We start from the raw sequence: 115343 nt of genomic DNA on the forward strand, positions 1-115343 counted from the left end.
CGGAGCAATCAAATCGGCTTCCGGCGCCGTCACGAAATCGTGAACGAAATCGACAGACTCTCCCGGTAACCAAGCAGCGACTTTCCCGTGAAACTCAGCCATGAAGGCGACCGTTTCTGCCAAAGGCTCCTGCTTCATCTGTGAAGCAGCTTGCTGTAATCGTTCTTTCGTCTCAGTCTTCATAATCTACCTCTTCTTATTCGTGGATTGGTCTTACATTTCTTCTGGAGCGCCGACACCAAGCAAACGAAGACCCTCTGTCAAGACGATCGTGACAGACTTGACGAGTGCAAGACGCGATTGTTTTGCTGCGTCATCTTCGAGAACACGGACGTGTCCGTAGTATTTATTGAAGCTTTGTGCAAGATCTAAGACGTAACGGCTGATGATTGATGGCTCACGACGTGTGAACGCGCGATCGATGACCGTCGAGAATTGGTTTAGCATCGAGACGACACCCCATGCATGATCATCTGCACTACCAGCGAATGGTGTTCCATCATAGCCACCTTTACGGAGCAATGAGTGCGCACGGGCATTCGTGTACTGGACATACGGTCCTGTTTCGCCTTCGAATTTCAACATCTGCTCAAGATCGAACTCGATGTTGTTCATCCGTTCGTTCTTCAAGTCATGGAAGATGACCGCGCCAACACCAACTTGGCGAGCCGTGGCTTCGGCATTCGCTAAGTTCGGATTTTTTTCCGCGATGTTTTGCTTCGCAACATCGATTGCTTCTTGTAGTACTTCTTCAAGCAAGACGATCCGACCTTTACGCGTCGACATTTTCTTTCCGTCCTTCATGATCAAACCGAATGGGACATGGTGCATTCCGTCGACGTTTTCGAATCCAAGTTTCTTCAAGACTGCGAACAATTGCTTGAAGTGAAGCGCTTGTTCCCCACCGACGACGTAGAACGCTTGCTCAAAGCGGTACGTTTCAAGACGATAGACGGCAGCTGCTAAGTCACGTGTCGCATAAAGCGTTGCGCCATCTTTCTTTTTAATCAAGGCAGGTGGCATACCTTCTGCTTCGAGGTCGACGACCATTGCCCCTTCTGATTCGACGAGGAGATCTTTTTCTTCGAGCAAATCGATGACGTGTTGCATCTTATCGTTGTAGAAGGCTTCTCCGTTCAAACTATCGAATTTAACACCAAGCATCTCATAGACACGGTTGAACTCAACGAGTGAGACTTCACGGAACCACGTCCAAAGAGTTGTCGCCTGCTCATCACCTTGTTCGAGTTTTTTGAACCAGAGACGTCCTTCGTCCTCAAGTGCCGGATTTGTTTCCGCTTCTTCGTGGAACCGGACGTATAATTTCAACAATTCCTTGATTGGTTCTGCACGGACCGCTTCTTCCTCACCCCACATCGTGTAAGCGACCATCAATTTCCCGAACTGAGTTCCCCAGTCCCCTAAGTGGTTGACACCGACGACGTCGTACCCTTTTTTACGCGAAATCTGGTTGAGCGCGTTCCCGATGACTGTCGAACGCAAGTGACCCATCGAGAAGGGTTTCGCGATGTTTGGTGATGAAAAATCAGTGACGATCGTTTTCCCGTTGGCTTCACTTGATCCGAACGCCTCTTTTTCCGTCAAAACTTGGTTGACGATTTCTTGCGAGACGACATCCCGGTTCAAGAAGACGTTGATGTAAGGACCAACAGCTTGAACGTTCGAGAACAACGGCGCGTCAATTTTTTCTGCGAGCTCCGAAGCAATCATGTTCGGTGCTTTACGGAATGCTTTAGCGAGCATGAAACATGGGAATGCTAGATCTCCATGATCTTCATGTTTCGGTTGCTCAATCAGTTGTTCGATTTGTTCAACTGATAAGGCACCTTCCATGACTTGATGTAATACTTCTGCATACTGCGCTTTATAACTCATCTTTATTTCCTCCTGCTTCACTGATTTTTTGGCAATAAAAAACGCCCCTTGCGCCACGCGCAAAGAGACGGAATGACCGCGGTACCACTCTTCTTGGTGTCATTTCGACACCCACCTTGTTTGGGGATAACGGGGTTCCCCCGGCTACGCCTTTTCCTTCTGGAATCGGGCAGCGTCTCAGAAGTGCGCTTCACGACCGGTTCGTCCTCAGGCTTCCACCATTCCCTGATTCGCTAGTTGACGAATATCAACCGTTACTCTCTTCATCATTGACTGTATTCGATATCTTTCACATTATACGCAATTCTTTCTTTTCTCTCAACCTTATTTTTTTGGTAAATGGCTCATCAAAATTTCCACAATTCGGGTATAGGAATAAAAGATACTTCTCAGGGGGAGGGATGTTTCATGCGCTACTACCAACATGTAGCCCGGACGAGCTGGATCGTCTTCGGTCTCGTCGCCTTGACATTATTAGTGATCGGCATCGTTCATCCACCAACCTTCCATCCTTCTGTCTCCATCATCAACACTCTTTATTTATTCGGACTCGTTCTCCTGTTTCAGTTCGATAATGTCCGTCGTGGTGGCATTTACTATACATTCCAAGAAGGCATCATCTTATTTTTATTCCTCAATTACGGTTTAACGTACGCCTTGATTTTAAGCCAAGTCGGTATTCTCGTCTTTCAATTCATGTCTCACCGAAAAGCGATTCGTTGGAAACGTTTCGTTTATCTCTACCCGATCAACGCCTTGTTCGATTTAGTCTACATCTCGCTTCCGGCCTTTGCGTATTATGCGCTCGGCGGACCAATCGGCTCAAACTTTACGTATACGAAAGCCTTACTCCCTTTCATCGGCTTTTTGATCACCGTCTTCCTTGTCTCTTATTTCCAATGTCTGTTCGTCAATCGCTTCCTCTACTTGAAATACGATTGGCAACGTCTCGTAAAACTTCAGTCCCTCGTCTACGGGATTAGCATGTTAAGTGCTCTACTTGGAATCTGGTTCTACGATGAAAGTCCGCTCGTCGCGGCTACAGTTTCCGCATTGATTCTCTTTTTGTTCAAACGTCTGTTGCAAGAGCGTGGTGACTCCCTTGAAGCAAACGATAATGCCAAGCGATTTGATGATGCGAAGGAACACTTGTTGATTTCCCGCTTCGAGCGCGAGACGATCGATTCGTTGCTCCTCGATTTACCGCATCTATTGCCGTTTTCTGAAGGTTGGATCTCGATTCAACAACAGCGGAAACAAGTCATCTATAACATCCGGACGAAACAACCGATCGACGTGTTACCACTGTTTCATTCCTTGTCAGCCGACGATTTGCATACCCCAATCATCTATGGGTTGCGTTGCGACTGGGGAAACGATATTCAAATTGGATTGCCTGTCGATCGTCACTCGATGCTAGCGATTCCTTCGATTACGAGCGGAGAGGTCGATGTTTCGATCATCCTGTTCCATCAAGTCGCAGACGCCTATGATGTGACAAATGCCGACGAATTATCTCGTTTGCTCCGTATCTTTTGTCGCGTCTTAGAACGCTCACGTGAAACGGTCCAACTCTATACGGAAAGTCGGACCGATGCCTTGACCGAATTACCGAATAGTCGTGCTTTTTATGAACACGGTCGGCAGGAATTTGCCGCTGACTGCTATCCGCTCTCCGTGATCCTGTTCGATATCGATCATTTCAAACGTGTCAATGATACGTACGGTCATAAAGTGGGCGATCTCGTCCTTCGTGAACTCGGTCGACGTATCCAGGCGATCCAATTGCAATATGATGATGTCTTTGCTGCTCGTTATGGTGGGGAGGAATTCGTACTTCTGTTGCGAAATGGTAGTCAAGAGGCTGCTATCCAGATTGCCGAGACGGTCCGCCATGCGGTCATGGATCGTCCCTTCCTCGTCGATGGTCACCGACTGTCCTTAACGGTCAGCCTCGGAATTGACACAGTGGAGGAAAGATATCAACGAACGTTCGAAGAATCACTCCGTCAAGCCGACCATGCACTCTATGTCGGCGGAAAACACAACGGACGCAATTGTACCGCGCATTATGCAAATCTTTGAAAGGTCGTGACTCTATTGTCGATTACGGAAATTGAAATGACGCTACCGACATCACAAGCTCACCGGACGATTCGGATTCATCGTCCGCCCCATTTAGATCCTTCTGAAGCGTTACCGGTGATTTATATGCACGATGGACAAAACGTCTTCAGTGGAGAAACCGCTTCGTTCGGAAAAGGCTGGGAGATTCATCTTGCGCTACAACAAACACAGATTCCGGCAATGGTCGTCGCGATCGACAGTCCAGAAGACGGCATGGACCGTTACGACGACTACGCTCCTTGGAGTGATGAAGCTTTATTGATGCGGACCGCTTATCCTTCGCACCGGAAGTCGATCGGGGGAAACGGTAAGGTCTACATGGACTGGATCATTCGCGAGCTAAAACCGTACATTGATGCCAACTACGCGACACGCCCTGACGATACGACGATGATCGGCAGCTCGATGGGTGGCGTCATCTCGCTTTATGGATTATTCGCATATCCGGAAGTCATCACGCGCGTCGCTGCCCTGTCGACGGCCGGATGGGCAAACTTCTCCTCACTCCTTGAATTCATCGAGCGCAGTCCGTCGCTGTCTGCTGCCCATCGCTGTTATATGGATGTCGGGACAAAAGAAGTGAGTGGTCCGATGACGGAGACAGATTATTTACACACAAATGATGTCTTAGCGCGAGCGGTCGAACAGAAACTTACTCAAAGTCGCTATACGATCATCCCGGAAGCAATCCATCATGAAACGGCCTGGGCCGAGCGTTTACCGGATATTTTACGTTACTTGTTTCCTTCCTCGTGAATACACAAAAAGCCGGGCGATTTCTACTAAAGAAATCTTCCGGCTTTTTACGCGTGCCTTATACTAATTCTTCTTGTTGCTCTTTTTCATAACGGTTGCGCGGATGCTCCCGGCATTCATCGGAACACGAACGCATGACTTTTGGTTCGCATTCTTCACAGCAGAAGTGCTGTCGATTACATTCCGGGTTTGCACAATTAACGTAGCGCGTCTCCGGTTTTCCACAGTAGTAACATTCTGAGACGACAGAAGGATTGACGGCATTGACAGGAACTTGTACACGCTCATCAAAGACGTATAGTTCGCCTTCCCAGTCTTCTCCTTGCGTCTGTTCATCTTTTCCGTACATGACGACTCCGCCTTTAAGATGGAAGATATCATCACTCTGTTGCCGTTTACGGAAGTACGCCGTGAATTTTTCACAACGAACACCACCCGTACAGTATGTGAGAACCTTTTTCCCTTCAAACAAATGCTCGTTCTCGTCAAGCCACTCCGGGAATTCCCGTGAAGCATCGACATCGACTTTTACAGCATTCTTGAAGTGACCGAGGTCGTATTCATAGTTGTTGCGTACATCGAGAATGACGACATCATCTTGTTTCATCATTTCTTTCCACTCTGCTGGTTCAAGATACGCAGCGTGTTCTTCTGGTACGTTGAATTCATCCTCAAAACGCCATGTGACGAGTTCTTTTTTGTAACGGACGAACGTCTTTTTGAAGGCGTGCCCTTCGACTTCATCGATTTTGAATTCGATGTCAGCGAATCGTGGATCTGCCGTCAAGTCCTTCATGTATTGTTCCGTTTGTTCGACCGTTCCAGAGAGTGTGCCGTTGATTCCTTCTGGTGCGATCAAAATCCGACCTTTAATACCGAGCTCTTTACAGTAAGCAAGATGCTCTTTCGTTAGCTGTTCCGCATTTTCGATCGGAACATACTTATAAAATAATAGTACGCGATAAGGTTTCATATTCCTCATTAGCCCCCATGTCAGTTTTTTGCAGTAAAACGAACGTTGGCAAACGAAGCGTCTAGCTATTGACTAGCTGGGAACGCCTGCAAAACGCACCCATTTAAGTATAATACCAACTCCCTTTCGAATGTACAATCTACAATTCCTGAATCCCTTTCAAGGAATTTCATTCCCTTTCTGAATCAGAAAGAGGTAAAATAAAACACAGTAGTACATCTCGCAAGGAGGATTCCGAATGCTCCATACACTTCGTGACTGGATCGAGCAGATGATTTTCTTTCTCCAAGACTTACCTGGAGGAGCTGCCACCGGTTTGATTGCCCCGTTTCTTGAGTCTCTATTTCCTTTCCTGCCACTCGTCCTGATCATTTCCGCGAATGCGGCAACCTATGGTTTTGGTATGGGTGTTCTCGTATCATGGGTCGGGAGCATGCTTGGATCACTCGTCGTCTTCGCTTGTATTCGATATCTATTTCGTCGTCCGGTTACGCGTTGGCTTGAAAAACACCATGCCGCACAACAGTGGATCGAACGTGTTCGTCACATGAGTCCCATCTCACTCGGATTCTTTTTCTCGCTTCCGTTCATGCCTGCGTTCATCATCACGTCCATTTCCGCCATGATTCAACTATCGCTGCGGACGTATTTGATCGCTGCTGGTGCCGGTCGTCTGATCGTCGTCATCATCTTCTCGCTAATCGGAAAGGAATGGTCCACGTTCCTTGAACGTCCGATGCGTCTTGTCCTTCTATTTTTGATTTTACTCGCCATCTGGGGAGTCAGTCGCGGTACGGAAGAATGGCTGAAGCGTCGTGCGCTCTCAAAACGTGCGGATCATTTACGGGAAATCGAAGATAAGATCGAACGTCCATCTGAAAAATGACTCAAGCCTGTCTATGCTTCCATAGGCAGGCTTTTTAAGTTGTTCTCATTTTCCGGGTACTAGGTCTTTTGAATCATTTTCCGACATAATTAATATATAAAAATAACGTTCAAACAATGTTCAATATTGCAAACGCTTACATTAAATTGGTATGACCAATATTAATATAATAATGAGCTTTTCTTCTTAAAAATTAGGATAGCTTTTCCAGAAACGACATCCTTATAATGAATTTACATTCATTCCTTAAAGGAGGCGTCCTCATGCATCAAGTGTCCGAAGTTCAAAAAAATGAAGCGACTCAATCCGCTCCAGCAATCGTCGAGAGCGCTACTTTTCAACAATTGATGCGTCAAAAGAATGGCTTCATTCTTCCAGCCATCAGTTTCTGTCTTATTTTTTATTTTACGCTTCCGATTTTAACAAGCTATTTCACGATTTTAAATCAGCCGGTGTTCGGTGATATTACGGGTGCTTGGATCTTCGCTTTTGCTCAGTTCATCATGACGTGGACGTTCTGCATGATGTACAGCAAAAAAGCACGTGCCTTTGATCGACTCGTCGAACAGATCAAGGAGGAGTCGAAATGAATTATACTGCCGTTGCCTTATTTGCGGCGATCGTCGGTTTGACGCTCGTCATTACATACTTTGCTGCTCGTAAAACAAAAACTGCTAACGACTTTTATACAGCGGATGGCGGACTCACTGGTGCACAAAACGGGATGGCGATTGCCGGCGACTATATGTCCGCTGCCTCGTTCCTCGGAATTGCTGGGATGATCGCTTTAGCCGGATTCGACGGATTCTTCTACTCGATTGGCTTCCTCGTTGCCTATCTGGTTGTCTTGTACCTCGTTGCCGAACCACTTCGGAACCTTGGGAAGTACACGATGGCGGATATGATTGCCGCTCGTTTCAATGCTTCAAAAGTTCGAGGAGTCGCCGCCATGAACTCAATCGCGATCTCGATTTTCTATATGATTGCGCAACTCGTTGGTGCGGGTGCCTTGATTGAACTGTTATTAGGAATTCCTTACACGACAAGTGTCATCATCGTCGGTATCTTGATGACAGTCTACGTTGTCTTCGGTGGTATGACAGCGACCTCATGGGTCCAAATCATCAAAGCGATTCTCTTGATGGCAGGAACAGCTGTCATTTCGTTCATGGTATTCGCCAAGTTCGATTTTTCGATCTTCAAGATGTTTTCAGAAGTCAAACAAGCGACACCGCTCGGTGATTCATTCTTGAATCCCGGAAACAAGTTCAAATTACCGCTCGATACGATTTCATTGAATCTCGCACTCGTTCTCGGAACGGCTGGATTACCACATATCTTGATTCGTTTCTTTACTGTTAAGGATGCTCCGACTGCTCGTAAATCCGTCGTATATGCGACGTGGATCATCGGTGCCTTTTATATCTTGACGATCTTCCTCGGCTTTGGTGCCGCTGCTTTCGTCGGTTCTGAAGATATCATTGCTGCCAATGCTGCCGGTAACATGGCGGCACCACTTCTCGCTCAAGCACTCGGTGGCGATTTACTCTTTGCGTTCGTTGCCGCGGTCGCCTTTGCGACGATCCTCGCCGTTGTTGCGGGACTCGTCTTATCCGCAGCATCCGCCTTTGCCCATGACTTCTACAGTCATATTCTTCGCAAAGGACAAGCAACGGAAAAAGAACAGATGACGGCAGCACGACTCGCTTCCATCGCCGTCGCCTTGATTTCGATGGTACTGGCATTGTTCGCACAAACGATGAACGTCGCGTTCCTCGTTTCGCTTGCCTTTGCTGTCGCGGCAAGTGCCAACTTGCCAGTCATTCTCTTGACGATCTTCTGGCGCCGTTTCAATACTGGCGGAGCTGTCACAGGTATGGTCGTCGGGTTATTCTCTTCACTGATTCTCGTCGCACTCAGTCCAAATATTTGGGCAGTCGACGGTTCAGCCTTGTTCGTCGGGGAAGCCCTCTTCCCGCTGACGAATCCAGGAATCGTCTCCATCCCACTTGGCTTCCTCGGAGCCATCGTCGGGACATTGTTGACGAAATCGAACGAAGTTGCCGGTAACTTCGAGCGTATCTTAGTCAAGGCCAATACCGGTATCGATGCAGCCACGGAAGTCGCCGCGTCAAAAGAATAAGTTCCCCTTAACGGCTCCTTCAACCCCCTTGAAGGAGCCGTCCCCTTTTACATTCTTCTCGTTCATTGCCATACTAAGTGAAGAATAGAGAAGAAAAAGAAAGGAAGACTGTACATGGATCTCGCTTTTTATTATTTCTTAATCCTCGGATTTTTCATTGGAATCATCTCCGGCTTTTTCGGAATCGGTGGCGGTATCATCTTGACGCCTCTACTACTCATTTTAGGATATGCTCCAAGCGTTGCGATCGCGACCAGTCTCATGTTGACTCTCGGATCAACGGTTTCAGGTACGATCTCTCACTTACGCCTTAAAAATGTCGTCTGGCGCGATAGTCTTGTCGTCGGGGGCGTTGGAATCATCGGTTCGACGATCGCGACACCACTCGTCCTTCGTTTAGAGGAAGTCAACGGTGCCCATCTCGTCATCTCAATCGTTTATATCGGACTCTTACTCTACTTCGCGAATAAGTTCTTACGTCCGAAAGCAACGACCGGTGAACAGACTGGTTGGAAAAATCGATATCTTGCCCTTGCCTTCACTGGTCTGTTCGCTGGATTCATCTCTTCGCTCCTCGGTGTCAGCGGTGGATTCATCATCACACCGTTACTCGTCGGGATCGTTGGCTATGAGTTGAAACGTGCGGTCGGAACGAGTATTGCTTCCGCGTTACTGATCGTCCTATCGGGACTCGTCAACTATACGGTCGCGAGCACGAATATCGATATCCTCGTCGGGATCATGCTAATCGTCGGCGCCTTGCTCGGAGCACCGATTGGCGCGAAGCAGTTGACGCATTTCGAAAGTCCGTTCGTCAAAAAGTACCTCGGTATCTTCTATTTGACGGTTGCGGTCAGTGTGTTACTCGAGGTCATCGGCTGGAACGTCGCTTCACTCTCCGTTCTCGTTGCGCTTAGTTTGATTTTCTTACTGACACTCCTCATCTACAGCCGTCGTCGAACGAATGGATGAATCGTCTCATCAGAAAAGCGGTGATGCCCCTATCAGGCATCACCGCTTTTTTCCGTTAAGCCACTCGTTTGTGACCGGCTCGTTCATAGTCTCTCGTTTGTTCAATGACTAAGTGCGACAAGAACAACATTCCAATCAAGTTCGGAATCATCATTAATCCATTTGCAATATCCGCGACCAGCCACAACGGTTCTAATTGCGCGACCGCACCATAACAGGCTGCGAGCGCAAAGAACACGCGGTATCCTTCGTTGAAGCGTGTCGTACCGCTCAAGTACTCCAAGCACTTCTCTCCATAGACATACCAACCAATGATCGTTGAATAACCGAAGAAGAAGACGGAGAAAGCGACCGTCCATTCTCCAAATGATCCAAGAACACTCGCAAAGGCGGTTGCTGTCAGTGCTGCCCCGGAAAGATTCGCATCATGCATCATACCTGAATGTAGCCCACCTGACGGATCCCAAAAACCTGTCGTCAGAAGGACGAGTGCCGTCATCGTACAAACGATCAAGGTCACGATGAAGGTACTTGTCATCGAAATCAACCCTTGTTCGACCGGACGCTCACTTTTTGCAGATCCAGCAATCAAGGCTGCCGTCCCAAGTCCTGCTTCGTTCGTGAAAATCCCCCGTGCTACACCGACTTGCATCGCCATCATGATTGATACACCGGTGAAGGCTCCCGCTGGCGCAAGCGGCTGGAAGGCGTACTCAAAGATTAAACCAAAGGCTGGTAGAATCTGATCCGCCTTCAATATTAAAAGGACACAAGCGGCACCGATATAAAGTAAGCTCATGATCGGAACAAAGATCGTCGAGATCGCACTGACGCGTTCAAGTCCACCACGAATCGATACATAGACCGCAATCGCGAGCAGAATGCCGAACAATAGCAGCGGCACACGGAACGATTGCTCAAGCACCGTTGCCATCGCATTCGCTTGCACCGTATTCCCAACACCAAATGATGCGATCAAACCAAATACCGCAAACAGGATGGCGAGTAGTTTAAATTTAGGTCCTAGTCCCTTCTCGATATAATACATCGGTCCACTGACGGCTTCGCCGCGTTCGTTTCGACTTCTAAAGAGAATGGCAAGGAGGCTTTCTGCATATTTCGTCGCCATTCCAATTAAACCGATGACCCACATCCAAAAGACTGCGCCCGGTCCGCCCATCGTCAAGGCGACTGCGATCCCTGCGATGTTTCCGTTTCCGATCGTCGCCGCGAGGGACGTCATCAACATCTGAAAGCTACTGATTTCACCTTCACCTTGCCCTGATTTTTGAACAGATAATTGAAACGCTTGTTTTAAACGCCGAAACTGAAGACCACGTAAGCGGATCGTAAAGTACACTCCTGTTCCTACCAACAACATCATACTCGGAATCCCCCAGACCCAAGCCGATATCAGACGTAACACTTCCATGCCATTTCATCCTCTCTCTCTTTTCCGAGGCTTACCGTAGCATGTAGTTGTGTTTTCTTACAATACAAAAGAATACTTTTTGTGATTTTACACAATAGAAGATATACTAAAACTATCGAGTGAAAGAGAAAGAAGGGAAATTCCATGTTAGAAGCTTCATATCATTCCTTAGACGACTTAGCGGAAGCGATCGGTATTGCCTTGAATGCCCCGATTACGATTGAAGATCGCAATCACCGCCTTCTTGCGTATAGTACGCATACGGCCGATACAGACCCTGCCCGTGTCGCAACGATCATTGGTCGCCGGGTACCGGAATCGGTCATCGACCAACTCTGGAAAGATGAAGTCATCCAGAGCCTTGCTACACAAGATGATCCACTCATTATTTCTGCACGCACGGATGTCGGACTGAATGACCGTGTCGCCATTGCGATCAAGCAAGATTCAGAAATTCTCGGCTATATCTGGTCGATTGCCCGAAGCACGCCGTTTACTCCTTCGGAACTAGCGGACTTAAAGAAAGGAGCTCTACTTGCTCAACGTCAGTTACTGGCGATCGACATGCAGAAAAAACGGAAGGAAGAGCAGACGGAACAGTTTTTCTTCGAGTTATTACATGAAGAATTATCCGAGTCGGAAATCCTGAAGATGTTCTCTAAACTCCATGTCGCACCACCTGGCATCAGTCGTTTGACGGTCATTCGATTTTTAGAGGCAATCACACCGCGTCTCGCCGATCGCCTGCGCTATTTATTGACGATTCAGCAGACGGTTCGTCCGTTACTTTATGCGTATGATGAGACGGATTTCATCTTGTGGATCAGCACAAACGACCGCGACGCAGAACAAGAACGTCTGCAATTTGACGCCTTCATCCAGTCGTTTCGACAATTACTCGCGGAGCGGTTCGATTATACGGACTTCGTCGCAGCAAGTAGTGAAGTCTTCACCGGCGTCCAAGCGATTCCCGAGCGCTATGAAGAAGCGGGCATTGTCTTGCGTCTAAAAGACGCCTTCCCATTTGAGCTGAAGAACGTGACCCGTTACGAACGCCTCGGCTTATTCCAGCTCTTACCGATTTTCTCGGAGCGTCTGCGACGGCGGACGGTTCGCTTGGAAGAAATCGAACGGCTGCGTGCTTACGATGTGAAACATGCCTCCTCCTTATGTGAGACGCTAGAATGGTTCCTTCATTATGATGGAAACGTCAAACAAGTCGCTTCCCATCTCCATGTCCATCCGAATACGATCCTCTATCGGATGCGACGGATCGAGGAGGAAGCGGGCATTCGAATGGAATCTTTACCTGAACGCTCCTTACTTTATTTGTATCTAAAAGCAGACCGATATCCTTTGTGATTTTTCACAAAGGATATCGGTTATTTTTGAAAACACCGATAAAGTAGAACGCTTTCATTTCTCGTATACTGAAGATGAAGAGAAATTGATTTGTTTATTTGCGAAAGGGGATCGCGTTCACATGATCATTGGAGTATTAAAGGAAATCAAAAACAACGAAAACCGTGTTGCATTAACACCTGCCGGGGTAGCAGCGTTACATGCACAAGGACATCGTGTCATCATTGAATCAATGGCAGGTATGGGGAGTGGCTTCACGAACGAAGAGTACGTCAAAGCAGGTGCTGAAATCATCGCGACTGCTGCTGAAGTCTGGGCAACAGCCGAACTCGCTTTAAAAGTTAAAGAGCCGATCGCTTCAGAGTACCAATACTTCCGTCCGGATCTGACATTGTTCACGTATCTTCACCTAGCGGCTGAGCCAGAACTGACACGTGCACTCGTTGATTCGAACATCACAGCAATCGCTTATGAGACGGTTGAAAAGAACCGCACCCTTCCATTGTTAACACCAATGAGTGAAGTCGCAGGACGTATGGCATCGCAAATCGGTGCACAGTTCTTGGAAAAACCACACGGTGGTATGGGCATCCTGCTTGCAGGTGTTCCTGGGGTTCGTCGTGGAAAAGTCACAGTCATCGGCGGCGGTGTCGTCGGAACGAATGCTGCGAAACTCGCGGTTGGTCTTGGTGCGGATGTCACGATCATCGATGTCAGCCCAGAACGCCTTCGTCAGCTCGATGATATCTTCGGTAACTCGATCAACACATTGATCTCCAACCCGTACACGATTGCTGAAGCGGTCGCTGAGAGTGATCTCGTCATCGGTGCTGTCTTGATTCCAGGTGCAAAAGCACCGAAACTCGTCACTGCCGACATGGTCAAACGCATGAAGCCGGGCGCTGTCATCGTTGACGTTGCCATCGACCAAGGTGGTATCTTCGAGACGGTCGACCGTATCTCGACGCATGATGACCCAACATATGAAAAATTCGGTGTCGTTCATTACGCTGTCGCGAACATGCCAGGTGCTGTTCCGCGTACGTCTACACTAGCATTGACGAACGCAACGCTTCCGTATGTCCTTGAGCTCGCGAACAAAGGCACACACCGTGCGCTTGCTGAAAACGATGCTCTTGAAAAAGGATTGAATGTCGCGCAAGGATTCGTCACGTACGAAGCAGTCGCACGCGATCTCGGATATACGTACAAATCCGTTGAAGATGTGCTTCACCTACACGCATGATCTTGAAAGTAGAAATAGTCGATGATTCCTTTTCGAGGAACCATCGACTATTTTTTATTACTTCTTGAGGCACCACTCCGCTTGTCATATGATGAGAAACGAAGACTTATGATTTTGAACTAGTAGAGGGGATCTCATTACATGACACAAACCATAACCGCCCATTCTCATGAACTTCAGAGCCACGTCGCTGAAGTCGCGTTACTCGAAGCACTGACATCCGATACAGAAGAGAGCGTACGTATTGCCGCAACCGAGCGCTTACGTGTTCTTGTCCCATCTCATCCATTGCTCAACATTGCTACAGCTCATTCCCTTTACTTCAAGAACGAACACACTCAAGCGCGCCGGCTGATCGAGGAGACACATCAGCAACTCGGTGAGCATGTGCACGGATACATACTCCTCGGTATCATCAGTGAAGATGAAGGATATATGCACGAAGCAGAACAGTTTTTCCTTTCAGCCATCACACGGTTCCCTGAAGAGCCAGCAGGACATCGTTTCCTTGCCGTCCATTACAATCATCGTCAATTTTATGGGGAGTCAGCTGTTCATGCGTTTACATATTTAAAGAAGGTTGGCGCATCTGGAATCGATACGCTGATGGCCATTGATTCCATCCAACAATTAGACGGTCATTCGATCGACATGTTGGAAGCACTCTATGCCTTAATCCTTGGCGTATCTCATCTCGACAAAACCACCGTCTTTCATGCGACAGCTTCTGTCAATCAAAGTATTCAATATGAGAAGCTGCATGCTACATTGCGCGAAGACAGCGACGAGACCCTCTACGCTAAGCTCGACGAATGCCTTTCCAACATGCTCGAGCATGGCTTGTTCGCAGCTGTTTATGACGATTCCGAAGAAAAGATCTATCGCCATGTCTTTCAGGATATGTGTCGGGATATGACCATCCGTCATGCAGGTTGGCGTGCGTATCCGGACTATATTCGATTACGCTTTCTCTATTTCAAACAATTGTTGTTACGCGACTGAACGTCAAAAAGCAAACGCGACGAGTGCCGCGATCGTCCATGGCAAGATCAAGTTGTCGAGATCGCGATATGAGATGGCTTCGATCAAGGCTGCGATATTCGCAAGCAAGAAGCCATAACTGACAGCGAGCCAAACCGGTTGTCCATAAAACAAGAACGTCACGGTCAACACGAGGAATGACGCCAAAAATAGGGCGATACTTCCTTCAAAGGATCGTTTCGTCTCACCACGGACGTAAAACGTCTTTCCGTAGCGTTTTCCGACGAGAGCCGCGAGACCGTCACCCCAAGCAAGCACCATGCTTCCCGCAATGAGCGCCATCGGCTGTCGCTCGAAGAAGAATAGGACAAGTCCCGCTAGAGCGAGTGGATAATAGACCGTTCCGTAAGAAGGACGATCGACGTCGTGCATCTGACCGATTCCTTTTCGTAGTGTCACTAGATTCACGACAGCAAAGAATAACAACGGTACGATCGCAACGTACCAGTGATCCAGCCAGAGCAGCGCAAGAAATACCCAGTGACCGACAGCAATATGAATCCATTTCCGAACCGTCTCGGGAGAAAAGCCGAAACGGCGTCCAATGACTTCCAGGATGACGAGAACTAGCCCGACGATTCCAATCGTGCCAAGAGCAGCTATCCATTCCATCGTCATTCCCCCTTTCTTTCCTATTATTGTACGTTGTTTCAGTTGCCATTTGCCCTATTGAACCTTCATTTGATAACATAAGGTCAAATGACGTCCTAGAGAGGAAGTTTTGGAAATGTATGATGCTCAAGCAGTCCAAACATTATCAAGTTGTCTGCAACGCTTGAACGAAGGAAAAGGAATCGAACCCCTCGTCGCAACGGAAGGCATAGAATTGCCGAAGGTCATCAATCGCTTGAAGCAATTCGATCCATTAAAAAATGGTCTATCCATCAATGAAATCGTTCATTTGGCAAATGCCCTGATCGGCGAACATATGTCAGCGACGACGATCCAGAACTGGACGAAACGTGAAGTCCGGGACATCATCGGCGTACCGCATCGCGGAAAGAAGTACTCGATCAATCAGGCTTCGATCATCTATTTACTGGATGATTTAAAACACCTCTTCTCGTTAGAAGAAACACGAGAACTGCTGACGATCGTCTTCAAGAATCCGAATATTGATGAGGATGATTTAATCAGTCCGCTTAATTTTTATCTCGTCTATACGCAACACGCGGAGACAAGTGGTCCGATCGAATTGACGGAGAAGCGTCTCAGACGCTCGCTCGAGCGCATTAACGCTTACCGCCCTGAAACTGTCCACGTTCTCCAACTGTGTCTCTATGCCCGTCGTGTATCGCATTTAACACACGAAGCGAAACAACGCCTCCATCATGTTCTGCAAACGACATGATGAAAAAAAGATGCCATCCATGTCATGGAAGGCATCTTTTTTTATTTAGACGGCTGTCAGTGATTTATAGTGGACGTTGTTCGTCAGACTTTTCAAGACAGAGAGTAGTTCGTACATCGAGAGTTTGTCCGCATCCTTGACGAGACGGTACTCATCACCGTCTTGCAACAATTCAGCAACGACTTCTCCAGCTGCACTCCGTACGGAGAATTTTCCTTTTGTCAGGTCGAAGGAAATCGTGAATGTACCACGCTCATACACGTTGTACTCACATTTCTTCGAGAAGAGCGAAAACTTCTCACGCATTTGACCTACCTCTTGTCCATCATGGTTCATCACGACCCACTTCTTACACGTCGGAATGAACTTACCAAACGCTACCCCTCTACCTTCACCATTCATTACTTGAACACGACCATTCTCGTCGTGTTGAACCGCACCGATCATTTGGTGCGCTTCATCATAAATCGCGGCATGACCTTGCGAAAAAACGCAACCCTGCACATAGACAACTTTGCGCAACAGAAATTCTCCTCTCACTGCTAAAACGTGCTGGTTTTTCGTCCCCAGTTTATTTAGACATCCTGTATAGTTTAACTTTCTTTATCTGTATGATATTTCGTTAACGAAAATGATTATTGCACCGTTTCTCCAAATTGACAACCCCCTTTTGTCGACAATCATTCGACATGTTCAATGCAGGTTCATCTCCTTTGCAAATGCGAGCAATTCTTCCCGATCAATGAGGCGAACCTGATTTGGTTCCGCTAGCTGATACGCAGCTTCCGTAAAGGTCGAATTCGTAACGACCCACCCCTCGTCCATCCCGTAGAATGGAACCGAGGCAGCGACCTGTTGAACCGCTTCGAGCCCTACAGCCGCACTATATCGCTTTGCCTGGATGGCAATCTTATACCCTCGTTCATCCTCTATCAACAAATCTGCTCCGAAGTCGCGTGAAGCAGGTGTTAACTCGACCCGATATCCTGCTGTTTCAAATAAATCGGCAAGCCATTCTTCAAATTCTCGTCCTTCCATTCGATCGAGTCGTTTTTCAAGCGACGGCGTTAAAATGGACAAAAGAAGAAAAAGGATACACCCTACTATACTGATGATTAAGATTAAAGGTTCCCAAGAACTCGAAAAAAAATAAGTTCCGAAAATTCCTATCATTGCAAACAAAGCTGCTAGTAACAATCGTTTTCGTTTTAATCGTTTCATCGTGCTTTTCCCCTCTACTTCGTCGTGACCTTTTTTTCACTATACTAAAATTCTTCGTCGGTTGCTTCCTTCAACAGGAAACACGACTCGTCTTGCAGAAGTAAACTAACGAGGAAAGACTGTCTTAAAATCCATGGTCGAAGACCAGTCAGGAGGTAGCTCATGGCAGAACATTCATCCCCTTCATCGCTACGAATCATTCACGCGACGTTACGTGCTATGAAAGACCCCGTTCTTCTTGTCGATGCAAATGGAAGGATTCAATTTCATAATGACGCGTTTCAACACCAGTTCATGAACACTCCGAATATCGAAACCGTTCAGGAGCTGTTTCCCATCACGGATGATTTCTTTCCATTACAGAAGGAAGCCGTCATTTCAACGACACATCAATTAACAGTCACAGCGATTGAAGCGACGGACTATTTTCTTGTCCATGTCGCTCCCCTGAAAATCGAGGACTTATTCAATTCAACACTAGATACTGCTCTATTCATCACCGACTCGGAGTTTCGGATTCAAACTTGTAACGAAGTGGCAAGCACCTTATTCCGTTTCGAGCATGCCGAAGACATCATTGGTCTCCAAGCGACGATTCTACATGATGCGAAGGAAATCGCTACCCGCCGTCAACATCTCGAACAATTGAACTTAAAAGACTTATCGGACGCGCAACTGTTTTTACTGCATGGACGGGAAGCCGAAAATGAATGGACCTATCATCGTTTGGATGGCTCAACGTTCCATGGACGCCTTTATATGACACGGTTGCCAAACGATACGTACTTCCTTCTCATTCAGGACATCACACCGCAAAAACAAATCGAATGGCATCTGACGAAAAGCGAACGCCGCTTCCGACTCTTCTCGGAATCCGTCGTTGAAGCCGTTATCTTTCATGACCACGGCATCATCATCGATGCCAATCGCGCAGCAGAAGTCATTTTCCGGACGAAACTCGAGAAAATGAAAGGCAAGACGACGCTTGAATTGATTCATCCGGATCATCACGCGCGTGTCTTGCAACGCATCGAGGAGCATCGAGAAGAACCATACGAAGTCCTCGGTCAACGTGCCGACGGAACCTCTGTCGAAATCGAAGTTTTTCCGCGTGAAATCATCTACAACAACATCCGGATGCGTGTCGCCGTCGTTCGTGATATTACAGAACGAAAAAAGATTGAGAAAATGCTTGAACGCGAAAAAAATGCCATCATGCGCCAGCGTGATATCACACAATCGATTCTTCAAGCATCCAATGAAGGTTTCCTACTGACAGAAGAAGATGGGAGTTTCATCTTCATGAACGTCAAAGCACGCAAATTACTCGATGTCCCAGGCATTGCACCAAGTAAGATTCAAGAACGAATCAGTCTGATTCCGAATCTCGATTTGAATACTCGATTCGAGATGCTCCGACAAGTAGAGGAATTACTCGCAGGAAAACATTCTGAACTATCGTTTCGTTTCACGTTACAGCGACCAAATGAGTCCAGTCCACTTTATTTCGAATTTTATGCGACTGCGATCAAAAAGGAGAAGAGTCGCATTTCTCGTCATGGCTTCCTATTTGTTTTCCGTGACCGGACAGAGGAAGCAAAGATGGATCAAGTAAAGGATGAACTCGTCAGTACAGTATCGCATGAGTTGCGCACGCCACTGTCCTCCATTCTTGGCTATATGGAATTACTACGATATAAGAAACAATCGGCTGATCGAATCGAACGTTATGTTGAGATCGTCCACGAAGAGACGAAACGATTGACGACGCTATTAAATGAGTTTTTAGACATTCAGCGTCTAGAAGGTGGAAAACAGGAGTATACCTTCACGTCGTTCTCGTTACGCGATCTTCTCGCATCAACCGTCGATGCCTATGGCGAGACCGTCGAGACGCATCGAATTGATCTAGAACTACCAGAGGATCCTGTTCTGATTTTTGCGGACGAGCACAAAATCAAGCAGGTGATCTTGAACTTGCTTTCGAACGCCATTAAGTACTCTCCACAGGCGGATCATATTCGAGTCCTTCTTTCAGCAAACCCGGAACAAGCAACGTTCTCTGTGACAGATCACGGACTCGGCATTCCACAAAATGCTTTTGAAAAGCTCTTTACGAAATTTTACCGGGTCGATAACTCAGACATCCGGAAAATCGGCGGAACCGGACTCGGACTTGCCATCTGTAAGGAAATCATCGAATCACACGGAGGTGCGATTTCCGTTGAATCAGAAATCAATGATGGTTCGACGTTCACCGTTGTACTCGAACGTGATCCAAGAAAGGAATGGAATTGATGCGGACCTACTTCATGACGGGTTTCCCAGGTTTTTTAGCGACCAAACTGATCGAACAACTGGCACGTGTACCGGATCAAATCGCTTGTTTTCATTTGCTTCATTTATCATCAGAGCGGAATACGGCCGCTGAGCGACGCCAGGACCTTCTAGAACGTACATCCTTACGACCAGATCAACTCGTGTTACATGAGGGGGATATCACGGTCGAACAGCTTGCTTTATCATCAGAGACGCGGATGATTTTGCAAAAAGATGTCACACACATCTTTCATCTCGCAGCGCTATATGATTTAGCAACAGCATATGAACCCGCCTTTCGGATCAATGTGATCGGTACCGCGAACGTGACACAGTTTGCTCATACGTGTCGGACCTTAGAGCGTTACATCTACTTCAGTACAGCGTATGTCTCGGGTCTTCGTTCCGGAATGGTTCTAGAAGATGAGTTACAAGCTAGTGCCTTTAAAAATGCTTATGAAGAAACGAAATACCTCGCTGAAGTACGTTTCCGTAAAGAAATTGGAACGATCCCCTATACGATCATCCGTCCTGGGATCGTCGTCGGCCATTCCGAAACGGGCGAAACACCGAAATGGGATGGTGTTTATTTCGTTTTGAACGCGATGCGTCTCCTGCAATCCTTTGCTCCTCTTCCGTATCCCGGTCGAGCAAACGCACTCGTCAATCTCGTGCCCTATGATTACGTCATTGAAGCGACCGCTTATCTCAGTCATGCACCGGTCGGAAGAAATAAGACCTATCATCTGACGGATCCATTCCCACATGGCGCACGCGCGATTTTTGAGATGTTACACGTCGCCTATTATGGACGTTATCCGCGCGGAATCGTTCCGTTTCGACTCGTTAGCACGGCATTGACTCCAGCTGTCGCGAAACGACTTCAGGTGCAACGTCAGACACTCGATTATTTCATTCATCCCGTTCAATACGACACGACACATGCCTTACGTGACTTACGGGACACTGGTATTATTTGTCCAGACCTTGCAGAAACGATGCCTCGGCTCGTCCAGTATTACCAAATACATGCGACACACTAAAAAAGTCCAATCGTTCTTCCTCAAGGGAAGTCGATTGGACTTTTTCATCGGTTACCCGATCAACATATTCTCTTTTGGATAACGAATCGTTCGATCACGTTGCGTCGCGAACGTGAACAGAATCGTTAAGGAGCCGACACGTCCGAGTAACATCATGAACATGATTAAAAACTTACCAAAGCTATTGAGCTCAGCTGTTACGTTCAAAGAAAGACCAACTGTTCCAAATGCCGAGACCGTCTCAAAGAATAGACCGATAAAGGAAATATTCGGCTGGGTCAACGCCAGGAACGTCGTGATCAAAGCGATGAACAATAAACTGAAGACAGCAATCGCATATGCCTTTTGAATCGCTTGCGTCTGAACAGTCCGACGCATCAGAACCGTTTCACGCTGTCCGCGTATATACGTCCAGACATTCTTCAAGATGACCGCTGCCGTCGTGACCTTGATCCCGGAACCTGTTGATGCGGAACCTGCCCCGATGTACATCAAAACCATCATCAAACCGATCGAGAGCGGCACCATCGTCGTTAAATCGATCGTCTGGAAACCAGCCGTTCGTGTCGTGACGACTTGAAAGAACACGATATGGAGCGCACTGAAGAACGATTCATCTTTTAATGAACCCAAGTTCGAAACCCACTCGTAGAGCATCATTGCTAAAACACCTAGTCCATTGATGACGAGTAGTGATAGCACCATCAATTTAGAATGAAGCGAAATTTTCTTGAAGTTTCGTTTACCAGCGATATCCGCGATGACCGTAAAACCAAGACCACCAATCATCAAGAGCGCTGCAATCGTCAGAATGAATGTCGTATCTTGTTGGAAACCGATTAGATTATCACCCCATAGTGCGAAGCCCGCATTGTTGAAGGCAGATACGGCGTGGAACAAACCGTAATAGAGTGCTTTTCCGAAGCTGTATTTGTATTGAATGAACAAATCAAGCGCAATCAAAAACATGCCGACGATTTCAACGAGGACCGTCGTGACGATGATATTACGAACGAGACGAATCGTTCCGCCCGGACTATCGAGATTAAACATCTCTTGGATAATGATCCGCTGACGAATCCCGATTTTTCGTCCCGTGACGCTGAGCAAGACGAGCGCGATCGTCATGAATCCAAGTCCACCGACCTGAATTAAGAGCATCATGATGATTTGACCGAGTAAATTATAGGATTCGGCAATATTAATCGGTGACAGTCCTGTGACGGTTCCTGCCGATGTCGCAACGAATAGGCAATCGATGAATGATACATCTTGCCCCTCTTGCTGCGAGATCGGAAGCCACAATAAAAAACCACCCAGTAAAATCGTCAATGTAAAGCCAGTTGCGATAAAACGTGCCGGTTTATCGAACAGCTGATGATACATCAATTCACCTAAACGCCCGAAGCGTGCGAGTCGTGAACGTCTTTTATGCGAGAACATCTTACTCCCCCTAGATTGTTTTCAGACAGAATTGTCTTTATCATACTCCCTCGAATTAAGAAGTTCTATCGAAATATGCAATCGACTAAACGTTTTCGTATTTTTTTGGTAAACTAGATAAAAGTGGACGTGTAATCATTAAAGGAGGTTGAGGGAAACAGTGGACCCTAAGACGGCTGATCATTCGATTGAGGATGTCTGGCGAAGGCTGGAACGACAATCACAATGGATGCCTGCGCAATTGTATTATCAATTCGAGGAACTCTTATCATTACATTTGGAGCAACCGATTCTAAATGAATTGTATCAAGTGTTAAAAAAATACGACGTACTGACCGATATAGAGCGTGACGAACGAAACGAAAGCATTCAAATGCTAATCGACGAAAACGGCGCTTGATTCTCGGTTTTTGGATTTCCGAGCAGAAGAAGTGTCTTCTGCTCTTTTATTTTTCGTTCCTATACGGATTACATACAGAAAGGTGGCACACATCAATCATGGATATCGTGTCGATCATCGGGATCATCCTTGGTCTCATCACACTAGTCGGAGGTATGATCTTAAAAGGTGCGCCTCCAGTCGCTCTACTCAACCCTGCAGCCCTTGTCATCATCTTTGTCGGAACGGCAGCTGCCATCATGATTTCCTTCCCGAAGGAACGATTGAAAGTCTTACCTGCCTTGTTTAAAGTCATCTTATTCGAACAAAAGCTGATGACAAAACAAGTGTTGCTCGGACAATTTTTGACACTCTCGACGCAAGCACGTAAAGAAGGTCTGTTATCTCTCGAATCAGCACTTGAAGAAGTCGATAACGCCTTCATGAAGCGTGGCGTCATGATGGTCATCGATGGACAACCATCCGAATATGTCGAGGACGTCATGACACGTGACCTCGAAAATATGACAGAACGCCATCATGCCAATGCGAACATTTTCACGCAAGCCGGTACCTACGCACCAACGCTTGGGGTTCTCGGTGCCGTTGTCGGTCTCGTTGCCGCCCTATCCGATTTATCAGATATCGAAAAATTAGGTCACGCGATTTCAGGTGCCTTCATCGCGACGTTATTCGGGATTTTCACCGGATACGTCCTATGGTTCCCGTTCGCAACGAAGCTGAAGCAAAAATCAGCAAGCGAAATTCAGTTGTACGAGATGATGATTGAAGGAATTCTATCGATTCAAAACGGTGAATCACCAAAAAACTTAGAAGATAAGCTACTTGTGTACTTGACACCGAAGGAGCGTGCAAACTATGAAGCGGAAAAAGAAGCCGCATGATGAACATATCTCCGAAGGCTGGTTGATTCCGTACGCCGACTTATTGACCTTGCTTTTGGCCCTCTTCATCGTTCTCTTTGCTTCGAGTAATGTCGATGCTGTGAAACTAAAAGCAATGTCCCAGTCGTTTAGCTCCGTCTTCAACGGTGGCTCAGGAATGATCACGAACAGCTCGCTCTCCACTCAAGAAGAAGAGGATTCAAAAAAACTCGATGCCCGGACGAAGGCACAAAGCTATGAAATCGCAGAACTCGAAAAAATCAAAGAAGAAGCCAATCAATACATTAAGAATGAAAAACTTGAAAAAGACATCAAGGTCGAAATCACGAATGAAGGACTTGTCTTTACGATTCGCGACCGCGCGTTGTTCTCACCAGCTCAAGCAGAAGTAAGAGGACGCTCGCTTCAAATCGCAGAAGGGATGAGTGCACTACTCGTCAAAGCAGGGCAACGTCAGATTCAAGTGTCTGGACATACAGATAATATTCCAATCAACACAGCACAGTATCCGTCGAACTGGGAACTGAGTGCGGACCGGGCGATCAGTTTCATGCGCGCCTTACAACGGAACCCAAAGCTTGAACCAAAACGCTTTACTGTCAGCGGTTACGGTGAATTTCAACCAATCGCGTCCAATCAAACGGAAGCAGGTCGCAGTCAGAATCGACGCGTCGAAGTGTTAATTCGACCATTGATCGACTTAAAAGCCAATGTACTCGACGAGACAAAAGTCGAATCCTGAACGTAAAAAAGCTCCTTCGTGTTGCCACGAAGGAGCTTTTTTTAATAATACGGACGAATCATGATGTAGACGATGACACCGGTCAAACTGACGTATAACCAAAGTGGCATCGTAAAGCGTGTCCATTTTTTATGCTTCTCGAAATTTTGATTCACGGCGTGCGCGAGTGACATCAAGACGAGTGGAACGATGACTGCAGCTAGGATGATATGCGAAATCAAGATGAAGAAATAGACTGGACGAACAAAACCTTCGCCCCCGAATTTCGTCGATTCACTGACAGCATGATACGTGACGTACGAAATTAAGAATAAAGTCGTCGTCGTCATCGCACCACCAATGAAGCGACGATGATTCACCCGATTGCCCCGACGAATGGAAATCCAAGCGCCGAGCAACAGCATGAAGGTAAAACTATTAAAGATGGCATTCAAAAAAGGAAGCAACGTCCAGTCGAATCCTGAATCAACTTGTACAGGTGGCGCAAAGAATAAAAGCGCTACGAGCAAGTTGATGACAAGCGTTAACAGGATGACGAGCGGAACGAAATTCCGTTTAGTAGCAGGTTGTTGCATGAATCATTCTCCTTGTTTCCAGTCGAAATAACGTTTCAACCATTTTGGGATCGGACCAGCGAATAGACGTTCACGCCAGTAGACATCAGCAGCACGCTGAACAGCAGCACCACGAATTGGGTACGGGTGGACGACACGCGACAATTGACCGACCTTATCTTTACGTGCCATCGCATAGACGACTTCTTGCATCCACTCACCGGCTTGTTCTCCGATTGCATGTGCTCCAATCAGTTTTCCACGTTTATCGGCGATAAGCTTGACGCGCCCTTCCGTCTGACCGTTGATGACGAAACGATCGACTTCATCGAGACCTGTCTGATAGACCTTGATCTCACCATGTTTCTTGCGTGCCTCGTCTTCCGTCAATCCGAGATGGAACAATTCAGGCGTCGTGAATGTGACCCACGGAACCGCCCGATAATCCGGCTTCGTCCGTAGACCGAATAAAGCATTCGTGACGACCGTTTTTCCTTCAAGTCCTGCGACATGCGTAAATGGGAGCGAGTTGATCGTATCTCCGACCGCAAAGATGTGTCGCTGACTTGTTCGAAGTGAACCATCGACTTGGACGAATCCTTTTTCGACGTGTACGCCAGCTCGGTCGAGACGTAGTGCCTCGATACGTGGCTTACGACCGACCGCGACAAGCACAGCATCCGTTTCAATGACACGTGATTCGCCGTTCGCTTCGACCGTCACTTCGATCCCCCCCGCCGACTTGCGGACGTGCGTGACCTTCGTATCGAGATGTAATGTCAATTCTTGTTCGAGCTGACGTTGAATGACTTCGACCATGTCGCGATCTTCTTTTCCGAGTAACGTCTTCATACCCTCGATGACCGTGACTTCTGTTCCAAGATGCGCATACGCTTGCGATAACTCAAGACCAATCGCACCACCACCGATGACGAGCAGTCGCTCCGGACGCTCCGTTAATTCGAAGATCGTCTCGTTCGTTAAATAATCAATCGTATCGAGTCCGTCAATCGGTGGAATGATTGGTTGAGATCCCGTCGAGATCGCAAACTTCTCACCTACGACAAGCTGTCCCGCCACTTCCACTTCATGAGCACTGAGGAATGTCGCTTCTCCGATATAGACATCGACACCAAGATCTTCGAACCGTTTCGTTCCATCGTGTGATTGAATGATGTTACGTGCCCGATCGACGCTTGCTTTCGTTTTCGAATAGACCGCGTCCCCGTTCAGCGTCACGTTGTATTTTTCAGCCGTTCGCTTCATGACATGGACATCGTGCGCCGCTTCGATCAAAGCCTTTGAAGGAACGCAACCGTAGTGAAGACAATCTCCACCTAGATGCGTATGGCGTTCGATCAGGGCGACGTGCGCGCCAAGACTTGCTGCACCGGCAGCAATCGTCATTCCGGCTGCACCACCACCGATGACGACTAATTGATAGTTCTTCATCGTGATCCCTCCTCGTAACGACGTGTGATGTCTTCCATTCGTTTACGGTTGACGCCCCAGTCGGAGTACCCGACACGTGATGCCGAACGGAAATGAATCACCTGTGCAGCTTCATCGAAGTAAAATTCGACGTCATCCTTGAAGCGAAAGACTTTACTTGTGAAGATGGCGTGGATGTATGTCCCTTCCTCCTTGACGACTTTGACGCGGTCGAGGCTTTGTAGGATACGTAGTAATTGAAACTTTGAATCTGCAAGCGTTCCTTTGAACGGGAGCGGACGCATTTTCATATCCTGTAGATCGGTTTGAGTAGATACCGCGTTCGGTTTTCCGGAGAGCGGTTGAAGCGTACCATTTGAAACACCAAGTGCCATGACTGATTCCTCCGTTTCCTATCATCTGATCCATTTCGTACTATAATCCACTTAACTTTACCAGTTTCTGTTTCACTCTGCCCGTCTCAGTGTTTACGCTTTCGTGACAGGTAGCAGAATCGTCGCGATGACGCCGCCTTCCGGCTGATTATCAATAAATAGCTTGCCTTCATGTGCTTCGACGAGTTCTCGGCAAATCGATAGTCCGAGCCCTGTTCCACCCTTTCCTTTTTGCACTTGGTAGAACTTTTCTGTGACGTGACGTAAGTGCTCTTTCGGAATCCCGGGACCTTCATCACTGAAGGATAGGAACAACACACGCTCTGAACGAACGAGGCGAATGGTGATCGTGCCACCGACTGGAGAAAAGCGGATCGCATTATCAAGCAGGTTCAAGAAGACTTGTTTCAATCGATTTTCGTCGTATAGACCGACGACTTGCGCCGGTAACTTCTGTACGATCTGGACATTTTTTTCTTCCAGCTTTTGACGAAGTTGCGCTGTTACGGTCTCGATGATTTCCGTCAAGTTGACTTCTTGACGGTATAAGACGAGGCGACTCGTCTCGAGTTTCGAGAAATCGAGTAACTGCTCAACGAGCGAAATCAAACGCTCCGTCTCCGAATGAATGATGCCCATCCCAAGCGACGCCTCTTCCGGCAACTGATCCTGTTCGACGAGTAACGTTTCACTCCAGCCTTTGATCGATGTCAGCGGTGTCCGTAATTCATGGGAAATACCAGAAATGAATTCATCTTTCAATGTTTCCTGCTGTTTGATCTGTTGCCCCATATAATTGATCGTCCGCGCTAGTTCTCCAAGCTCGAACGAGTATTCCTCGTTCACCTTGACGTCGTAATGCTGTTTCGCGATTTGGTCCGATGCACCGATGACTTCTTGAATCGGTCGGACGATCGACGAGACGAGACGTGAGGAATAGATGAAGGCAAGTCCCCAAATAACTGTACCCAGGAGGACGATCGCTAAACAAATTTCGATCACACGTCGATCGATTCGCTCAAGCGACGTCGTATAACGAAGCGCTCCTGTCGTCTGACCAAACGATACGACAGGTTCTGTTACTTCCAGTAAATGTTCTCCCGTCGCTTCATCGTCATATCGTTTCGTGACGGTCTGTCCCGCCCTTACTTGATTGACCGCTGCTCGCGTCAACTTACGTTCCGAGATGAATCCGGTCGAAGAGTAACGCGGAATCCCTGTCGCATCCAACACTTCGATCTCGGCGTCCGGATAAGCGTAAGAATCGAGTACATCATGAATCGTCGCTTCTGAATCGGCGTAATCATAAGCAAGGCCGCTATTCGCAAATAAGACAGCACTCGCATTCGCATGACGTTTCAAGACATCTGTCGCCGTCACGTAGTAATAGTTATAGGTCACGAACGAAAGGATCCCGATGACGAGTAAGACTGTCACCGTGATGATCGTCATGAACCGCATCAATATCTGGCGCTTCATTCTTCGTTACGCCACTTGTATCCATGTCCCCACAATGTCTCGATGAACTTCGGTTCCGCTGGATTCTCTTCGATTTTTTGACGAAGACGGCGAATGTTGACATCGACCGTCTTCCGATCACCAAAGTAATTCTCACCCCATACCGCATCGAGTAACTCATCTCGCGACATGACTTGATCTTCGTTTTTGATGAAGTGGCAAAGTAAATCGTATTCAGTTGGTGTCACTTCGACGTCAACACCTTCTTTTTGGACGCGCTTCGCCCCTAAATCAATCCGGAACGGTCCAGAGACGAGTTCACGTGGCTGTTTTCTGCGGCGTAACGTCTCTACCCGTCGTAACAGTGACTGGATGCGCGCAAGAAGCTCTGCTGGACTGAACGGCTTCGCGATGTAATCGTCCGCGCCTACGCTTAGTCCCATGACTTTATCCTCTTCTCGTGTCCGTGCCGTCAGCATGATGATCCCGACGACTTCATCCTTTGCCCGCGCCTGTTCACAGACGGCAAAACCGTCGACTTCCGGCATCATGATATCGAGTAACAGAATATCGAAGGTTTGTTGATCAAATTGCGCAAGCGCTTCTTTCCCATTTTCCGCCTCGATGACATCATAGCCTGCCCGTTTCAAGTTAATGACGATGAAACTACGAATCGCATGTTCATCTTCGGCTACTAGTATTTTGGTCATTCTTTTCTCCCCCTGATTCTTTATTCCACGAGTGTGACACGATTGACGAACACTTCATAGTCCTTCGTCGCATCAATCATATAGACATAATCGATACCTTCTTTGATTTTTCGCTTTTGATCACTCGCAATGTATTGATTCTTCGGAATGACCTCTAATTCGAAATCAATCTGCTTCGTTTCTCGATTGATGAACCGAACACGATTTTCGCGTTTTTCGATCGTTTCACGCGTCGCCCAGTTGGCAGGGAACCGCATGACGAAATTGTATTCTTGATCGATGTACTGCTCTTCTCGCAGTTCGAACCCACTCTCGAGAAATGGTGGATTATCTGATCCATTCCATGTGTAGTATGCCGTGATGCGTGGTTTTGGTTCACCCTCACGCCCTTTACTGCCTTCTGGCATGTATTGATGACCAAACTCAACGATTCCGTCTTGATCGACGTCTTTCGGGAAGGTATACATCGGTTCGACGATCTCATCGACCTGACCGAAACGGACCTGTTCCAACGTATCGTTCGCTAAGCGGAATAATGCAATGTGCATTTTTGCATCGCGTGTATACGAGACGATCAAGCCTTTATTCCGAGCGGCATTGATCGTATCGACTTCAAATAAATCATGTTCTGCGAATAAATCGCCATCCTGCGTTGAAAGTGTCGTCTCTTGGTGCTCTTTCGACAGGATGTCTTTATAATAGATCAAACGAGACGGACTTCCCTTTTGCAGAAGCACCATATCCCGTTCTCGATCTTGATTCAAATCAGCTACCGACAGACGATCATACCGATCGACTTTCGTGACGTCTCGTTGCTTCGATAGTAACTGCTCAATGATGTATAACGTATTTTCACCATAACTGGTAATACCGATGACCAGATGGTTTTGTTTATGTCGTGCGTCAGTTATGACTTCGAGTCGATCGATGGCTCGACCGTCAGCTACCGTCTGTCGCGCCACGAGTCGCCATTTTTCGCCTTGTCGCTCATGGACGAGAAGATGAATCGTGAAGCGCCCGTCCTGCTCACTACGGTAGAAGGTGATTGCTTCATCTTTACCGTTTCGATCTAAGTCGACGAGTTCGTATAGGCGGGATACCGCTTGATTTCGTGGCGCCACGATCTCTGCCTGTTTCGGCAAATCGCGGTCAATCCGTTCTTTCAACGACTGCTCCCATGCCGGAAGGGACGGATGTTCGAGTAAAGAGGCGGGATGCGGAAACATCGTACTGCATCCTGCTAATAATAGACTTAATATGATCATGAAGAGATATTTCATAAAGTTGGAATCCTTTCCGTACGGGCTCTGTTTCCACTTTATCATACTCTCTTCGAGGAGAGTATATTGTCGAACGGGGGACAAGTTGTTACGATATACAGATAATTGAAAGGGGTTTGAATGTATGACGTATAAAATGATTGTTCTCGATTTAGATGATACCTTGTTGACAAGTGACCATACGATTTCACCACGTACGAAAGAAGCTTTACTCGCTGCGCAGCGTCGCGGGAAGAAAGTCGTCCTCGCTAGCGGTCGTCCGACATTTGCCATGCTCGACCTCGCAAAAGAGCTGGAACTCGCACGCTACGGAAGTTACATCCTAAGCTTCAATGGCGCTTCCATCATTGATTGTAAAACGAACGAATCGCTCTTCCTCAGCACGCTTTCCCCGGAGACGGTCCACCGCCTCGACGATTTGAGTAAACGGGAGGGTGTCTACATCCACACGTATGTCGGACATGAGATCCTGACAGAGGAACCGAATGAATATACGACGCTCGAAGGACAACTGACAGGCATGGAGGTCATCCCTGTCGCTGATTTTAAGGCAGCGATTCAAACACCTGTCGTCAAGTGTTTAATGATGGCAGAAGAGACGCACCTCGCGCGCGTCGAACAGACGCTTCAACAGGAACTTGCGGGTGAACTCGCGGTAGCTCGCTCGAAGCCATTTTTCCTTGAATTCACAGAAGATGGTGTCACAAAAGGAACAAGCCTTGCCTTACTGTCTGAAAAACTGGGAATCGCTCAAGAAGAAGTCATTGCTTGTGGAGACGGCAACAACGATCTATCGATGATCGAATGGGCAGGTCTTGGCGTCGCGATGGCGAATGCAGCCGATACCGTCAAAGAAAAGGCACAGTATATGACCGCTTCGAACGATGAAGATGGTGTTGCTCTCGTCGTCGAAAAGTTCATGATGGATGAGGAGCCGGCTATCTCAAGCCGCTAAGTAACTCCAAAAAGAATGACGCGTCTTTTCACGCCCTTTCCTCAGGCGAGACACAAGCCAATTTTCCTGCTTCATTCAAGCAGGAAAACGGGTCTTGTTTGTCTCTGACAGCGCAAAATTGCGCTTTTTCCTGTAGGAGTTGCGTGTGACGCGTCTTTTTTTATACCTGGAAGAAGGATCAGAGAAGCATTTTGTTCACTCGACATCGCTTCCTGGGGAAAAACAAGCAAGAGCGACCCTGCAGCGAAGCGGCGCGATGCTTGTCCCTGGAAAACGATTCGAGACGAACAAAAAGGCGCAATCCTTCTCGTTAAGAGAAAAACTGCGCTTTGTTTTCAGTCTCAGGCTGACTTTTGAGTCAGCCTTTTTTGATTTACGACAAACACCAGTCGATCGGCTCTCTTCCCTGCTCTTTCAGCCAAGCATTCGTTTGCGAATATGGCTTACTACCGAAAAATCCACGACTTGCGGATAAAGGACTCGGATGGACGGCTTCAAGAACAAGATGACGATCCGTATCGATCAGCGCTTTTTTACTCTTCGCATGATTTCCCCAGAGGATAAATACGATCGGTTGTGTCTGTGTTCCTAATACTTCGATGACCCGATCCGTGAACGGCGCCCAGCCTTTTTTAGCATGGGATCCCGCTTTCCCCTCCTCAACCGTAAGCGACGTATTGAGTAAGAATACTCCTTGCTGGGACCATGCTTCGAGATTTCCGGAGGTCGGAGCCGGACAACCGATATCCGTGACGAGTTCCTTATACATGTTTCGAAGGGACGGAGGAATCGGCACTCCGTCATGCACGGAAAAGCTGAGTCCATTCGCCTGACGTGGACCATGGTAGGGATCTTGCCCTAGGATGACGCACCGGACATCTTCTGGCGCGACTGCATCGAACGCATGAAAAATCCGCCCTTTCGGAGGGTAGACGGTCGTCGTTTGATAGGCTTCCTTCAAAAAAGCCCACAGTTCTTGAAAATAGGGTTTTTCCTTTTCTTCTTTTAACACGGTTTGCCAAGATGGATGCACGTGAATCCGCTCCTTTTTCAGTCTCAAGTCGCTGTTCGTCCGTCTTGATTCTGCTATGATGGATGATGAGGTGGAAAACTATGATTCAGACAAAACAATTATTCGGACTACCATTCGTCGATGCGACACCTTCGCAATGGTATACCCATATTAAAACAATCTTACACGACCGTGGAAAAGCCTTTCTTGTCACGGCGAATCCCGAGCTCGTGTTGCGTGCATTACGCGAACCTTCTTACGATGCCATCTTACGACGGGCGACGTTCATCACACCAGACGGGATCGGTGTGACGGCTGCCAGTAAACGGATGGGAGCACCGCTCACTGCGACATTGCCGGGAATCGAGACGGCACGTGAACTATTGCGGACGGCAGACGCACTCGAGAAGCGTGTCTTTTTACTCGGTGGACGTCCGGAAGTCATGAAATCGTTGATCCGTCAGTTATCGATTCGTTTTCCGAACATCCACTTCGTTGGAACGTTTCATGGTTTTGGAAAGACAGAAGAAGCAACGCAAGCCATTACAGAAGCAGACGCTGATCTTGTTCTCGTCGCACTCGGTGCGCCAAAACAGGAAGAATGGATCGCTTCCATCTATGATCAAGTCGATCACGGCATCTTTATCGGTGTCGGTGGTGCGTTCGACGTCTGGTCCGGACATAGTAAGCGCGCGCCTAAATTATTCCGTCGCTTCAAGCTAGAGTGGCTCTATCGTATCTCGACGCATCCTCGTGGATTCGAGAAACTCAAGGATTTGTTACTTTTCCTGACGCTTGTGCTTCGTAAAAAATCAACGCTCTCTTGAGCGCACACAAAAAGGGCTGACTTAAAAAATGATGCGTCCTTTCACGCCCTTTCCTCAGGCGAGACACAAGCAAGAGCGACCCTGCAACGAAGTGAAGCGGCGCGATACTTGTCCCAGGAAAACGATGCGAGATGAACAAAAAAGCGCAATCTTTCTCGTTAAGAGAAAAATTACGCTTTGTCTTCAGTCTCAAGGCTCCCGACACGGCGGGAGCCTTTTTTTACACTTATCTTATGCGTTGACAGTCGAGAATGAACGACCGAGTTCTTTTGCTTTAGCGATTGCTGCTTCTTTGATCTCTTCTGCTTTTTCTGGGTTCATTGCCATACCTTCGATCAAGAGTGCATCGTAGTCTGTTACACCAGTGAAAGCAAGTGCTTGACGGAGGTAGTCATCACCGAAGTTGAGACCAGATCCTGTGTAGACGCCACCTGTTGCTTGGATGTGGAGTGCTTTTTTGCCTTCCATCAAGCCTTTTGGACCTTCTGCAGTGTAAGCGAATGTTTTACCTGCAAGAAGAACGCTGTCGATGTACATTTTGAGACGTGCTGGGAAAGAGAAGTTCCACATTGGTGTGACGAAGACATACTCATCTGCTTCCATGTATTGCTCGAGATGTTTTGTCATCGTACCGACTTTTGCGATCTCTACTTCTGTTAACTCTTCGCCTGTTGCGAATTTGCCCCATGCGCTAAGAACATCTGTATCGATTTCTTGGACTGTTTCGTTATATAGATCAAGAACTTCTACTTCAGCTGAAGGATTCGCTGCTTTGTAGCTTTCGAGGAATGCTTCACCGACTTGAAGGCTGAAAGAGTGTTCTGTAGCTTTCGGGTTAACAGTTACATAAAGTAATTTAGTCATTATTATTTCTCCCTTTTATTTAAAGTAAATTCTGTAACTAAACATACCAACCACCTTTTCGTTTGTCAATCAGTTTGACTTCCAAACGAATAAAAAAAGCTCAAGTCCGTGACCTGAGCTTTCTTGATCTTATGAGTGCTAATTCTTACACATTTTCGAGCGGCGTATAATGTTCGGCTCGTAAACCGATTCGTTTCAACTGATCAATCAACTGTTCCTTTTCAGAAACCGACAAATCCTTAAATAAGTCTGCTAAAAAGGCTTCATGTTTCGGGAATGTCTCTTCCATTAGTTCGCGTCCAGCTTCCGTTAATGTCCCAAACGTGACACGACGATCCGTCGCACATGATTTTCGCGCGATCAACCCACGCTTTTCAAGTTTATCCACGACATACGTCACACTTCCGCTCGTTAATAGAATCTTATCGCCAATTTGTTGTAGAGGCGTGTCCCCTTTGTGGTACAGCAATTCCAGAACTCCGAATTCCGATAAATTCAACTGATGTGTTTTGATGTCTGCCTTCACTTGCTCCGTCACCGCATGCATCGTCCGAGATAGAACAACGAGCATTTTTAATGCCAGCTTCGAGTCTGTCGATTCCATTTTACGTTCGCCCCTCTTTGTGTTGTATCGTCACAATCATAGACTTCTTTGTCTACCTGGTCAATTCTTGCTGAATTTTTGCAATGATCCACTGCTCAAAAATAGTTCTTGCCGTGAAACGCGTTTCATAGCCTATCGTCTTGATATACACTAAAAAGGAGGTAATCATCATGTCGATCCATACACGATTAATCCAGCTGTTTAAACGAAATGTTGCTTTTGAGTGGGCCATCGAACAATTGCATACACCAGCAGGTTATTATTTGTGTCAGCACACGTTGGTTGATCAATACCCTGATTTGTCTCCTCAAGAAAAAACGAGACTGCTCTCAAAGATCAATGAACTGGCTGAGCAGACAGCTCCATTCTCGGCTCCCGTCTCTCGACAGGATTGGCGCCGACTTGAACGACGATTATCTCGTAAGATGTAATCCAGGAGGGATGCGCGATGACGAACATCCGAGACTTGGCACGTGAAGCCAACGTGTCCGTTACGACAGTCTCACGTGTACTAAATGATCATCCTTACGTTGCGAACGAGAAGCGACAAGCTGTTCGAGAAGCTATCGAAAAACTCGGATATATCCGTAATCAGACTGCTGTCCATCTATCGACGGGTATGACAAAAACGGTCGGAGTCATGCTTCCGTTCGTTGATCATCCATATCACGCTGCCATTCTTCAAGGCATCGCGCAAGCCGCCTTTGACGCGAGCTATCGGTTCTTGACGTGGCAAACGAATTATGTGGAAACGCATGAGCAACTGGCACTGGATGCGCTGGCGCAACAGGAAATCGACGCACTCATCGTCGTGTCGCACAGTCTTCCCTTATCAGCGATTTTATCGTATGAACGTTATGGCCCGATCGTCTTTTGTGAACATCATGAAGATGTCGCTGCCGTCTATATCGATCACTATACGGCCTTTCAACAAGGACTTGCACATCTGCGACAACAAGGGCATACGAGCATCGGCATCTGTCTTGGGCGACCAGATAGTACGAATAGCTTGGCGCGTAAACATGCGTATCAAGAGGTCGTACGTGACGAATTCGTCTATGAACAGACCTTGACGATTGAAGACGGTGCGACCGTCGCAAGACGCTGGATGCAACAAAAACAACGACCGACCGCTATCTTGACCGCAAGTGATCACGTGGCAGCAGGTCTGATCTTGGAACTCCGAAAACAAGGCTATCAGGTTCCTGGAGACCTGTCTGTCATTGGTTTTGATGGAAGTGAACTTGCTGAAGTCTTAGCAATGACGACGATTGCGATCCCTTATGCTACGATCGGGCGACATGCTTTTCAATTAACCGTTCGCGAAGATCTCGTTGCTCGTCCACAAATCGAAGTACCTTCGGCGTTCATTGCTGGAACGACCGTTCTTCCTCATACCTGAATCCATATAAAAAAGCGACGAGTTCATCGATTTGAATTCGTCGCTTCATTTCGTTTACAGAGTTCCTGCCGCTACATACCGTGATCCCCAGTAGCCGCCACGGAACGATTCTTTGACGACTCTTCCATAATACGAGTTCGCATTGATCATCGTACCGCCATCGACAGCGATTCCAACGTGTTGAATTCCACTTCCATGTGTAAAGAAGACGAGATCCCCAGCGCCAGGTGCCGTACGTTTTGTTGCTGAGTATTGAGCCGCTGCCGTACGTGGGAGTGATTTTCCTAGTGCTTGATAGACGTAACGTGTAAATCCAGAGCAATCAAAGCTAACAGGACCTGTCGCACCAAAAACATAAGGACGTCCTTTGAGACCTTCTGCTACCGAGACGATCGTTGATCCTGTTTTACTAAGACCTTTCGTCGCTTTAGCGTTGTATGCTTTCGTGTATGTAGAGGCGATGTATGCTGATTTTCCTTGATGACGGATTTGATACCATTCTTTGACCTGACCTACGACGGTTACAGCTTGTCCAAGTTTCAATTGCCCGACTCGTTTACTGGATACAGCAGCTTTTGCACGAATATTCAGCACATCCACTGACACCACTACTTTTTTACTTGTTGCAGCTTGCGTTGATGCTGGGACGAGTGTCCAACTACTGATGAGTAACGTTAAGGTTAACAAAACACGAGTGACAGCTTTCATCGATTCATTCTCCTCTTATGTATGAATGTATTGTACGTCTGAATTGTCAGATAATTTCTGTATTTATCCTATCATGTTCCAGATTTTCATCATGTTACAGTTCTTTAACGCGGATTCTTTTTCGTAATACTTTTGTAACAAAATAAAAAAACAGGTTGTAGAACGGCTTAGGATAGCCATTTCTACATACCTGTCAGTTTGAGTTACTTAATCATTTTTTCAAGAATCAATTGACTTCTTTTTACGGAAACGTGCTAAGAATTCATAGACGATCGGCACGATAAGGAGTGTCAACAACGTCGAACTTGTCAGTCCACCGATGACCGTCACACCTAACCCTTTTGAAATCAATGCGCCACCTTCGAGTCCAAGCGCAAGTGGTGCAAGTGCGCCAATCGTCGCAAGCGCCGTCATCAAGATTGGACGTAAACGTGTACCTGCTGCATCGAGTAGTGCTTCACGCGTCGGTAACCCTTCCGCTTCTTTATGAATGACACGGTCGATCAAGACGATCGCATTCGTCACGACGATTCCGATCAACATCAAAGCACCAATCAAGGATGATACAGAAATCGTCTCTCCTGTAATCAACAGGGCAACCAGTCCACCGATGATTGCGAATGGAAGTGAGAACAAGATGACGAGTGGTGTCAATGCTCCTCCAAACGTAATGACGAGGACAAGATAGACGATCGCTACAGCTGCTGCCATTGCTAGACCAAGCTGTGTGAACGACTCTTGGATCTGCTCTGTGACTCCACCTTGCTCATACGAGACGCCTGTCGGACGATCAATGTTTTTAACGGACTTTTCAATCGCTTGAGAAGCCTCTGTTGCTTTATCCGTTTTTAGTTCTGCTGTAACGGTAGCGACGAGTTTTCCATCACGTTCGTTGAGCGAATCAGGAGTCGTTCCTTTCTTCACTTCAACGAAATCGGACAATTTGCGAACGCCAAGCGGTGTCACGACATCCGTCTCTTCCAAATCTTGAACGGAATCGTATGTCGTTTGTTCGTTTGGAACGATGACATCGAGTTCCTTCCCATCTATCTTAATAGTAGAAAGTGGTTTTTCTTCTCCTTGGACATTAGCAATGCCTTGCGCAAGTTGTGCTGTTGAAACGCCGAATTCAGCCGCTTTTTGCTGATCGACTTCGAACGTATATTGCGTATACGCTTCTTTTAAATCTGTCGTTACTTTTCGAACATACTTCGATTCACCTTCGATCGCATCAACGAATTTCGGTGTTACTGCTTCTAAATCTTCAATATTATTCGCAAAGATCGAGTACGAGACGCCTGACGAAGCTGCGCCACCACTAAAGTCTTGCTCTTTCCATTCTCCTGTCGGAATGTCAGCATTCAGCTGTTTGATGGCTGTCTGTTTAACATCTGCGAAATCTTCCGTGTCTGGATCGTATTGGACGATGAAGACCCCTTGTTTCGTATTCCCTGGATTCAATGGATTTTCTCCACCGACGGTAAACTGAAGATTATCGATATTTTTTTGTTTGTTGAAATAATCTTCTGCTTGATCAGCTGCTTTTAACGAATCATCCAACGTTTGACCTGGTTTTGGATTGTACGTGACGTAGAGTGTCTTTTCTCCTTCTTGATTCAAGAAGTTGACACCAATCGTTGGTACGAGAGCAAAACTACCGATCAAAAGCAAGACTGAAAGACCAAAGACGATGAGTTTATGGTTGAGAGACCAATTCAGCATACGGCGATACCCATTCGCCAACTTTCCGCCCTCTTCTTTTTCCGGTTTTGGTGCTTTACCACGCTTAAAGAGCGAATCCGCGAACATCGGAACGACCGTAACCGCAACGATCAAGGACGCGAACAGTGCAAAGACGACTGTCAAAGCGAATGGTAAGAAGAGCTCACCAACGAATCCCGTAACGAATCCGAGTGGCAAGAAGACAGCGATCGTAACGACTGTCGACGAAGCGATTGGAATGAAGACCTCTCGTGTTGCACTGATGATCAGTTCTTTTCCTTTTAATTTTTCCGTCGGATCCGTTAAACGGCGATAAATATTTTCGATGACGACGATGGAATCATCAACGACTCGACCAATCGCGACCGTCATGGCTCCGAGTGTCATGATATTCAAGGAAATATCCATCTGCTTCAGCACAAGAATTGCCATTAGAAGCGATAACGGAATCGAAATAACAGCGATGATCGTTGATTTGATGTTTCGCAAGAACAGCAATATGATGACGATTGCAAATAACGCACCAATCAATGCTTTACTGATCATCGTCGAAACGGATTCCTCAATTGGTTTTCCTTGATCAAGTGTCACAGATGCCTTGACCGAACCGTTTTCTTTTTCAAAGTCTTTGATCGTCTGCTTCACTGCATTGACGACATCGACCGTATTCGCATCTTGCGACTTCGTCACTTGAACACCGATCGATCGTTCACCATTCGAACGCGAGATCGATTCCTCGATTCCTTTATCTTCAATCGTCGCGACTTGCGACAACGTGACAGTTGGTACTTGCGTTGGCGCCGTCTGTGTTGCCTGACTTGACGCCGCACCTGTCGCTGGTGTCGTTTGAGATGCCGCAGGAGCTGACGATGGAGCTTGTCCTGCTTGTCCTGCTTGTCCTGCTTGTCCTGCTTGTCCTGCTTGTCCTGCTTGTCCTGCTTGTCCTGCTTGTCCTGCTTGTCCTGCTTCAGGAGTATTCGATGCTGGTGGTGTATAGGGAAGACGAAGATCTTTTAATTCCTTGACCGTCGTTGCTTTTCCATCTAATACGACCGCTTGTTCTTTATCTCCTAACTCGTACAAGCCAAGCGCTAAACGTGAATCATTAGCTTGAATCAATTGTTTCGCATTCTCTTCGGTTAGACCGTAACGTTCGAGTTTTTTCTCATCGAAACGAATTTCGATCCGGCGAATCTCTTGACCCGCGACTTGAACCGTCTGCGCTCCTTCAATTCCTTCAAGCTTCGGTTGAAGTTCGTTTTCAACGAGTTTCGTCAACTCAGACAGGGAACGTTCCTTATCCGAAACGGCAAAACCGATGACCGGGAATGCATCAAAGGAAATCCGTGATACTTGTGGTTCCTGAACACCTTCCGGTAATTCGACGTTTGAAAGAGCTTCTTTTACTTTTTGCTCGGCTTCTTCCATATCCGTACTGAAGTTATAGTCGATTTGTAGGTTCGATGCATTTTGGAAGGACGTCGAACGTACAGTATCGACTCCTGATAAATTTTCGACCTTACTTTCAAGTTCTCGACTGACTTCATCTAGAACTTGTTCTGGTGTAGCACCTGGATAAATCGTCGTCACCGACACGGTCGGTGTCGTGATGTCTGGCAATGTCTCGAGCTTCATCGATGTTCCCGCATAAATACCGGCAACCGTGATGATGATCGTCATGAGCCAGAGGGCAAACTTATTGTTCACCGAAAACTGGATGATCTTTTTCATCGTATGGTTCTCCCTCACTCTTCAATTTGTTTATCTAGTCGTCGTGCACGTTCTATTAATTGCTGAATTAATCGTTGTCGCACATCTGGAGACGGTGCGCCGAACTGAAAATGCTCCGACAATTTCAAACCGTCTAATGTAAAGCGAATCGACAATACTTCAACCGGATCCATCTGTTCTGTCAGTTGGCGAAAGAACTGCTCCGCTTGTCGCTTTCGTTCCTCGACGAACGTCGCATGATCCTTTAACAAGGACAACAAGTAAAGAAGCGCATCCATGTCGAGATGGAACTCCTCTTGTTGCTGGATTTGCAACGTCACGAACGCTTCCATCGGTCCCATCGTCAACTGATGCTGTTCATATAGTTCAAATTGTCGTGCTTCTTGCGCCTCGATGACCCCCATTAATAAAGCTTCTTTCGAAGCGAAATGATACAATAGTCCACCTTTTGAGACATTCGCTTGTTTCGCTACTTCTTCAAGCGTCAATTGGGTGAATCCTTGTTGCAAAATGATCGTCGTCGTTGCTTCAAGAATCCGACGCCGTGTCTCTTGCGCTTTTGCACTGGCCAATAGTCTCCCCCTTCCCTCATATTTACTGTACCGTCTGGACGGTTTCTTTTTACAGTGTACGAATTCTTATTTCAAGATGCAATCGCTTTGTTTATGTTTCACGTGAAACTTTCGTGAACGAAAAAAAAGACTGACTCAAATGTCAGTCTCTACGATAAGGACATGAAAAGACGCGTCATTCTTTTTGAGTCAGCCTCTTTTGAATCCATTATTCGTCTGCTTCGCGTGCACTCTCTCGTAGTGCCGCTTGCATCGTATCGAATAAGTGATGCTCCCGTAGCACTTGGACGCCACGATCCGTTGGTCCACCAGGTGCCGCAACATCAGCAATCAGACGATCCGTACTTGCGTCGGAGCGCATGAGAATTTCAGCCGAACCTTTCATCGCTTGAGCAACGATTCGGCGTGCATTTTCTTCTTCAAAACCAGCATCCGTCAAAACCGGCACCATGCCAGCTACGATTTCATAGAAGAAAGCAGGACTACATCCAGCTGCCGCCATGAATGCAGGCATCGTCGATTCATTTGCTTCCGCAATTTCTCCGACACGTCCAAATAATGCCTCGACTACACTTCGGATCTCTTCATTCACGCGTGAGCCGAACCATAGTCCAGTCATTCCTAAACGGTGTGCGACTGGGGTATTTGGCATGGCAGCAACTGTCGGACGTTTTGCCAACTGTTCGATTTCATATGGTGTAATATGTGCAGCAATCGAAACGATCGTCTGATTCGTCCATTGTTGATTCGCTACATAGTTGAGTACACCATCGGGTTGCATGCCCAGCATGACGATATCGTATAAGGAGACATCTTCCTGCTCGACCGTCTGAACACCGTGTCGTGCTGCGACTTCTGTCAAGCGTATCCCGCCACTCCGATTCGTCATCGTGATATCTTCTCGTGCAAATCCAGAAGCGACCCATCCTTGAACGAGTGCCTCACTCATCGCACCGGCTCCTACTATTAATAGTTTCATCATCTATCCTTCCTTTCCCTCAAAAAAAGACCAGTCATGAACTGGTCTTGTGCGGGTCCATTATACACGAACGGCTAAATCTTCGACAGCAACGACTCGAAGTCCCTTATCGTCAAGTTTCTTGACGATTTTTTTCTTCGTCTTCTCGTCACAATCCGTCGGTAATGTAATCAATACACGACGCATGACGCTACTCTTCGCATCGAGTGTCATCAGACTCGCGACCGTTGAATATTTGTTGACGATCTTCGAGATCTTCTCAAGTGCCCCTTTTTGTTCACTAAGGGCTACAGTCAGGACGTAACTTCCAGAATCACGGTTCCACGCTTCTTCAAGCATTTCAAGCATTTTTCCGTGAGGTAGAATACCGAAGAAATGACCATCGTCATTTAAGACCGCGATATACGGTAATTCCTTGATCGAGAAGAAGACTTCAAAGAAATTACTTCCTGTATAGATGTATTTGGATGTATTCTTAATCAGCGACATGACGTTGTCGTCTAAGCTGCCACCATTCATCCCATGCCGATAGATGTGCATCTTATAGATGTTGCCCTTGAAGTCCTGTCCTGATTGGTCAAGGACCGGGACACAGCGGTATCCGGTTTTTTCAAGTGTGTCGAGTGCTTCACGAATCGTCGCTGTCTCGGAAATCGTGACACATTGATGCTTCGGAATACATAAACTTTGTACGAGCATAATAAAATCCTCCTCTTTTACCTGATTACGCAGACTTAATCATATCATTCGATTTTCATGCGCCATATCCTCTTTTCCCACTTCTGATGCGCTTTTATTCTTACAATCACAAGACAATCTCTTGCAATTACAACATAATCCAACTCATTTCAATCAAGTACACTTCGCTTTTACCATTGTCAGACAATTTATTAAATCTACAATCACCTTCATATTAAGATTTATTAAGATTTCGTAAAGACGCTTCATAAATGTATTCTTTTACAATACCGTCTGCTACAATCGAACTCGTGAAGTTACTTCACTATTCTATTCTTGTTCTTAATATGGAGGCAGAAGAAATGTTTAGTAAAAAACAAGATCCATTCGCAGTGAAATTATCCGAAATCGCAGGACACTTAAAAACGACTTCGCAATTCTTCGTTGACTTTAAAATCAACGGCATCGCGGATGTAAAAGAATTTGCACATAAAGTAAAAGACTTCGAAACAGCTGGGGACGATTTGATGCACCAGTTGATCATCGACTTGAACAATGCGTTCATCACGCCGATCGACCGTGAAGACTTACTCGCACTTGCTAACGCACTTGATGACGTCTTAGACGGTTTTGAAGAATGTTCAGCGATCTTCGAAATCTACAATATCGTTCAAGCAGACGAGCACATGATCAAGTTTGTCGATGAAATCAACATCGCTGTCACAGAACTCGCGATGTCAATGGATCTTCTTGTTGCACGTAAATTGCAACCGATGCGTGAACACGTCATCAAAATCAAAGAACAAGAGACGATTTGTGACAACCTACGCCGTAAATCGATCAAAGCATTGTTCGCAACAGAAACAGATCCAATTAAAATCATCCAATATAAAGAAATCTATGAATCGCTCGAATCAATCGCGGACTACTGCCAAGATGCAGCTAACGTCATTGAAACGATCATCATGAAAAACGCTTAAGTGAGGAGCTAACGAGATGGATAGCCTGTTTATCATCACCGCCATAATCGTGATTCTCGCACTTAGCTTCGACTTCATCAACGGTTTCCACGATACAGCGAACTCGATCGCGACTTCGGTGTCGACTCGTGCTTTGAAACCACGTCATGCCATCATCTTGGCTGCATCGATGAACTTCCTAGGTGCAATCACGTTCACTGGAGTCGCAAAAACGATCTCTGGTGACATCGTTGACCCGTCAACACTTGAACATGGTAGCTACGTCGTCATCGCTGCCTTGATTTCAGCCATTGCCTGGAACCTTTTGACTTGGTACTTCGGTATTCCGTCAAGTTCTTCGCATACACTGATCGGTTCGATTGCTGGTGCTGCTGTTGCCTCTGTTGGATTCGGAGGAATCGAAGCAAAAGGCTTCTTGAAAATCGTTCAAGCCTTGCTCATTTCACCAGTACTCGCATTCACACTCGGTTTCATCGTTTATGCAATCTTTAAAATCATCTTCAAAAAAGGAAACTTGGCGAAGACGAATCGTCGCTTCCGTCATGTTCAAATTGCAACCGCTGCTTTGCAGTCGTATACACACGGTACGAACGACGCACAAAAAGCGATGGGGATCATCACGCTTGCTTTGATCTCATCTGGTTATCAAACGGATCACGAAGTTGCGACTTGGGTTAAACTCTCATGTGCGATCGCAATGGGTCTCGGAACATCTGTCGGTGGATGGCGGATCATCAAGACCGTTGGTGGTCAAATCATGAAAATCCGTCCGGTCAACGGGGTTGCAGCTGACTTAACATCAGCAGCAATCATCTTTGGAGCGACAGCGATTCATCTTCCGGTTTCGACGACACACGTCATCTCTTCTGCCATCTTGGGTGTAGGTACATCACACCGTAAGAAAGGTGTAAAGTGGGGAACAGCACAACGCATGCTCATTACATGGGTCATCACATTGCCGATTTCAATGGCTTTCGCTGCCTTGATCTACTATATTCTTGACTTCTTATTCATTAAATAAGTACTTGCCCCGCCTACTCAAAAGAGGTGGGGTTTTGTGTACGTCAGAAGCGTCGATAGTTGTTGTTTTTCCCATAATTCGCTATGATGAAGAACAAGAAGGATTGTCTATTTCTTTAGGAGGAATGCCCCATGACAAAACGTAAAGCCTTAACGATTGCTGGTTCCGACACGAGCGGTGGAGCTGGTATTCAAGCTGATTTGAAAACATTCCAAGAACTTGGTGTCTATGGAATGAATGCTTTGACGGTCATCGTCGCCCAAGACCCTGATCACTCTTGGCACCATGCGGTTTACCCAATCGACACAGAACTCGTCCGGACACAAATCCACACGGTCCTTGGAGGTATTGGTGTTGATGCGATGAAGACGGGTATGCTCCCGACTGTCGAAATCATTGAAGCCGTAGCTGAGAAAATCAAATCATCCGGCGTTCAAAACGTCGTCATCGATCCTGTCATGGTCTGTAAAGGCGAAGACGAAGTGCTGAACCCTGATACAGCAAACGCACTTCGTGATGTCTTGACACCACTTGCGACGGTAGTCACACCGAACGTCTTCGAAGCCGGACAACTGTCGGGTCTTGGTAAAACACCAGCAACGATCGACGAGATGAAACTTGCAGCAGCGCGGATTCATGAAAAAGGTGCGCAATACGTTCTTGTCAAAGGTGGCAGCAAGATTGACCATCCACAAGCAGTTGACGTGCTTTATGACGGAAAAGAGTTTATCCTGATTGAGGACGAACGAATCGAGACACCGTACACGCACGGTGCTGGCTGCACGTACTCTGCAGCAATCACGGCCGAACTCGCAAAAGGTGCATCGGTAGAAGCTGCTGTCCGTACAGCAAAATCTTTCATCACTTCCGCGATTCGTCATTCATTCCGTTTGAATGAATACGTCGGACCAACTGACCACGCTGCACATCGTACAGTCCAGTCTTGATCCGCTTAAGAAGTCCGCGATATCCGCGGACTTCTTTCTGTATAGGAGAGGAGAAAAGTTTATGCAAGCCATTGATTTACAAGAAATACAGCGTTATATCGACGAACATGCGAATACACCGTTATATGTACACGTCGAGACGACGAACGGTGCCTACGCGACGCACCAAGATCCAACTTTCCATAGCGCAGGGATGTTTTTCCGTAATGCGGAAATCACTTACGAACGTGGTCTGATCACAGGAAACGGACCTTACCGGATCGGTTTGAAACTTGCGCACGGCTGGTTATACGGTGAAGGATTGACTGACTTCGAATTTGCTGGGGATCAATTGTTGATTGCCGGTCACGATATCGAAGGACGTCTTGCGATTGCTTTTGAACTTAGCCCGACACCATTCGCTCAAGGTGCAGAGGAGGTAGACGCATGACACACGAAGATCATTTACTCGTCGTCTTCCCTCACCCGGATGACGAAGCTTTCAGTTCTGCCGGTACGATCATCGAACACGCTGAAAACCGTGGTCCTGTCACTTACGCTTGTCTGACACTTGGTGAGATGGGACGTAACATGGGACGTCCTGTCTTTACGAACCGGGAACAGCTCGCAACGATTCGTAAACGCGAGTTGATTGATGCTGCTGCAAAAATGAAGATTTCGGATCTCCAAATGTGGGGACTTCGTGATAAGACCGTTGAATTCGAGGATGAAGCAGCACTTGCTGACCGTATTCTTGCCTTGATTCAACAGACACGACCAACTCGTTTGATTTCGTTCTATCCGGGTTACGCGGTCCATCCCGATCATGAAGCGACAGCTCGCGCCGTCGTTCATGCCCTTCGGATGATGGATCCTGCTGATCGCCCAGAGTTTCTTGCGGTCGCTTTCGCGAACAATACGAAAGAAGAGCTCGGGGAAGGAACGTTCATTCATGATGTCAGTGCCTATACGGATCAAAAGATCAAAGCACTCGAAGCGCATGCTTCACAAACAGGTGGTCTGATGAAAGTCATCTCGGAAGATTCGAACATTCGAGATCTACTCGTCAAAGAACGCTACTATCACTATCCACTTTAATCTTCTTGCAAGAGATGCGTACCGTCCGATCGACGATACGCATCTCTTTTTTTGTCTTCATCAGAAAACGTCGACTTTTTCAATGGCTTCTGCTAGTGTGAATAGTTGAGACTACGTCTCCGGAGTTCGTAACCTCCTCCGTTACAAAAACTAGGAATGGAAGTGTACATTATGAAAAACGAACGTGCTCTTGTCGTCTTTAGTGGCGGCCAAGACTCAACGACTTGTTTGTTTCAGGCACTGAAACAATACGAAGAAGTCGAAGTCGTGACGTTTAATTACGGACAACGTCATGCACAAGAACTCGAAGTCGCACGCGACATCGCCTCTGAGCTCGGTGTCAAACACCATGAGCTTGATCTCTCTCTTCTCAGTCAACTGACGAGTAACGCCTTGACTGACCACAGCCAAACCATCACGACGAATGAAGATGGTCTTCCTTCTACTTTTGTAGATGGACGAAATCACCTGTTTCTCTCGTTCGCAGCCGTCCTTGCGAAAGGACGCGGAATCCGTCATATCGTCACTGGCGTATGTGAAACGGACTTTTCCGGTTACCCTGACTGCCGTGATGCCTTCATCAAGTCACTCAACGTGACATTGAACCTTGCGATGGACTATCCATTCGTACTTCACACGCCACTCATGTGGCTCGACAAAAAAGAGACGTGGGCGCTTGCCGATTCGCTCGGTGCGTTTGATTTTGTTCGAAATCGCACGTTGACGTGTTACAACGGCGTCATTGGAGATGGTTGTGGCGAATGCCCAGCCTGTGAATTACGGAAAAATGGATTAGATGCATACATCAAGGAGGTTCAACACACATGACATTCAATTACGAAGCACCTGAAACGGTCGAGCGCCCGACTGGCGACTCGCTTATTTATACGAAATCTCGCGTTATGATCGTAAAAAAACTGACGTTCGACGCAGCACACCACCTATATGATTATGATGGAAAATGCCGTGCCCTTCACGGTCACACGTACCATGTCGATATGGGAATCAGCGGTTTTCTGGATCACCGCGGTATGACACTCGATTTTGGTGACCTCAAAAAAATCTTCAAAACACATCTCGAACCACTGTTGGATCACCGCTACCTGAATGAATCGTTACCATACATGAATACAACAGCTGAAAACATGGCAGCCTGGATTTTCGAGACGCTCGGACAACACCTTCCGGATGAGCGTGGACTCCGTGTCGAATTCGTCAAGCTCTATGAGACACCGACTGCTTTTGCTGAAGTCCGTCGTGAGTGGATGAACGAAGCATGAGTGCCTTAACGAAAACACCAAAAATTCCGGTTCTCGAGATTTTCGGACCAACATTTCAAGGAGAAGGACGATCGATTGGTCAAAAGACGATGTTCGTCCGGACCGGTGGTTGCGATTACTCTTGTTCGTGGTGTGATTCCGCCTTCACATGGGATGGTTCTGAAAAACCCGAACTCTTGACGGCAGAGACGATCATAGAACGCCTTGATGCACTCGGCTCTTACGGACATGTCACGATTTCTGGTGGGAACCCGTTACTTCATGCTTCGATCGGCACATTGGTTGCGGCATTAAAAGAACGAAATATCACGATGTCTGTCGAAACCCAAGGCTCCTACTGGCAAAATTGGTTGCTTGATATCGATGACGTCACACTTAGTCCTAAACCACCTTCAAGTGGGATGAAGATTGATTTCGATCGCTTGGATGTCTTTTTTAAACGTTTACCGGAACAACAGCGTGCTGTTAAAATCGTCATCTTTAATGAGGAAGACCTCGACTTCGCAGCGATGATTTCAGAACGATATGCGCTAAAGACACTTTATCTATCGCTCGGTAATCCTGATCCGCATGAAGAAGGAACGATCGCTCCACGCATGCTACACGATTTAAAAACACTTTGGGAACGCGTCGCCCGTGATGAACGCTTCAATCATGCGCGCGTCCTACCACAACTACACGCCCTCGTTTTCGCGAACGATCGTGGCGTCTAAGGAGAAATGATTCATGCGACCTGAAGATTTAAACGACTTATCGTTACTCGGCCAAAAAGCCGTACCATATATTTTTGAATACCAACCCGAAGTTCTCGAGGCATTCCCGAATCGTCACCCAGAAAATGATTACTTCGTGAAATTCAATGCACCAGAGTTCACGAGTCTTTGTCCGATCACGAATCAACCGGACTTCGCGACGATTTACATCTCGTACATCCCGGACGAAAAACTCGTCGAATCAAAATCACTGAAGTTGTACTTGTTCAGCTTCCGTAACCACGGTGATTTTCATGAGAACTGCATCAACGTTATCGGAAAGGATCTCGTGAAATTGATGGAACCCCGCTACCTTGAAGTATGGGGCAAATTCACGCCACGCGGTGGAATTTCAATTGATCCGTACTACAATTATGGGAAGCCTGGTACAAAATACGAACAAATGGCAGAGCATCGTCTATTCAATCACGATCTCTATCCTGAAACGATCGATAATCGTTAAGACGACTAAAAGAGGGACAAGGGGAAATCCCTTTGAGACTGAAGGCAAAGTGCAATTTTTCTCTAACGAGAAGGATTGCGCTTTTTTGTTCGTCTCGAATCGTTTTCCTGGGACAAGCATCGCGCCGCTTCACTTCGCTGCAGGGTCGCTCTTGCTTGTTTTTCCCAAGGAATCGATGCCGAGTGAACAAAGCGCTTCTCTGATTGTTCTTTCGATATAAAAAAATGACGCGTTACACGCCACTCCTACAGGAAAAAGCGCGATTTTGCGCTGTCAGAGACAAACAAGACCCGTTTTTCTGCTCGAATAGAGCGGGAAAACTGGCTTGTGTCTCGCCTGAGGAAAGGGCGTGAAAAGACGCGTCATTTTTTGAGTCAGCCCATTTGTCTACAATCTACAAGAAGAAATCCCCTTGTTCCTCTTTTTTGATGCTTATCAACTAGATGGAAGGTCGATCAAGGACGGGCTATCATGCTGACGGATGACCTCAGGTGGCCAGATATGCCGAATTAAGTGATCCGAAGGGACATGTAAGACACGGGCCAGTCGCTCAATCATTGAAAATGAGGGATGGGCAATGCTACTTTCAATACGCTGGATCATCTCAGGTGTCGTCTCAGTTAACTCTGCTAATGTATTTTGATCTAACTGATGACGTTCTCGTAATGTACGAATCCGCTGTCCGTACTGTCCGATCGGTTGAATCCCTTCTTTCATCCGCTTCAAACATCCTTTCTTCTTTTAAAACTAAACAACGTTCACTGTAGTCTTATTCCCACTTTTTTAAAATCTGAATACCTTTCCGAACTATCAATTTCTAATCAAAATAAAATTTCAAATATTTTTCTTGTAAAACACTAGCTTTTTAAAAAGTTATCGCTTACAATTCTATATGCAAACGGTTGCATTAATCGCTTACATTATTGCACTGTTCTTACACACATATTAGAGAAAAAGAGATACAAAAGGAGTGAATGATCTTGAAAAATGCTATTTCGTTCGATTTTTGGCAAAAACTCGGTAAAGCCTTGATGGTCGTCATCGCGGTTATGCCTGCTGCAGGAATCATGATCTCGGTCGGGAAACTGATCGGCATGTATGGAGGCGATATCGCGTTAATGCAAACGATTGCTCGAATCGTTGAAGATTTAGGTTGGGCTATCATTACGAACCTTCATGTCTTATTCGCCGTCGCGATTGGTGGGTCATGGGCAAAAGAACGTGCTGGTGGTGCGTTCGCAGCGTTACTCGCCTTCATTTTGATCAACCGTGTCACAGGAGCTATCTTCGGTGTCAACGCTGACATGATCGCGGACCCAAAAGCAACGGTCGATTCATTGCTTGGTTCTGAGCTCATCGTAAAAGATTATTTCACTTCAGTTTTAGGGGCACCTGCTCTCAACATGGGAGTATTCGTCGGAATCATCTCTGGTTTCCTTGGTGCCGTTCTCTTTAATAAATTTTATAACTTCAGTAAATTGCCAGATGCGCTTGCATTCTTCAACGGAAAACGTTTTGTACCATTCGTCGTCATTGGTGGATCAGTCGTTGCAGCATTCGCCTTATCACTCGTTTGGCCGTTCGTTCAAGGCTTATTGAATGACTTCGGTCGCTGGATTGCCTCTTCACGTGATTCTGCACCGATCATTGCACCGTTCGTATACGGTACACTCGAGCGTCTATTACTTCCGTTCGGTCTTCATCACATGTTGACTGTCCCGATGAACTACACGGAACTCGGTGGAACGTACAAAATCCTGACAGGTGCTGCTCAAGGATCGACGGTTGCTGGTCAAGATCCGCTTTGGTTAGCTTGGATCACTGACCTTGTTAATTTAAAACAAGCCGGTAACACACAAGGATACAATGACTTAATCAACAGTGTCGTTCCTGCTCGTTTTAAAGAAGGACAAGTCGTCACATCACTTGCTTCATTGATCGGTATCGCTGTCGCAATGTACATGTCAGTTGATGAAGATAAGAAGAAAGCATACAAACCTGTCTTCTTATCTGCTGGACTTGCAGTTTTCTTGACAGGTGTCACGGAGCCAATCGAATTCATGTTCATGTTCATCGCTCCTGTTCTTTACGTCATCTATGCTGTGCTCACGGGTGTTGCTTTCGCACTAGCAGATGTCATGCATCTTCGGATTCACGCATTCGGTGCGATCGAACTCTTGACGCGGATTCCATTGATTGCAAAAGCTGGATTAATTGGTGATTTAATTCGTTTCATCGGTGTCTGTGTGTTCTTCTTCTTCTTGAACTTCTTCACGTTCCGTTTCGTCATCAAGAAGTTCAACTATGCGACACCAGGTCGTAACGGGAACTATCTTGACGATATCAACGTATCTACAACTGAAGCTTCAGGTGAGGCTGCTGCGACATCAGCTCCTGCCGACGGTTCGCAAGCTTCACAAATCATCGATTTGCTTGGTGGACAGCAAAACATCGAGGACGTCGATGCCTGCATGACGCGTCTTCGTGTCACTGTCAAAGATCCAGCGCTTGTTGCAAAAGAAGCAGACTGGAAAGCAAACGGTGCACTTGGTCTGATCCTTAAGAACAATGGCGTGCAAGCCATCTACGGTCCAAAAGCCGATATCTTAAAATCAGATATCCAAGACCGGATCGGCGCATAAACCTGCGAGATTAGGGAACTACCTAAAGGTGAAGCTCTTTTATAAGAGTTTCACCTTTCTTATTTGAAAAATCAGGAGGACCACTCATGCGTCTACTCACACTAAACTGTCATTCGTGGCAGGAAGAACAGCCACTCGAAAAATTAAACCAGATCGTTCAACAAATTCTCGCTCAAGATTATGATGTCGTCGCACTGCAAGAAGTGAGTCAATTGATGGATACACCCATCGTCTATGATGATGTGCGCAACGATAACTTTGCCTATTTGATCCAGCAAGCGTTAAAAGAACAAGGTCAAACCTACTCCCTCGTCTGGGATTTTGCTCATATCGGCTATGATAAGTATGAAGAAGGACTCGCTCTTTTGACGAAACACCCAATCTTAAAATCGGACAGTTATTATGTCAGCCGCAGTCAAGATACATTCGATTGGAAATCGCGAAAAATCGTCCGTGCGACGATCCAAGTCGACGGTACACCGATTACGTTCAATACATGCCATCTTGGCTGGTGGGCAGATGAAGTCGAACCGTTCCAGGAACAATTCAATCATTTGATGGCCCGGATGGATCCACTCGAATGGACATTCTTCCTCGGTGATTTCAACAACGATGCCTTAGAACGAAATACAGGTTATGACTATATGATGCAACGGGGATTACACGACGTCTTCTTGCTAGCTAAGGAAACGGTCGGAATTGAGACGATCAATGGCAACATCGATGGATGGGAAGACAATCAACAAGGATTGCGGATCGATCTCGTCTTATCGAATCGGAAAATTGACGTCGAACGCGTCGGGGTCGTATTCGATGGGATTCACGGTCCCGTCGTTTCCGATCACTACGGTGTTGAGGTCGATATTCAGATTCAAAAAAATGAACATTAAGTATTGACAACGCTTTCTTTTCTCCTTTAAGATGAAATCAAATCAATAGTGCGGATTGTGACAGTACGGCTGGCAAGACCGAAATGACACCTCATTAGGAGAGGTGTTGTTCGGTCTTGCCTTTTTTTGTCTCATTCAGCACGTTTCATGAAAAAGGAGGACTTTTCCGATGGATTATCAACAAACTGCTAAACGTGTGCTCGAACTCGTCGGTGGACGCGAGAACATCATCACTGCTGCTCATTGCGCGACGCGTTTACGTCTTGTCTTGCATGATGAATCAAAGGTCGATCAAGCAGCACTTGAAGACTTAGATGGTGTCAGCGGCGCCTTCTCAAGTTCTGGTCAATACCAAATCATCTTTGGAACCGGTACCGTCAACAAGGTATTTGCTGCGTTTGCACCACTTGCCGGTGTAAAGGTCGATGGAGAAGAACCACTCGACGTTAAAAAGGCTGCATCGCAAAAATTAAATCCGTTCGCCCGTCTTGCCCGCTCGCTCTCGAACGTCTTCGTTCCACTCATTCCGGCAATCGTCGCAGCCGGTCTCTTGATGGGATTACTCGGTATGATCAAGGCCTTCGGTTGGGTTGACGGTGATTCACCGATCGTCCAACTACTGGATATGTTCTCGTCTTCTGCCTTCATCATCCTACCGATCCTGATCGGTTTCTCGGCAGCCCGTGAATTCGGTGCGAACCCGTACCTCGGTGCCGTCATCGGGGGGATCATGACACACCCGTCCCTCTTAAACCCTTGGACGCTCGGTAATAGTGATCCGGAAGTCATGAAGTTCCTCGGAATGAACATTGAGTTGATTGGTTATCAAGGAACGGTCTTCCCGGTTCTCTTAACCGTTTGGGTCATGGCAAAGATTGAACAACAAGTCCGGAAACGGACACCCGAAACGCTTGACTTACTCGTCACACCGTTCGTTACGGTTCTCGTCACTGGATTCCTAGCATTGATCGTCATTGGTCCGATCGGAACGTTACTCGGAAAAGGCATTTCATTCGTACTCGTCTTCTTCTATGAACAGTTCTCAGTCGTCGCCGGTCTTCTCTTCGGTGGACTGTATTCGACAATCGTCATCACAGGGATGCACCATAGCTTCCATGCGATTGAGGCAGGATTACTTGCAGATAAGAGTATCGGAAAGAACTTCCTCTTACCGATTTGGTCGATGGCGAATGTCGCTCAAGGTGGTGCCGGACTTGCCGTTTACTTCTTGACGAAGAACGTTAAACTCAAAGCACTCGCCCTACCGTCTGCGTTCTCAGCATTTCTCGGAATCACGGAACCCGTCATCTACGGTGTCAACTTACGTCTTGGAAAACCATTCATCGGTGGTGCCATTGGTGGTGCGATCGGTGGCGGTTATGTCGTCTTGACACAAGTCGCTGCGAACGCTTATGGATTAACTGGAATTCCGATGATTGCGATCGTCGCGCCACTCGGTGCGTCAAACTTGATCAACTATCTCGTCGGATTCGCCATTGCAGTCGTCACTGCTTTCATCTCGACTGTCGTCTTGATGCGTCTCGATGCACGGAAACAAAAAGAAACGGACGTTGCTGCTTAATCCTTCATGCGACCAAACCGAGTCCTCGGGCTCGGTGGTCGCATTTGTCGGTTCGCAAAGCACTGAAGTTCGCTTTATAATAAAAGAAAAGACCAGAAAGGAGGACGTCAGGCTGATTATTCATAAGATCCTCAATAACAACGCTGTTGTCGTCAAAGAAAATGGACAGGAACGCATCGTCATGGGACCAGGCATTGCTTTTGGAAAAAAGAAAAAAGATCCGATTCAAGCGACGAAGATCGAAAAAATGTTCATCCCTTCATTTGAAAATGCAGAACAGTTCAAAGAGATTCTGACAACGACACCACTTGAGATCATTGATTTATCGGAACGCATCATCTCACATGCAGAAGGTGAGCTTCAAACGCCGTTTCATGACTATATTCATGTCAGTCTGACGGACCACCTTGCTCATGCCGTACGATTAGCACGTGAACAACTCGTCGTGCATAATCGATTAGCAGAAGAGATTCGCCTTTTGTATGGACCGGAGTATGCGATCGGAGAATGGGCAGTTCTTGAGATTGAGCGTGCCTTACAGGTCACGCTACCGAAAGAAGAAGCTGCGAACATCGCGCTTCACTTATACAATGCACGCCAAACGCATCCGAATATGGCCACTGCGTTGCAGACGGTGACGTTACTCAATGAACTACGCGAACAGATCGAAGTCTTTTTTGGACAAACGATCGAGACCTCATCGATGACGTATTATCGTTTCTTTACGCACATGAAATTGGTCCTCGCCCGGATTGAACAGGGAGAAACCTTACACGACATGGATGATGTGATTTTATCTGCCGTCAAAACACGTTATGCCGAGGCTTACGCCTGTGCGAGTCAAATGGGCAATTGGTTGACTGTCGAACTCGATACACGTGTACCTGAATCAGAAATCGGCTATATGGCTTTACACATCGAACGGATTCGTCCGGATCTTGAAAGGAGTTCTACGTATGAAAATCTTTAGTTTAGGGGAAGCATTGATTGATTTGATTCCTCTTGATACTGAAAACATGACGTTTCAAAAAAATCCTGGAGGTGCTCCTGCCAATGTCTCTGTCGGACTCGCTCGATTAGGCGCTGATAGTTATTTTCTTGGAGCTGTCGGTGATGATTCGATGGGACACTTCTTGAAAGATACGTTACATCATTATGGTGTTCGTACCGATCATCTCGTCCACGATTCGACGCAAAAAACAGGACTTGTGCTCGTTACAAACGGTCAGGATGGAGAGCGGTCGTTCGAGTTCATCAATGCGGAGCGCGCTGATATGCAATTCCACGAAACACATGTACCGGAGGATTTCACGTCCGTCGATTTATTACACATCGGTTCGATCTCTTTGATTACTGGAGAATCCGTCAACGCGACACGAAAAGCCATCGCACGTGCAAAAGCGCACCAAGTACCAGTCTCTTACGATCCGAACTTACGAGAGTCGCTATGGCCGAATCTTGACGAAGCGCGGACGACGATCCGGTCTGTCCTACCGGATGCACAAATCGTCAAACTTGCTGAGGAAGAATTGACGTTTCTAACTGGACAAACGAATCTTGATGACGGGGCTGCTGAATTGTTAGCTGAATATCCGATTCGTCTTCTTGCCATCACGCGAGGAAGTGAAGGATCGATTCTCTATACGGATCGTGCGATGGCTGTCATCGATGCGATTACGGTCGACGCAATCGATACGACAGGAGCTGGAGATGCCTTCATGTCCGGTTTACTCTACCAGTGTGCGTTACGCGATTTTTCGTTTGATTGGTCTGAAGATGAACTTCGCGACATCGGTCGATTCGCAGCGATTTCAGGCGGACTTGCTGCTTCCGTCAAAGGAGCGATGGCTGCTTTGCCAACGCTCGACGAAGTCGCTCATCGCTTGAGTTGAATCGATAACTCAGTAGAAATAAGGATGGAGAGATTCCGAACCCAGTGCCAGAATCTCTCCATCCTTTTCATTTGATTGATGAGTCGTTTATTCACTAAGAGAATTGATTAAGGTGTATCGATAAATCGTTTGATTTCATCTAACGACTCGTCCTGTTGTTCTTTTGGCGTTAATGGGCTGCTGTTATCCCCTTTTTGTCGACCGTACATACCAAAGTTCGCATGGTTCCCTTGCTTGATTTCATGGAATACCGCATCTTTTCGAACGTCCTGTTTACTTTTTTCGATATCAGCGACTGGTAAGACACCATCTCGTCCACCATAAATCGTCAACGAGGGCACATCAATCGAATCAATCGGATAGGACGCGAGGAAAACGATCCCCTTAATTTTCGGATGTTGTTCGACGATCGTCGAAGCTGCGCTTCCACCGAGCGAATGCCCGATCAGATACCATTTTTTTACTTGGGGATAATCCTCGATGATATCGAGTCCTTCGCTTGAGTCAAGCAACGCAATCCGAAACGGTAGCTTTGGGATGACGACGAAGTGCCCGTCTTTCGCTAGTTGCTTGCCGTAATAACTGTAGGCCGCTGCATCAACTTTTGCCCCTTGATAAAAGATGAATCCAACGTCACTCGTCTTTTTTCCAAATGTCACTTCACGTGGTGTAGCTGTCTCCACGTAAGATATCGCTTGGGGAGATGCATCATAATCGAACTGCGCCCAGATCATGAATGCAAATACGAGCAGTGCCAACAGCGCAGCAATCGTTCCAATGATTCTTATACTCCATTTTTTCATTTCATTCCCTCCCGTTACCGTTATACCCCATATTATGTGTTAAATCACATATGAAAACAAATATTAGAATTTTCAGTCATTGTAAGCATCCCTATCGCTTTTTCATGAATTGGTTTAAGATGAAACCAATATTGTTTTTTCGAAAGGAGATTTACGTTTTGCCGCGTACCCTTGTGTCTACGATTCAATGGTTTTTATTCATCATCTGTACTAACATTGCCCCGCCCCTTGCCATCGCAGCATCGTTTGAACTCTCGGGTGCCGAGACGCTTTCCTTCTTATCTCGTTGTCTATTCGTATTTGCCATCTTAAGTCTCTTTCAAGTCCTGCTCGGACACCGTCTACCGATCATGGAAGGTCCTGCTGGAATTTGGTGGGGTGTATTTGCTCTTTATTCGTCGATTGGTGTCACATTGTATGGCAGTTATTCAAACACGTTACAGTCGCTTGGATTCTTACTTCTACTCAGCGGTATCATCTGTATCGTCTTGACGATGACGGGTGTATTACGGCGCTTAGTCCCTCTTTTTACACCGCAAGTCATCGGTGTCTATATGCTACTGCTGTCGGCACAACTGTCCGGATCCGTCATGAAAGGATTGCTCAATATCGAGGATGGACGAATTCAAGTATTACCTGCCGTCATCTCGATTCTGACGGTCTTGATCTCGCTTTATTTAGAACGAAGTGATCGCTTACGCCAGTACGCTTTATTAATCACGCTACTCGTCGGTTGGAGCATGTTTGCATTGATCGGTCGTGCCGAGATGCCAAGTTTCGATGGTCCACTGTTCACTTTACCGAGTTTATTGCCGTTCGGCGGTATTCATGTCGACTGGAGCTTATTACCGACAGCTCTCATCATCTCGTTGTTGTTAATGACGAACGTCTTAGCGAACATCAAGGTCATCGAACGGATCATCAGTGCCAAGCGTGGTGAAACCGTCAAAGGACAAGTCGGAACAGCTGGTATCACGGCTGGTATCGGACAACTCTTCGCTGGTCTGTTCGGTACGGTGGGTCCTGTCGCCATTTCCGGAACGGCTGGGTTCATTGCTTCAACAGATAACACGGACCGCAAAGCGTTCGTCTATGCGAACATCACGTGTCTCTTCCTCAGTATCGTGACACCATTCGTCGGATTGATCGCTAAAATCCCCGTCGCTGTCGGTTATGCGATGGTCGCACCGATCGTTGCCGGAATGGCGATCATCGGCGTCACGGAAGCAGCCCGCGACTTGAATCGTCAAACGGCGATGATCACGGTCGGTCTCCCGGTCCTTGTCGGCATCGGTGCGTTGTTACTACCAAAAGGAGCAACGGCCGATTTACCGCCACTCGTGACGACCCTAATGTCAAACGGTCTCGTCCTCGGAACATTGGTCGCCTTGCTCGCAGAAGGGTTACGCCATATCCGGACGAATGATTAATAAAAAGACGCTTTCTCGATCGAGAAAGCGTCTTTTTTCATGCATCAGCGAATACCACGCATATATTTTTGAAGTTTTGGTGCGAAAGCGAACAAGAGTAATCCGAAGATGACGGCAACGATACCTGTGATACCGAAGTACAAAATCTCTGTGTCATTCGTATAGTATTTAACGATTTGAGCGTTGACCGCTTGACCCGTTGCGTTCGTCAAGAACCACAGACTCATCGTTTGCGCTGAGAAGGCTGCCGGCGCCAATTTTGTTGTTGCCGATAGACCGACTGGTGACAAGAAGAGCTCACCGATGACGACGAGGAAGAAGCTCAGTGCAAGCCAGAGTGGACTAACTGACGTCTCCACACCGAACAGGATACCTGGTAGTGTCATGACGATGAACGAAAGTCCGGCGAACAGAAGACCAAACGAGAACTTTTGCATCGTCGTTGGTTGACGGTCACCGAGTTTGACCCAGAAGCTCGCAAAAACAGGTGCTAATACGATGATGAAGAGCGGATTCAACGATTGGAAGAATGCCGGTTGAATCTCAAATCCTAAGAATGAAAGGTTCGTCCGTTCACTTGCGAAGATGGAGAGGACGTATGAACCTTGTTCTTGGATTGCCCAGAAAATCGCTGCTGCGATGAAGAGCGGAATATACGCAATCAAACGTGAGCGCTCATCATCCGTGATCTTTGGACTACGAAGCATGACTGTGAAGTAAGCGATCGGAATCAAGATCCCGAGAATCGTGACCATTAAAGTAAAACGAGAAATCGTCAACAGTCCTGTCATCGATGAAACGACACCGAGTACCGCAACGACGACGACAACGATTGATGCGATCGTGATGAAGCGTTTTTTCTCGTCCCCTTTTAATGGGTTCAAGACATACGTACCCGCTTGACCAAGGTTTTTCTTTTTCGTCAAGACGAAGACGACAAGTCCTGCGAACATCCCGATGGCAGCGAGTGCGAAACCAGCGTGATATCCACCGCGGTCAGCCACTTCACCGACGACGAGTGGTGAGAGGAATGCCCCAGCGTTGATCCCCATATAGAAGATACTAAAACCAGCATCGCGGCGGTTATCCGTCTTGCTGTACAAATCACCGACGATATTCGATACGTTCGGTTTCAAGAAACCAGTACCGATAACGATAAGTCCCATCGAGATGAAGAGGGCTGTAATGCCTGCTGGTAAAGCAAGGACGATATGCCCTAGCATGATCAAGATACCGCCATAGAAGACGGTGCGTGACGTACCGAGTAAACGGTCGGCTACCCATCCCCCAATGATCCCTGACATGTAGACGAGCGAACCATAAACGGCCATGATTGACGCAGCTGTCGTCTTATCGATACCTAGACCACCGTTGGCAACTGAATCGTACATGTAGAAGATAAGGATGGCACGCATGCCATAGTAGGAGAAACGCTCCCAAAACTCAGTGAAGAAGAGGGTGAACAACCCTTTCGGATTCCCGAAGAATCCTTTTTGCGGAACGGTCTTATAGACCTGATCGCGATCAAACTCTGCCATATGATCGGCTCCTTTCATCAATCCTAAATAAGTGCATAATCCATCATCTTTTCCCGCTTTCCCCAAACGATAAGCGTGACGAAACAGATAGGATACGAATACACTGTTTTGCCTGAATTGTCTCACTTCTTTTTTTATATATGAGACAGCACTTTACCATTCAACCGCAAATCATTTGATGAGTCAAATATTATTTACGTTACAAGAATAACAAAAAGAGCAGTCGACTACTCGACTGCTCAGGATTGCATCTGTTTCGATTCAATGATTGTAATTCCAGGCGGTGCATGTAACGTTTCACGGATCATCGCCGCAGCGACTTGACCAGCTTCGATCGGAGCAATGGCGCTCCGCTTCAACAAGGGGCGTAAGACCGTCGAAATTTTCGCAGCCGCTTGTTCGCCTAAGCGGAATTCATCTCGATCCCCTAGTAACAAGGATGGTCTAAAAATCAATAACGCGTCATATCCGAGTACACGTAATCCGTTTTCCGTGTCCCCTTTTACGCGATTGTAGAAGGTTTTCGCATTCGGATGGGCACCGAGCGCCGAAATCAAGGCAAATCGTGTCGCCCCGAGGTCTAACAATTCACGACCAAGTTCAATCGGATATGTGTAGTCAACCTGACGAAATGCCTCTTGCGATCCTGCTTGTTTGATCGTCGTGCCCAGTGCACAATAGACATGGTCGACGACAGGAAGTTCAATTTCTGTCACACGATCAAAATCAATCACCCATTCTTCCAATTTCGGATGAAAACGGCGCATCGGGCGGCGAACGAGAACATGTACCTCGCTATACGTATCTTCTGCCAACAAACGATCGACGAGTTCTTGTCCGACTAGACCAGATGCTCCTAAAATTGCTGCTCTCATACGTTTCTCCCTCCTTCATGCTGTCGACCAATTGGTACGAAATAGGAACGGTTTCCAGTAATCCTTTCTCCGGCACGTACACCAATCGCACTTGGTCTTCCTCCTAAAATAAAGACACCATACATATACGCGACTTCTCCCTCTTCCTGAAGTGAGTACGTCGGTAATTCTTGATACGCTTGATAAACAGCCGGTTGATCACGAAACGTATGCTGTTCATTCTTTAGCATGATATGTCCTTGTCCATCATGGACCGTCACGGTATCTCCTTCACGCCCGAAGATTGGTTTTTTAACGAATGATCGCTGGCTTGAAATGAATGGATCAGCGGATAAGTACGTCGGTAAAAAGTAACGCGTAATCGTCATATGGTCCGTTTCGCTCAAGTACGGATGATTGGCTTCATGCAACATCCAGATCAATGCAAGAACCGACTTAGCTTGCATTAAAAAGGCAGACGGCGGGTTGATGATTTCGAGTCGACCCGTCTCGACGAGTTGCAGGAGTAATTGTCCTAAATTTCTTCCGTCCTCATCCCGGTCAAGTAAGGCCATCTCGATCGGAAAGGTTTGACGATATAAGATATCGATTCTTTTACCAGCCTCATCGTACAGACCTTCTTCCGGACGAATCTCTAATGCATGAAGTGGACAATAGGTCGCATCACTCCAAAACGACTGCAAATACTCAGCCGTCAATCGATCCTCGATGTGGTCACCATGTGAGGTGAAGACGACATGCGGATGCTGTTTCGTCCGATGTATCGCGGCTTCGATCGCACGACGGACAGTTGCCTTCAGCCATTTGTTTTCCCCATCGTTGACCCGTTCAAAACCTTGTTTTTCCGCTACGACATCATTGACTTCAAATACTTCTTTAATGAAAGTCGGCGTATCCGCGTTCCATTCCATGAGTGAGATACGATCTGCCGTCGCAATGAAATCAAAGCGTCCGATGACGGTCAACGGTCGCATCGTCTCGAGTCGCAAAAAAGCGAGACTTTCAACTGGAAAGCCCAGCTCGAGCAGTGCCTCATCATCCATCGATCGAAGAATCGGAAGTACTTTTTCAAATATCTTGTAAACTTCTTGCGCCGCGATATGCAGTTGGTCGATTCGTTCGTCCGAGATGGGCATGATTTCCGTCACAGCGTACGGTTCCCCGTCTAGCACATCCCAAAAACGATCGATGTCTCCGTAAAAGGTTTGTCGTCTATTCATCCGCCGAAAAAGCCGGAAGATGAGCCTGTTCCGAATCCCTTTGTCTTCGTGTTATAACTCTTTACTTCTTTTGATTTCGGCGTATACCCTTTTGTTCGCATCGCACTATGCATCAAGGCACGTGATGCGAAATAACTACCGCCCCAGTAATAGTATCCTGAATGGGTTGATGAACTATCATCACAGTACCAAACGCCTTCATCATTATCATACTCATAGTCATCACAATCCGGATCATCTGGTCGTTCCGCTCGTGCATCATCCGATCCACACCCACTCAGTGTCGTTCCGATCAACAGTGTTGCAGCTAGTGTCGCTTGTTTCATCCAATTCACCGTCTCAGTCCCCTTTCCTTTTACTCTCGTTATGGATAGTATACGCTTTTTTGGAGAGAAAAGTTTCTTTGTTCTGTCGGAACTTTTTTTCCTTCAATGTGGTAATAGTATCTATAGAACGAAAAGGAGGATTTACGCATGTCACTTGCCTACTACGTTGAAGAAAATGGTGAATTCCATCCGATCTATCAATATGATCGTTATGCGATCGAACCGGAAGAGATCATTGCCCACCAACTCTGCGAATTTCATATCATCGAAGGACATCAATACGAGCTTCGTTCCAATGAGATGGCAGGTGAATATGATCAATTGATCGTCGACCACATTAAAGCATCACCACGTGCGACAGAAGAACGCGTTTATCCACCGCATCAAATTCATATCGAGTTCAGACAGTATTTATCTGACAGCGCGCAACCGCTCTTAAAGACATCAACGGTTCCGAATCACGTCCAAGCGATGCGTTTTTTGATCAAGGACAAGATCGAAGTCGAAGGACACGGTGTGTTTGAGCGTGACAGCTGTGAAATCGATATCGACCGGAATTGTTACGTCGTCTATCTTGCCGATACACTTTGAGATGTAAAATCAGGTCTCTTCATTTCCAAGAGACGTTTTTTTTGGCATACTAGAAAGTAAGAACGAATCAATCGAGGTGAACGAACATGAGTGAACAACCAAAAAAACTATCATTGCAAGAGGCAATGATTGAACGCTTGAAAGCAAAAAAACAAGCGCAAACAAAACGTCCGACTGGCTTACAAGGAACACAAACGAAACAATTGACGAGCCAACAGACGAAAAAAGCAAACAACCAGAAAAAACGGACAGGCGTCTAAGTCACAGGAATTCATGAAATAAGGAGTAATTATGAGTATTTTAACGGTATCTAACTTAAGTCACGGATTCGGTGACCGCGCCATTTTCGAAAATGTCTCCTTCCGCCTGTTAAAAGGCGAGCACATCGGTCTCGTCGGTGCGAACGGTGAAGGAAAATCGACGTTCATGAACATCATTACGTCGCAACTTGAGCCGGATGAAGGAAAAGTCGAATGGGCGAAGCATGTACGCGTTGGTTATTTGGATCAGCACGCTGTCCTTGAAAAAGGATTAACCATCCGCGATGCACTTAAAGGTGCATTCCAGTACATGTTCGACATCGAACAGGAAATCAATGATTTGTACGGTAAAATGGGCGAAGTCGAGCCAGAGGAACTGGAAAAAATGCTCGAAGAAGTCGGCGTCTTGCAGGACATTCTGACGAATAACGACTTCTATACGATCGATGCAAAAGTCGAAGAAATCGCGCGCGGTCTTGGGCTCGATGAGATCGGACTCGACCGGGATGTACAAGAGCTCAGTGGTGGACAGCGGACGAAAATCCTGCTCGCCAAACTCCTTCTTGAAAAACCGGACATTCTCTTACTTGATGAGCCGACCAACTATCTCGATGTCCAGCATATCGAATGGTTGAAACGCTACTTGAATGAATATGAGAATGCGTTCATCTTGATTTCGCACGACATTCCATTCCTCAATAGCGTCATCAACTTGATTTATCATATGGAAAATCAAGAATTGAATCGTTATGTCGGTGATTACGACAACTTCGTTACGATCCATGAAGCGAAGAAAAAGCAACTCGAGTCTGCGTTCAAGCGTCAACAGCAGGAAATCTCTGAGTTGAAGGACTTCGTTGCCCGGAACAAGGCACGTGTCTCGACACGGAACATGGCGATGTCACGTCAGAAGAAGCTCGATAAGATGGATGTCATCGAACTTGCGCAAGAGCGTCCAAAACCAGAGTTCCACTTCCTCCAAGCACGGACACCAAGTAAATTGATGTTCGAAGCAAAAGGTCTCGTCATCGGATACGATGAGCCACTTTCGCGCCCTCTTGATCTGACGATCGAACGTGGGCAGAAGATTGCGTTGCACGGTGCGAACGGAATCGGGAAATCGACGTTGCTCAAGAGTTTGCTCGGTGAAATTCCAGCTGTCTCGGGTGTCGTTGAGCGAGGCGAGAACTTGCATATCGGGTACTTCGAACAAGAAGTTAAAGAGAAGAACTCGAATACGTGTATCGAAGAGATTTGGAATACGTTCCCGTCTCTGACACAACAACAAGTCCGTGCTATGCTCGCGAAGTGTGGTTTGATGACGAAACACATCGAATCGAAAATCGAAGTGCTCAGCGGTGGGGAAAAAGCGAAAGTCCGTCTTTGTAAATTGATGAATACGGAATCGAACATCCTCGTACTCGATGAGCCGACGAACCACTTGGACGTCGAAGCCAAAGAAGAATTAAAACGTGCGTTACAAGAGTACAAAGGAACAGTCCTGTTGATCTCACACGAACCAGAATTCTATGAAGCTGTTGCGACAGACTTATGGAACTGTGAATCATGGACGACAAAAGTATTCTAAGCTACATCATACAAAAGATGGGATGCCCAGAAGGGTATCCCATCTTTTTAGTTCATACACTTAATCATTGCATGATCGTGCATCTTCACGCACACTAAGACTTAGAAAATGATTATGAAGGAGCGTGTTTTTTTGGAAACGATCACGAAAAAGGCAACACTATCCTATCTCCATGTTCCAAGCGGTGGTTCAGAACAGTTGATTGCCCGTCTCTATTCACCTGAACATACAGCGGATGCTCCACTGATTGTACTCTTCCACGGATTTCCCGGGAAACAGTTGAACATGGACTGGGCAGTTCAACTTCAAAGTGCAGGGTACCATGTACTCGTCACGTCGTATCGTGGAACGATCGGTAGTCCTGGAACCTTTCGATTCCAACATGTTTTGGAAGATGCGACCGCGACACTACAGCACGTCTGCTCAGAGCCTTTCACTGCCGAACATGGCATCAAGGCGGATCAGATTACCGTCGTTGGTCATAGCATGGGTGGATTCGCCGGTCTACATGCTTTTGCTGAGACACCGAAAGTTGCACATTATGTCGGGATCTCTCCGTTTAATTTTGGTCTCGTCGGTCAGCTCGTCCTCGAACACCCGGAATACGAAGCTGCGCTACACGGTGTACTCGAACGAGGAGCTGGTTTCCTAAATGGTGCCGTTGCTGACGCGTTACTCGATGAGTTAAAGCACCATCATACGACTTGGAACTTACTGACGCTAAAAGAACGTCTAGCCGATCGCTCGATGTTGCTTATGACGTCAGAACGGGACGAAACTTCGATCAAAGCACTCCATCATGACTTATTGCTATCCGGCAGTCCGTTCGAGGAAGCGATCGTCGATAGTGATCACAACTATATCGAGAATCGGGACGCTGCCTTTAACGAATGGACAGCTTGGCTCGCCCGACAATGAAAAGAGCGCTCAGCGTACGACTGAGCGCTCTTTTGCTGAAGTTCGAGTCCGTTGCACAGGACGGATCCGCATCCGGTATAGGACGAGCGTAAACATCGTCAGTGTTGAGACAGCGTACCAGATCGTCGTAAACAGGGTTCCGGTATCCGTACCGATGAATAGACCGTGTGCCGTCATTAATAGCCAAGCAGGTAAGACGAGCCAGTGTGTCAATTTCCAAAGCGTCTTGCCTAGCGTCTCCTTCAAGAAATCCGAAGTCACGAGAACGAACCCGAATAAGTAGAGACTGATCGTTCCTAGCGCATTCCAGAGTGGTTCATAAGAAGCTTGGCCCGGAATCAGGACCTCAAAGATTGTCAGTGGTGCGTATGAATCGACGATGATGAGCGTCGCATGAAGGACGATTGCGAGCAAACCTGCCCAGCCACTATATAAGTGCACGTGATGCAGTCGTGCTTTTTGTTTTTTGAGTGCCGGGTAGGAACCGAGCAATCCCGCTAAGACAGAAATCGTCATGAAGAAGTGCCCACTTAATCCACTCAATCGAATCATCGTCCATGTCGAGAACAACCATTTCATCCAGTCCATATCTCACTCACTCCCTTCTGTTCACTTCGCCATTCCCCAGCAGTATCCAAGATCAATAATCGTCCTTTTGGAAACCAACGAAACAGCTTTTCTTGACGTTCTGCCTCTGTCATCTGAAAGGCAAGCTTCGTCATGACTTCGGCTTCATAGAGTTGTGGCGCAGATGCCGTCACTTGAAGAATCGGACTTCTCGTCGGACGTCCTGTTCGTCCATCTAACAAATGATGATGCGTCTGTCCGTCCGTCTTCCACGATCGATAGACACGGTTCGATGTCGCAATCGCACCTTGTCGTAATTGCATGTCAGCGACGCGTTGTTCGGTCTCGGGATGCGTGATCGTGATATTCCATGGTTCCTCCTCGGACCAGACGATGACGTCACCTCCCGCTTCAATCAATCCACGACTCCAGCTTTTTCGTAGTCGTTGCGCTGCAATCATCGCGGCAGCTCCTTTTCCGATGCCACCTAGGTCGATAAAACCGCCTCCGACTCGAGTCACGTCACATCCTTCAATGATGAATGGAGCGATTTCTGGTGGAGCAACCTCTTCATAAGCGACAGCTTGTGTGAAGGGAAATGATTGCCGATAGCCATTGGCTTGTTGTTGCGCCAGCAGGAACGGGGAAAAATAACGTTCGGTCTGCTCGAAATATCGTGTGGCGCGGGCAAGCAAGCGGGCTAACGGTAAGGACACCGATAACGTGTCGCCGATCCGTAAGCGATTCAATCGACTGACTTCACTTTGCTCATCAAAGCGTGACCACTGCCGATCCACATAATGAAAGAATCGGACAAGTTCCTCCCATTCTGCTTCATCGATCGGCTGATCCGTCACGAATCGCACCTGATTATGCATCGCATACAATTGTCGCTCCATCTTCCTCCTCCTTACCTCGAATGGCTAGACTGACCGTCACTCGATCCACCGGGTTGACTGAAGCCAGATGATTCATCACCTTGCCATTGATCATCATCGTCTTCTTCGTAATATCCATCATCCCCTTCGTATTCGCCTTCATCATCGCTATATTGATTCCCTTGAGATGGTAATGTCGTATCGTTCGAATACGTATCGCCTGTCGAAACAGGTGTCGTCGAGGAATCGTTCGAACTAACACTCAACTGACCAATGGCAAGTCCGATGAAGACGGAACTACTAAGCCCGACGAGCCATTTCGCAAATGGTTTGGGTTTCATCTGTTTCCTCTCCCTTCTTGTTACGTCTACTGTATCGAAAAAAACTGACAACTAACTGACGGCAACTATGGGATAATGAGAAAAAAAGAGGAGCGATGTGCATGCGCGTTTTGGTAGCAGAAGATGATCAGCGTCTTGCAAAGATGTTACGCCTCCATTTGGAGCGGGCAGGATATCAGGTAGATGTTGCGCAGGATGGAGTGGAAGCGCTCCTCCAATGTCAGACGTATCGCTATGACTTACTCGTTCTCGATTGGATGATGCCTCGCAAGAGCGGAGTCGAAGTCGCCGCTACCTTACGGAAAGAACAGTTTGAAGGCGGCATCTTGATGCTGACTGCTCGCGATACGGAAATCGATCTCGTTCATGGTCTCGATAGTGGAGCCGATGACTATCTCGTTAAACCGTTTCAATCGAATGAATTACTGGCACGTTTGCGCGCGCTCAGTCGTCGTCAACAAAAGGCATTCGTGTCAACGGTCTCTTTCAATGGACTAGTCCTCGATCTGTCCTCACAAACGATTTCCTACAAACATCATCCGATTGATTTAACACGACGTGAATTTGAATTCCTTTCTTTGCTCTTAAGACGACCTGAACAGGTGATGAGTCGTGAATTAATCATCGAAGTCGTATGGGGGATCGGAGCGGATATTACGGATAACGCGCTCGATGCGCTCGTCCGACTCGTTCGGAAAAAATTAGATGCGGTCGGAGCTCCTAATTTGATCCGGACAGTTCGCGGATTCGGTTATCGTTTAGGTGATCCGCATGCTTGAATCGATTCGAAAACGACTAACCTTGTTATTCAGTGGTTCGTTTTTTCTTGTACTAGTCCTCATCCTGATCGGAGTGTATGTCACAAACGCCCAATTGCTGAATCGGATGGAATTGAATCAATTGAAGGGCGTATCTGATCGAGATATCTTCGAACGGATCGAGCATGGGGAAGATCAATTCATTCGAAATCCGATCTACTTCCAGTTACTCGATGGTTCAGGAAACGAACGCTATGAAAGTCTGCCGCCAGACGTCGAGTCTAAAACACTACGCCGTTTTTTAAGCTCGAATGATACGACGAAACAAGTGGAATGGGATGATCGACACTTCTTGCTGTATCAACGGAGTACCGAAGAAGGACGACTACTACTGATGAAGGACATCTCTCCGACCGAAGACACCTTACAGCGATTGATTGCCGTTCTGGCGGGGATCGCGGTGCTCGCAACGATTGTCCTGACGCTAGTCGGATACATTCTTGCTGGTCGAGCCGTCATTCCGGTGCAACAAGCATTCGATCGCCAACGTCGTTTTACGTCCGATGCTTCACATGAACTACGGACACCTCTGACAATCGTCTATAGCGGGATTGAATTGCTAGAAGCGGAATCACTTTCGAATGAAGGACGCACGATTCTAGAGGATATCAAAGCAGAAACGGCAGGGATGCAGTATTTAGTCTCTGATTTACTATTGCTTGCGCGAGAAGGACAACCTTCACCGAAACAGGAAGTTGACCTTAGTTCACTCGTTCAAAAGACCGTCGAACGTTTTCAGCATGCCTACTCGGATCGCGTCATTCACGCCTCGATAATGCCTGACTTACGCATGAAAGGGGATGCCCATCAATTGAACCGCTTATTGACGGTCTTTCTTGAAAATGCTCTTGTCTACAGCGATGAAGCCATTGATGTCTCCCTCGAAGAAACTGCTACAGAACGCCAGTTGACGATACAGGACCGTGGAATCGGTATCGCTTCCAATCAACAAACTAAAATATTCGAGCGTTTTTACCGGGGTGACCATTCGCGTCACGGAACAGGAACCGGTCTTGGGCTATCGATTGCTCAATCCATTGCGGAGCAACATGGTGGAACGATTTCCATTGATTCCACATTAGGTGAAGGCACACGGTTCATCATTCATTTCCCCACTCTTTAAAACGGTGTCAGTTAACTGTCAGATAAGCAGAGTAAAGTGAAATTATGCTTTACCATACTTATCCAAGGAGGTCTTTGATATGTTGGGGAACGTACCGCTTCATCCACTTCTTGTTCATGCACCGATTGCACTTTTATTATTTGCGACGATCTTATTACTCGTCAGTCTGAAGTGGACGCAATTCAAACTGTTTGCCCTTTTTACGTTAGTCGTCGGTCTGATTTCCGGAGTCGTCGCCTATTTGTCTGGAGACGGAGCAGAAGAGTATGCGGAAGCGAACTTAAGCAGTGTTACTCATGCTGCTATCGAAAATCATGAACATTTCGCGTCGTTCAGTCTTCTTGCCTTTGGTGTCTCGCTGTTATTTCTGTTATTGGGTTACCGCTCAAACAAAAAAATGTTTTTGTTACTTAGTTTCGTTGTTGCGATCGTCGGTAGCGGGTTGCTTGCTTATACCGGTCATCTCGGTGGTCAGATGGTCTACGCCAAATAAAAACAAGAGCCGGTCTATTTTCTCTTTTTATGAGAGAAGTACACCGGCTCTTTTATCTTGTTTCTGTTTATTTACGATGTGCACGTCCCGGGCGACGGTTATTCGAACGACGTGTGTTTCCACGTCCTTCTGTCGTCTTCCGTGATCCTTTGCTTTGGTCGTGCTGTGCGCGAATCGCTTCTTCAGATAATTCGACGACGATTGGCGTGACCGAGATATTCAATTCCCGCTCCATATCACGGAACGTCCGACCATCTTTTGGTGTCACGATCGAAACAGCAATTCCGTCGTTCCCGGCACGTCCTGTCCGACCGATCCGGTGAACATAACTTTCCGCATCGTCCGGTAAATCGTAGTTGAAGACGTGTGTCACACCTGTCACATCGAGTCCACGCGAAGCGACGTCTGTTGCGATCAGGAATTGTGTTTTTCCTTGATAGAACTTCGCCATCGCCTTTTCTCGTTTCCCTTGCGTCAACCCACCATGCAATTCATCCGTCGGATACCCTTGCATCTGCATTTCTTCATTCAATTTACTGACGCGACGTTGCGTACGGCAGAAAATGATTGCTGCGTACGGACGCATCTCGTCAAGCATCGTCCGCAGTGTCGCCTGTTTGCGACGATCCGTTGTTTCGACGACGAACTGCTCAATCGCTTCAACAGTGATGCTTTCCGCTTCCACCTGTACTTCGACCGGGTTACGCAAATACGTTTTTGCGAGTTCCTCTACCTTCGGTGGCATCGTTGCGGATAACATGACGAATTGACGATCAACCGGTGCTGCTTCAATGATGTCTTCGATTTCTGGCAAGAAACCGATTTGCAGCATTTGATCTGCTTCATCTAAGACAAGCGTCCGTAATTCACTTAAATCAAGTGTGCCGCGACCGACATGGTCAAGAATCCGTCCTGGTGTCCCGATGATGATTTGTGGCATCCGACCGAGTCGTTGAATTTGTTTAAAGACGTCTTGTCCACCGTATACAGCGAGTGCACGATACTGTTCCATGTTCCGAATCAGTTTATGCGTCTCATCGGCAATTTGACGCGCAAGTTCACGTGTTGGTGCAACAATCAATGCTTGAACCGTTTGTGATTCGACATCGATTTGCTCAAGGATTGGTAAGAGAAACGCTAACGTTTTTCCTGTTCCCGTTTGCGCCTGCCCAATCAAGTCACGTCCGTCGAGTAATGACGGAATCGCTTGTTCTTGAATCGGTGTTGGCTCCTTGATGCCTTGTTTTTGTAATTTTTTTATCCACAGATCGCTGATGTGTAATGTTTCAAATGTTGACATGATATATCCTCCTAAAAATTATCCACAGAAAAAAAGCTGTGGATAACCTGCTTCGCATAGACAAAAACAGTTATCCACAGCCGTGCTCTATTCAGTATACACAATTTACGCGTTTGTTGCTTCCTGTTTTAGCTTCCAGTCGAGCACGAATGTACCAAACGGGATGAATGATGCGATGAACGCAATCCCAGCCTTGATAATCGACCAATCGTATTTGAATTTCACGACCGCGAGCCAGAGTGCATACATGACGAACAAGACACCATGAAGTGCGCCAACGACCGAAACAGCTTGCGGAATATCCGCCATATACTTTAACGGCATCGCAATCAACAGTAAAACTAAAAACGAGATTCCTTCTAGTATCGCAATCATTCGGAATTGCCCAAGCGTAGTTCTTAACATCCCGTCACTCCTTTTTCTTGATTCCTGTTCTTAGTATACGGGATGGACGATCCTTCTGTGACCTGTGTCACAGGATTGTCAGATTTCGAGTGGACGTAATCGTGCTTCGATGGCAGCTCGCTTTGGTTCAAGAAACGGTGGTAACGCAAGCGTCTCTCCTAATGTTTCAACGGACTCATCCGTCGCGAACCCTGGTGTGTCTGTTGAAAGCTCAAACAAGATATGGTTCGGTTCCCGGAAGTAAAGAGCTTGGAAATAGTGACGATCGACTTTACCGGAGTTCGGTAAGTGATAAGAATTCAAGCGTTCGACCCACTTTTCATATTCATCACTGTTCGGCACTCGGAACGCGACGTGATGCACACCACCACGACCGAGACGTTCTCGGTCGAGATCTGGACGTGCCTCAATATGAACCTCTGCTCCGATACCACCTTCTCCAGTTGCATAGACTTCAATCGGTTCAAAGTCACCTGCTAAAGATGGATAAGAACCTACTTTTCGGAATCCCATGACTTCCGTCAGAACACGAATCGTCAACGTCGGATCGTTGACCGTTAATGTGACAGCTCCCAGTCCAACAATGGCATGCTCCGATGGAATCTCTTCTTGCGGCCATGGTACACCACCTGCGACACCTGCCTCACCATCTTCCGCGACGAGAATCAAGCGTGTTCCTTCCTGATCACGAAAGGCTAGTGTTTGGCGCCCTGCTCGCTCGACGATTTCATCGTGATCCACACCTTTCGCTTCAAAACGTCGTTTCCAAAAATGAAGTGCAGCCGTTGTTTTGACACGAAGCGATGTCGAAGAGATACTCGATGCCCCCGGTACACCCGTTCCAAGATGCGGAATATCAAAAAACGTCAAGTCCGTTCCTGGATTCCCTTCCGCATCTCCATAAAACAGATGATACGATGTCGTGTCATCTTGATTGACCGTCTTTTTGATCAGACGCATGCCAAGTATTTGTGTGTAGAATTGATAATTGCGTTCCGCCATGCCTGTTAAGATCGATACATGATGAATTCCGAGTAATTCCATCTTCCTCACTCCTTGTCAATGATTTGGTAATTGGAGTATATCTCACATTTATCTTGAATTCAAGATATTAGTCTAATAAAAAACCGCCCCTCCGAAAAGGGACGATTGAATAGTTGAAATTAAAGTTTTACGACGTTAGCAGCTTGTGCTCCACGTGCGCCTTCAGTGATTTCGAACTCAACTTCTTGACCTTCGTCAAGAGTTTTGAAGCCTTCACCAGTGATTGCTGAGAAATGTACGAATACGTCTTCTCCGCCTTCAACTTCGATGAAACCGAAACCTTTTTCTGCGTTAAACCATTTTACTTTACCTGTGTTCATGGGAACAACCTCCAAAAATAAATTACTTAATACATATGCTGGGCATATGAAAAGAATTCATTATTGTCCCGAAATACATGGAGCAACGAAAAGATTGTTCGTGACACGATGTGAATCCGTAATGACAATAACAATATTAAGCTAACGTAAGTATAGAATGGATGCGCTTTAAAAGTCAAGTTGTCAGACCAATGTTTTTTCCAATTGATTCCACTTCTTCTACATAACTAAAATAAAAAACAGGTTCAGCCGAAACTGAACCTGTTCTTCTGTTTTTAACGGTGGATCCAGACTGCTCCAGCAGAGTTGTCTTTCGCTTCACCGATGACTTGAATCTTCAGCCCGTTGTTCGGAAGCAATTTCCCTGCGTCCGGAATCAACTGGTTGATGTACGATTTCGAATCATCAAACTTCGTCACACCTGGGAGACCTTTGTAGTCATAGAGTCCACGTGATGGCGAATCGATGAGCCATGCAGGTGCTTTATCATAACTGAAAGCAGCATCTGCGATCTGGTAACGTGTGCTTCCTGTCGTAACCGGCTTACCGTTGAGTGTTCCAACGATTGCTTCAGGATGTGAGTCGACGACTCCGAGGAATCCTTCACCTGGGTGTACGCCAACCCAGTTATCGTTGAAGCTTGAATCGCCATACCAGACGACAAGACCTGTGTTGTACTTAACGCCTCGTGCATGCTCGAGTGCTTTATCCGAGCCTGCATAGTTACGCCATTCGAGGTAGTACGCGTTATCGGCATAAGAGAAACCGTCTGAAGCAACGAAACCATCTAGAGTGAACTTAGGAGTACCCTCTGCATCATCTTCAAAGACGACTTTACCGTCAACTGTCAACTTCGCGTTATCAAGTGCAAATCCGTCTAGTGCAAGTCCACCATCTGTCACGTATTCAAATTTCAACGTGACTTTTTTACCCGCAAATTCGCTCAGGTCATATGATTTATCGACCCATGCTCCTTTTGTTGATTCAGCACGCTGATCACCATCTGTATCTTGATCCCCGATTTTATCGATGACTTTCGATTGACCGTCAGCAGTAGCTGTGACTGTCAAGTAATCGTAATCAAATTCAACATCGTAAAAGGCTTTGAAGTCGAACTTCGCTTCTTTTGCATTCGTCAAATCGAACTCTGGTGAAGTCATCGACGTATGAAGATCATCACCTTTCGTACTGTAGTAATACTTCTTACCGTAAGCCGGCGTGATACCTTTCACTGGTTTTTTCGGTAGATTTACTTTGATGATTCCTGGATTTTTTGATTTCGTTACACTCTGGTCGAGGTACGATGCCGTTCCTGCCTTAGTGAGTGAATCAAAATCAATCTGTTGGATGTTCGCCCAGTTTCCACCCATCACGTTTTGGAAGAACTCTTTGTTTTGTGGCGAGAAACTTGTTGGTTCTGTTCCAGCAACTTTACCATTCCAGCTACCACCACTCATGATAGACCAAGATGCAACTGGTTCACCTTGACCTGTGTACTGTGTATCGTACTCATCAGGAAGTCCAAGATCATGACCAAATTCGTGCGCGAAGACGCCGACTGCGCCATCTTCTGGTTGAACTGTGTAATCATAAGCAGCCATTTTTCCGCCCCAGTAATTGACGCTTGCCGTCGTATCCGCTACAGGATACACGCTACCAAGTGTCCAGCGGTGTGACCAGATCGCGTCGTCACCGAGCTTACCGCCGCCTGCTTCTTGTCCTGTACCAGCATGAATGATCATCAAGTGATCGACGAGACCATCTGGCTCATTCAAGTCGCCATCGCCGTCCATATCGTACTGGTCGAACTTATCGTAATCTGCTAAGTTAATGCCAGCTTTAACAGCTGCATTCAAGGAATCCTTGACGAGACCACGTGGTCCTTTTGCGCCAGGCAAGTTATCGTTTCCACCTGCAGGATTATCCGAACCATAATCTTTTGCTGTTCCAGGAACAGTCAACCAATTGGACACCGTACCATCTACCGAGTAACTACCACCTGATTGTTCTTCATAGAACTGTTTGAACGTTTTTACTTTGTCTCCGTTGAAAAGTTCGAACTCTTGATCACCAAACATTAAATCTTGATAATGTTTTTGGTTGAAGTCATCTGAATACATATATCCAGGCTCTTGAACGACGTTGTTGTGCTTGAAGTCGCTGTACTCGACGAGAAGGACGAGGACTTTGTCCGTCCGTGTCGCACCGTTATAGGCTGCCTGTTTTGCTTTATCCACTTTGACGAAGCCATTCGGATTACCTTTTTTGTAGTTGTCGTGTTTTTTCTTTAATTGTTTAGCAAGTTGTTCCTTTTGTTTTGTTAAGAAGTCTTTTGTTTTCTTATCAAACGCGGCTTCTTTACTTGATTCATGATCGTGGTCATGATCGACGTCCGGTTTTCCGTTCGCCTTTTTGTCCAGATACTTTTGAACGGCTTTTTGTTTTGCTTCTGCTGAAGCTGCTTTTGAGATGACCCCACGTTTTTCAAGCACTTTTGCTAATCGATCCTGATCGACCGTGTTCAAATCCATCGGTGCACCAGGTGCTACTTTTTCTGCTGCTTGTACGGACGTTACCTGCCCACCAGGTAAGACCGGACCAACAGCAAATGCAGCTGCCGTAATTCCAGATAGAACGGCTAGGCTAAGCTGTTTCTTTTTTCCCACGTGAATTGACCCCCTATGTATTAGTGAAAAGCATCTGATTACTATACTTTTCTGAATATTCAAATCATAGATTATTTTATTTCGTTAATCAATTGCTTTTAAGACAATTAGTGCTTTGTAACCATACCTATTTTTGGGGATTATTTTCAAAAGATTTTCAAAGGATTCTTTCACCTCTTTTTCAAAAAAATACGTTCTTATTATTTTAGAAAACGGTACGCTGAAAGCACTCTAATTCACTTAAGGGAGGATACAATGAGCGCTTTACAACGTTTTGAACGTCACTTACTAAGGAACTATCTAATCGGTTCATTCGTCGCTGTCTTCGGCGTTGGATGTCTGTTTATTTTTGAGACCCTCACCTTCACTAGAACCGAACAATTGATGTTGATGGGGCTCATGGCCGTATCTGTCAGTCTGATGTTTTTACTCGAATACACAGTCTATTCGCGACATATTCACCCTTTACGTCGTTTCTTCCAAAACGATATTCCGTCTCTCGTCTCGTTTCAGGAGGCTTATCAAACGGTACATCGTTTTCCGGTACTGACTGTCCAGCGCATCATGGGACCTCATTTTTTAGGACTTTCTGTTCCCGCTTCACTTCTGACAGCACTAGCGATCTCTCAAGGATGGTTACAGATGCCGTACTATTTGATTGGTCTTGCTTGTTTTGGTGCGGTCCTCGTCGCCATTCTGCATGCGCTGATTGAGTTTTTTCTAACCTATCGTGTCACGGAGCACATGCTTCTGACGTTAGAGAAGTATGCTTTTGAACATGGATTTGATTTTCCTAAAAAAACGACAGTTGTCACGCTAAGACAAAAAATGCTCATCAGCATACTCATCATCGGTGTTTTCCCGATCATGCTGTTCGTTCTCGCCTCAGCTGTCCAGTTAACGGAAAATGAGAGCCTTCGCTCTTACTGGAGTTGGGCGACACTTATTTTAATCGTCATCTTATCCGTTGCGACGTTTTGTAGTCTTCTTCTCTATGAAAACATCCGTAAACCAATCGCTACCCTGCAACAAGGGATTCAAGATGTCGAAAGCAATCGACTCGTCTCATTACCGAATCCATATTCAGACGAGTTCTCCCATCTCGTTTCTGGTTTTAACTTGATGATGGAAGGTATTAAAAAGCGTGATGCGGAAAACGAACAGTTACTTGATAGTTTGTTTACCTTGTTTGCTGCGACACTAGATGCCCGTGATCCTTACACAGCCGGTCATTCCGTTCGTGTCGCTGCCTATTCAGTCGAAATCGCTACCGCTGCCAATCTACCGAACGAACAAATCGAACTGTTACGTAAATCCGCGCTGTTACATGACATCGGAAAAATTGGGATTCGAGACGATGTGTTATTGAAAGAAGGACGTCTCACAGACGAAGAATTTCAGATCATTCAGCAACATCCAGTCATCGGTGTGCACATTCTATCGCAAGTTCAGCTACCAAAGACGTTACAACCGATTCTTCCTGGGGTAAAGTACCATCACGAACGCTATGACGGAAAGGGGTATCCGGAAGGTCTCGTAGGAGAGGACATTCCACTCTTCGGTCGAATCATGGCGATTGCTGACGCCTATGATGCGATGACATCCGACCGTCCTTATCGTAAGGGAATGTCCGCAGAAAAAGCCTTGTCGATTTTAGAAGAAGGTATGGGTACACAATGGGACGCCACCTTTACGCGTCTATTTCTAGATTTGAAGCGTTCGCCCGTCGAGGACGTGTCATAAGAAGGAAGGGAGTTTCTGATGCATCCAAAAATCGTTGAACGCCATGAATTTTATTTTGTGGGACTTGGACTGACGTGTGAAGAGAACGAGTTGCATACATTGATGCCGGAACTCTGGCGTGAATTTTCAAGACGTTCGCATGAGATCCCTGCAAAGCTGGACAGCTATCCGCTCGATATCTCGCTCGAACGAAACGGAACCAAATATTCGCAATGTGTCGGGTATCCCGTCTCGTCGCTTGAACAGATTCCTAAAGGTATGAAAGGGCATCGGATTCCTGCTGCGCGTTATGTCTTCTGGAAGCACGAAGGACCGGATATCGAAATTTGGAAATCGTTCGAGAAAATCCAACGCTTCGCTTCAAAACAAGGAATTGAGCTTGACCCACATGATTTTAAAATTGATGAGACCCGAGATGACGTCCACCATCTCTACCAACGCATTCGCTGAACCATTCTCTTGAATGGTTCTTTTTTCGTCTTGAAATATCTTTTACACTTAATAATTCAGTCCAGGTACTACGGACTATATTCAGAAAATTCTATTTAATTCGAATGACTTATTCTCGCTTCTCTGATTCTTTGGCATAGTTAGACTCAACCCATACAAGGAGGCGATTTATTTTGAAAAAGTTTCTCGCTACATCGCTTGTCGCAAGTGTACTTGTCGTTCCTACGGTAGTAGGTGCAGAAGGTCTTCAGTCTGGTAAGCTCACGAAAGCTTCGTCAGAACCAGCTGCAACGATCGTTAAAGATTTCGTGAACAAAAAGGGTGACTTTGCTGTTCAGAACGTCGAAAAAGACGGATCTTCACAGATCGTACGTCTCCAACAAGAAGTGGATGGCGTCCCTGTCTTTGGTAGTGTCGTCGTCGGGAACGTCGCGAAAGACGGTACTTTGAAAGCAGTCGTAAACGATGCAATCAACGTCAAAGGAAAACCAGGTCTCGCGAAAAAAGCAACGCTCTCTGAAAAGAAAGCCATCAAACTTTATCAAAAAGCAATCAAGGCTTCTAAATTCGAAGTCGCTCCAAAAGCAGAACTCGTCATCTATCCAGTAAAAGATGATGCTGTCTATGCATACAAAGTCACATCGACAGTCCTCGCTGGCAAAGAGCCATCACGTTGGACATACTTCATCGATGCGAACTCAGGTAAAGTACTTAACAAATTCGACCAACTCGCTCATGCAACAGGTACGACTGTACTTGGCACAAGCGCAACGTTCAACACGACGTTGAGTGCTGGGAAATACTATCTTCAAGATACAACGCGTGGAAAAGGTGTCTACACATACGACGCGAAAAACCGGACATCACTCCCGGGAACACTCTGGGCAGATGCAGATAACGTCTTCAACGCGACATATGACCGCGCTGCTGTCAGTGCACACGTCAACGCTGCAAAAACATATGACTTCTATAAAAACACATATGGTCGTAACAGTTACGACAACGCTGGTGCACGCTTGAACTCAACGGTCCACTATTCAACGAACTACAACAACGCATTCTGGGATGGCACGAAGATGGTCTATGGTGACGGAGATGGCACGACATTCGTCGCACTTTCAGGCGCACTTGACGTCGTCGCTCACGAATTGACACACGCTGTCACAGAATACACAGCTGGTCTCGTGTACCAAAACGAATCTGGTGCGATCAACGAAGCCGTCTCAGATATCATGGGTACAGTAGCTGAGTATACAGTCGGATCGAACTTTGACTGGCTCGTAGGAGAAGACATCTACACACCAGGAGTCAGCGGTGACGCACTCCGTTCGATGTCGAACCCAGCTGCTTACGGTGATCCAGATCACTACTCTAAACGTTACACAGGTACGCAAGATAACGGTGGTGTCCACATCAACTCTGGTATCATCAACAAAGCTGCTTACCTCCTCGGTAACGGCGGAACGTTCTACAACGTATCTGTCACAGGAATCGGTGTACCGAAACTCGGTGCGATCTACTACCGTGCCCTCAACGTGTACTTGACTCCAAATTCGAACTTCAGCTCACTCCGTGCAGCAGTCGTTCAATCGGCGAAAGACCTTTACGGTTCAACAAGTGCAGAAGCAACAGCTGCAGCGAAATCATTTGATGCAGTAGGCGTATACTAAGAAAATCTCCTCCCAAAGGATTTTCATATTTCCTCCCGAGTGTCGGACTCGGGAGGTTTTTTTGTGCAAAAAAAAGACGAACTCGCTTCAAGCGAATTCGCCGTTCATTCATTCTTGTCCAGGATCACGCGCAAGACGTAGACGCATCTTTCCGTTGTCCGGGAACACTTTTAGTTGTAAGGATTCTCCCTCGTACCACGTACCATAGCTCGTATCGACGACGGGTTCACCCAGTGTCGATAATCCACCAGTCGAAGCATTCGTCCAGTCAATCGCTTCAATGATTCCATCCGAGACGACAAGCAGATATCCAGCATTCGAGAAGTAATACGTATTGACGGCATCCTGTTGTGTATTACCAACAGCACCATACTTCGCTTCGAATTCAGCAATCGGTTTTCCGAGATACTGCTCCGGCTTGTCAATCGGTTGATTAGCGACTGCTTGCGAGAGCGCCGCAAGAACGGCTTCGTCTGACGTTCCTTTTGGTGCTTCCAAACGAACATCACTTTCCGGTAAGTATCCTTCGATGCTGTCATTGAGTTTGAGATGGACCATGCCGTCCTTCGCATCCAGTACCTCATAAACATCACCTAAATCTGCTTTGTAGATGACACTACTACGATTCGTATCACCGTAAACGTTCGCGAACGGACGCGTCACCCAAGCCGCTTGCGCATACTCTGCTGCTTTTTTCTTTGATTTCTTCTTTTCTTTTTTCGCTTCTTTTTTATCATCCGTTGCTGCTGTTTCCTTCTTCGACTCCTCGTTTTGTGTTGCTTGATTGGCCGTTTTCGGTTTTTCAAGTGTAGATGTCGCTTGAGAAGCATCGTTGTTCGTCAACATATACAACCAACCACCGACGATGAATAATGTCGCGAGAATACCACCAAAGGCAATCCCTCGACGATTTCGTTTTTGTTTCCGTCTTTCTTGTCGAGACTGTCGTTCTTGTTCTTGTTGGTGTTCACTCATGTATGGTTCCTCCTGAAAAAGTCGACACAGTTTTTCCCCACTATACCACCAATGTTTACTCGAAATATTTAAATTTCGATGACAGTTCGACCACGATGACGTGAAGTCAGCAAGGCTTCTGCGATTTCAGGTAAATCGTTTAGTGTTTTGATATCGACTTCTGACGAAAGATTGACCTGCCAGTCACTCGCTAAACGTTGCCATAACGCTTGACGATAAGCAATCGGTGTTTGCACCGCATCGATTCCAATCAAGCGGACACCACGTAAGATGAAGGGATAGACTGTCAACGTCATTTCTGCCCCACCGACGTTCCCACACGTCGTGACGACACCACCATATTGCACGAAGCGAATGACGGACGCGAGCAATGGTCCCCCGACCGTATCAATGACACCGGCATAAAGCCCTTTTTTTAGAGGACGATCGGTTTCTTCTAGGAATGTCGTGCGGTCTAGTACCTCAGCCACTCCCTTTTTGAGCAATCGTTCTTGTTCTACTCGTTTTCCGGTCACGGCATATACCGTGTATCCTAATCGAATCAGTAAAGAAATCGCAATCGTACCAACCCCACCTGTCGCTCCCGTCACGAGGATCGGTCCTGCATCCTTCGAGACGATTCGCAACAATTCATCAACCGATTGCGCTGCCGTCAATCCGGCCGTTCCATATTGCATCGCTTCTAATGGACGAATGGATTCTGGAAGTAGCGTCACCCAATCGGCTGGTACACGTATGTATTCTTGAAATCCGCCCGAAGTGTTCATCCCGAAATCAAAGCCATTGACGACGACGGCTTGACCGATGTGAAATCGTTCATCAGTCGTTTGTTCGATGAATCCTGCTGCGTCAACGCCCGGGGTATGCGGATAGGATTTCGTCACCCCACGATTACCCGACATCGATAAAGCATCCTTATAGTTGACGCATGAGTGTGTGACACGAATCAGGATATCTCCTTCTGGTAAATCATCGACGTGCTTTGTCTCGATATTCCCCTCGTATGATCCATCGACTTCGCGAACGACGAATGCTGAAAAAGTGTGTTCCATGATCTCTCTCCTTTCGCTTGTGCTTCTCTATACCCTGTTGTTTCCATCGACACACTAAAAATCCCTGCCGTTTCTCAAAGAAGCGACAGGGAGCGGGGACGGAAAAAAACATCAGGATTCCATAGGTGGTCAAAGGTAACAGGTCAATCTGTCAACGGTTCGTGGTCATCGGTTTGCCATCGCCATTTCTTCTCCACAAAGGAAAATTGAGGTCCGTCCCCTATCCTTGACGGGGAGTCTCACCGCGCCAAGGAAGTTACATATAACGTCCACCATCAAAGTCAATCGTCGTCTGATAGTTTGCCGCATTGATTGCATTCGATACTTTGTGTGCTCGTCGTTCCACTTCCTCCGCTTTTAAACGATAGGCATCTGGATCAAACAAGGCATGACGAATGATCGTCGTCCCTTCGAATCCATATTGGAACTCGCGTTTTGGTCGACTTGCGAGCATCTGATAGTTTTGTGCCTTTGCCCGTAATTGGGTAGCCCACTCGATCGCTTCGACGAGTGGTATGTCTCCTTCATCCGTCTCAATTACGGTGTTTAAATTCGCTGCATAAACGAGACGATCCAAGACCCGCATGTCATGACGTACGATGTCCATGGCGGCTTCGACATCGGTTAAGGTTCGACCTTGTTGCGCGGGGAGTGCTTCTCCCTTTTCTAAATCAATGAACGCAACGCGCTCCATCTCTTCAATCAACTGATCAAGCTGTTTCCTCAGGATACTCTTTAATTTCACAGCATCTGCTAGGTACATCATCATCTCCCCTTTCCTGTTCCATTTACGTCACCTAATTCAAAAAGTTTCAATTGAACTGGTGGACGAAGGCTCCGAATTCTCCCTGGATCGTTTGTTTATCCCTCTCCGATAACGTAGTAGCTTTTTCTGTGTACCGTTCTAAGAGATAGGTTTTTATTAAGAGATGGGAAGGTTGAAATCCGATCCGCAGGAACCACTCCTGAAACGTCTCTGTATCATGCCGCTGTAAACGGACCGGGAGAATCTGATTGAACTGGATAAGCTGTTTGCGAATCCAGGCATCTGGTAAATCAATTTGTTTCTCGATCGAAACATAATCGTTGTGTATAGGCTGCAACGGGATATCCGTTCTTATCAAGTCTTCATCTTGTTTCTTGGTCTTTCGACGTTTCCGCCAAACGATATAGCTTATGATGAATAGAGGTAAAACAAGCAGGCTCATCAGTAAGATCGATGAGGAAGATCCCCCTTTTTCATTCGTACCTCGCTTAGCATTTTCAACTCCTATAGTGAAGATCTTATTCTTTTTCTTTTTCGGTTTGAGGTCTTTCTGCTTCTTCGGCTTTTCCTTCGTATCCCAAGCACGTAAATCTTCATCATTCTTCATTTTCTTTTTAGGTAACCACGAAAGAAATCGAATGTTTAACAATTCGCCTTTTTTCTTGCAGTTCGGTTTACACGATCTATTTGTTTCGATTCCAGACGGCTGAACCACTTTTGGCTTCAATGCTTGGATAGCTACTTCTGTCAGTGGCTTACCGATCCCTAATAGCAGCAAAATCAATCCGATACCAATTACGAGTCGTTTGCGAAGTGACATCAGAAGACCTCCTCTTTTAAAATCCATTATAATCCATTTTAAAAATTTTTGTGTATTTTTATGGATGTATTAAAACGAGGAATGATTGTGTAAGGAGAGGGGAAAAGGTAGACAGACCTATTCAGAGAGGGGAACCATTTCATGTTAAAACTCGATCACACGCATGATCCGTATCAAAATGCGGCGTTGATTCAGGAATACGTTGAAACGTCAACCAACGAACAAGCAGTTCGACAAGCGGAACAACTGCTACACGATAGTCCATTCGTCGCACCACGACGCAATCCTAACCTCAGTCGAACGCTTCGTTCGATGATCTCGCCATTATTTTTGACGAACCGTGATAAACATATTCTACCGCTGACACCCGCTTTCGTGACACCACGCGATGAGATTCGACCGAGTTGGTTCGGTCGTCTCAATCATGAATTCGAACGTTTGATCAGCGATGTCGAAACTGTCGATATCACTGATTTTGGCGCAGTCGGTGATGGACAGACGGATGATACACAAGCATTCATTGAAGCGCTCGGTGATGGACATCGACAAGTCCATGTCCCAGCCGGTACGTACGTCGTTCGGGGAATTCGTTTGCCAAGTTATACGATTTTAACAGGAGCCGGTAAAGGGAAGACAATTTTAAAGATGCACGATGATGCACCAAAAGGACGACGTCTCGTGACGAATCAAAATTATCTTCTCGGCAATCATCATCTACTCGTCGAAAAAATGACGCTCGATTGGAACATTAAACGCATCGGTGACGCGAAAAAAAGTAGCACATGGGGCAACCACTCCAGTTGTCTTACGTATGCGCATGTCACCTATGGCTGGGTCTTTGATGTTGAGGCCGTCAACCCGGGACTTCACTGTTTTGATATCTCGACACCGTATTACAATTACAATGGAGATGGAGCTCGAGCAAATTTAAGTAGTTCATTCATCTGGTTCGATGGATTGACCGGTTATGGATTCGGCGATGACGGGATTACGACGCATCATAGTGATCATCTCTTCATCTCGAACTGTTTCATGCATGATCCAAGTGGACGTGCCCATGCAGAAGGCTTTTCCAATTCAAATGGAATCGAAGTCGATGATGGATCACGCGACGTCTGGTTGTTCAATAACGCAACAAGTCGTTGTTTCGGTGGACTTGAGATTAAGGCACATGCAACCTCTTCTGCTGCCTCGACCGTCAAAATCGTCGGACACCTATCGATTGATGATCATCGCGCGTTTAACTTCCGACACATCGGTCACCATCAAGCGACTGATCCGACGTCTCAGACGGCTTATAATATCATCGCAACGCGTTTGATTGCTCAGACTCCTAAATATACAGAACTCTATGCGAATTCAAAACCGCGTGCGCTCGTCGTTTCCGCTTATCGTAATGTCGTCATACATGATTTTACGGTGCTCGGTGATCCTTATTATGACTATCAAGAACAACCGATGATCGGGATTCAATATAAGGCACGGAACGTCACGATCAGTCAGTTGAAGATGAGCGGATTCCGACAAGCGAAAACGGACATCCAAATCTTTGGGGGAGAAAATGGGGCTGAAGACGTACGCCTTCGTGATATCCGCATTGAGGATTCTGCCAAACACGGGATTACGATCGGTCCAGACATCACGCGTGTCAAGCTAACGAACGTGGCATTAAAAGGAGACGGAACAGTTGGCTTAAACGCTAAATCGGAACCGGAAATGGAACGATTCATCGCGACCGGATTCAAAGTACCGATTCGCGCCCAGTCGACACAAGTATGAACAAAATGACAGGATGGACCGCGGTCCATCCTGTCATTTTTTCATTGTGCTCGAATATACGCGAGAACACGTGTATCAATCGCACGCTCCGCTTGTTCGCGCATCTCGAAGTTTTCCGTATGCAGATACGTCCGGAACGCGTCTTCGAAATCACCGCGGTAGCCAAGCGCTAATAATTTATCCATCAACTCTGACTCTAAGGCATCATCGATTGGCTTGATTTCTTCTGGCTTACTCGGTTGCAAATAAAGTGTATGCAGTTGATAGATGCGTTCGAGCTCTTCAATCGGACTCGGATGATCGTCAACGCGTAAATCAATATATCGGTCGTTGAATCCACCGTATCCGCCACCCTCCTTGACGACGAGGAGTGCCGCTGATTGCATTCCGCGTGAATCCCCGCCTGCTGCTTGACCAGCTGCTAACGCACGCAACAAACGTTCTGCGAGCGGACCTTGTGTTGATTCAAAGACACGTGCCATCTCTTTTACCGTGTTACCGTCTACAAGAATATTCCCTTGCGCTGCAAAGTGTTTCCCGGCAATACCGCCTGCCCAGTCGTTACAACCCTCTCCCGTGAATGTCGCACTCTTGCCATTCGCATCAATGATTCCCACTTGACGATCCGCTCGTCCTTCATCTGCTTCCGTCAATCGACGCAACACTTCGTCCGCTGAAGCACCTTGTTCGATCATTCGTAATCCTTCAGGGCCATACGTCGTGTTTGCAAACGATTGTGTCGCTACCGCACCTACTCCCGCCTTCGCAAATGGTACAGCACTCCCGACCGCTAAAAACTTCGACTGAACGGCAACGCCCCATGCTTGTTCTTTTTCACAATACCCAACGATTGAATATGTCACTTCAGTTCCCCCTTTAGTCATTACCTATTCCGTTCGTGATAACGCTTCCCGATTCCTGCAACTGAAAAACCTTCCGGACAGATGTCCGAAAGGTCGACTTCATTGAATACCAAGCGTTACGGCAAGTAATAAGGCAGCACATGCCAAGGCAATCCAAATCGCGAAGAGTTTCCAGACGAAGCGTAACCATTGCTCATACGGAATGCCTGCGATTGCGAGAAATGCCATCAAATGCGCGCTCGTCGGGAAAATCATGTTCGTCAGTCCATCTCCATATTGGAATGCTAGGACAGCCACTTGACGCTCGATCCCAAGTAAATCCGACAATGGTGCCATGATGGGCATCGTCGTCGCCGCTTGTCCACTCCCCGATGGAATGAAGAAGTTCGTAATCAATTGCACGGCGTACATCCCGATGACGGCGAAGAACGTTGGCAAATGTCCTACGGCATTCGATAAGCCGTAAATGACCGTATCGATAACACGTCCTTCTTCAAGAATGACGACGATTGCTCGAGCAAATCCAACAATCAAGGCGCCGAACGTCACGGCTTTTGCGCCGTCAATCAAACTCTCGAACGTACCGTTCACACCAAGCGTAACGATTCCCGCAATCATCCCGATGATCAAGAAGGATGCGGTTAATTCCGTCAAATACCAGCCCCACTCAAAGATTCCGATCACATTGAGCGTAATGCCACCGATTAAAACCAGTAAAACAAAGGCATGACGTTTCGAAAAGCTTGAAATCGTCGTCGCTGCTTCTTCCGAACGACGTTGTTCGAGATCATAAACAAGACTGCGCGCCGGATCATGTTTAACTTTCCGTGCGTAGTTCATCACATAAAGAATCGTCACCGCTAAAAATACGATATACACAGCCGTTCGATACCCGAGACCACTAAAGAGCGGTACTTCCGCAATTGATTGAGCGACACCTACCGTAAACGGATTCAACATCCCGCCGGCAAAACCAACCGCTGCCCCTAGACTGACGATCGCGGCTCCTGTCATCGCATCATATCCAAGGGCACGTGCTAACATGATCCCAATTGGCACGAAGATGATTGTTTCTTCTGCCATACCAATCGTTGCTCCGGCAATTGAAAAGACGAACATCGTCATCGGAATCATGATGTGCCCTTTTTGACCAAACCGACGGATTAATTGATTGATTCCCGCTTCAATAGCACCGGTTTGACGAATGATACCGAAGACACCACCAACTAAGAAAATGTAAAAAATGATCGCAGCACCCGCTTCCATGCCTTGCGGAATTGCTTCAAATAAACCAAAGAGATTGACAGGCGCAGACTCTACCGCGCGATATGTACCATCGATGACGACAGTCTGTCCGTCTTGCTTTTCACGATCGAATTGTCCTGCTGGAAGTGTATACGTCAAGATGACTGAGATGATGAGAATTGCCATGATGATGGCATATGTATGAGGCATCTTGAAGAATGATCGCTTCGACTCTGCTGCATTCGTTCGTTCATTCATGATAAAAGCCTCCTTTTTGTGTCTTTATAAGAATAATGCCCTAATCAGGGAAAAACTAACAGTTTCAGTGAAATGTCATATGATTGTAAAAGAAAAGTGAAACACTCTTATATGAAATCTGAATTGAAAATGAACGTTCTAAACGGTCACATTGAACGAAAAAAGGAGGATATTCTCGGTCATAAAACCGAGGATATCCTCCTTTTTTATTTCGTTACTCTCTTACACTTATGCTTGGAACGATTGAACGTCTAATGGTTTAGCAAGAGCCGTTTGTGCAAACGCAACGAATTGTCCGAAATGAGCACTCGTGTTGTGTGCTTCGATTGCAGCTTGGTCTTCCCATTTTTCAATCATCATGAAGACATTTTCGTCTTCTGTGCTTTGGAATAAGTCATAGCTGATGTTTCCTGCTTCAGCACGTGATCCTGCAACTAGTGTTTTAGTTGCTGCTAAAAACTCTTCTCGTTTTGCGGGTTGTACTTCTAATTTTGCTTCGATGGCGATCATCGGAAAGCCTCCTTTGTAATTTCGTTAACTTAAGCATCTTAGCACCTCCGAATTCGTTACGCCATAAAGATGCTTGGACGATTGATGATATTTAATTACGGGTAATTACAGATGTAATTATTACTTTGTGCCACACCAGAGAAAGGAGCAACGAAGATGCGCGTTGAGGTATTTTATTTTGAGGATGACGGGCACATTCCGAACAACCCGACATTCCCGGTGTTGATTTATCGGCACGCATTTGCAGAGCCATCACACATCGAACAGACCTTCCATGCACATGACTGGCGTAACAGCTGGGTGGATGGGATTTTTGACTTTCATCATTATCATAGTATCGCTCATGAAGTGATCGGGATTCTTGAAGGGCATGCAACCGTTCAGCTGGGTGGTCCGCTCGGTAAGACCTTCACTTTGACGAGTGGAGATATTCTTTTACTTCCTGCAGGTACGGGACATAAAGCACTTGATACAAGTCGACACTTTCGAGTAATCGGTGCCTATCCGGATGGTCAAGATTACGATACGCTGACAGGTCAAACAAGTGAACGCCCGGAAAATCTTCAACGTATTCGTCAGGTGATGCGCCCAACTCAAGATCCTGTATTCGGTGATCACGGTCCCTTGTTTGAGCATTGGTGACGTCTCCTTCTATTGAAGAAGACGTTTTTGTTCGGAGTTCGCGTGGTAAACCCTACTATTGTCTCTCTACTAAAGGAGGAAGAACGATGAACGCAACAGAAAAGACGTTGATACTTGCTGCATTAAAGCAAAAAACGGTGACGTTTCCCGATCAGACGCATGTTCGGGCACTCGGACAAGGTACGTGGCGGATGGGAGAAGAGTCGGAGAAGCACGAAGCAGAAATCGAAGCACTCCGTGTCGGTCTTGATAGCGGAATGGAACTCATCGATACGGCAGAGATGTACGGAGAAGGTGCTTCTGAAGAATTGATTCGCGACGCGATCGCAGATCGACGAGAGGAAGTCTTTCTCGTTTCGAAAGTCTATCCGCATCATGCTGGTGGGGAAGCATTGAAGCAGGCTTGTTCCAACACACTTGAACGTCTTGGTACCGATTACCTTGATTTGTACCTTCTGCACTGGCGTGGCGACATTCCACTGAAACAAACCGTCGAAGGACTGGAAGCTTTAAAACAAGAAGGAAAGATTCGCCGTTGGGGTGTGTCTAACTTTGACGTATCAGACATGAAAGAACTGTTGGCACTGCCAAATGGTGATCAATGCGCTGTCAATCAGGTACTCTATCACCTTGGATCACGCGGAATCGAGTATGAACTATTACCGTTACTACGTGAGCATGGTATTCCAGTGATGGCGTATTGCCCACTAGCAGAAGGTGGTTCATTACGCGATCAACTTCTGAATCATCCGACTGTCGAAGAACTCGCTGAGACACACGGTGTGGATCCGGCACAAATTCTACTCGCATGGGCGATTCGTGAAGGTGACGTCATCGCTATTCCTAAAGCCGGACAAGCACATCATGTCGAAGCCAATGGTCGCGCTGCGCTTCTGAATTTAACAGAGGAAGAGTTAGCTGCACTTGATCAAGCGTTCCCAGCACCAACAAAAAAAGAACCACTCGATATCGTTTAAGGAGGTCATTTTCATGACAAAACATGTTCAACTCGGTCAATCTAACTTATTCGTTCACCCAATCGGTCTCGGTACGAATGCTGTCGGTGGACACAACTTGTATCCGAATCTCGATGAGCAAGCCGGACGCGATCTCGTTCGTGTCGCTTTGAAGCAAGGAATCAATTTCCTCGACACAGCTTTTATCTACGGACCAGAACGTTCGGAGGAACTCGTCGGTGAGGTCTGGAACGATACGGTCGCTCGAGAAGATGTCGTCCTCGCGACGAAAGGTGCGCATCAGTTCGTTGACGGAAACGTCGTCATGAACAATTCACCAGACTTTCTCCGTCAATCGGTCGAAGAGAGTTTAAAACGTCTTCAGACAGACTATATCGATTTGTATTACATTCATTTTCCGGATGAATCGACACCAAAGGATGAAGCGGTCGCAGCACTCGCTGAACTGAAAAAAGAAGGAAAGATTCGCGCAATCGGTGTCTCGAATTTCTCACTCGAACAACTGAAGGAAGCGAACAAAGACGGACATGTCGACGTCTATCAAGGGGAATACAACCTATTCAAACGGGATGCGGAAAAAGAATTACTCCCGTATATCGTTGAAAACGGTATGTCCTTCGTCCCGTACTTCCCACTCGCTGCTGGATTATTGGCAGGGAAATATACGAAAGAGACGACGTTTGATGATCTACGAAAAAATGATCCCTTGTTCCAAAAAGATGTCTTCGAACAAAATCTCGCAAAAGTCGATCAACTACGTCCGATCGCAGAAGCACACGATGCGGAAGTCGCACACGTCGTACTCGCGTGGTATTTGGCACAGGACGGCATCGATGCCATCATTCCTGGTGCCAAACGACCAGATCAGGTGACGGATACGTTGCGTACGTTAGACGTTCAGTTGTCGCAAGAGGATATCAAAAAAATCGACCAAATTTTTAGCTAATCGATCTCTTCCTATGCACATGAGCAGAATAGGCGAAAAATCATACTAAACTTCGTATGATGGAGGCATGGAGGCGATTGATCATGAAGCACCATTTTCATTTAACTGCAGACTGGCCGGGCAATCGCAATGATGTCGGTCAGATCGAGACGGGTGAACTAAAAACAAAAATCTCAATTCCGGACGCCATGGATGGTCCAGGGGTTGGTACGAATCCAGATGAGATGTTACTTGGGGCTGCTGCTACGTGCTATATCATCACGCTTGCCGCGATGCTTGAGCGTAGTCACATTCCAAAAGTCTCGTTAACGATGGAATCTGAAGGCATCGTCGATGTCACGAACGGTGTCTTCACATACGACGCGATCATTCATCGTCCGAAACTGTTATTGCCATCTGATCTGTCGGATCGTGATGTGGAGAAGGCACAACGTCTTGCTGAAAAAGCGGAAGGTTCGTGTATGATTACGCGGGCGCTAGCTGGTAATGTTAAAGTATCGCTTGAGGCGATTATTGAGGTTGAGAAACGATAGAATGATATCCTCCCCAAAAGTAGGCAATTGAAATAATAAAAACTGTCTACTTTGAACTGCCCCATAAAAGTTAGACAATAAATAACTTGTCAGGCGACCTTGAGGACCTGAGTCCGGTATTCCACCGGGCTCAGGTTTTTTAGTCGTCTCTTGATACGAAGATGGTTATAGTACTCGATGTAACGTTCGAGCTCATATTTGAAGTGATCCATGTCATTGAATTCCTTGAGATACAGGAGCTCTGACTTGAGAACGGCGAAGGAGCTTTCGATGGCTGCGTTGTCGAGACAGTTGCCCTTACGGGACATACTTTGCGTAATGCCGTGCTCGTGGAGCGTACCGACGAACGCTCGATACTGATAATGCCAACCCTGTTCGGAATGCAGAATCGGCCGGGCTTTCCCTTCGAGCTTCCCGATTGCCTGGTCCAACATTTCGCCAACGAATCGATATGTAGGGCGGTCCGATAGGGTATAGGCAATGATTTCACGGTTTCCCAAGTCCATCATCGGCGAGAGGTAGACCTTCTCCTCGAACAGGTGAAACTCAGTGACGTCAGTCACCCATTTCTGGTTCAGACCGGTGGCCTTGAAGTCACGTTGGAGAAGATTCGGTGTGACCTCTCCGACTCGTCCTTTATAGGAGCGGTATCGCTTCATGCGGACGAGACATTTGAGACCGAGCTCGTTCATGAGACGGCGCACGGTCTTCGGATCGTGTCGGAAGCCTTGGCGTTCGAGAAGTGCGTGAATGCGACGATAGCCACATCGTCCCTCGTGTTCGTGGAAGAGGGTATGGATGGATGCCTTCACCTCCGCATACTTGTCTTCGCCCGTCAGACGCGTCCGCCAATAGTAATAGACGCTCCGCGCCATACCAAGCACGCGGAGGAGTCCCGGAACGGGATAGATTGATCGCAATTCGTCGATTACTTGTGCCTTGATCCGGTTCGTCGCGCATTCTCTTCTTGAACCAAGGCTTTCAATTTTTTTAACGCAGCGTTCTCCATCTCGAGATCATCCCCGGGGAGGAAATTCGGTATTTTACGGGCGTCTCTCTATTGGACAGCTTATTGGTCGCCATATCGTTTAATACCTCCAGTTTAAATGCCAGCGAGTGTGTTTTATAAGAAGGATCGAAGATCGTTTCCCCCCCAACGCTCATAGAGACGTGACCACTCACGGACCAGGTTACGCGCTATCCCGAATTCTTTCGCCACACCTCGGTATCCGTCTCGTCCTGTCAGATAACGCTCAGCAACCTGGACTTTAAACGCCTTCGTATATTTGACCATAAAAAACACCCCATAAAAGTTGGATTTTTATGTCCAACTTTTATGGGGCAGTTCAGATCTATTCGCACCTTCGTTCTTGGACACTCAAAAAATAATCAGATCGTATTCGATACACTTGAACTTGCTCTGCAGGGCGCACCCGAAAACCTTCCCTTACTTCATAGTTATCGAGGCTTCTAATACGTTCCGTCACATGACACGCGTGGCAGGTATTACACAAAGTATGTCTCGGATTGGTAAATATATTGATAATGGTCCGACCGAGTCTGTTTGGGGAGCCTTGAAATGCGAAAGTTATTATCTACATAAGTTTACGGAGTTCGACGAAATCCAACTTGCGATCCAGAAGTATATTCATTTCTACAATGAAGAACGATACAAACAACAACTAAACGGCTTAACTCCATTAGAATACAGAGCTCAAGCCGTTTAAGTGATTTTTATTATTTATACTGTCTATTTTACGGGGAGCAGTCCAGGAATCTATGTCTGTACTTAATTCAATAGGACCTGTCTACAGTCTGATATTATATTTAAGTCATTTTTTAAAGCAAATTTTTCTATCAAATCACGGAAAATTATCGATCTACTTTTTAAGTTCAACTCTTTTGGCGCCACATATACAAAAATGATTTATTTTACAATACCCTCCCTTTAAGCTGGATACTTTTTCCTCTTTCACCTGTGTAAGTAAACTGAAAAGGGCTGTTAAATTGTCCATTCTTTACTTCATTCAAAATTTTATTGATGTACTCTTCTTTATGATAAATTATTAATTCTTTCGTCTCGTTTTTGTAAACAGTAAAAAATTCAGCATTTTGAATTCCTGTTCCAGCCCCTCCTACTCCACAATAAGCCCACTCTATTAATTTCTCATAGTATTTAGGAAAATATTTATTAATAGCATTTCTACTTTCCTCACTAATTTGAGTAGGAGCTCCCTTTTCTTGTAATTCACCTAAAGCATATTTTAATGGTTCTTCTTGTATTTTCAATACTTCAATAAAAGAATTTACCGAATATTGATGAACTGCAACCCAGTCACTACTTGTTCTTTTGGAACTGATAGTAAAAATTTTCTCCTTTAAATCTTTAAAAACAACTTTAACAATTACATCAGTTTTAGGCTTACCAGCTCTGATCTTCGATTCGTTTTTATTTAAATTAGGAACAATATTTGTTGCTTCAATTTTTAATATGTTTTCGCTTAAAGAAATACCAAATTTACTTAAAATTTTATAGAAATATGGGAAATAAAAACCTATTTCCTTATCCATTTTCCGATTCCAAATATCTAAATTGTATTTACTAGAAAGGATATCTACTAATAAGTTTTCAAAAGCTGTTCCTTGCAAAGCTTTGACTTTCGAACTTTTTTCTTTTTCTAACCATTTTTCTTCAACTAAAAAATAAAGCTCTGTAAAACTAACAATATTATCAATTTTCGAAAAAATTTCTTGGTTTTCAATTGTCATTTTATATTTTTCAAACAAATCAATTTCTTTTTCTTTAATCATATCAGGATAAACTATTAGTACTTTTTTATAAGATTGATCTATTTTTTTGAAATTTAGAGCGTTCCACTGATAACCATTTATCCTTTCTCTCGGATAAGAGGTAGTTGTTTGTATCAACCATTTTTCATCATCATAAAACTCTACTTCTAGTGAAAAGTAAAACTGTTGTTTTTTTAATGGATAACCTATTCTAGGTTTTTTTTTAAAACTTTTAATATACTTTTTATCCAATAATTTTTCTAATAAAATTTCAATCATATTAGAGTGCATTTCTCCACGCAAGTTTCTCAAATCTTTAATCATTACTTTAAAACACCTCCAAAAAAATAAGATTACACCAATTATTATACATAAAAGGTGTAATCTTGGTATTTGAATTGAAATTAAAAATTTATATACTCAGTTCTATTTGTTTATCTATTAAATTTAATTTAATAGTATTTTTAATACAGTTTGCAATTTCTCTCACTACTGGAACAGCAACACTGTTACCAAATTGTCTGTACATTTGTGTTCTAGAGACAGGAACTATAAAGTCTTGAGGGTACCCCATGATTGCTTTACATTCTTTCTCTGATAGTAATCTTAACCCTGTTTCTCCATCTCGTACAAAAGTTCCAGTTAACCTTTGAATTTTATGATAGCTAGCAACTAATGTTTTTACTGGGAATTCAGATGACTCATCGATGATTTGAGGACGACCATCGTCCTTTTTAAACAAATAATTCTCTTGTGTTTTTTTCGTAATAGAGTAACCTTTTGCTCCCCATTCGATATACTTATTGATTGGCTCTTTGTTAGAAGTTCCTTGTGGAAAATCAAAGTCTTTTATTCCTAAGTCATTTCTAAAACCTACAATATAAATCCGTTTTCGGTTTTGAGGAATCCCAAAGTCAACTGAATCCAAAACTTTATAGAATACGGAATAACCAATTTCTAATAATGCATCTTGAATAACACGAAAAGTTTCACCTTTTTGTATAGTCAATAATCCCACTACGTTCTCTAAAAGAAAACTTTCTGGCTGTTTTTCTTTTAGGATTCTTAATACATCGAAGAATAAGGTTCCTTGAGTTTTATGAGAAAACCCCTCTCTTTTTCCAATATTACTGAACGGTTGGCATGGAAATCCTGCAATTAATATATTATGATTTGGAACTTCACTTTCGGGAATTAAAGTAATATCACCTTGAGGCTTTTCTCCAAAGTTTGCTTCATACGTTTGTTGGGAAAACCTATCCCACTCAGAAGAAAATACACACTCACTATTCTCATCTGTAAAGGCTAATCGCATGCCGCCTATTCCAGCAAACAAATCTATAAATTTGTATTTTTTCAATATTGTCACCCCTCTTTAATCTATTACTTAAACTTGAATGAACATCAATATATCTTTTTTACGATCATTAGTTCTCACTTATTAAATTATAACTTATCGGGGGTGTTATACAAAGTATGCTGAATAAAAAAAATGATATCAATAATAAAGCAAAATCAAAAGATACAAAACTTGAATTAAGAATTAGAAAAAAATTATGGCATAAGGGTCTTAGATATAGAAAAAATCTCACTAGTTTGTTTGGTACTCCAGACATTGCTTTTCCAAATTTAAAATTTGTTATTTTTATTGATTCATGTTTTTGGCATGGATGCCCGCAGCATTTCAAACTTCCTAAAAAAAACTCTTCTTTTTGGAGAAATAAAATTGCTAAAAATACTGAGAGAGACTTAGAGGTTACAAAACACTATACTTGTATCAACTGGACTATACTAAGATTTTGGGAACATGATATAAAAAACAATCCAGAAGCAGTTATTAAAGAAATTGTATCTACCCACAACAAACTCAAAAATGAGAAACTAAACAAACGTTTTCCTTTTGAGTCCGATAACACACACACAATGCCACCCGATGAAGAATGTTGATATTTTTTTAGAAATGAGGAAATTAACATGCCCCGTGAACTTTATCCAGTTGTCGTCAAACCAGAATGGATTGAATCGATTCAAAGCGGGTATCCCGCGTTACGCAAGGAAATGTTCGAAGCTTTGCACCATGTCAAAGAGGCAGGCGGACTGCTTCATCTGATGACAGAACATAAAGAATACCTCGCGACCGGTTATTTTGGCAAGCAGGAAAAAGGTGTCGGTTGGACTCTCTCAATGGACGAGCAAGAAGCGATTGATGTCGCCTTCTTCAAACAACTTTTTGAAAAAGCGTTAGACAAACGAAATGAATTTTTTGAAGAGTATTCAGAAGCCTTCCGTATCTTTAACGGTGCTGGGGATGGTATTGGTGGTTTGACGATCGACTGTTATGATCATCATTACCTCATTACATTCGAAAATGAAGGCATCTATACATTCCGCCCACTGATTCTTGAGGCTCTTGAATCACTACTGAATTATAGAAGCATTTATGAAAAACGAGATTTCCTCGTCGATCTTCAACCGGTCAAAGGCGACGACTTTTTGAAGGGGGAACGAGGCGATTTTCCTGAAGTCGCACAAGAATATGGTGTGTTGTATGAGTATGACTTGGATGCTGGCATGCGGACTGGTTTTGACATTGCCCAACGTGAACTACGCCGAATCCTTCTCGATTCCGTCGAACGAAAGACCGTACTTAACCTCTTTTCCGATACAGGAACGTTAACGGTAGCTGCCCTTTATGGTGAAGCTGCCCGAACGACAAGCGTTGATTTCTCGACACGTAGTCGAAATAAGACAAAAGATAATCTGATGTTGAACAGTTTTACTCCCGAAAAACAGAAGATTATAGTTCAGGATGCGTTCGACTACATCGAACAAGCGGATAAGAAGACTCGTTTTGACGTCGTCTTATTCCATCCGCCCGTACAAGTTAATACACGGACGCGTCAGTTTCGGACGGAACAGGATCTCGCCCTTTGGATCCAAAAAGTCATTCATCTGACGAATCGTGGAGGACTGCTTGCGATTACGACAGATAGTCCTGCTCTTGATGCCTCACAATTGAAAAAAGCTGTCGAGCAGGCATTCAACAAGTTGCGTCAAAAATTCGAAGTCGTATGGGAGCAACCGGAGCAGAAAGATTTCCCGACTCCTCCTTCCATGCCACAACTCGCTCCAAAAAGCATTCTTGTTCGCCGTAAATGATCTGTTATATAAAAAATCCGCTACCGAATTTTTCAGTAGCGGATTTTTTATATTTTTAACAGGAAATGTAAAATGAATGGAGAATCATTTTTTAGGGGTTGGATATACACTCACCTTACCAAAATGTGATGTTTGATCAAATCGTTGATAGAGATCGTTTAACGCATCGCGTTCATAAGGAATCTGCTCTTCAATCCGAATCTCGATGACACCCTCTTCCACTAAATGAACGAGTTCTGATAAGTGACGTTGCTGTTGTTTCATCTCCTCTACTTTTCCTTTCAGTAACGGAAGCGCGACGAACACAGCTTCAAGGGACAAGGCTTTACTATGCATCATCGTTAAATCTTGTGTCGTCCGTGTCGCGATCGAAATGATACGTCCCCGCTCTTTTGCGAGTATGAACGATTCTTGTAAATGGTCACCACCGACTGTATCAATGATGACGTCGAATCCGTCCAGATCCAGTCGGTTTAATAACGCTTCAGCTGATTCTTTCTTGTACCGATGAACGCGAATCCCTTTCGCTTCTAGCCAAGCTGCCTTCTCGTCAGAAGAGGCGCTCGCTGTGACGTCGCATCCATAATGACGAGCAAGTTGCACGGTAAGATGTCCTACTCCACCCGTTCCACCTGCTACATATACACGAATGCCTGGAGTAATCGCGATTCGCTCTTTTAATATTTCCATCGCGGTCAACCCAATCACCGGTAAGCAACCAGCAACCTCAGCCGAGACCCCTTCCGGTCGGAAGACTGCCATCTGTTCAGGCACAAGCATTTCTTCCGCTAGCGCACCGGCACGTGTTCCAAGTCCACCGCCGAATGCGACGATGCGATCGCCGATAGAAAAAGACGTCACACTATCCCCAATCCCAATGACTTTCCCCGTTACATCCCCCTGGAGAATTCCAGTCGTCGAAGCCGCCGCCACATGTCCGAAGAACATCTTCGTATCAAGTGGATTGATGCTCGACCCCTCGATTTGAACCCGTAATTCGTGTTTCCCCGCTTTTTCAGGTGTGACGTCTTTTTCTGTAAGTGATGCGTCTTTTCCATACTGATCGACTACGAATGCTCTCATGAAAAATTCCCCCTTTTTCATTATTAGTCTATCATGATTCAGAATTCTCTCACATTATGCGTTCATGCTATGATGAAGGTATCTTATGACGAGAAGGGACGGTTTTGATTTGAAACAAGAATTGATTGATCGTCTAACTACATACGTGAAAGTCGATACACAGTCGAACTATGAGAGTACGACTGTTCCAACAACTGAAGGGCAATGGACACTAGCTCGTTTGCTCGTAGAAGAATTAAAGACCATTGGCATGGAAGAGGTCACGGTCGATGACAATGGTTATGTCATGGCGACGTTACCCGCTAATACAGATGCAGACATTCCGACAATTGGTTTTCTTGCTCACCTGGATACAGCAACGGACTTTACAGGTACGAATGTTCGTCCGCAACTCGTGGAAGCCTATGATGGAAATCCGATCACGTTAAGTGAAGTACCGTCCGTCATCCTGTCGCCAACTGATTTTCCGGCACTACACAACTATGTTGGTCATACCTTAATGACAACGGATGGTACGACATTACTCGGTGCCGATAATAAAGCCGGAATCGCAGAAATCATGACAGCCATGCATCATCTGATTTCACATCCAGAAATCAAGCATGGTCGCATTCGTGTTGCCTTTACGCCAGACGAAGAAATCGGTCGTGGACCACATCACTTCAATGTCGAAGCATTCGATGCCTCGTATGCTTATACGGTTGACGGCGGTCCGCTGGGTGAACTCGAATACGAAAGCTTTAATGCGGCTGCAGCCAAAATCGTCTTCCACGGAACAAATGTCCATCCGGGAACAGCAAAAGATAAGATGGTCAATTCGCAGAAACATGCGATGGCATTCCACGATCGTCTTCCTGGAGAAGAGTCTCCTGAATTCACGGATGGTTTCGAAGGCTTCTTTCACCTGATTTCGTTTGATGGTTCTGTCGAAAAAACGACGCTCGACTATATCATTCGTGATTTTGATCGTGAGGCGTTCGAAGGACGGAAACACTTCTTATCTGCCCTTGTCGATGAGTGGAACAAAAAGTATGGCGCCGGCAGTGTCGAAATCGATTTACACGATCAGTACTACAACATGCGCGAAAAAATCGAACCCCATATGCACATCGTCGATATCGCTCATGCAGCGATGGAGTCGCTTGACATCACACCGATCATTAAACCAATTCGTGGTGGGACGGATGGATCACAACTTTCATACATGGGTCTTCCAACACCGAACATCTTTACCGGTGGCGAGAACTACCATGGCAAGTTTGAATTCATTTCGGTCGATAATATGGTCAAAGCAACACAAGTGATCATTGCCATCGCTCAAGGATTTGAACAAGCTTCGCGCTAATCAAAAAGCAGATTCTCAGCGCTGAGAATCTGCTTTTTTTCATGTCTGGCGTTGTTGTTTTTTCAAACGATAGATGTAACCAATCAGCAAAAAGATAATCAACGTCGAGGCAATCATGAGTTCCTTCGACCATTCACCGACGAAGGAGTTGGAATTTTCCTCAATCTCTCGCTCAGGCATCTGTTCTTTCATCTGGTCTGCTTGGCGCTTCGTGATTTTAAAGCTGTCTTTCCACTTCCACGTCTTTTCTTTTCCTTCAACACGGATATTAATTTGATACGTACCTGGTTCTAAGATTCCTGTCGTTTCAATCGGTGTTCTCATATAAATCGACGGAGCAAATCGAACTTCCGTCGCTTTCCGAACGACGACTTTTTTGCCTTGCGTGACGACGGCTTCGAACTTCATAGGCTGACTGATCGTCGGTACCTGATTGGCTAGCTTAACAAAGACAGTCGGTCTAGAAAAAGACGACTTTGCCTCTACCCCTTCGTACGTAATCTCGGGCGCCAGGTCTTTAATCGAAGATCGGACTTTCAAACCGATGATGTAAGAGTGACGATTTTGAATACCGATTGTATTTTTTTCAGCTGTTTCTTTTTCTGGTTTCTTCTCGACCCGAACACCAGCTAACAAGGTACCGTCTAAATCGTTCACGATCTCAAGTGGTAAAGAAACGACTTTTGATTCGCCTCCCTTGATGAACGTCGATGTCGCGTTCGGTTGAATGAGATCCGTCAACGAAGTCGGAGCTAACGGGACCGGTTTCTTTTGATCGTAAACGATCAAACCATTATCGTTCGTCGTTGCATTCCGGATTGATGTCAAAAACGTATGATCATCAGGTCCGTGATTGAAAATCCGAACTTGAATGTTTGTCTTTTGTTTTGCCGTCATACGTAAGTCAAAGTACGAGACACCAGAATCCACTTGGTAGGCATTCGGAACGGCTTCAATCGAAAAATTGACGCGATCTTCTGCAAAACTAGTCGAAGGTATGACGCAGAATAACAATACATAAAGTAGTATAGCAAGACAACTGGCTCCCCATCGTTTCATCTTTGTCTTCACCTGCTTTCCAATCAATTCACGACATCCGTAAGCGTCCAGTCGAGTGTTGCGGTGTGTGTGCCTTGCACTTGAGAATTGATTGGTACATTGAGTTTGATGTAATCGTTATCGGTTCCATTACCCTTCCAGTAAATTTGCCAAGTTGAGAACGTTCCTTCTGGGGATGTTAATATCGTTTGCGCATCTCCTGCATTTCCTGGTGTCAATGTTATATCTCCTGTCGTAGGTGCCGCGAATCCTGATACATTCACTAATGTTTGAACAGTACCGGCATCAATGGATAAAGTCGAACCTATTAACGAGGGCTTTCCACCTTCATCTATAAAGTCTCCCAACTTCACAGTTACTTCCCATTCTGTCCGATTAACCCGTCGATCCGTTACTTGGAGAAATGGTTTTTGATCAGTCGCCTTAAACTCAGCTTTATTGGAAAGCAATTCGTTTGATCCAAAATCAAAGTTAGGCGCATAGTCGAGTGTCAATGCTCCTGTATTTCCTGTAGGTGTATTTCCGCCGTTTTTGTCTGGTTCATATGGATTGTTCGGGTCCCGATCATCTGGATCCACGATGACCGGTGCTTCATTCGTCGTGAACGTAATTTTTGCCGTCGACTCGCCCGTAGAAGTCGCCGCCCATGCAGTGGTTGTTCCTAAAACCAAAGCTGTGCTCATCAATACCGTCGAAACAGCGAAACGTTTCTTCATTTCTGTTCTCTCCTTTTCATGGTGCATTGATTAAACTCCATTGAATGTCTGCGCTATACGATGAAGGTTTTGGATATTTGCCAGTTAAGTCGAGAATGATCCCTTCGTTTTCTGCGTAGGTTAACGGTGTCTGATTCGAGCTTGCCGACATCGTCCCTGTTGCGATTTCAATAGCAGTCGTTTGTAACAATTGGGTTTTCGAAGTGGTCTTAAAATAAAGAACATCGCTCAACACGTCATTGTCTGTACTCGTCAAAGGACGACTGAGACTTGCTTGTAACTTCCAGCTGTAACCTGTTGCATTTTCGTGCGAAATAGAAATCGTCATTGGGGACAAGCGAGGGATTATTTTCTCACGTCCTGTCAACTCATGACTTCCGAAATCTAGCGTATCCGGAACACTTAAGTTGAATGTAGGTCCGATTCCAAGTGTTGCTGTATCCGTACCACTACTTAAAACATTCAAATCAACTAACCCATCTGCTAAAACACTCCGGAATGTATAGACTTTATCGACTCCGACTGGTAATTTTCCGACTTTGAAAGATAAGGTGAATCGATCGCTACTTAGAAGAGATAGCTTTAATAAAGAGCTAACATCAGCATAAATTTGGTTATTCGTTCGATCGATTATTGCTGTCGCATCTCTCGTTTGCGATCCAATCCCAAGTAATCCATTATAGCGATATTGAAGTTTGACGGAACTCGTTTCAATACTTTGCATCACTTCTGGTGGTAATCGAAAAATAATATATCCACTTGATAAATTTAAGCCCAACAATCCAGAAACAGTATTTTCTAATGTGATCGTTTTAGTCGTTCCATTATAAGAAGCATCTAAGCTTGATGTTCCGAGCAGTGCTACTCCAGCAAGCATCGGTACAACCGCTTGTTGCTTCTCTTGTCTTGGTTTAGGTGACGTTAGGACAGGAGTTTCGATTTCGTTCGGTGATTCTGCTTTACCAGAATCAGGTTGGTCGGGAATTTTGTTTTCCTCTTCATCAGTAGGTGCTGTCTCAGGTGTCAGTGGATCGTCATTCTCGGTTGGAGATGTCTCTGGTGTTGATGGGTCTTCACTTTCAGTTGGGGGTATCTCTGGTGTTGATGGATCTTCATTCTCAGTTGGAGGTATCTCGGGTGTTGGTGGATCTTCGCTCTCGGCTGGTACTGTCTCAGATGTTGGTGGGTCTTCGTTCTCAGTTGGAGGTGTCTCAGGTGTGGATGGGTCTTCGTTCTCAGTTGGAGGTGTCTCAGGTGTGGATGGGTCTTCGTTCTCAGTTGGAGGTGTCTCAGGTGTGGATGGGTCTTTACTCTCGGTTGGGGGTGTCTCGGGTGTTGGTGGGTCTTCACTCTCGGTTGATGGTGTCTTCTCTACTTCTACGAGTTCTTCGCATTGTTCAATTTCCTCTTTTTCCAACAAGTCCTTTTTCTTTGGATCATTCAACGTCTCTTCACAAAACGATGACGTCAAAGGGTCTGGAATCTCGAATTCCTCAGTCGTCGCATGACTGTGCGGAATCGGAAAGCTTGTTGCCAGTAAGATCATTAAGATGATAAAAAGATTTGGTGATCGATTTCGATACAATAAAATTCCTCCTTCAATTGGAACAATTCATTGACCTAGTTGATCTAAATGACTTTTCTTTACATCTTTTTCCTTCTAAATAAGTTAATTAAACCATTAATTTGGGATTTAAAAGATATAAAATATATCATTATTTATTGGTATATTAAAATTTAATGCCATAAGAGCATTAGTACAGTCATTTTATTATGATGAAATAAAAAAATGTGCTTGTCTCCAAGCACATCGAGATTTAATTCTTTTCTTCTGTCGTATCGTTTGGAATCGGTAATTGAACCATACTACCCGACCCACTGACGAGTGGTGACTTTCCGTCCCATTTCTTGACAGCTTCGTATTGAATCATCTCTTCTGTCAATGTCTTCTGTAGTTCTTTTTGAGCTTTTGCTAAACCTTGGGCTTCGATCAAACGCGCATCTGCTGCTCCTTTCGCTTCTACACGAAGACGCTCTGCTTCTGCTTTAGCGATTTCAAGATCCGTTTTCTTTTTATCAAGTTCCTGCGACGCTTTGACACGCGCATCGATTGCTTCCTGTGTCTTTTCATCTGGTTTCGGCGCACCGAGTGCGACATCTTCGATGATGAAACCGATATCCTTGACGTCTTCTGCAAACTGCGTCTGAATGCTCGTCGAGACATTCCCTGATTTTTCACCGAACAGTTCAAGGACGGTAACTTTCGAGATTTGCTCACGCGATGCATCATAGAGACGTTGTTTCAGATATCCTTTTGCGATCTCATCGATTTCAATCGGTCCGAACTTATTGAAGACTTTCGTCACCTTATCCGGTGAGACGGAGAAGCTGTATGTAAAGTCGACGACGATGTTCTTTCCATCCTTGGTCGCAAGCGTCATGTTTTCAAGCGCTTTTGTCTGTGTCCGAATCGGATACTCTGTCACCCGTGTAATCGGTGAAACGACATGCCAACCTTGCGATAACGTCTCATCTTTGACACCGCTTGATGGTGTATAGACGACACCAACTTGTCCAGGTTCGATTTGTTCAACGATGAACGGTGTTGTTGCAAGCAACGCTAGTACGAGCACACCAGCGATGATCATCGATGGGCGAATTTTTTTCTTCGGTTTGATTTCTCTCATTCTGAATCTCCTTTATCGATCTTTTCTTGGATATAACGGTAGAGTTCCATGCCAAGCAAAACGATGAGGGCGAAAAACAATAATGTGAAAAAGATGGCCATCTAACCCCTCCTCTAACGAATTCCTTACTTTCTTCTACGTATCTATCTGGAAAATGTTTCATTTTTTTAAATGTCTGGTTGCTTATTTTTAATTTCTGTCCTAATATGGAGGGAACTTTGCCTGCTCTACGACAGATCACGATTTGTGGTACACTCGAATGAGCACATCACTTACTAGAAACGAGGGTTCATCTCTATATGATTACAGTACAAAACGTCGGTCTTCGCTTTGCAGACCGAAAATTATTCGAAGACGTCAACATCAAGTTCACACCAGGTAACTGTTACGGTCTGATTGGTGCAAACGGTGCCGGTAAATCGACATTCCTGAAAATTCTCGCTGGTGACATCGAAGCACAACAAGGCGATGTCATCATCACACCAGGCGAACGTTTAGGCGTTCTCCGTCAGAACCATTACGAATACGAAGAATTCCAAGTCATCGAAACGGTCATGATGGGACACAAACGTCTCTATGAAGTCATGAAAGAAAAAGATGCGATCTATATGAAAGAAGATTTCTCGGACGAAGACGGCATGCGCGCTGCTGAACTCGAAGGTGAATTCGCTGAGATGAACGGTTGGGAAGCAGAGTCGGAAGCCGCAATGCTTCTTCAAGGACTCGGCATCAAGGAAGACCTTCACTCGAAAACGATGGCTGAGCTGACAGGATCGGAAAAGGTCAAAGTCTTGCTTGCACAAGCGTTGTTCGGCAAACCAGACATTCTCTTACTCGATGAGCCGACGAACGGACTTGATTTGAAAGCCGTCAAATGGCTCGAAGAATTCTTGATCGGATTCGAGAACACGGTCATCGTCATTTCCCACGACCGTCACTTCTTGAACAACGTCTGTACGCACATGGCGGATCTCGATTACGGTAAGATTCAATTGTATATCGGAAACTATGATTTCTGGTACGAGTCAAGTCAGCTTGCTTCGCGCATGGCAAGTGACCAAAACAAGAAAAAAGAAGAGAAAATCAAAGAACTTCAAGCCTTCATCGCGCGTTTCAGCTCAAACGCTTCAAAAGCGAAACAAGCGACGTCGCGGAAGAAATTGCTTGATAAAATCACACTCGACGACATTCGTCCATCGTCACGCCGTTATCCGTTCGTCGGTTTCACACCGGAACGCGAAATCGGAAATGACCTCTTGATGGTTGACGGTATCTCGAAGACGATTGATGGTGTCAAAGTCCTTGATAACGTCCGCTTCTCGTTGAACAAGACGGATAAAGTCGCGTTCATCAGTCAGAGCGATATCGCGATCACGACTCTCTTCAAGATCCTTATGGGTGAGATGGAACCGGATAGCGGTACGTTCAAATGGGGCGTCACGACTTCACAGTCGTACTTGCCAAAAGATAACTCGGAATTCTTCGAAGGCTCGGACAAGACGATCCTCGATTGGCTCCGTCAGTACTCACCGGCAGATGAGAGTGATACGTTCCTCCGTGGATTCCTCGGTCGGATGCTCTTCTCAGGAGAAGAAGTTATGAAAAAAGCCTCTGTCTTATCTGGGGGCGAAAAAGTCCGTTGTATGCTTTCAAAAGCAATGCTCAGCGGTGCTAACGTTCTCGTCCTCGACGATCCAACGAACCACTTGGATCTCGAATCGATCACAGCACTCAACGATGGCTTGATCGCTTACAAAGGTGCGATGCTCTTCAGCTCGCATGACCATCAGTTCGTCGAAACGATTGCGAACCGTATCATCGAGTTGACGCCAAACGGTATCGTCGATAAAGAAACGACATACGATGAGTACTTGAACAATGATACGATCCAACAGCAATTAACAGCGTTATACGCACAATGATGTCAAAAGAGACCGGAACTGTCGTTTCGGTCTCTTTTTTGAACACTTTGAAGGAGGAATGCGATATGCGTCATCGCGTATGTGCCGCGCTGATTGAAGAGCAACAGATCTTAATGGTTGAATTACACACGCCTTCCCGGACATTTTGGACGTTACCGGGCGGAGGTGTCGAGCGTGGTGAAACAAAAGAACAAGCCGTCGTGCGCGAAGTATTAGAGGAGACGCATCTTCACATCACAATCGAACGACAACTCTACGAGATTTCAATCGATCAGGGAATCGAGACATGTTTTCTCGTTCAACGCACCTCAGGTAGTTCTTCTGCACCTCGACTCGGGATTGATCCCGAACTTCCGCTTAATAAACAGGAATTACGAACCGTCCGTTTCCGACCACTAAAGGACCTTCAAGATGATTCACAGATTACTCGTTTGCTGAACTTACTGTAAAGGAAAGATTAACTAACTGAGATATAACTAACCAGGTTTCTTTACACTCCCTACATAATCGACTGAGTGAACTACTCACCACTTGTTTGCTTCGCAAATTGAAGTAGGAGCCTCTTGGGAAGACCGTACTTTTACAAGCTACGATTATTGACCAAGCTCATCGGGTGGTCCCCACCCTGAAGAATTTTCAGTATGCTAACATCAACAAGTTGATGCTCGCGTTGATGTCTCGATCATGAAGAGCACCACAAATACAGCTCCACTCGCGCACATCCATGGCTTTCTTCTCGCTTTTTATTCCGCAAGAAGAACAAATCTGTGTAGAGGCATACAATTGATCCGCTTTGATAAGTGTTCGCCCGTAGAATTTGCATTTGTATGCTAGCTGACGAACAAACTCATACCAACTGACATCCCCGATCGATTTGGCGATCTTATGGTTTTTCATCATGTTCTTCGACTTAAGTGTCTCAACGACTATGACTTGGTTATCGTCAACGATTCGTTTCGACAGCTTATGAAGAAAATCTTGACGTTGATTCGCAATCTTTTCATGCTTCTTGGAAAGGATCATCCTCGCCTTCTCTCGGTTCTTACTCCCAATTTTCTTGCGTGACAAGCCACGTTGCGCCTTCTTTATCTTATCTTCAGACTTTCGAAGAAAGCGCGGATTGGCAACTTTCTCAGAAAAATGTTTATCGTTTGTCAGGATGGCGAAGTGCTCCAAACCAAGATCAATCCCTACTTTATGTTTGGCGGGAATCCATTGCTCTTCGGCTTGATCGACGAGGATCGAGATGAAGAATTTTCGGGTCCTCGTCATCGAGATCGTCGCGGACTTGATCACACCTGTAAACGGACGATGTTGTTTCAACTTCACAAAACCAATCTTAGGAAGCTTCACCTGACATGCCTCGATTCGGATGCTTCCCTTCAGATTGTTCGTCGTGTAAGAGGCGCGGTCGTTGTGCTTCGATTTGAACTTGGGGAACCCAACAGACTTATCCCGAAAAAAGTTCTGGTATGCCTTATTCAAGTCCATCTGAGCGTTCGCTAGGGAAAGACTATCGACTTCTTTTAGGAAAGGGAATTCAGGTTTGTACTTTGCTGGGGTTGGGAGCTTCTGCTTCACGTCAGGGTCGAGCTTAGACTCTTTATACAATCGGATACGCTCTTCGAGCATCTTATTGTAAACGAAACGGACACAACCGAACGTCTTCACGAAATACTCTTGTTGGAACTTCGTCGGATAAAGTCGAAACTTGTACGCCTTCAGCAAGGAAATCACTCCTCTCCTTTTTTTCGATGTAGTGTCTGATGACATCGATCGTCGCATTTCCGGTCCTCACTAGACAATAACTTCGGGACCAAAACATTTCTTTTCAAAGTTGTGTTTTGACATGTGGAAAATCGTGGTTGATCAATCGACTGCTGGTACTCTTATAAGCGTTCAGAAACTTGGACATTTCCGCGTTTGGGTGCGCTTTAAACAACACATCGATATAATCGTTGTCATGGTTCCACTCGATCAGTGTAATACGATATGACGTGCCTATTCGTTCGAACATCTGTCTCGCAAACGTCGAGATGGCGTCATCAATCACTTGTCTCCTGTATTTCACTACGAGGATAAGATCGTAATTCAGAAGAAAGACTGAATGCTTATCTGTGTTAAATTTTGTTTGTGTATCAATTCCTTTTATTGGTTGCACTGATTTCATCAAATGATTATAGTCTTATCGAAACGGGTGATTCATCTCCTACCTACGCTACACTTAGAGGTGGGAGTATTCTCGCCTGATTTTGATAAATCGTATACGAAGCGACAGGATACAAAAACGCGGGAATCCGTTTTTTCATGCGTTATTCTTCTTTTGTTTCGCCGCTTCTTCTTCGACACGTTGCAACAGCCCATGAACGATTTTCTCATTCTCTCGCTCTCCTCCAAGCGACAACAGACTCTTTCCAACAAAGTTCGCTCCCTCATTTTTTCCCGTATAGATCAACAGACAACGGTCATGGTCGATCGGTTTAAGTGTAAACGTCATCTCGATCTTGAATATTTTAGCCAATGTGAATCCAATCGTATTTTGTTTGAAGTCAGGCTCGTTCGTATAGGCTAAATCGGTCACGATATAGGTTTCAAGTCGATTACCCTGCATGTATGTTTGACGATACGTCGAACCGACGACACCCGGTTTTCGTTCAATCACCTCGTGCTGGACGACGTTTGGAATCAAACGCTGCAATCGCGTGTGATCAAACAAGTGCCATGCTTCCTCAATCGGAATATCGAGCTGTCGTTCTTCTCTCCACGTAATCATAGATCCGCCCCCTTTTCTATACAAATACCCTGTCATCCGGTCTTGTAACGTCCGGTGACAGGGCGAGAGCAGATTCTTATTTTACTGTGCTTGTTTCAAGGGCTGCACCGAGGAACTTCGCTAGTTCGAGCATACCGTAGCGTCCTGCAGCTGCCTCGGCATCCGAATTATAGTTCGTATTCGTATTGACGTCATACGTATAGATCGTACCTGACGCATCCTTAATGAACTCGATGCCTGCGACCGCGATTTGGTTCGCTTGGAGGAATGCTTCATACTTTTGGATGATCGGGTCATCGAAGCCTTCAACGATTTGGAACTTCATCGGTGTTTGCGGTGCTTCTTCACCGACTGGGCAGAACAAGTCGTCGATCACGCATGCATCCGCTGGGCAAAGCTCGAACCCTTCTGATGTATCGACTCGAACCGCGTAGACGAACTTTCCACCTACGAACTCACAACGTGTGATGTACGGTTCTGGTGCTTGAATATACTCTTGAATCAACGTGATGCCATCGACTGGTTCGTCGAATGTCGGACCGTCGAGATAAGCTTCAAGTGCTTCAATCGAGTGGAACAGCTGGACGCCGAGACCTTTTCCGGCACGGTTGTGTTTCGTGATGAATGACGAAACACCGATTTCTTTTGCTGCTTGTACGATTTGATCACGTCCGACGGCAGCCGTCGTCTTCGGTACACGAATCCCAGCCTTCCGCAACGCCGTATATTGATTGACTTTGCTGACTTCAAGACGGAGCGCACGCGTTCCGTTAAAGACGGTCCGGTCATGCTCTTCTAACCAAGCGAGGACCCCTTCCGTCAACTCCGGCGCGTAACGATGTCCCCGCGTATGCGAAGAAGCACTCATCCGGCTGTAAAAGACGCCTTCTGGCGGCAGTTCATCCAGCGGAACGATTCCTTCATTCAAGTGCCACTGTTCATACGGTAATTCGAGTTCTTCGAGACGTTTGATGAGATGGTCCGTCCATTCTTGGTTTTCGTGGAGAATATGAATTTTTGTCATGATTGTTGACCTACCTTTCGTTTCGCTTCGACCAGTGGCATTACGTCACGAGCAAAGCGTTCCATTTCTTCAAGTTGTGGTGAGAATTGTAACAAAAGTAACGTGACACCGACGGCTTCGAACGCTAGAATCCGTTCAGCGATTTGTTCTGGTGTCCCGATTAAATTCGGACGTAGACCACGGTTCGAGACAGAATAATCGTTCCGCTCGACCTGTTGCTCCAGTTGCGATTTACTAATGAAATCCTGATAACCGGCATAACCGGCGCTGTCTTCCTTGACGTCCGTGATCCGTTGCCATTCAAGAAGTGCTTCTTCTTCCGTATCCCGACAAATGATGTAGGCAGCAAGACCGAAGCTTTCGAGCGGCTTTTGTCCCGTCGCTTCCCGGCGTACTTTCATGTCGTCGATTTTATGGGCTACTTCTTCAACAGTGCCCCCGTGCATGACATAAGCGTCACAGTGTTCGACGATCGTTCGCTTTCCAGCTTCACTCTCTCCACCAGCGTAGAGCTTGATGCCTGGACGCTGGACTGGCTTCGGATGGAGTTCTGCTTGCTCGATCGTGTAGTGATGACCGGAGAAGCTATACGGTGACGCATCTGCCCACAGTCCCTTCATGACCGTGACGAACTCTTCCGTCCGAGCATAGCGTTCATCGTGCGCTGTGAAGATACCGTTGTATTGTTTCGCTTCCTCTGCCCACCACGCTGAAACGACGTTGAGCGTAAAGCGTCCACCACTCAACTGATCGATGTTTGCCGCCATCTTCGCCGTCGTCGCTGGATTATGGAACCCGGGACGAACCGCTGTCATGATCTCAAGGCGTTCTGTCGTTGCAGCAATCGCTGCTGCCGTCGTCCATGCCTCAAGACTCGGTTCCTTAATGCCTTTGATATCATTCAAGTTCAATTCCGCAATCAACGTCGTCGAGAACCCGATTCGTTCTGCTGTTTGTGCGACTTGTTTCGCATAATCGAAGGTCGGTGGCATCTGTTCATCCTCGACGTTACGTAACCATCCCCCAAAAATCGGTAACCAAAAACCATACTCCACTCCATCGTCCCCCTTATCATAAAAAAACGCTCTTTTCGAAGTTCGAAAAGAGCGACGGTATCTTGTCCTGTCCGCTCTTATCTTCGGAAGGTATCCCTTCCTGGAAGTAGCACCTTCCGCCGTAGCGGGGTTGCTGAAGTGTCTTCGGGCCAGTCCCTCGACTTCTCTAGATAAGATGTGTTGCATTCATCGTACAAAATTCACTGAACTAAAGCAACCATTAAACCGTCTTTTCCAATCGGAATTATTTCACGCATAAAAAAATCCCGACGTCGTGTCGGGATTCGGTATTAATATGGTGCGACGAAATCTGATGTTGGCTCTGGCGCTTGTTCACCACGCACACGATCATAGAATTTTGCCATTGTGACGCTGAAGTATGGTCCAACCCATAAGACAGCAAGACCAAGTGTAACGATCACGAGTAATGCCCAACCAATGAATGATAGGAAGAGTAAGAATGCTTCCATTTTATGACCATCCATGAGTTGACGTGAACGTGTGATGGCCTCGAAGATACCGACCGATGGTTCATCTCGAAGGATGTAGAACGTCAACAGGTAAGAGAACGACTTGATGATCCCTGGAATGATCAAGAGTAATGTCCATAAGAATAAGAAGACCGCTTGCACAATCGAGACGCCGATGACTTTGCCGAAGATTTTATACGGCTCGAACAAATCAGCTACTTTGACTTCTTCATTGCGTGCGAACGACATCGCGACCCACGTCCAACCCGCTGCGATTGGGATCAATAAAATCGAAAGAATGATACTGACCGCACTCATCGCATTTAGATCTTCGTTAGGATCTGGTCCGATGAACGTCGGAACGCTCTGGATGATAGAAAACAGTACGAACATGAGGATGGCAAATCCCCAACGACCGCTGAGCGACTCCTTCGCTGCTTTTTTTAATTGAGATGACATGAGTAAGGTCCTCCTTGAAAAATAAGTTCTCACCTTACTTTACGGTCGAATTCTTCTAATGTTTCACTCTTTTTTCAATAATTTCCCGTCTCGTTGCTGGTTGAGCCAAGCACGCTCAAGTTGTCGTTCACACGCCGTGTATAACGATCGTCGACCGTCGAGCCGTTCCATCGCGAATGGAATACCATGCTTTTTCGCCTGCGCGATGACATGTGCACTCGCTGCATGAGAAACGCGACTCGTCACGACGACGATCGCGTCCGTCTTTTTGGCGAGACAGGCAATCTTTTTCGCGGACTGTGCGTCCCCTGCAAGATGAATCAATTCGATTCCCGTCGGCGCAAAGAACTCGCGATAGACAGCGGTCTGTTGTTCATTTCCGACGATGACGAGACGCATTCCTGTGAAGCGCGTGAAATCAAGTGGTGTCTTATCAACGAAATCCATCAATTGTCCAGGTACGGCTGTCGTCACGATCGGTTCAATCGTTCGCTCTTTTGGCATACGGACGCGACGCTGTGCTTTTTTAGCTTTCGGAACCGGTTGTCGTTTCATTTTTCGTGCATACCGATTTGACTTTTTCGTTGTCACAGACGTCTTCACTACCGGTTGCTCTACCTCTGATGGGCGGTTAGATGATGCGTTGACGATCGGCTCTTTATACGTGAATGGATGCTTCCAAGCAATCGTCAGTGTATCCTTCCGTTCCCGCCACATGACGAGATCGACGAGTTGACCTGCTTCTAGTCGCAAATAGCGCATGTCTTCTACCGGAACGACATAATAGAACGATCTGCCCGACTCATCTTGCAGTGGACCATTCACCGTTTCCTCAATGATTCCATGCGCCTTGACGATTGCTTGTTCAAACACGACACGTTCTGGATTCTCTCTCATTCGCTCCGTCGAGACGACGGCTTCGATACGGCATATCGTTTTTTGATCATCCTGACGATCGACACGGACACGGACTTCCATGCCGTGCTCGAGATTCCAATCGCGGACGTCTCGTTCAGAAATATGACTGCCCGACCATTCTAGTAAAGTACCACCTTTTAACCCCCGCTGAAACGTATAGGAATAACGTTGCTTGCGTACTGGCTCGCTCGGTACTTGCGGTGGCATGACGATAGTCTGTTTCTCTAACTCCATCACTTCATCGATGACCGGTGTTTCTTGAACGTCGCGCGGTGCATAATACGCTGACATTTTGACCCATTCATCGATTCCGTTCACTTCGTCGAGCCAGAGTTGCCAATCTTCATACTGCTCCACGACCGCTAATTTCATCTGTACCAATTCAGTTGCTCGTTCCAACACCTGTTGCATCATCCGTAACCACTTCCTTTGCGTTTTTTTCACTATAGCAACGAAAAAACGCGGAAGTAGTCCAAAAAAATAACCAGGTTATTTTTTTATTTAGGTACGTTGCTGAATTTCCACAGCCGGATCCTGACGCTTATATTTCGCGACGATGACGATCAAAACCGTGATGATCACAAGCAGGAACCAAGAAGACAATTTTCCAAGATCAACGACTACCCAGCCTCCTTCCTGATGCGGATAGACCCAGCCTTTAAAGAACGTTACGATGTTCTCCGCGATCCAAATGAAAAAGGCAATCAGTAAAAAGGATAGAACGAGCGGCATCCGGTAGATCGTCTGCTCGATCGTAAAATGAACCCATGACTTATAGAAAACGAGGACGACGAGGACCATCAATAGCCAGCGTGCATCGAAGATCCAGTGGTGGGTGAAGAAGTTGAGATAGACGAGACTGCCGACGCTGATCGCAAGCCAGGGGGGTGGAAATGCTATGAATCGTAAATGAAATCGCCGAAACGCCTGGCAGACATAACTCGCGACGCTTGCGTACATGAATCCTGCATACAATGGAACACCAGCCACTTTCGTCAAAGCTTCTTCCGGATAACTCCAAGACCCGACGTTCACTTTGAACAGTTCAAGTGCTAGACCGATGACGTGAAACAATAAGATCAGTTTGAATTCCTCCATCGTTTCATAACGTGTGACGAGTAAGACGATTTGGACGAGAATACACCATAGCAACAGGAGATCGTATCGTGCGATCGGTTCAGTAGGAAGATAACGTGAAAGAGCAAGCGCAGCGAAAATCATCACGGGAAAGACGCAACAGATGGCTTCTATATATGTAAAACGAATCAGGTGCCGGATCGCTTTCATTCGGTCATCTCCTTTTTCTTCAGTATACGTTTCTCTTTTGACCTTCCCCTCCTTCTTAAGATGGAAAAAACGGAAAATTTCGTCTTTCTTCTTCCACTTTCCTCATGATACAGTTAACGAATCAATTATTTTTAAGAAATGAGGTGCCAGACATGACGCGTCATCGCGCTTCCTGGTTGTTACGCGCTACGTTAAAGTGGGGACTCTTCCTGCTCGGTTTATTTTTACTCGCTCTTGGCTCATCAATGATGATCACGGCTGAACTCGGTGTCTCGACGTGGGATGTATTACATCTTGGTCTCCAAAAAAAGACGCCACTATCCGTCGGAACGATCATCTTACTTGTTGGTCTATTACTCGTTTTCGTTAAGTACGCATTAGACCGCGTCACACCGCAAATCGGAACGCTCGTCAACGCGATTTTCGTCGGTGTCTTCATGAATCTTGTTCTTGGTTCTCATCTCTTACCTTCTTTTGAGTCGATTTGGTTGAATACGCTCTGGCTGATTTTCGGTATCTTCATCATTGGGATGGGCGCTGGTCTGTATGTCGCTGTCGGATACGGGGCTGGTCCACGTGATGGGTTAACGCTGACACTTGCAGAGCGCTTCGGAACGTCAATTCGTCTGATGCGGACGATCATGGAAGTCACGGCATGCGGCATCGGTTGGTTGCTTGGGGGACCTGTTTTCTTCGGTACGATCCTCTCGATTTTCCTGATCGGACCGTTCCTGCAATTTTGGTTGTTCTATTTCCGCCGGATCATTGCAGCGATTGATGCAAAAGGACTTCCAGCGTCTGAACGCCAAATTAGCTAAGTCGCCTGACTCGATATCATTCCGCGTGAATGATATCTTTTTTTATGTCAGAAGCAGATAAGTTGCGTCATCAAAATAAACACGTTATATTCGTTTACATATCAATCTTTGACACGTCAAAGGTTTCTTCGAACGAAGGGAAGGATGTGATGGATTGAGTATTTCCTGCACCGAAAAAGGACGTTTGATCTATGCACTCGTCTCCGTCAATAAGACGATTGCTCAAAAATTCGATCTCTGTACGGATGGTTTTAGTCAGACGCGAATGGATCTACTTGCTCAACTACAAGTCGATCAAACGATCAGTCAAAAAGAATTGCAAAAACGCGTCAATGTCGATCATGCGGCGGTGACCCGTCACCTCAAACATCTGGAATCGACCGGGATGATTGCTCGTGAGCGTTCAGCCGCTGACAATCGGGTGATTCTTGTTTCCTTAACGGAACAAGGGGCGACGCGCATTGCACGATTACGCGAACAAAAAGATGAGTTCCTCGAGAACTTACTCGAAGGATTCTCCGCTGAAGAACAACGGACGCTAGCTGAGATGATTCAACGCATCGAAGCGAACGCCGACACATTACCTAAATTAAAAGAGGAGTCGATTTAATATGGCAACGCAAACAACAACAGACTTCATGGAAATCGTCAAAGGACGCCGTTCGATCCGTAACTACGATACAGACGTGAAGATCTCAAAAGAAGAAATGACACAAATTCTTGAAGAAGCAACACTCGCACCTTCTTCTGTCAACATGCAACCATGGCGTTTCCTCGTCATCGATAGCGAAGAAGGCAAAGCAACACTTGCACCACTCGCGAAATTCAACCAAGTCCAAGTCGAGACATCTTCTGCTGTCATCGCCGTCTTCGGTGACATGAACGCTGTTGATCAACTCGAGAACATCTACGATACAGCTGTCGCAAAAGGGCTCATGCCACAAGAAGTACGCGATCGCCAAGTACCAGCGATCCAAGGGATGTACAGCAGCGTATCAGCAAACGACTTGAAAGACAGCATCTTGATTGACTCGGGTCTCGTCTCGATGCAATTGATGCTCGTCGCTCGTGCACACGGTTATGATACAAACCCAATCGGTGGTTACGAGAAAGATCAAATCGCGGAAGCATTCGGTCTTGAAAAAGAGCGTTATGTACCGGTCATGTTGCTATCGATTGGTAAAGCGGTTGACGCAGGATACCCATCGGTTCGCCTACCAATCAACGACATCGCAGACTGGAAATAAGTTTTTTACACTATAAAAAAGAAAAAACACACACAAGGGAGATTGAATAATTATGACTACTCAAACAACAACGGACTTCATGGAAATCGTCAAAGGACGTCGCTCAATCCGCAACTACGACACGAACGTAAAAATTTCAAAAGAAGAAATGAC

General features: G+C 46.1%; 116 protein-coding genes, 2 pseudogenes, 1 riboswitch and 1 other annotated feature (2 of these 120 running past the window's edge). Of the genes and pseudogenes, 59 read left to right on the top strand and 59 right to left on the bottom strand.

Annotated elements, in window-relative coordinates; translation table 11 throughout:
* Positions 1 to 183 carry the beginning of a hypothetical protein gene (locus KNQ03_RS13240; protein WP_214725101.1) on the bottom strand. Its footprint begins 423 nt before the window's first position, so 183 of the gene's 606 nt are visible here — the first part of the coding sequence; the start codon lies at positions 181 to 183; the stop codon falls past the left edge of the window.
* Positions 184 to 213: 30 nt separating this feature from the next.
* Positions 214 to 1896, bottom strand: coding sequence for an arginine--tRNA ligase (gene argS, locus KNQ03_RS13245; RefSeq protein WP_214725102.1), 1683 nt, complete (start codon positions 1894 to 1896; stop codon positions 214 to 216).
* 60 nt (positions 1897 to 1956) lie between these two features.
* Positions 1957 to 2175 (bottom strand) — a binding site (T-box leader).
* Between the two features lie 129 nt (positions 2176 to 2304).
* On the opposite strand from argS, the gene KNQ03_RS13250 reads away from it, so the two are divergent.
* A complete protein-coding gene (locus tag KNQ03_RS13250) occupies positions 2305 to 3981 on the top strand; it encodes a GGDEF domain-containing protein (protein ID WP_214725105.1) in 1677 nt (558 codons plus the stop codon).
* A gap of 15 nt (positions 3982 to 3996) precedes the next feature.
* Complete coding sequence (locus KNQ03_RS13255) at positions 3997 to 4779, top strand: alpha/beta hydrolase (RefSeq protein WP_149428000.1); 783 nt, start codon at positions 3997 to 3999, stop codon at positions 4777 to 4779.
* Between the two features lie 58 nt (positions 4780 to 4837).
* On the opposite strand, the gene trhO is transcribed toward KNQ03_RS13255, so the two are convergent.
* Complete coding sequence (trhO, locus tag KNQ03_RS13260; protein WP_082627445.1) at positions 4838 to 5752, bottom strand: oxygen-dependent tRNA uridine(34) hydroxylase TrhO; 915 nt, start codon at positions 5750 to 5752, stop codon at positions 4838 to 4840.
* Positions 5753 to 5990: 238 nt separating this feature from the next.
* Between trhO and KNQ03_RS13265 the strand changes: the two genes are divergently transcribed.
* The 4 genes from KNQ03_RS13265 (at position 5991) to KNQ03_RS13280 (ending at position 9753) form a co-directional block, all read left to right on the top strand.
* Positions 5991 to 6638, top strand: a complete 648-nt coding sequence (locus KNQ03_RS13265) for a TVP38/TMEM64 family protein (RefSeq protein WP_023469681.1) — start codon at positions 5991 to 5993, stop codon at positions 6636 to 6638.
* A gap of 263 nt (positions 6639 to 6901) precedes the next feature.
* Positions 6902 to 7228, top strand: a complete 327-nt coding sequence (locus KNQ03_RS13270) for a DUF485 domain-containing protein (protein ID WP_023469682.1) — start codon at positions 6902 to 6904, stop codon at positions 7226 to 7228.
* Positions 7225 to 8781, top strand: a complete 1557-nt coding sequence (locus tag KNQ03_RS13275) for a solute symporter family protein (protein WP_149428001.1) — start codon at positions 7225 to 7227, stop codon at positions 8779 to 8781. Before KNQ03_RS13270 ends, KNQ03_RS13275 begins: the two co-directional genes overlap by 4 nt.
* A 114-nt stretch (positions 8782 to 8895) precedes the next feature.
* Entirely contained in the window at positions 8896 to 9753 is an 858-nt protein-coding gene (locus KNQ03_RS13280; RefSeq protein WP_050678439.1) for a sulfite exporter TauE/SafE family protein, read from the top strand.
* A gap of 55 nt (positions 9754 to 9808) precedes the next feature.
* Here the strand turns inward: KNQ03_RS13280 and KNQ03_RS13285 are convergent, their stop codons facing one another.
* Complete coding sequence (locus tag KNQ03_RS13285; RefSeq protein ID WP_214725107.1) at positions 9809 to 11185, bottom strand: alanine/glycine:cation symporter family protein; 1377 nt, start codon at positions 11183 to 11185, stop codon at positions 9809 to 9811.
* Between the two features lie 144 nt (positions 11186 to 11329).
* Here KNQ03_RS13285 and KNQ03_RS13290 point away from each other — a divergent pair, with 144 nt between their 5' ends.
* The 3 genes from KNQ03_RS13290 to KNQ03_RS13300 all read left to right on the top strand — a co-directional run bounded on the left by KNQ03_RS13290 (position 11330) and on the right by KNQ03_RS13300 (position 14795).
* Positions 11330 to 12547, top strand: a complete 1218-nt coding sequence (locus KNQ03_RS13290; RefSeq protein WP_214725110.1) for a PucR family transcriptional regulator — start codon at positions 11330 to 11332, stop codon at positions 12545 to 12547.
* 121 nt (positions 12548 to 12668) lie between these two features.
* Positions 12669 to 13793 (top strand): alanine dehydrogenase, encoded by a 1125-nt coding sequence (gene ald / locus KNQ03_RS13295; RefSeq protein WP_029342897.1) that lies wholly within the window; start codon positions 12669 to 12671, stop codon positions 13791 to 13793.
* 141 nt (positions 13794 to 13934) lie between these two features.
* A complete protein-coding gene (locus tag KNQ03_RS13300; RefSeq protein WP_214725112.1) occupies positions 13935 to 14795 on the top strand; it encodes a tetratricopeptide repeat protein in 861 nt (286 codons plus the stop codon).
* Positions 14796 to 14798: 3 nt separating this feature from the next.
* On the opposite strand, the gene KNQ03_RS13305 is transcribed toward KNQ03_RS13300, so the two are convergent.
* A complete protein-coding gene (locus KNQ03_RS13305; RefSeq protein WP_064300682.1) occupies positions 14799 to 15446 on the bottom strand; it encodes a diacylglycerol/polyprenol kinase family protein in 648 nt (215 codons plus the stop codon).
* 115 nt (positions 15447 to 15561) lie between these two features.
* On the opposite strand from KNQ03_RS13305, the gene KNQ03_RS13310 reads away from it, so the two are divergent.
* Positions 15562 to 16185 carry a DUF1836 domain-containing protein gene (locus tag KNQ03_RS13310; RefSeq protein ID WP_149428005.1) on the top strand — a complete coding sequence of 208 codons (624 nt, stop codon included), beginning with the start codon at positions 15562 to 15564 and terminating at the stop codon, positions 16183 to 16185.
* 45 nt (positions 16186 to 16230) lie between these two features.
* On the opposite strand, the gene KNQ03_RS13315 is transcribed toward KNQ03_RS13310, so the two are convergent.
* Together KNQ03_RS13315 and KNQ03_RS13320 are read right to left on the bottom strand one after the other, a co-directional pair.
* On the bottom strand, positions 16231 to 16707 hold the full coding sequence (locus tag KNQ03_RS13315) for an LURP-one-related family protein (protein ID WP_023469691.1): 477 nt from the start codon (positions 16705 to 16707) through the stop codon (positions 16231 to 16233).
* Between the two features lie 171 nt (positions 16708 to 16878).
* The gene (locus tag KNQ03_RS13320) at positions 16879 to 17265 is read right to left on the bottom strand and encodes a restriction endonuclease (protein ID WP_230088865.1); all 387 of its coding nucleotides are present in this window, start codon (positions 17263 to 17265) and stop codon (positions 16879 to 16881) included.
* Positions 17266 to 17568: 303 nt separating this feature from the next.
* Between KNQ03_RS13320 and KNQ03_RS13325 the strand changes: the two genes are divergently transcribed.
* Together KNQ03_RS13325 and KNQ03_RS13330 are read left to right on the top strand one after the other, a co-directional pair.
* Positions 17569 to 19704: an ATP-binding protein gene (locus tag KNQ03_RS13325; RefSeq protein WP_214725114.1), complete on the top strand. Its 2136-nt coding sequence runs from the start codon at positions 17569 to 17571 to the stop codon at positions 19702 to 19704.
* Between the two features lie 14 nt (positions 19705 to 19718).
* Entirely contained in the window at positions 19719 to 20768 is a 1050-nt protein-coding gene (locus KNQ03_RS13330) for an SDR family oxidoreductase (RefSeq protein WP_251140314.1), read from the top strand.
* Between the two features lie 51 nt (positions 20769 to 20819).
* On the opposite strand, the gene KNQ03_RS13335 is transcribed toward KNQ03_RS13330, so the two are convergent.
* Positions 20820 to 22211 (bottom strand): TrkH family potassium uptake protein, encoded by a 1392-nt coding sequence (locus KNQ03_RS13335; protein ID WP_035395598.1) that lies wholly within the window; start codon positions 22209 to 22211, stop codon positions 20820 to 20822.
* 160 nt (positions 22212 to 22371) lie between these two features.
* Between KNQ03_RS13335 and KNQ03_RS13340 the strand changes: the two genes are divergently transcribed.
* The 3 genes from KNQ03_RS13340 (at position 22372) to motB (ending at position 24237) form a co-directional block, all read left to right on the top strand.
* Entirely contained in the window at positions 22372 to 22611 is a 240-nt protein-coding gene (locus KNQ03_RS13340; protein ID WP_023469697.1) for a hypothetical protein, read from the top strand.
* Between the two features lie 98 nt (positions 22612 to 22709).
* Entirely contained in the window at positions 22710 to 23495 is a 786-nt protein-coding gene (gene motA / locus KNQ03_RS13345; protein WP_023469698.1) for a flagellar motor stator protein MotA, read from the top strand.
* Entirely contained in the window at positions 23470 to 24237 is a 768-nt protein-coding gene (gene motB / locus KNQ03_RS13350) for a flagellar motor protein MotB (RefSeq protein ID WP_029342904.1), read from the top strand. The genes motA and motB overlap by 26 nt, the downstream gene beginning before the upstream one ends.
* 41 nt (positions 24238 to 24278) lie before the next feature.
* Here motB and KNQ03_RS13355 read toward each other — a convergent pair whose 3' ends face one another.
* The 6 genes from KNQ03_RS13355 to KNQ03_RS13380 all read right to left on the bottom strand — a co-directional run bounded on the left by KNQ03_RS13355 (position 24279) and on the right by KNQ03_RS13380 (position 30050).
* On the bottom strand, positions 24279 to 24812 hold the full coding sequence (locus tag KNQ03_RS13355; RefSeq protein WP_133208412.1) for a DUF420 domain-containing protein: 534 nt from the start codon (positions 24810 to 24812) through the stop codon (positions 24279 to 24281).
* Between the two features lie 3 nt (positions 24813 to 24815).
* Complete coding sequence (locus tag KNQ03_RS13360; RefSeq protein WP_064300689.1) at positions 24816 to 26243, bottom strand: dihydrolipoyl dehydrogenase family protein; 1428 nt, start codon at positions 26241 to 26243, stop codon at positions 24816 to 24818.
* A complete protein-coding gene (locus KNQ03_RS13365; protein WP_050678428.1) occupies positions 26240 to 26617 on the bottom strand; it encodes a DUF1499 domain-containing protein in 378 nt (125 codons plus the stop codon). The genes KNQ03_RS13360 and KNQ03_RS13365 overlap by 4 nt, the downstream gene beginning before the upstream one ends.
* A 93-nt stretch (positions 26618 to 26710) precedes the next feature.
* Entirely contained in the window at positions 26711 to 28096 is a 1386-nt protein-coding gene (locus tag KNQ03_RS13370) for a sensor histidine kinase (RefSeq protein ID WP_035395592.1), read from the bottom strand.
* The gene (locus tag KNQ03_RS13375) at positions 28093 to 28785 is read right to left on the bottom strand and encodes a response regulator transcription factor (RefSeq protein WP_023469704.1); all 693 of its coding nucleotides are present in this window, start codon (positions 28783 to 28785) and stop codon (positions 28093 to 28095) included. Before KNQ03_RS13375 ends, KNQ03_RS13370 begins: the two co-directional genes overlap by 4 nt.
* Before the next feature lie 20 nt (positions 28786 to 28805).
* A complete protein-coding gene (locus KNQ03_RS13380; protein ID WP_251140315.1) occupies positions 28806 to 30050 on the bottom strand; it encodes a hypothetical protein in 1245 nt (414 codons plus the stop codon).
* A 139-nt stretch (positions 30051 to 30189) separates the two neighbouring features.
* Here KNQ03_RS13380 and KNQ03_RS13385 point away from each other — a divergent pair, with 139 nt between their 5' ends.
* Complete coding sequence (locus tag KNQ03_RS13385; RefSeq protein WP_214725120.1) at positions 30190 to 31020, top strand: Cof-type HAD-IIB family hydrolase; 831 nt, start codon at positions 30190 to 30192, stop codon at positions 31018 to 31020.
* Positions 31021 to 31393: 373 nt separating this feature from the next.
* Here the strand turns inward: KNQ03_RS13385 and ung are convergent, their stop codons facing one another.
* Positions 31394 to 32053, bottom strand: coding sequence for a uracil-DNA glycosylase (ung, locus tag KNQ03_RS13390; RefSeq protein WP_214725122.1), 660 nt, complete (start codon positions 32051 to 32053; stop codon positions 31394 to 31396).
* A gap of 80 nt (positions 32054 to 32133) precedes the next feature.
* Between ung and KNQ03_RS13395 the strand changes: the two genes are divergently transcribed.
* Positions 32134 to 32859, top strand: a complete 726-nt coding sequence (locus tag KNQ03_RS13395) for a WecB/TagA/CpsF family glycosyltransferase (RefSeq protein WP_149428012.1) — start codon at positions 32134 to 32136, stop codon at positions 32857 to 32859.
* A 231-nt stretch (positions 32860 to 33090) separates the two neighbouring features.
* On the opposite strand, the gene KNQ03_RS13400 is transcribed toward KNQ03_RS13395, so the two are convergent.
* Both KNQ03_RS13400 and KNQ03_RS13405 read right to left on the bottom strand, forming a co-directional pair.
* Positions 33091 to 33723, bottom strand: coding sequence for an NAD(P)H-dependent oxidoreductase (locus KNQ03_RS13400; RefSeq protein WP_214725124.1), 633 nt, complete (start codon positions 33721 to 33723; stop codon positions 33091 to 33093).
* 145 nt (positions 33724 to 33868) lie between these two features.
* Positions 33869 to 34327 (bottom strand): MarR family winged helix-turn-helix transcriptional regulator, encoded by a 459-nt coding sequence (locus KNQ03_RS13405; protein WP_029342913.1) that lies wholly within the window; start codon positions 34325 to 34327, stop codon positions 33869 to 33871.
* A gap of 170 nt (positions 34328 to 34497) precedes the next feature.
* Between KNQ03_RS13405 and KNQ03_RS13410 the strand changes: the two genes are divergently transcribed.
* Together KNQ03_RS13410 and KNQ03_RS13415 are read left to right on the top strand one after the other, a co-directional pair.
* A complete protein-coding gene (locus KNQ03_RS13410; RefSeq protein ID WP_029342914.1) occupies positions 34498 to 34758 on the top strand; it encodes a hypothetical protein in 261 nt (86 codons plus the stop codon).
* Between the two features lie 17 nt (positions 34759 to 34775).
* Entirely contained in the window at positions 34776 to 35729 is a 954-nt protein-coding gene (locus KNQ03_RS13415; RefSeq protein WP_064300693.1) for a LacI family DNA-binding transcriptional regulator, read from the top strand.
* A 54-nt stretch (positions 35730 to 35783) separates the two neighbouring features.
* Here KNQ03_RS13415 and KNQ03_RS13420 read toward each other — a convergent pair whose 3' ends face one another.
* From KNQ03_RS13420 to cbpA, 5 genes are all read right to left on the bottom strand, one after another.
* Positions 35784 to 36437 (bottom strand): C40 family peptidase, encoded by a 654-nt coding sequence (locus KNQ03_RS13420; RefSeq protein WP_050678422.1) that lies wholly within the window; start codon positions 36435 to 36437, stop codon positions 35784 to 35786.
* Positions 36438 to 36656: 219 nt separating this feature from the next.
* Complete coding sequence (locus KNQ03_RS13425; RefSeq protein ID WP_214725126.1) at positions 36657 to 39890, bottom strand: efflux RND transporter permease subunit; 3234 nt, start codon at positions 39888 to 39890, stop codon at positions 36657 to 36659.
* A gap of 14 nt (positions 39891 to 39904) precedes the next feature.
* On the bottom strand, positions 39905 to 40462 hold the full coding sequence (locus KNQ03_RS13430; protein WP_087681646.1) for a TetR/AcrR family transcriptional regulator: 558 nt from the start codon (positions 40460 to 40462) through the stop codon (positions 39905 to 39907).
* Positions 40463 to 40670: 208 nt separating this feature from the next.
* Positions 40671 to 41444 (bottom strand): pyrroline-5-carboxylate reductase family protein, encoded by a 774-nt coding sequence (locus KNQ03_RS13435; RefSeq protein ID WP_251140316.1) that lies wholly within the window; start codon positions 41442 to 41444, stop codon positions 40671 to 40673.
* Between the two features lie 57 nt (positions 41445 to 41501).
* Positions 41502 to 42140, bottom strand: a complete 639-nt coding sequence (gene cbpA, locus KNQ03_RS13440; RefSeq protein WP_149428015.1) for a cyclic di-AMP binding protein CbpA — start codon at positions 42138 to 42140, stop codon at positions 41502 to 41504.
* A gap of 341 nt (positions 42141 to 42481) precedes the next feature.
* Between cbpA and KNQ03_RS13445 the strand changes: the two genes are divergently transcribed.
* The 9 genes from KNQ03_RS13445 to queF all read left to right on the top strand — a co-directional run bounded on the left by KNQ03_RS13445 (position 42482) and on the right by queF (position 48639).
* Positions 42482 to 43099, top strand: coding sequence for a DUF47 domain-containing protein (locus KNQ03_RS13445; protein WP_023469718.1), 618 nt, complete (start codon positions 42482 to 42484; stop codon positions 43097 to 43099).
* Positions 43100 to 43115: 16 nt separating this feature from the next.
* Positions 43116 to 44120, top strand: coding sequence for an inorganic phosphate transporter (locus tag KNQ03_RS13450; protein WP_214725128.1), 1005 nt, complete (start codon positions 43116 to 43118; stop codon positions 44118 to 44120).
* Positions 44121 to 44251: 131 nt separating this feature from the next.
* Positions 44252 to 45067, top strand: a complete 816-nt coding sequence (gene pdxK / locus KNQ03_RS13455) for a pyridoxine/pyridoxal/pyridoxamine kinase (RefSeq protein WP_023469720.1) — start codon at positions 44252 to 44254, stop codon at positions 45065 to 45067.
* 61 nt (positions 45068 to 45128) lie between these two features.
* On the top strand, positions 45129 to 45497 hold the full coding sequence (locus KNQ03_RS13460) for a YojF family protein (protein WP_029342921.1): 369 nt from the start codon (positions 45129 to 45131) through the stop codon (positions 45495 to 45497).
* The gene (gene bshB2, locus KNQ03_RS13465) at positions 45494 to 46144 is read left to right on the top strand and encodes a bacillithiol biosynthesis deacetylase BshB2 (protein ID WP_214725130.1); all 651 of its coding nucleotides are present in this window, start codon (positions 45494 to 45496) and stop codon (positions 46142 to 46144) included. The genes KNQ03_RS13460 and bshB2 overlap by 4 nt, the downstream gene beginning before the upstream one ends.
* Before the next feature lie 171 nt (positions 46145 to 46315).
* Entirely contained in the window at positions 46316 to 46972 is a 657-nt protein-coding gene (gene queC, locus KNQ03_RS13470; RefSeq protein WP_023469723.1) for a 7-cyano-7-deazaguanine synthase QueC, read from the top strand.
* Entirely contained in the window at positions 46969 to 47424 is a 456-nt protein-coding gene (gene queD / locus KNQ03_RS13475) for a 6-carboxytetrahydropterin synthase QueD (protein WP_023469724.1), read from the top strand. Before queC ends, queD begins: the two co-directional genes overlap by 4 nt.
* Positions 47421 to 48137, top strand: coding sequence for a 7-carboxy-7-deazaguanine synthase QueE (gene queE, locus KNQ03_RS13480; protein WP_023469725.1), 717 nt, complete (start codon positions 47421 to 47423; stop codon positions 48135 to 48137). The genes queD and queE overlap by 4 nt, the downstream gene beginning before the upstream one ends.
* A gap of 13 nt (positions 48138 to 48150) precedes the next feature.
* Positions 48151 to 48639, top strand: coding sequence for a preQ(1) synthase (gene queF, locus KNQ03_RS13485; protein ID WP_023469726.1), 489 nt, complete (start codon positions 48151 to 48153; stop codon positions 48637 to 48639).
* Positions 48640 to 49074: 435 nt separating this feature from the next.
* Here the strand turns inward: queF and KNQ03_RS13490 are convergent, their stop codons facing one another.
* Positions 49075 to 49356 (bottom strand): helix-turn-helix domain-containing protein, encoded by a 282-nt coding sequence (locus KNQ03_RS13490; RefSeq protein ID WP_023469727.1) that lies wholly within the window; start codon positions 49354 to 49356, stop codon positions 49075 to 49077.
* Positions 49357 to 49613: 257 nt separating this feature from the next.
* Between KNQ03_RS13490 and KNQ03_RS13495 the strand changes: the two genes are divergently transcribed.
* From KNQ03_RS13495 to KNQ03_RS13515, 5 genes are all read left to right on the top strand, one after another.
* Entirely contained in the window at positions 49614 to 51281 is a 1668-nt protein-coding gene (locus KNQ03_RS13495; RefSeq protein ID WP_023469728.1) for a PTS transporter subunit IIBC, read from the top strand.
* Positions 51282 to 51367: 86 nt separating this feature from the next.
* Entirely contained in the window at positions 51368 to 52171 is an 804-nt protein-coding gene (locus KNQ03_RS13500) for an endonuclease/exonuclease/phosphatase family protein (protein WP_023469729.1), read from the top strand.
* A 169-nt stretch (positions 52172 to 52340) separates the two neighbouring features.
* Positions 52341 to 53753 (top strand): sucrose-specific PTS transporter subunit IIBC, encoded by a 1413-nt coding sequence (locus KNQ03_RS13505; protein ID WP_023469730.1) that lies wholly within the window; start codon positions 52341 to 52343, stop codon positions 53751 to 53753.
* Between the two features lie 127 nt (positions 53754 to 53880).
* The gene (locus KNQ03_RS13510; protein ID WP_231681717.1) at positions 53881 to 54723 is read left to right on the top strand and encodes a PRD domain-containing protein; all 843 of its coding nucleotides are present in this window, start codon (positions 53881 to 53883) and stop codon (positions 54721 to 54723) included.
* On the top strand, positions 54710 to 55645 hold the full coding sequence (locus KNQ03_RS13515) for a carbohydrate kinase family protein (RefSeq protein WP_214725133.1): 936 nt from the start codon (positions 54710 to 54712) through the stop codon (positions 55643 to 55645). The genes KNQ03_RS13510 and KNQ03_RS13515 overlap by 14 nt, the downstream gene beginning before the upstream one ends.
* A gap of 107 nt (positions 55646 to 55752) precedes the next feature.
* On the opposite strand, the gene KNQ03_RS13520 is transcribed toward KNQ03_RS13515, so the two are convergent.
* Positions 55753 to 56448: an alpha/beta hydrolase gene (locus tag KNQ03_RS13520; protein WP_023469733.1), complete on the bottom strand. Its 696-nt coding sequence runs from the start codon at positions 56446 to 56448 to the stop codon at positions 55753 to 55755.
* Between the two features lie 173 nt (positions 56449 to 56621).
* On the opposite strand from KNQ03_RS13520, the gene KNQ03_RS13525 reads away from it, so the two are divergent.
* On the top strand, positions 56622 to 57878 hold the full coding sequence (locus KNQ03_RS13525; RefSeq protein ID WP_231681714.1) for a purine/pyrimidine permease: 1257 nt from the start codon (positions 56622 to 56624) through the stop codon (positions 57876 to 57878).
* Between the two features lie 44 nt (positions 57879 to 57922).
* On the opposite strand, the gene KNQ03_RS13530 is transcribed toward KNQ03_RS13525, so the two are convergent.
* The 4 genes from KNQ03_RS13530 to KNQ03_RS13545 form a co-directional block, all read right to left on the bottom strand.
* Complete coding sequence (locus KNQ03_RS13530) at positions 57923 to 59416, bottom strand: peptide MFS transporter (protein ID WP_214725135.1); 1494 nt, start codon at positions 59414 to 59416, stop codon at positions 57923 to 57925.
* A 239-nt stretch (positions 59417 to 59655) separates the two neighbouring features.
* On the bottom strand, positions 59656 to 60291 hold the full coding sequence (locus tag KNQ03_RS13535; protein WP_149428020.1) for a Rossmann-fold NAD(P)-binding domain-containing protein: 636 nt from the start codon (positions 60289 to 60291) through the stop codon (positions 59656 to 59658).
* Complete coding sequence (locus tag KNQ03_RS13540) at positions 60288 to 61511, bottom strand: glutathionylspermidine synthase family protein (protein WP_214725137.1); 1224 nt, start codon at positions 61509 to 61511, stop codon at positions 60288 to 60290. The genes KNQ03_RS13535 and KNQ03_RS13540 overlap by 4 nt, the downstream gene beginning before the upstream one ends.
* Entirely contained in the window at positions 61508 to 61837 is a 330-nt protein-coding gene (locus KNQ03_RS13545; RefSeq protein WP_035395686.1) for a hypothetical protein, read from the bottom strand. The genes KNQ03_RS13540 and KNQ03_RS13545 overlap by 4 nt, the downstream gene beginning before the upstream one ends.
* Positions 61838 to 61984: 147 nt before the next feature.
* Here KNQ03_RS13545 and KNQ03_RS13550 point away from each other — a divergent pair, with 147 nt between their 5' ends.
* The 4 genes from KNQ03_RS13550 to KNQ03_RS13565 all read left to right on the top strand — a co-directional run bounded on the left by KNQ03_RS13550 (position 61985) and on the right by KNQ03_RS13565 (position 65194).
* Complete coding sequence (locus KNQ03_RS13550) at positions 61985 to 62428, top strand: hypothetical protein (protein WP_058704372.1); 444 nt, start codon at positions 61985 to 61987, stop codon at positions 62426 to 62428.
* A gap of 86 nt (positions 62429 to 62514) precedes the next feature.
* Positions 62515 to 62688 (top strand): hypothetical protein, encoded by a 174-nt coding sequence (locus tag KNQ03_RS13555; protein ID WP_023469740.1) that lies wholly within the window; start codon positions 62515 to 62517, stop codon positions 62686 to 62688.
* Between the two features lie 31 nt (positions 62689 to 62719).
* Positions 62720 to 64276, top strand: a complete 1557-nt coding sequence (locus KNQ03_RS13560; protein ID WP_023469741.1) for an ABC-F family ATP-binding cassette domain-containing protein — start codon at positions 62720 to 62722, stop codon at positions 64274 to 64276.
* 132 nt (positions 64277 to 64408) lie between these two features.
* A complete protein-coding gene (locus KNQ03_RS13565) occupies positions 64409 to 65194 on the top strand; it encodes an alpha/beta hydrolase family protein (RefSeq protein WP_214725139.1) in 786 nt (261 codons plus the stop codon).
* A gap of 9 nt (positions 65195 to 65203) precedes the next feature.
* Here KNQ03_RS13565 and KNQ03_RS13570 read toward each other — a convergent pair whose 3' ends face one another.
* The 3 genes from KNQ03_RS13570 to KNQ03_RS13580 are packed head-to-tail and all read right to left on the bottom strand — an operon-like array spanning position 65204 to position 66980.
* The gene (locus KNQ03_RS13570; RefSeq protein ID WP_133208422.1) at positions 65204 to 65782 is read right to left on the bottom strand and encodes a ferric reductase-like transmembrane domain-containing protein; all 579 of its coding nucleotides are present in this window, start codon (positions 65780 to 65782) and stop codon (positions 65204 to 65206) included.
* Positions 65770 to 66660: an FAD:protein FMN transferase gene (locus KNQ03_RS13575; RefSeq protein WP_149428023.1), complete on the bottom strand. Its 891-nt coding sequence runs from the start codon at positions 66658 to 66660 to the stop codon at positions 65770 to 65772. The genes KNQ03_RS13570 and KNQ03_RS13575 overlap by 13 nt, the downstream gene beginning before the upstream one ends.
* An 11-nt stretch (positions 66661 to 66671) precedes the next feature.
* Positions 66672 to 66980 carry a hypothetical protein gene (locus KNQ03_RS13580; RefSeq protein WP_058704368.1) on the bottom strand — a complete coding sequence of 103 codons (309 nt, stop codon included), beginning with the start codon at positions 66978 to 66980 and terminating at the stop codon, positions 66672 to 66674.
* Positions 66981 to 67081: 101 nt separating this feature from the next.
* On the opposite strand from KNQ03_RS13580, the gene KNQ03_RS13585 reads away from it, so the two are divergent.
* The 3 genes from KNQ03_RS13585 (at position 67082) to KNQ03_RS13595 (ending at position 69414) form a co-directional block, all read left to right on the top strand.
* A complete protein-coding gene (locus tag KNQ03_RS13585; protein WP_149428024.1) occupies positions 67082 to 67759 on the top strand; it encodes a response regulator transcription factor in 678 nt (225 codons plus the stop codon).
* Positions 67752 to 68921, top strand: coding sequence for a sensor histidine kinase (locus tag KNQ03_RS13590; RefSeq protein ID WP_214725141.1), 1170 nt, complete (start codon positions 67752 to 67754; stop codon positions 68919 to 68921). The genes KNQ03_RS13585 and KNQ03_RS13590 overlap by 8 nt, the downstream gene beginning before the upstream one ends.
* Positions 68922 to 69000: 79 nt before the next feature.
* Positions 69001 to 69414: a DUF2231 domain-containing protein gene (locus KNQ03_RS13595; RefSeq protein WP_214725143.1), complete on the top strand. Its 414-nt coding sequence runs from the start codon at positions 69001 to 69003 to the stop codon at positions 69412 to 69414.
* A gap of 67 nt (positions 69415 to 69481) precedes the next feature.
* Here the strand turns inward: KNQ03_RS13595 and KNQ03_RS13600 are convergent, their stop codons facing one another.
* From KNQ03_RS13600 to KNQ03_RS13620, 5 genes are all read right to left on the bottom strand, one after another.
* A complete protein-coding gene (locus tag KNQ03_RS13600) occupies positions 69482 to 70714 on the bottom strand; it encodes a DEAD/DEAH box helicase (protein WP_050677187.1) in 1233 nt (410 codons plus the stop codon).
* 105 nt (positions 70715 to 70819) lie between these two features.
* Positions 70820 to 71119, bottom strand: a complete 300-nt coding sequence (locus KNQ03_RS13605) for a DUF3817 domain-containing protein (protein WP_050677188.1) — start codon at positions 71117 to 71119, stop codon at positions 70820 to 70822.
* A gap of 78 nt (positions 71120 to 71197) precedes the next feature.
* Positions 71198 to 72163 (bottom strand): ring-cleaving dioxygenase, encoded by a 966-nt coding sequence (locus KNQ03_RS13610; RefSeq protein WP_050677189.1) that lies wholly within the window; start codon positions 72161 to 72163, stop codon positions 71198 to 71200.
* 119 nt (positions 72164 to 72282) lie between these two features.
* Positions 72283 to 72483 (bottom strand): cold-shock protein, encoded by a 201-nt coding sequence (locus KNQ03_RS13615; RefSeq protein ID WP_023469752.1) that lies wholly within the window; start codon positions 72481 to 72483, stop codon positions 72283 to 72285.
* A gap of 275 nt (positions 72484 to 72758) precedes the next feature.
* Entirely contained in the window at positions 72759 to 75149 is a 2391-nt protein-coding gene (locus KNQ03_RS13620; protein ID WP_214725145.1) for an immune inhibitor A domain-containing protein, read from the bottom strand.
* A gap of 255 nt (positions 75150 to 75404) precedes the next feature.
* Between KNQ03_RS13620 and KNQ03_RS13625 the strand changes: the two genes are divergently transcribed.
* The 3 genes from KNQ03_RS13625 to KNQ03_RS13635 all read left to right on the top strand — a co-directional run bounded on the left by KNQ03_RS13625 (position 75405) and on the right by KNQ03_RS13635 (position 79012).
* Positions 75405 to 76892 carry an HD domain-containing phosphohydrolase gene (locus KNQ03_RS13625; protein WP_149428029.1) on the top strand — a complete coding sequence of 496 codons (1488 nt, stop codon included), beginning with the start codon at positions 75405 to 75407 and terminating at the stop codon, positions 76890 to 76892.
* A gap of 18 nt (positions 76893 to 76910) precedes the next feature.
* A complete protein-coding gene (locus KNQ03_RS13630; RefSeq protein ID WP_050677192.1) occupies positions 76911 to 77342 on the top strand; it encodes a GyrI-like domain-containing protein in 432 nt (143 codons plus the stop codon).
* 173 nt (positions 77343 to 77515) lie between these two features.
* A complete protein-coding gene (locus KNQ03_RS13635) occupies positions 77516 to 79012 on the top strand; it encodes a M4 family metallopeptidase (protein ID WP_149428030.1) in 1497 nt (498 codons plus the stop codon).
* Positions 79013 to 79120: 108 nt separating this feature from the next.
* Here KNQ03_RS13635 and KNQ03_RS13640 read toward each other — a convergent pair whose 3' ends face one another.
* From KNQ03_RS13640 to KNQ03_RS13655, 4 genes are all read right to left on the bottom strand, one after another.
* Entirely contained in the window at positions 79121 to 79987 is an 867-nt protein-coding gene (locus KNQ03_RS13640; RefSeq protein ID WP_214725147.1) for a hypothetical protein, read from the bottom strand.
* A gap of 68 nt (positions 79988 to 80055) precedes the next feature.
* Positions 80056 to 81039 carry a YhdH/YhfP family quinone oxidoreductase gene (locus KNQ03_RS13645; protein WP_214725149.1) on the bottom strand — a complete coding sequence of 328 codons (984 nt, stop codon included), beginning with the start codon at positions 81037 to 81039 and terminating at the stop codon, positions 80056 to 80058.
* A 256-nt stretch (positions 81040 to 81295) separates the two neighbouring features.
* Positions 81296 to 81802 (bottom strand): hypothetical protein, encoded by a 507-nt coding sequence (locus tag KNQ03_RS13650; protein WP_149428168.1) that lies wholly within the window; start codon positions 81800 to 81802, stop codon positions 81296 to 81298.
* Positions 81803 to 81851: 49 nt separating this feature from the next.
* Positions 81852 to 82625, bottom strand: coding sequence for a hypothetical protein (locus KNQ03_RS13655; protein WP_214725151.1), 774 nt, complete (start codon positions 82623 to 82625; stop codon positions 81852 to 81854).
* A 141-nt stretch (positions 82626 to 82766) separates the two neighbouring features.
* Between KNQ03_RS13655 and KNQ03_RS13660 the strand changes: the two genes are divergently transcribed.
* The gene (locus tag KNQ03_RS13660) at positions 82767 to 84404 is read left to right on the top strand and encodes a glycosyl hydrolase family 28-related protein (protein WP_214725153.1); all 1638 of its coding nucleotides are present in this window, start codon (positions 82767 to 82769) and stop codon (positions 84402 to 84404) included.
* 41 nt (positions 84405 to 84445) lie between these two features.
* Here the strand turns inward: KNQ03_RS13660 and KNQ03_RS13665 are convergent, their stop codons facing one another.
* From KNQ03_RS13665 to KNQ03_RS13675, 3 genes are all read right to left on the bottom strand, one after another.
* Complete coding sequence (locus KNQ03_RS13665; RefSeq protein ID WP_050677198.1) at positions 84446 to 85267, bottom strand: DUF1028 domain-containing protein; 822 nt, start codon at positions 85265 to 85267, stop codon at positions 84446 to 84448.
* A gap of 99 nt (positions 85268 to 85366) precedes the next feature.
* Positions 85367 to 86770, bottom strand: a complete 1404-nt coding sequence (locus tag KNQ03_RS13670; RefSeq protein WP_149428035.1) for a YfcC family protein — start codon at positions 86768 to 86770, stop codon at positions 85367 to 85369.
* Positions 86771 to 86998: 228 nt separating this feature from the next.
* Positions 86999 to 87280: a putative quinol monooxygenase gene (locus KNQ03_RS13675; protein WP_023469763.1), complete on the bottom strand. Its 282-nt coding sequence runs from the start codon at positions 87278 to 87280 to the stop codon at positions 86999 to 87001.
* A 156-nt stretch (positions 87281 to 87436) separates the two neighbouring features.
* On the opposite strand from KNQ03_RS13675, the gene KNQ03_RS13680 reads away from it, so the two are divergent.
* From KNQ03_RS13680 to KNQ03_RS13695, 4 genes are all read left to right on the top strand, one after another.
* Positions 87437 to 87922: a cupin domain-containing protein gene (locus tag KNQ03_RS13680; protein WP_023469764.1), complete on the top strand. Its 486-nt coding sequence runs from the start codon at positions 87437 to 87439 to the stop codon at positions 87920 to 87922.
* A gap of 86 nt (positions 87923 to 88008) precedes the next feature.
* A complete protein-coding gene (locus tag KNQ03_RS13685; RefSeq protein ID WP_133208434.1) occupies positions 88009 to 88899 on the top strand; it encodes an aldo/keto reductase in 891 nt (296 codons plus the stop codon).
* A gap of 13 nt (positions 88900 to 88912) precedes the next feature.
* Positions 88913 to 89845: an aldo/keto reductase gene (locus KNQ03_RS13690; RefSeq protein ID WP_133208435.1), complete on the top strand. Its 933-nt coding sequence runs from the start codon at positions 88913 to 88915 to the stop codon at positions 89843 to 89845.
* Between the two features lie 80 nt (positions 89846 to 89925).
* Positions 89926 to 90378, top strand: a complete 453-nt coding sequence (locus tag KNQ03_RS13695; protein ID WP_214725242.1) for an OsmC family protein — start codon at positions 89926 to 89928, stop codon at positions 90376 to 90378.
* Positions 90379 to 90467: 89 nt separating this feature from the next.
* Here the strand turns inward: KNQ03_RS13695 and KNQ03_RS13700 are convergent.
* Positions 90468 to 91672, bottom strand: a pseudogene (locus KNQ03_RS13700) (IS3 family transposase).
* A 223-nt stretch (positions 91673 to 91895) separates the two neighbouring features.
* On the opposite strand from KNQ03_RS13700, the gene KNQ03_RS17080 reads away from it, so the two are divergent.
* Complete coding sequence (locus tag KNQ03_RS17080; RefSeq protein WP_251140325.1) at positions 91896 to 92105, top strand: IS3 family transposase; 210 nt, start codon at positions 91896 to 91898, stop codon at positions 92103 to 92105.
* 205 nt (positions 92106 to 92310) lie between these two features.
* On the opposite strand, the gene KNQ03_RS13710 is transcribed toward KNQ03_RS17080, so the two are convergent.
* Positions 92311 to 93492, bottom strand: a complete 1182-nt coding sequence (locus KNQ03_RS13710) for an MspI family type II restriction endonuclease (protein ID WP_214725156.1) — start codon at positions 93490 to 93492, stop codon at positions 92311 to 92313.
* A gap of 88 nt (positions 93493 to 93580) precedes the next feature.
* On the bottom strand, positions 93581 to 94528 hold the full coding sequence (locus KNQ03_RS13715) for a DNA cytosine methyltransferase (RefSeq protein ID WP_251140319.1): 948 nt from the start codon (positions 94526 to 94528) through the stop codon (positions 93581 to 93583).
* 116 nt (positions 94529 to 94644) lie between these two features.
* Between KNQ03_RS13715 and KNQ03_RS13720 the strand changes: the two genes are divergently transcribed.
* Together KNQ03_RS13720 and KNQ03_RS13725 are read left to right on the top strand one after the other, a co-directional pair.
* On the top strand, positions 94645 to 95115 hold the full coding sequence (locus tag KNQ03_RS13720; protein WP_214725158.1) for a very short patch repair endonuclease: 471 nt from the start codon (positions 94645 to 94647) through the stop codon (positions 95113 to 95115).
* A gap of 27 nt (positions 95116 to 95142) precedes the next feature.
* Positions 95143 to 96327 (top strand): class I SAM-dependent rRNA methyltransferase, encoded by a 1185-nt coding sequence (locus KNQ03_RS13725; protein WP_195866036.1) that lies wholly within the window; start codon positions 95143 to 95145, stop codon positions 96325 to 96327.
* 84 nt (positions 96328 to 96411) lie between these two features.
* On the opposite strand, the gene KNQ03_RS13730 is transcribed toward KNQ03_RS13725, so the two are convergent.
* On the bottom strand, positions 96412 to 97410 hold the full coding sequence (locus KNQ03_RS13730) for a zinc-binding dehydrogenase (protein ID WP_149428039.1): 999 nt from the start codon (positions 97408 to 97410) through the stop codon (positions 96412 to 96414).
* Between the two features lie 109 nt (positions 97411 to 97519).
* Here KNQ03_RS13730 and pepT point away from each other — a divergent pair, with 109 nt between their 5' ends.
* Positions 97520 to 98755, top strand: a complete 1236-nt coding sequence (pepT, locus tag KNQ03_RS13735) for a peptidase T (protein ID WP_214725246.1) — start codon at positions 97520 to 97522, stop codon at positions 98753 to 98755.
* Between the two features lie 39 nt (positions 98756 to 98794).
* Here the strand turns inward: pepT and KNQ03_RS13740 are convergent, their stop codons facing one another.
* The 4 genes from KNQ03_RS13740 to KNQ03_RS13755 form a co-directional block, all read right to left on the bottom strand.
* Complete coding sequence (locus KNQ03_RS13740; protein ID WP_149428041.1) at positions 98795 to 99814, bottom strand: WxLIP family cell surface protein; 1020 nt, start codon at positions 99812 to 99814, stop codon at positions 98795 to 98797.
* A 23-nt stretch (positions 99815 to 99837) separates the two neighbouring features.
* On the bottom strand, positions 99838 to 100530 hold the full coding sequence (locus KNQ03_RS13745; RefSeq protein ID WP_167507595.1) for a WxL domain-containing protein: 693 nt from the start codon (positions 100528 to 100530) through the stop codon (positions 99838 to 99840).
* Between the two features lie 16 nt (positions 100531 to 100546).
* Positions 100547 to 102115, bottom strand: a complete 1569-nt coding sequence (locus tag KNQ03_RS13750) for a hypothetical protein (protein ID WP_214725160.1) — start codon at positions 102113 to 102115, stop codon at positions 100547 to 100549.
* 232 nt (positions 102116 to 102347) lie between these two features.
* Entirely contained in the window at positions 102348 to 103217 is an 870-nt protein-coding gene (locus KNQ03_RS13755; protein WP_149428044.1) for a prohibitin family protein, read from the bottom strand.
* 299 nt (positions 103218 to 103516) lie between these two features.
* On the opposite strand from KNQ03_RS13755, the gene KNQ03_RS13760 reads away from it, so the two are divergent.
* Together KNQ03_RS13760 and KNQ03_RS13765 are read left to right on the top strand one after the other, a co-directional pair.
* Positions 103517 to 105139 carry an ABC-F family ATP-binding cassette domain-containing protein gene (locus KNQ03_RS13760; protein WP_023469778.1) on the top strand — a complete coding sequence of 541 codons (1623 nt, stop codon included), beginning with the start codon at positions 103517 to 103519 and terminating at the stop codon, positions 105137 to 105139.
* Positions 105140 to 105204: 65 nt separating this feature from the next.
* Complete coding sequence (locus KNQ03_RS13765) at positions 105205 to 105588, top strand: NUDIX domain-containing protein (RefSeq protein ID WP_214725162.1); 384 nt, start codon at positions 105205 to 105207, stop codon at positions 105586 to 105588.
* Between the two features lie 187 nt (positions 105589 to 105775).
* On the opposite strand, the gene tnpB is transcribed toward KNQ03_RS13765, so the two are convergent.
* The 8 genes and pseudogenes from tnpB to KNQ03_RS13805 form a co-directional block, all read right to left on the bottom strand.
* Entirely contained in the window at positions 105776 to 106867 is a 1092-nt protein-coding gene (gene tnpB, locus KNQ03_RS13770) for an IS200/IS605 family element RNA-guided endonuclease TnpB (protein ID WP_214725164.1), read from the bottom strand.
* 16 nt (positions 106868 to 106883) lie between these two features.
* A pseudogene (gene tnpA, locus KNQ03_RS13775) lies at positions 106884 to 107309 on the bottom strand (IS200/IS605 family transposase); the annotation flags it as partial.
* A 135-nt stretch (positions 107310 to 107444) separates the two neighbouring features.
* Entirely contained in the window at positions 107445 to 107912 is a 468-nt protein-coding gene (locus KNQ03_RS13780) for an SRPBCC family protein (protein ID WP_023469781.1), read from the bottom strand.
* Between the two features lie 76 nt (positions 107913 to 107988).
* Positions 107989 to 108936, bottom strand: coding sequence for an ATP-grasp domain-containing protein (locus tag KNQ03_RS13785; protein ID WP_050678782.1), 948 nt, complete (start codon positions 108934 to 108936; stop codon positions 107989 to 107991).
* The gene (locus tag KNQ03_RS13790) at positions 108933 to 109991 is read right to left on the bottom strand and encodes an LLM class flavin-dependent oxidoreductase (protein WP_149428047.1); all 1059 of its coding nucleotides are present in this window, start codon (positions 109989 to 109991) and stop codon (positions 108933 to 108935) included. The genes KNQ03_RS13785 and KNQ03_RS13790 overlap by 4 nt, the downstream gene beginning before the upstream one ends.
* Positions 109992 to 110065: 74 nt before the next feature.
* A riboswitch (SAM riboswitch) is annotated at positions 110066 to 110168 on the bottom strand.
* Positions 110169 to 110281: 113 nt separating this feature from the next.
* Entirely contained in the window at positions 110282 to 110920 is a 639-nt protein-coding gene (locus KNQ03_RS13795; RefSeq protein ID WP_214725166.1) for a DUF975 family protein, read from the bottom strand.
* Between the two features lie 63 nt (positions 110921 to 110983).
* Positions 110984 to 112249 carry a DUF2325 domain-containing protein gene (locus KNQ03_RS13800; RefSeq protein ID WP_251140320.1) on the bottom strand — a complete coding sequence of 422 codons (1266 nt, stop codon included), beginning with the start codon at positions 112247 to 112249 and terminating at the stop codon, positions 110984 to 110986.
* A 90-nt stretch (positions 112250 to 112339) separates the two neighbouring features.
* Positions 112340 to 113125 (bottom strand): DUF817 domain-containing protein, encoded by a 786-nt coding sequence (locus tag KNQ03_RS13805; RefSeq protein ID WP_214725170.1) that lies wholly within the window; start codon positions 113123 to 113125, stop codon positions 112340 to 112342.
* 104 nt (positions 113126 to 113229) lie between these two features.
* Here KNQ03_RS13805 and KNQ03_RS13810 point away from each other — a divergent pair, with 104 nt between their 5' ends.
* The 4 genes from KNQ03_RS13810 to KNQ03_RS13825 form a co-directional block, all read left to right on the top strand.
* Positions 113230 to 113943, top strand: coding sequence for a YczE/YyaS/YitT family protein (locus tag KNQ03_RS13810; protein WP_251140321.1), 714 nt, complete (start codon positions 113230 to 113232; stop codon positions 113941 to 113943).
* Between the two features lie 154 nt (positions 113944 to 114097).
* Positions 114098 to 114553, top strand: a complete 456-nt coding sequence (locus KNQ03_RS13815) for a MarR family winged helix-turn-helix transcriptional regulator (protein ID WP_023469788.1) — start codon at positions 114098 to 114100, stop codon at positions 114551 to 114553.
* A 1-nt stretch (position 114554) separates the two neighbouring features.
* A complete protein-coding gene (locus KNQ03_RS13820; RefSeq protein WP_050678777.1) occupies positions 114555 to 115190 on the top strand; it encodes a nitroreductase family protein in 636 nt (211 codons plus the stop codon).
* A 52-nt stretch (positions 115191 to 115242) separates the two neighbouring features.
* Positions 115243 to 115343: the start of a nitroreductase family protein gene (locus tag KNQ03_RS13825; protein ID WP_023469790.1), read on the top strand. The gene runs 535 nt beyond the window's last position; the window shows 101 of its 636 coding nt (coding positions 1-101); it begins with the start codon at positions 115243 to 115245; the stop codon falls past the right edge of the window.

This window comes from Exiguobacterium sp. s143 (assembly GCF_018618895.1).
Lineage (GTDB): Bacteria > Bacillota > Bacilli > Exiguobacteriales > Exiguobacteriaceae > Exiguobacterium_A > Exiguobacterium_A abrahamii.

Excerpts from the sequence above, each read along its gene's own strand:
- KNQ03_RS13550 (WP_058704372.1), top strand. The coding sequence starts at position 61,985 with ATGTCACTTGCCTACTACGTTGAAGAAAATGGTGAATTCCATCCGATC.
- KNQ03_RS13450 (WP_214725128.1), top strand. The coding sequence starts at position 43,116 with ATGGATAGCCTGTTTATCATCACCGCCATAATCGTGATTCTCGCACTT.
- pdxK (WP_023469720.1), top strand. The coding sequence starts at position 44,252 with ATGACAAAACGTAAAGCCTTAACGATTGCTGGTTCCGACACGAGCGGT.
- KNQ03_RS13640 (WP_214725147.1), bottom strand. The coding sequence starts at position 79,987 with ATGAGTGAACACCAACAAGAACAAGAACGACAGTCTCGACAAGAAAGA.
- KNQ03_RS13660 (WP_214725153.1), top strand. The coding sequence starts at position 82,767 with ATGTTAAAACTCGATCACACGCATGATCCGTATCAAAATGCGGCGTTG.
- KNQ03_RS13395 (WP_149428012.1), top strand. The coding sequence starts at position 32,134 with ATGATTCAGACAAAACAATTATTCGGACTACCATTCGTCGATGCGACA.
- KNQ03_RS13650 (WP_149428168.1), bottom strand. The coding sequence starts at position 81,802 with ATGTACCTAGCAGATGCTGTGAAATTAAAGAGTATCCTGAGGAAACAG.
- KNQ03_RS13545 (WP_035395686.1), bottom strand. The coding sequence starts at position 61,837 with ATGAAACAAGCGACACTAGCTGCAACACTGTTGATCGGAACGACACTG.
- KNQ03_RS13710 (WP_214725156.1), bottom strand. The coding sequence starts at position 93,492 with ATGATTAAAGATTTGAGAAACTTGCGTGGAGAAATGCACTCTAATATG.
- KNQ03_RS13370 (WP_035395592.1), bottom strand. The coding sequence starts at position 28,096 with ATGAAGCGCCAGATATTGATGCGGTTCATGACGATCATCACGGTGACA.
- KNQ03_RS13400 (WP_214725124.1), bottom strand. The coding sequence starts at position 33,723 with ATGACTAAATTACTTTATGTAACTGTTAACCCGAAAGCTACAGAACAC.
- KNQ03_RS13460 (WP_029342921.1), top strand. The coding sequence starts at position 45,129 with ATGCAAGCCATTGATTTACAAGAAATACAGCGTTATATCGACGAACAT.
- KNQ03_RS17080 (WP_251140325.1), top strand. The coding sequence starts at position 91,896 with ATGTCTCGGATTGGTAAATATATTGATAATGGTCCGACCGAGTCTGTT.
- ald (WP_029342897.1), top strand. The coding sequence starts at position 12,669 with ATGATCATTGGAGTATTAAAGGAAATCAAAAACAACGAAAACCGTGTT.
- KNQ03_RS13535 (WP_149428020.1), bottom strand. The coding sequence starts at position 60,291 with ATGAGAGCAGCAATTTTAGGAGCATCTGGTCTAGTCGGACAAGAACTC.
- cbpA (WP_149428015.1), bottom strand. The coding sequence starts at position 42,140 with ATGCTCGTACAAAGTTTATGTATTCCGAAGCATCAATGTGTCACGATT.
- KNQ03_RS13780 (WP_023469781.1), bottom strand. The coding sequence starts at position 107,912 with ATGATTACGTGGAGAGAAGAACGACAGCTCGATATTCCGATTGAGGAA.
- KNQ03_RS13805 (WP_214725170.1), bottom strand. The coding sequence starts at position 113,125 with ATGAAAGCGATCCGGCACCTGATTCGTTTTACATATATAGAAGCCATC.
- KNQ03_RS13490 (WP_023469727.1), bottom strand. The coding sequence starts at position 49,356 with ATGAAAGAAGGGATTCAACCGATCGGACAGTACGGACAGCGGATTCGT.
- KNQ03_RS13305 (WP_064300682.1), bottom strand. The coding sequence starts at position 15,446 with ATGGAATGGATAGCTGCTCTTGGCACGATTGGAATCGTCGGGCTAGTT.
- KNQ03_RS13585 (WP_149428024.1), top strand. The coding sequence starts at position 67,082 with ATGCGCGTTTTGGTAGCAGAAGATGATCAGCGTCTTGCAAAGATGTTA.
- KNQ03_RS13765 (WP_214725162.1), top strand. The coding sequence starts at position 105,205 with ATGCGTCATCGCGTATGTGCCGCGCTGATTGAAGAGCAACAGATCTTA.
- queE (WP_023469725.1), top strand. The coding sequence starts at position 47,421 with ATGAGTGCCTTAACGAAAACACCAAAAATTCCGGTTCTCGAGATTTTC.
- trhO (WP_082627445.1), bottom strand. The coding sequence starts at position 5,752 with ATGAAACCTTATCGCGTACTATTATTTTATAAGTATGTTCCGATCGAA.
- KNQ03_RS13720 (WP_214725158.1), top strand. The coding sequence starts at position 94,645 with ATGCTGAATAAAAAAAATGATATCAATAATAAAGCAAAATCAAAAGAT.
- KNQ03_RS13760 (WP_023469778.1), top strand. The coding sequence starts at position 103,517 with ATGATTACAGTACAAAACGTCGGTCTTCGCTTTGCAGACCGAAAATTA.
- KNQ03_RS13435 (WP_251140316.1), bottom strand. The coding sequence starts at position 41,444 with ATGATGAAACTATTAATAGTAGGAGCCGGTGCGATGAGTGAGGCACTC.
- KNQ03_RS13670 (WP_149428035.1), bottom strand. The coding sequence starts at position 86,770 with ATGAATGAACGAACGAATGCAGCAGAGTCGAAGCGATCATTCTTCAAG.
- KNQ03_RS13685 (WP_133208434.1), top strand. The coding sequence starts at position 88,009 with ATGAACGCAACAGAAAAGACGTTGATACTTGCTGCATTAAAGCAAAAA.
- KNQ03_RS13795 (WP_214725166.1), bottom strand. The coding sequence starts at position 110,920 with ATGTCATCTCAATTAAAAAAAGCAGCGAAGGAGTCGCTCAGCGGTCGT.
- KNQ03_RS13385 (WP_214725120.1), top strand. The coding sequence starts at position 30,190 with ATGACGTATAAAATGATTGTTCTCGATTTAGATGATACCTTGTTGACA.
- KNQ03_RS13380 (WP_251140315.1), bottom strand. The coding sequence starts at position 30,050 with ATGATCATATTAAGTCTATTATTAGCAGGATGCAGTACGATGTTTCCG.
- KNQ03_RS13265 (WP_023469681.1), top strand. The coding sequence starts at position 5,991 with ATGCTCCATACACTTCGTGACTGGATCGAGCAGATGATTTTCTTTCTC.
- KNQ03_RS13615 (WP_023469752.1), bottom strand. The coding sequence starts at position 72,483 with ATGAACACAGGTAAAGTAAAATGGTTTAACGCAGAAAAAGGTTTCGGT.
- KNQ03_RS13820 (WP_050678777.1), top strand. The coding sequence starts at position 114,555 with ATGGCAACGCAAACAACAACAGACTTCATGGAAATCGTCAAAGGACGC.
- KNQ03_RS13365 (WP_050678428.1), bottom strand. The coding sequence starts at position 26,617 with ATGGCACTTGGTGTTTCAAATGGTACGCTTCAACCGCTCTCCGGAAAA.
- KNQ03_RS13415 (WP_064300693.1), top strand. The coding sequence starts at position 34,776 with ATGACGAACATCCGAGACTTGGCACGTGAAGCCAACGTGTCCGTTACG.
- KNQ03_RS13555 (WP_023469740.1), top strand. The coding sequence starts at position 62,515 with ATGAGTGAACAACCAAAAAAACTATCATTGCAAGAGGCAATGATTGAA.
- KNQ03_RS13630 (WP_050677192.1), top strand. The coding sequence starts at position 76,911 with ATGCATCCAAAAATCGTTGAACGCCATGAATTTTATTTTGTGGGACTT.
- KNQ03_RS13560 (WP_023469741.1), top strand. The coding sequence starts at position 62,720 with ATGAGTATTTTAACGGTATCTAACTTAAGTCACGGATTCGGTGACCGC.
- KNQ03_RS13420 (WP_050678422.1), bottom strand. The coding sequence starts at position 36,437 with ATGAAAGCTGTCACTCGTGTTTTGTTAACCTTAACGTTACTCATCAGT.
- KNQ03_RS13250 (WP_214725105.1), top strand. The coding sequence starts at position 2,305 with ATGCGCTACTACCAACATGTAGCCCGGACGAGCTGGATCGTCTTCGGT.
- KNQ03_RS13330 (WP_251140314.1), top strand. The coding sequence starts at position 19,719 with ATGACGGGTTTCCCAGGTTTTTTAGCGACCAAACTGATCGAACAACTG.
- KNQ03_RS13575 (WP_149428023.1), bottom strand. The coding sequence starts at position 66,660 with ATGGAGCGACAATTGTATGCGATGCATAATCAGGTGCGATTCGTGACG.
- KNQ03_RS13300 (WP_214725112.1), top strand. The coding sequence starts at position 13,935 with ATGACACAAACCATAACCGCCCATTCTCATGAACTTCAGAGCCACGTC.
- KNQ03_RS13355 (WP_133208412.1), bottom strand. The coding sequence starts at position 24,812 with ATGCAACAACCTGCTACTAAACGGAATTTCGTTCCGCTCGTCATCCTG.
- KNQ03_RS13785 (WP_050678782.1), bottom strand. The coding sequence starts at position 108,936 with ATGACAAAAATTCATATTCTCCACGAAAACCAAGAATGGACGGACCAT.
- KNQ03_RS13310 (WP_149428005.1), top strand. The coding sequence starts at position 15,562 with ATGTATGATGCTCAAGCAGTCCAAACATTATCAAGTTGTCTGCAACGC.
- KNQ03_RS13690 (WP_133208435.1), top strand. The coding sequence starts at position 88,913 with ATGACAAAACATGTTCAACTCGGTCAATCTAACTTATTCGTTCACCCA.
- KNQ03_RS13405 (WP_029342913.1), bottom strand. The coding sequence starts at position 34,327 with ATGGAATCGACAGACTCGAAGCTGGCATTAAAAATGCTCGTTGTTCTA.
- KNQ03_RS13740 (WP_149428041.1), bottom strand. The coding sequence starts at position 99,814 with ATGAAACGATGGGGAGCCAGTTGTCTTGCTATACTACTTTATGTATTG.
- KNQ03_RS13410 (WP_029342914.1), top strand. The coding sequence starts at position 34,498 with ATGTCGATCCATACACGATTAATCCAGCTGTTTAAACGAAATGTTGCT.
- KNQ03_RS13290 (WP_214725110.1), top strand. The coding sequence starts at position 11,330 with ATGTTAGAAGCTTCATATCATTCCTTAGACGACTTAGCGGAAGCGATC.
- KNQ03_RS13645 (WP_214725149.1), bottom strand. The coding sequence starts at position 81,039 with ATGGAACACACTTTTTCAGCATTCGTCGTTCGCGAAGTCGATGGATCA.
- KNQ03_RS13595 (WP_214725143.1), top strand. The coding sequence starts at position 69,001 with ATGTTGGGGAACGTACCGCTTCATCCACTTCTTGTTCATGCACCGATT.
- KNQ03_RS13540 (WP_214725137.1), bottom strand. The coding sequence starts at position 61,511 with ATGAATAGACGACAAACCTTTTACGGAGACATCGATCGTTTTTGGGAT.
- KNQ03_RS13335 (WP_035395598.1), bottom strand. The coding sequence starts at position 22,211 with ATGTTCTCGCATAAAAGACGTTCACGACTCGCACGCTTCGGGCGTTTA.
- KNQ03_RS13810 (WP_251140321.1), top strand. The coding sequence starts at position 113,230 with ATGATACAGTTAACGAATCAATTATTTTTAAGAAATGAGGTGCCAGAC.
- KNQ03_RS13655 (WP_214725151.1), bottom strand. The coding sequence starts at position 82,625 with ATGTCACTTCGCAAACGACTCGTAATTGGTATCGGATTGATTTTGCTG.
- KNQ03_RS13610 (WP_050677189.1), bottom strand. The coding sequence starts at position 72,163 with ATGGAATTACTCGGAATTCATCATGTATCGATCTTAACAGGCATGGCG.
- KNQ03_RS13375 (WP_023469704.1), bottom strand. The coding sequence starts at position 28,785 with ATGACCAAAATACTAGTAGCCGAAGATGAACATGCGATTCGTAGTTTC.
- KNQ03_RS13730 (WP_149428039.1), bottom strand. The coding sequence starts at position 97,410 with ATGAGAGCATTCGTAGTCGATCAGTATGGAAAAGACGCATCACTTACA.
- KNQ03_RS13275 (WP_149428001.1), top strand. The coding sequence starts at position 7,225 with ATGAATTATACTGCCGTTGCCTTATTTGCGGCGATCGTCGGTTTGACG.
- KNQ03_RS13755 (WP_149428044.1), bottom strand. The coding sequence starts at position 103,217 with ATGAGAGAAATCAAACCGAAGAAAAAAATTCGCCCATCGATGATCATC.
- motA (WP_023469698.1), top strand. The coding sequence starts at position 22,710 with ATGGATATCGTGTCGATCATCGGGATCATCCTTGGTCTCATCACACTA.
- argS (WP_214725102.1), bottom strand. The coding sequence starts at position 1,896 with ATGAGTTATAAAGCGCAGTATGCAGAAGTATTACATCAAGTCATGGAA.
- KNQ03_RS13505 (WP_023469730.1), top strand. The coding sequence starts at position 52,341 with ATGGATTATCAACAAACTGCTAAACGTGTGCTCGAACTCGTCGGTGGA.
- KNQ03_RS13285 (WP_214725107.1), bottom strand. The coding sequence starts at position 11,185 with ATGGAAGTGTTACGTCTGATATCGGCTTGGGTCTGGGGGATTCCGAGT.
- KNQ03_RS13605 (WP_050677188.1), bottom strand. The coding sequence starts at position 71,119 with ATGTTAAGAACTACGCTTGGGCAATTCCGAATGATTGCGATACTAGAA.
- queC (WP_023469723.1), top strand. The coding sequence starts at position 46,316 with ATGAAAAACGAACGTGCTCTTGTCGTCTTTAGTGGCGGCCAAGACTCA.
- KNQ03_RS13515 (WP_214725133.1), top strand. The coding sequence starts at position 54,710 with ATGAAAATCTTTAGTTTAGGGGAAGCATTGATTGATTTGATTCCTCTT.
- KNQ03_RS13445 (WP_023469718.1), top strand. The coding sequence starts at position 42,482 with ATGTTTAGTAAAAAACAAGATCCATTCGCAGTGAAATTATCCGAAATC.
- KNQ03_RS13495 (WP_023469728.1), top strand. The coding sequence starts at position 49,614 with ATGATCTTGAAAAATGCTATTTCGTTCGATTTTTGGCAAAAACTCGGT.
- KNQ03_RS13500 (WP_023469729.1), top strand. The coding sequence starts at position 51,368 with ATGCGTCTACTCACACTAAACTGTCATTCGTGGCAGGAAGAACAGCCA.
- KNQ03_RS13675 (WP_023469763.1), bottom strand. The coding sequence starts at position 87,280 with ATGATCGCCATCGAAGCAAAATTAGAAGTACAACCCGCAAAACGAGAA.
- KNQ03_RS13600 (WP_050677187.1), bottom strand. The coding sequence starts at position 70,714 with ATGTCAACATTTGAAACATTACACATCAGCGATCTGTGGATAAAAAAA.
- motB (WP_029342904.1), top strand. The coding sequence starts at position 23,470 with ATGAAGCGGAAAAAGAAGCCGCATGATGAACATATCTCCGAAGGCTGG.
- queF (WP_023469726.1), top strand. The coding sequence starts at position 48,151 with ATGCGACCTGAAGATTTAAACGACTTATCGTTACTCGGCCAAAAAGCC.
- KNQ03_RS13425 (WP_214725126.1), bottom strand. The coding sequence starts at position 39,890 with ATGAAAAAGATCATCCAGTTTTCGGTGAACAATAAGTTTGCCCTCTGG.
- KNQ03_RS13530 (WP_214725135.1), bottom strand. The coding sequence starts at position 59,416 with ATGGCAGAGTTTGATCGCGATCAGGTCTATAAGACCGTTCCGCAAAAA.
- KNQ03_RS13325 (WP_214725114.1), top strand. The coding sequence starts at position 17,569 with ATGGCAGAACATTCATCCCCTTCATCGCTACGAATCATTCACGCGACG.
- KNQ03_RS13580 (WP_058704368.1), bottom strand. The coding sequence starts at position 66,980 with ATGAAACCCAAACCATTTGCGAAATGGCTCGTCGGGCTTAGTAGTTCC.
- KNQ03_RS13360 (WP_064300689.1), bottom strand. The coding sequence starts at position 26,243 with ATGAAGAACTATCAATTAGTCGTCATCGGTGGTGGTGCAGCCGGAATG.
- KNQ03_RS13725 (WP_195866036.1), top strand. The coding sequence starts at position 95,143 with ATGCCCCGTGAACTTTATCCAGTTGTCGTCAAACCAGAATGGATTGAA.
- bshB2 (WP_214725130.1), top strand. The coding sequence starts at position 45,494 with ATGACACACGAAGATCATTTACTCGTCGTCTTCCCTCACCCGGATGAC.
- KNQ03_RS13800 (WP_251140320.1), bottom strand. The coding sequence starts at position 112,249 with ATGCAACAGGTGTTGGAACGAGCAACTGAATTGGTACAGATGAAATTA.
- KNQ03_RS13745 (WP_167507595.1), bottom strand. The coding sequence starts at position 100,530 with ATGAAGAAACGTTTCGCTGTTTCGACGGTATTGATGAGCACAGCTTTG.
- KNQ03_RS13280 (WP_050678439.1), top strand. The coding sequence starts at position 8,896 with ATGGATCTCGCTTTTTATTATTTCTTAATCCTCGGATTTTTCATTGGA.
- KNQ03_RS13570 (WP_133208422.1), bottom strand. The coding sequence starts at position 65,782 with ATGGACTGGATGAAATGGTTGTTCTCGACATGGACGATGATTCGATTG.
- KNQ03_RS13590 (WP_214725141.1), top strand. The coding sequence starts at position 67,752 with ATGCTTGAATCGATTCGAAAACGACTAACCTTGTTATTCAGTGGTTCG.
- KNQ03_RS13680 (WP_023469764.1), top strand. The coding sequence starts at position 87,437 with ATGCGCGTTGAGGTATTTTATTTTGAGGATGACGGGCACATTCCGAAC.
- KNQ03_RS13520 (WP_023469733.1), bottom strand. The coding sequence starts at position 56,448 with ATGAAAAAATGGAGTATAAGAATCATTGGAACGATTGCTGCGCTGTTG.
- KNQ03_RS13270 (WP_023469682.1), top strand. The coding sequence starts at position 6,902 with ATGCATCAAGTGTCCGAAGTTCAAAAAAATGAAGCGACTCAATCCGCT.
- queD (WP_023469724.1), top strand. The coding sequence starts at position 46,969 with ATGACATTCAATTACGAAGCACCTGAAACGGTCGAGCGCCCGACTGGC.
- KNQ03_RS13625 (WP_149428029.1), top strand. The coding sequence starts at position 75,405 with ATGAGCGCTTTACAACGTTTTGAACGTCACTTACTAAGGAACTATCTA.